Annotated in this window: 119 protein-coding genes and 4 tRNA genes; 108 read left to right on the plus strand and 15 right to left on the minus strand. The window is 69.8% G+C overall.

Features of this window, described 5'->3' with window-relative positions; translation table 11 throughout:
- Positions 1-65 precede the first annotated feature (65 nt).
- The gene (locus B2363_RS00110; RefSeq protein WP_286927653.1) at positions 66-713 is read right to left on the minus strand and encodes an NAD(P)-binding oxidoreductase; all 648 of its coding nucleotides are present in this window, start codon (positions 711-713) and stop codon (positions 66-68) included.
- Between the two features lie 92 nt (positions 714-805).
- Here B2363_RS00110 and B2363_RS00115 point away from each other — a divergent pair, with 92 nt between their 5' ends.
- Genes B2363_RS00115 through B2363_RS00130 form a run of 4 tightly spaced genes read left to right on the plus strand, consistent with a single transcriptional unit; the run spans position 806 to position 6,442 of the window.
- On the plus strand, positions 806-1,747 hold the full coding sequence (locus B2363_RS00115) for an o-succinylbenzoate synthase (RefSeq protein ID WP_181754327.1): 942 nt from the start codon (positions 806-808) through the stop codon (positions 1,745-1,747).
- A complete protein-coding gene (menD, locus tag B2363_RS00120) occupies positions 1,744-3,285 on the plus strand; it encodes a 2-succinyl-5-enolpyruvyl-6-hydroxy-3-cyclohexene-1-carboxylate synthase (protein ID WP_286927654.1) in 1,542 nt (513 codons plus the stop codon). The genes B2363_RS00115 and menD overlap by 4 nt, the downstream gene beginning before the upstream one ends.
- A 45-nt stretch (positions 3,286-3,330) precedes the next feature.
- Positions 3,331-4,911, plus strand: a complete 1,581-nt coding sequence (locus tag B2363_RS00125) for a GMC family oxidoreductase (RefSeq protein ID WP_286927655.1) — start codon at positions 3,331-3,333, stop codon at positions 4,909-4,911.
- Between the two features lies 1 nt (position 4,912).
- Positions 4,913-6,442 (plus strand): aldehyde dehydrogenase family protein, encoded by a 1,530-nt coding sequence (locus tag B2363_RS00130; protein ID WP_286927656.1) that lies wholly within the window; start codon positions 4,913-4,915, stop codon positions 6,440-6,442.
- A gap of 69 nt (positions 6,443-6,511) precedes the next feature.
- Here the strand turns inward: B2363_RS00130 and B2363_RS00135 are convergent, their stop codons facing one another.
- On the minus strand, positions 6,512-7,732 hold the full coding sequence (locus tag B2363_RS00135; protein WP_286927657.1) for a hypothetical protein: 1,221 nt from the start codon (positions 7,730-7,732) through the stop codon (positions 6,512-6,514).
- 89 nt (positions 7,733-7,821) lie between these two features.
- Between B2363_RS00135 and B2363_RS00140 the strand changes: the two genes are divergently transcribed.
- Positions 7,822-8,598: an SGNH/GDSL hydrolase family protein gene (locus tag B2363_RS00140; RefSeq protein WP_286927659.1), complete on the plus strand. Its 777-nt coding sequence runs from the start codon at positions 7,822-7,824 to the stop codon at positions 8,596-8,598.
- Here B2363_RS00140 and B2363_RS00145 read toward each other — a convergent pair.
- On the minus strand, positions 8,587-9,756 hold the full coding sequence (locus B2363_RS00145; RefSeq protein ID WP_286927661.1) for a winged helix DNA-binding domain-containing protein: 1,170 nt from the start codon (positions 9,754-9,756) through the stop codon (positions 8,587-8,589). The genes B2363_RS00140 and B2363_RS00145 overlap by 12 nt on opposite strands.
- Positions 9,757-9,968: 212 nt before the next feature.
- On the opposite strand from B2363_RS00145, the gene B2363_RS00150 reads away from it, so the two are divergent.
- A complete protein-coding gene (locus B2363_RS00150; protein ID WP_286927662.1) occupies positions 9,969-10,718 on the plus strand; it encodes a HipA family kinase in 750 nt (249 codons plus the stop codon).
- The gene (locus tag B2363_RS00155) at positions 10,715-11,095 is read left to right on the plus strand and encodes a DUF3037 domain-containing protein (protein WP_286927663.1); all 381 of its coding nucleotides are present in this window, start codon (positions 10,715-10,717) and stop codon (positions 11,093-11,095) included. The genes B2363_RS00150 and B2363_RS00155 overlap by 4 nt, the downstream gene beginning before the upstream one ends.
- 46 nt (positions 11,096-11,141) lie before the next feature.
- Here the strand turns inward: B2363_RS00155 and B2363_RS00160 are convergent, their stop codons facing one another.
- On the minus strand, positions 11,142-12,389 hold the full coding sequence (locus tag B2363_RS00160) for an isochorismate synthase (protein WP_286927665.1): 1,248 nt from the start codon (positions 12,387-12,389) through the stop codon (positions 11,142-11,144).
- A 97-nt stretch (positions 12,390-12,486) separates the two neighbouring features.
- Here B2363_RS00160 and B2363_RS00165 point away from each other — a divergent pair, with 97 nt between their 5' ends.
- From B2363_RS00165 to B2363_RS00240, 16 genes are all read left to right on the plus strand, one after another.
- Positions 12,487-13,179 carry a demethylmenaquinone methyltransferase gene (locus B2363_RS00165; protein WP_181754345.1) on the plus strand — a complete coding sequence of 231 codons (693 nt, stop codon included), beginning with the start codon at positions 12,487-12,489 and terminating at the stop codon, positions 13,177-13,179.
- Positions 13,180-13,311: 132 nt separating this feature from the next.
- On the plus strand, positions 13,312-13,671 hold the full coding sequence (locus B2363_RS00170; RefSeq protein ID WP_078699174.1) for an NADH-quinone oxidoreductase subunit A: 360 nt from the start codon (positions 13,312-13,314) through the stop codon (positions 13,669-13,671).
- Positions 13,671-14,225, plus strand: a complete 555-nt coding sequence (locus B2363_RS00175; RefSeq protein WP_181754347.1) for a NuoB/complex I 20 kDa subunit family protein — start codon at positions 13,671-13,673, stop codon at positions 14,223-14,225. Before B2363_RS00170 ends, B2363_RS00175 begins: the two co-directional genes overlap by 1 nt.
- The gene (locus B2363_RS00180) at positions 14,222-14,935 is read left to right on the plus strand and encodes an NADH-quinone oxidoreductase subunit C (RefSeq protein WP_181754349.1); all 714 of its coding nucleotides are present in this window, start codon (positions 14,222-14,224) and stop codon (positions 14,933-14,935) included. Before B2363_RS00175 ends, B2363_RS00180 begins: the two co-directional genes overlap by 4 nt.
- Entirely contained in the window at positions 14,935-16,266 is a 1,332-nt protein-coding gene (locus tag B2363_RS00185) for an NADH-quinone oxidoreductase subunit D (RefSeq protein ID WP_181754351.1), read from the plus strand. The genes B2363_RS00180 and B2363_RS00185 overlap by 1 nt, the downstream gene beginning before the upstream one ends.
- Positions 16,263-17,075: an NADH-quinone oxidoreductase subunit NuoE gene (gene nuoE, locus B2363_RS00190; RefSeq protein WP_181754353.1), complete on the plus strand. Its 813-nt coding sequence runs from the start codon at positions 16,263-16,265 to the stop codon at positions 17,073-17,075. Before B2363_RS00185 ends, nuoE begins: the two co-directional genes overlap by 4 nt.
- On the plus strand, positions 17,068-18,378 hold the full coding sequence (nuoF, locus tag B2363_RS00195) for an NADH-quinone oxidoreductase subunit NuoF (RefSeq protein WP_181754355.1): 1,311 nt from the start codon (positions 17,068-17,070) through the stop codon (positions 18,376-18,378). The genes nuoE and nuoF overlap by 8 nt, the downstream gene beginning before the upstream one ends.
- Before the next feature lie 112 nt (positions 18,379-18,490).
- On the plus strand, positions 18,491-20,881 hold the full coding sequence (locus B2363_RS00200; RefSeq protein WP_286927667.1) for an NADH-quinone oxidoreductase subunit G: 2,391 nt from the start codon (positions 18,491-18,493) through the stop codon (positions 20,879-20,881).
- On the plus strand, positions 20,881-22,149 hold the full coding sequence (gene nuoH, locus B2363_RS00205; protein WP_286927668.1) for an NADH-quinone oxidoreductase subunit NuoH: 1,269 nt from the start codon (positions 20,881-20,883) through the stop codon (positions 22,147-22,149). The genes B2363_RS00200 and nuoH overlap by 1 nt, the downstream gene beginning before the upstream one ends.
- A complete protein-coding gene (gene nuoI / locus B2363_RS00210; RefSeq protein WP_181754361.1) occupies positions 22,146-22,700 on the plus strand; it encodes an NADH-quinone oxidoreductase subunit NuoI in 555 nt (184 codons plus the stop codon). The genes nuoH and nuoI overlap by 4 nt, the downstream gene beginning before the upstream one ends.
- Positions 22,697-23,548 carry an NADH-quinone oxidoreductase subunit J gene (locus B2363_RS00215; RefSeq protein ID WP_286927669.1) on the plus strand — a complete coding sequence of 284 codons (852 nt, stop codon included), beginning with the start codon at positions 22,697-22,699 and terminating at the stop codon, positions 23,546-23,548. The genes nuoI and B2363_RS00215 overlap by 4 nt, the downstream gene beginning before the upstream one ends.
- Complete coding sequence (nuoK, locus tag B2363_RS00220; RefSeq protein ID WP_181754365.1) at positions 23,545-23,838, plus strand: NADH-quinone oxidoreductase subunit NuoK; 294 nt, start codon at positions 23,545-23,547, stop codon at positions 23,836-23,838. Before B2363_RS00215 ends, nuoK begins: the two co-directional genes overlap by 4 nt.
- 10 nt (positions 23,839-23,848) lie before the next feature.
- Positions 23,849-25,726, plus strand: a complete 1,878-nt coding sequence (gene nuoL / locus B2363_RS00225) for an NADH-quinone oxidoreductase subunit L (RefSeq protein ID WP_181754366.1) — start codon at positions 23,849-23,851, stop codon at positions 25,724-25,726.
- The gene (locus B2363_RS00230; RefSeq protein WP_286927671.1) at positions 25,723-27,261 is read left to right on the plus strand and encodes an NADH-quinone oxidoreductase subunit M; all 1,539 of its coding nucleotides are present in this window, start codon (positions 25,723-25,725) and stop codon (positions 27,259-27,261) included. Before nuoL ends, B2363_RS00230 begins: the two co-directional genes overlap by 4 nt.
- Entirely contained in the window at positions 27,258-28,889 is a 1,632-nt protein-coding gene (nuoN, locus tag B2363_RS00235) for an NADH-quinone oxidoreductase subunit NuoN (RefSeq protein WP_286927672.1), read from the plus strand. The genes B2363_RS00230 and nuoN overlap by 4 nt, the downstream gene beginning before the upstream one ends.
- Positions 28,890-28,927: 38 nt before the next feature.
- On the plus strand, positions 28,928-29,914 hold the full coding sequence (locus tag B2363_RS00240) for a polyprenyl synthetase family protein (RefSeq protein ID WP_286927673.1): 987 nt from the start codon (positions 28,928-28,930) through the stop codon (positions 29,912-29,914).
- Between the two features lie 104 nt (positions 29,915-30,018).
- On the opposite strand, the gene rarD is transcribed toward B2363_RS00240, so the two are convergent.
- Positions 30,019-30,951, minus strand: a complete 933-nt coding sequence (rarD, locus tag B2363_RS00245; protein ID WP_286927674.1) for an EamA family transporter RarD — start codon at positions 30,949-30,951, stop codon at positions 30,019-30,021.
- Between the two features lie 62 nt (positions 30,952-31,013).
- Between rarD and B2363_RS00250 the strand changes: the two genes are divergently transcribed.
- From B2363_RS00250 to B2363_RS00260, 3 genes are all read left to right on the plus strand, one after another.
- Positions 31,014-32,225, plus strand: coding sequence for an MFS transporter (locus B2363_RS00250; RefSeq protein WP_286927676.1), 1,212 nt, complete (start codon positions 31,014-31,016; stop codon positions 32,223-32,225).
- Between the two features lie 180 nt (positions 32,226-32,405).
- Positions 32,406-33,368, plus strand: a complete 963-nt coding sequence (locus B2363_RS00255) for a TIGR03885 family FMN-dependent LLM class oxidoreductase (RefSeq protein ID WP_286927677.1) — start codon at positions 32,406-32,408, stop codon at positions 33,366-33,368.
- A 39-nt stretch (positions 33,369-33,407) separates the two neighbouring features.
- The gene (locus tag B2363_RS00260) at positions 33,408-35,090 is read left to right on the plus strand and encodes an alpha-amylase family protein (protein WP_286927678.1); all 1,683 of its coding nucleotides are present in this window, start codon (positions 33,408-33,410) and stop codon (positions 35,088-35,090) included.
- A gap of 19 nt (positions 35,091-35,109) precedes the next feature.
- Here B2363_RS00260 and B2363_RS00265 read toward each other — a convergent pair whose 3' ends face one another.
- On the minus strand, positions 35,110-35,601 hold the full coding sequence (locus B2363_RS00265) for a YajQ family cyclic di-GMP-binding protein (RefSeq protein ID WP_181754382.1): 492 nt from the start codon (positions 35,599-35,601) through the stop codon (positions 35,110-35,112).
- 66 nt (positions 35,602-35,667) lie between these two features.
- Between B2363_RS00265 and B2363_RS00270 the strand changes: the two genes are divergently transcribed.
- The 10 genes from B2363_RS00270 (at position 35,668) to B2363_RS00315 (ending at position 41,154) form a co-directional block, all read left to right on the plus strand.
- Positions 35,668-35,749 (plus strand) — tRNA-Tyr (locus B2363_RS00270).
- Between the two features lie 90 nt (positions 35,750-35,839).
- Positions 35,840-36,142, plus strand: coding sequence for a hypothetical protein (locus B2363_RS00275; protein WP_181754384.1), 303 nt, complete (start codon positions 35,840-35,842; stop codon positions 36,140-36,142).
- Positions 36,143-36,163: 21 nt separating this feature from the next.
- Entirely contained in the window at positions 36,164-37,093 is a 930-nt protein-coding gene (locus B2363_RS00280; protein ID WP_286927680.1) for a glucosyl-3-phosphoglycerate synthase, read from the plus strand.
- Positions 37,090-37,953, plus strand: coding sequence for a dihydropteroate synthase (folP, locus tag B2363_RS00285; protein WP_286927681.1), 864 nt, complete (start codon positions 37,090-37,092; stop codon positions 37,951-37,953). Before B2363_RS00280 ends, folP begins: the two co-directional genes overlap by 4 nt.
- Positions 37,950-38,471, plus strand: coding sequence for a hypothetical protein (locus tag B2363_RS00290; RefSeq protein WP_286927682.1), 522 nt, complete (start codon positions 37,950-37,952; stop codon positions 38,469-38,471). Before folP ends, B2363_RS00290 begins: the two co-directional genes overlap by 4 nt.
- Before the next feature lie 39 nt (positions 38,472-38,510).
- On the plus strand, positions 38,511-39,536 hold the full coding sequence (locus B2363_RS00295; RefSeq protein WP_286927683.1) for a quinone-dependent dihydroorotate dehydrogenase: 1,026 nt from the start codon (positions 38,511-38,513) through the stop codon (positions 39,534-39,536).
- 86 nt (positions 39,537-39,622) lie between these two features.
- Positions 39,623-39,695 (plus strand) — tRNA-Thr (locus tag B2363_RS00300).
- 29 nt (positions 39,696-39,724) lie between these two features.
- Positions 39,725-39,801, plus strand: a tRNA-Met gene (locus B2363_RS00305).
- Between the two features lie 67 nt (positions 39,802-39,868).
- On the plus strand, positions 39,869-40,039 hold the full coding sequence (gene rpmG, locus B2363_RS00310) for a 50S ribosomal protein L33 (protein WP_078699153.1): 171 nt from the start codon (positions 39,869-39,871) through the stop codon (positions 40,037-40,039).
- A gap of 89 nt (positions 40,040-40,128) precedes the next feature.
- Complete coding sequence (locus B2363_RS00315; protein WP_286927685.1) at positions 40,129-41,154, plus strand: UDP-N-acetylmuramate dehydrogenase; 1,026 nt, start codon at positions 40,129-40,131, stop codon at positions 41,152-41,154.
- Between the two features lie 18 nt (positions 41,155-41,172).
- Here the strand turns inward: B2363_RS00315 and B2363_RS00320 are convergent, their stop codons facing one another.
- Both B2363_RS00320 and B2363_RS00325 read right to left on the minus strand, forming a co-directional pair.
- Complete coding sequence (locus B2363_RS00320; RefSeq protein WP_181754393.1) at positions 41,173-41,712, minus strand: DUF4190 domain-containing protein; 540 nt, start codon at positions 41,710-41,712, stop codon at positions 41,173-41,175.
- Entirely contained in the window at positions 41,709-42,740 is a 1,032-nt protein-coding gene (locus tag B2363_RS00325; RefSeq protein WP_286927686.1) for an adenosine deaminase, read from the minus strand. The genes B2363_RS00320 and B2363_RS00325 overlap by 4 nt, the downstream gene beginning before the upstream one ends.
- Positions 42,741-42,877: 137 nt before the next feature.
- On the opposite strand from B2363_RS00325, the gene B2363_RS00330 reads away from it, so the two are divergent.
- The 11 genes from B2363_RS00330 to B2363_RS00380 all read left to right on the plus strand — a co-directional run bounded on the left by B2363_RS00330 (position 42,878) and on the right by B2363_RS00380 (position 55,824).
- Positions 42,878-42,950, plus strand: a tRNA-Trp gene (locus B2363_RS00330).
- A 42-nt stretch (positions 42,951-42,992) separates the two neighbouring features.
- Positions 42,993-43,214, plus strand: a complete 222-nt coding sequence (gene secE, locus B2363_RS00335; RefSeq protein ID WP_181754397.1) for a preprotein translocase subunit SecE — start codon at positions 42,993-42,995, stop codon at positions 43,212-43,214.
- Positions 43,215-43,233: 19 nt separating this feature from the next.
- Positions 43,234-44,058 carry a transcription termination/antitermination protein NusG gene (gene nusG, locus B2363_RS00340; RefSeq protein ID WP_181754399.1) on the plus strand — a complete coding sequence of 275 codons (825 nt, stop codon included), beginning with the start codon at positions 43,234-43,236 and terminating at the stop codon, positions 44,056-44,058.
- A gap of 83 nt (positions 44,059-44,141) precedes the next feature.
- Positions 44,142-44,573, plus strand: coding sequence for a 50S ribosomal protein L11 (gene rplK / locus B2363_RS00345; RefSeq protein WP_181754402.1), 432 nt, complete (start codon positions 44,142-44,144; stop codon positions 44,571-44,573).
- Positions 44,574-44,682: 109 nt separating this feature from the next.
- Positions 44,683-45,399, plus strand: a complete 717-nt coding sequence (gene rplA / locus B2363_RS00350; RefSeq protein ID WP_181754404.1) for a 50S ribosomal protein L1 — start codon at positions 44,683-44,685, stop codon at positions 45,397-45,399.
- 93 nt (positions 45,400-45,492) lie between these two features.
- On the plus strand, positions 45,493-45,849 hold the full coding sequence (locus B2363_RS00355; protein ID WP_286927688.1) for a YidH family protein: 357 nt from the start codon (positions 45,493-45,495) through the stop codon (positions 45,847-45,849).
- Positions 45,850-45,907: 58 nt separating this feature from the next.
- The gene (locus B2363_RS00360) at positions 45,908-46,729 is read left to right on the plus strand and encodes a hypothetical protein (RefSeq protein WP_286927689.1); all 822 of its coding nucleotides are present in this window, start codon (positions 45,908-45,910) and stop codon (positions 46,727-46,729) included.
- 216 nt (positions 46,730-46,945) lie between these two features.
- Positions 46,946-47,581, plus strand: coding sequence for a 50S ribosomal protein L10 (rplJ, locus tag B2363_RS00365; RefSeq protein WP_181754410.1), 636 nt, complete (start codon positions 46,946-46,948; stop codon positions 47,579-47,581).
- 58 nt (positions 47,582-47,639) lie between these two features.
- Positions 47,640-48,032, plus strand: a complete 393-nt coding sequence (gene rplL / locus B2363_RS00370) for a 50S ribosomal protein L7/L12 (protein WP_181754411.1) — start codon at positions 47,640-47,642, stop codon at positions 48,030-48,032.
- Positions 48,033-48,397: 365 nt separating this feature from the next.
- A complete protein-coding gene (locus B2363_RS00375; RefSeq protein WP_286927691.1) occupies positions 48,398-51,940 on the plus strand; it encodes a DNA-directed RNA polymerase subunit beta in 3,543 nt (1,180 codons plus the stop codon).
- 59 nt (positions 51,941-51,999) lie between these two features.
- A complete protein-coding gene (locus tag B2363_RS00380; RefSeq protein ID WP_181754416.1) occupies positions 52,000-55,824 on the plus strand; it encodes a DNA-directed RNA polymerase subunit beta' in 3,825 nt (1,274 codons plus the stop codon).
- Positions 55,825-55,896: 72 nt separating this feature from the next.
- Here B2363_RS00380 and B2363_RS00385 read toward each other — a convergent pair whose 3' ends face one another.
- Positions 55,897-57,051 carry an acyltransferase family protein gene (locus tag B2363_RS00385; protein WP_181754418.1) on the minus strand — a complete coding sequence of 385 codons (1,155 nt, stop codon included), beginning with the start codon at positions 57,049-57,051 and terminating at the stop codon, positions 55,897-55,899.
- Between the two features lie 57 nt (positions 57,052-57,108).
- Positions 57,109-58,218 (minus strand): hypothetical protein, encoded by a 1,110-nt coding sequence (locus B2363_RS00390; protein ID WP_286927693.1) that lies wholly within the window; start codon positions 58,216-58,218, stop codon positions 57,109-57,111.
- Between the two features lie 81 nt (positions 58,219-58,299).
- Here B2363_RS00390 and B2363_RS00395 point away from each other — a divergent pair, with 81 nt between their 5' ends.
- The 33 genes from B2363_RS00395 (at position 58,300) to B2363_RS00555 (ending at position 81,684) form a co-directional block, all read left to right on the plus strand.
- On the plus strand, positions 58,300-59,049 hold the full coding sequence (locus tag B2363_RS00395; protein WP_286927694.1) for a GntR family transcriptional regulator: 750 nt from the start codon (positions 58,300-58,302) through the stop codon (positions 59,047-59,049).
- Complete coding sequence (locus B2363_RS00400) at positions 59,046-61,877, plus strand: FAD-binding and (Fe-S)-binding domain-containing protein (protein ID WP_286927695.1); 2,832 nt, start codon at positions 59,046-59,048, stop codon at positions 61,875-61,877. The genes B2363_RS00395 and B2363_RS00400 overlap by 4 nt, the downstream gene beginning before the upstream one ends.
- Positions 61,878-61,983: 106 nt before the next feature.
- On the plus strand, positions 61,984-62,715 hold the full coding sequence (locus B2363_RS00405) for a maleylpyruvate isomerase family mycothiol-dependent enzyme (protein ID WP_286927696.1): 732 nt from the start codon (positions 61,984-61,986) through the stop codon (positions 62,713-62,715).
- Between the two features lie 231 nt (positions 62,716-62,946).
- Positions 62,947-63,321, plus strand: a complete 375-nt coding sequence (rpsL, locus tag B2363_RS00410; RefSeq protein ID WP_019143662.1) for a 30S ribosomal protein S12 — start codon at positions 62,947-62,949, stop codon at positions 63,319-63,321.
- A complete protein-coding gene (gene rpsG, locus B2363_RS00415; RefSeq protein ID WP_078699135.1) occupies positions 63,321-63,791 on the plus strand; it encodes a 30S ribosomal protein S7 in 471 nt (156 codons plus the stop codon). Before rpsL ends, rpsG begins: the two co-directional genes overlap by 1 nt.
- 63 nt (positions 63,792-63,854) lie before the next feature.
- A complete protein-coding gene (gene fusA, locus B2363_RS00420) occupies positions 63,855-65,966 on the plus strand; it encodes an elongation factor G (RefSeq protein ID WP_181754430.1) in 2,112 nt (703 codons plus the stop codon).
- Between the two features lie 103 nt (positions 65,967-66,069).
- Positions 66,070-67,263 carry an elongation factor Tu gene (gene tuf, locus B2363_RS00425; protein WP_286927698.1) on the plus strand — a complete coding sequence of 398 codons (1,194 nt, stop codon included), beginning with the start codon at positions 66,070-66,072 and terminating at the stop codon, positions 67,261-67,263.
- A gap of 104 nt (positions 67,264-67,367) precedes the next feature.
- A complete protein-coding gene (locus tag B2363_RS00430; RefSeq protein ID WP_286927700.1) occupies positions 67,368-68,276 on the plus strand; it encodes a cation diffusion facilitator family transporter in 909 nt (302 codons plus the stop codon).
- A 340-nt stretch (positions 68,277-68,616) separates the two neighbouring features.
- On the plus strand, positions 68,617-68,925 hold the full coding sequence (gene rpsJ / locus B2363_RS00435) for a 30S ribosomal protein S10 (RefSeq protein ID WP_078699131.1): 309 nt from the start codon (positions 68,617-68,619) through the stop codon (positions 68,923-68,925).
- A 16-nt stretch (positions 68,926-68,941) separates the two neighbouring features.
- A complete protein-coding gene (gene rplC / locus B2363_RS00440) occupies positions 68,942-69,595 on the plus strand; it encodes a 50S ribosomal protein L3 (protein ID WP_181754437.1) in 654 nt (217 codons plus the stop codon).
- 5 nt (positions 69,596-69,600) lie between these two features.
- Complete coding sequence (gene rplD / locus B2363_RS00445) at positions 69,601-70,572, plus strand: 50S ribosomal protein L4 (protein WP_286927701.1); 972 nt, start codon at positions 69,601-69,603, stop codon at positions 70,570-70,572.
- Positions 70,572-70,874, plus strand: a complete 303-nt coding sequence (rplW, locus tag B2363_RS00450; protein ID WP_078699128.1) for a 50S ribosomal protein L23 — start codon at positions 70,572-70,574, stop codon at positions 70,872-70,874. Before rplD ends, rplW begins: the two co-directional genes overlap by 1 nt.
- Before the next feature lie 15 nt (positions 70,875-70,889).
- The gene (gene rplB / locus B2363_RS00455; RefSeq protein WP_181754440.1) at positions 70,890-71,717 is read left to right on the plus strand and encodes a 50S ribosomal protein L2; all 828 of its coding nucleotides are present in this window, start codon (positions 70,890-70,892) and stop codon (positions 71,715-71,717) included.
- A gap of 20 nt (positions 71,718-71,737) precedes the next feature.
- Positions 71,738-72,019, plus strand: a complete 282-nt coding sequence (gene rpsS, locus B2363_RS00460) for a 30S ribosomal protein S19 (RefSeq protein WP_078699126.1) — start codon at positions 71,738-71,740, stop codon at positions 72,017-72,019.
- Complete coding sequence (gene rplV / locus B2363_RS00465) at positions 72,016-72,432, plus strand: 50S ribosomal protein L22 (RefSeq protein WP_181754448.1); 417 nt, start codon at positions 72,016-72,018, stop codon at positions 72,430-72,432. The genes rpsS and rplV overlap by 4 nt, the downstream gene beginning before the upstream one ends.
- Position 72,433: 1 nt before the next feature.
- The gene (gene rpsC / locus B2363_RS00470; RefSeq protein WP_286927779.1) at positions 72,434-73,243 is read left to right on the plus strand and encodes a 30S ribosomal protein S3; all 810 of its coding nucleotides are present in this window, start codon (positions 72,434-72,436) and stop codon (positions 73,241-73,243) included.
- Entirely contained in the window at positions 73,243-73,662 is a 420-nt protein-coding gene (rplP, locus tag B2363_RS00475) for a 50S ribosomal protein L16 (protein WP_181754450.1), read from the plus strand. The genes rpsC and rplP overlap by 1 nt, the downstream gene beginning before the upstream one ends.
- Complete coding sequence (gene rpmC / locus B2363_RS00480) at positions 73,662-73,880, plus strand: 50S ribosomal protein L29 (RefSeq protein WP_078699122.1); 219 nt, start codon at positions 73,662-73,664, stop codon at positions 73,878-73,880. The genes rplP and rpmC overlap by 1 nt, the downstream gene beginning before the upstream one ends.
- Complete coding sequence (gene rpsQ / locus B2363_RS00485; protein WP_181754452.1) at positions 73,877-74,173, plus strand: 30S ribosomal protein S17; 297 nt, start codon at positions 73,877-73,879, stop codon at positions 74,171-74,173. Before rpmC ends, rpsQ begins: the two co-directional genes overlap by 4 nt.
- Before the next feature lie 7 nt (positions 74,174-74,180).
- The gene (gene rplN, locus B2363_RS00490) at positions 74,181-74,549 is read left to right on the plus strand and encodes a 50S ribosomal protein L14 (protein WP_078699120.1); all 369 of its coding nucleotides are present in this window, start codon (positions 74,181-74,183) and stop codon (positions 74,547-74,549) included.
- 1 nt (position 74,550) lies between these two features.
- Positions 74,551-74,862, plus strand: a complete 312-nt coding sequence (gene rplX, locus B2363_RS00495; protein WP_181754454.1) for a 50S ribosomal protein L24 — start codon at positions 74,551-74,553, stop codon at positions 74,860-74,862.
- A gap of 1 nt (position 74,863) precedes the next feature.
- Positions 74,864-75,421, plus strand: a complete 558-nt coding sequence (gene rplE / locus B2363_RS00500; protein WP_181754456.1) for a 50S ribosomal protein L5 — start codon at positions 74,864-74,866, stop codon at positions 75,419-75,421.
- Between the two features lies 1 nt (position 75,422).
- Positions 75,423-75,608, plus strand: coding sequence for a type Z 30S ribosomal protein S14 (locus B2363_RS00505; protein WP_078699117.1), 186 nt, complete (start codon positions 75,423-75,425; stop codon positions 75,606-75,608).
- A gap of 101 nt (positions 75,609-75,709) precedes the next feature.
- On the plus strand, positions 75,710-76,117 hold the full coding sequence (gene rpsH / locus B2363_RS00510) for a 30S ribosomal protein S8 (protein ID WP_181754458.1): 408 nt from the start codon (positions 75,710-75,712) through the stop codon (positions 76,115-76,117).
- Between the two features lie 16 nt (positions 76,118-76,133).
- On the plus strand, positions 76,134-76,676 hold the full coding sequence (gene rplF / locus B2363_RS00515) for a 50S ribosomal protein L6 (protein ID WP_078699115.1): 543 nt from the start codon (positions 76,134-76,136) through the stop codon (positions 76,674-76,676).
- A gap of 3 nt (positions 76,677-76,679) precedes the next feature.
- The gene (gene rplR, locus B2363_RS00520) at positions 76,680-77,063 is read left to right on the plus strand and encodes a 50S ribosomal protein L18 (RefSeq protein ID WP_181754462.1); all 384 of its coding nucleotides are present in this window, start codon (positions 76,680-76,682) and stop codon (positions 77,061-77,063) included.
- 31 nt (positions 77,064-77,094) lie between these two features.
- Positions 77,095-77,691: a 30S ribosomal protein S5 gene (rpsE, locus tag B2363_RS00525; RefSeq protein WP_078699113.1), complete on the plus strand. Its 597-nt coding sequence runs from the start codon at positions 77,095-77,097 to the stop codon at positions 77,689-77,691.
- Positions 77,691-77,873, plus strand: a complete 183-nt coding sequence (rpmD, locus tag B2363_RS00530) for a 50S ribosomal protein L30 (RefSeq protein WP_181754464.1) — start codon at positions 77,691-77,693, stop codon at positions 77,871-77,873. The genes rpsE and rpmD overlap by 1 nt, the downstream gene beginning before the upstream one ends.
- A gap of 2 nt (positions 77,874-77,875) precedes the next feature.
- Positions 77,876-78,316 (plus strand): 50S ribosomal protein L15, encoded by a 441-nt coding sequence (gene rplO, locus B2363_RS00535; RefSeq protein WP_286927705.1) that lies wholly within the window; start codon positions 77,876-77,878, stop codon positions 78,314-78,316.
- Positions 78,317-78,432: 116 nt separating this feature from the next.
- Complete coding sequence (secY, locus tag B2363_RS00540) at positions 78,433-79,737, plus strand: preprotein translocase subunit SecY (RefSeq protein WP_286927706.1); 1,305 nt, start codon at positions 78,433-78,435, stop codon at positions 79,735-79,737.
- Positions 79,734-80,306, plus strand: a complete 573-nt coding sequence (locus B2363_RS00545; protein ID WP_286927708.1) for an adenylate kinase — start codon at positions 79,734-79,736, stop codon at positions 80,304-80,306. Before secY ends, B2363_RS00545 begins: the two co-directional genes overlap by 4 nt.
- Positions 80,307-80,319: 13 nt before the next feature.
- A complete protein-coding gene (gene map / locus B2363_RS00550) occupies positions 80,320-81,135 on the plus strand; it encodes a type I methionyl aminopeptidase (RefSeq protein WP_286927709.1) in 816 nt (271 codons plus the stop codon).
- A 120-nt stretch (positions 81,136-81,255) separates the two neighbouring features.
- Positions 81,256-81,684 carry a hypothetical protein gene (locus tag B2363_RS00555; protein ID WP_286927710.1) on the plus strand — a complete coding sequence of 143 codons (429 nt, stop codon included), beginning with the start codon at positions 81,256-81,258 and terminating at the stop codon, positions 81,682-81,684.
- Between the two features lie 19 nt (positions 81,685-81,703).
- On the opposite strand, the gene B2363_RS00560 is transcribed toward B2363_RS00555, so the two are convergent.
- Positions 81,704-82,522 carry a helix-turn-helix domain-containing protein gene (locus tag B2363_RS00560; RefSeq protein ID WP_286927711.1) on the minus strand — a complete coding sequence of 273 codons (819 nt, stop codon included), beginning with the start codon at positions 82,520-82,522 and terminating at the stop codon, positions 81,704-81,706.
- Between the two features lie 50 nt (positions 82,523-82,572).
- Here B2363_RS00560 and B2363_RS00565 point away from each other — a divergent pair, with 50 nt between their 5' ends.
- A complete protein-coding gene (locus B2363_RS00565) occupies positions 82,573-83,109 on the plus strand; it encodes a TIGR03086 family metal-binding protein (RefSeq protein ID WP_286927712.1) in 537 nt (178 codons plus the stop codon).
- A 7-nt stretch (positions 83,110-83,116) separates the two neighbouring features.
- Here the strand turns inward: B2363_RS00565 and B2363_RS00570 are convergent, their stop codons facing one another.
- Together B2363_RS00570 and B2363_RS00575 are read right to left on the minus strand one after the other, a co-directional pair.
- The gene (locus tag B2363_RS00570; protein ID WP_286927713.1) at positions 83,117-83,251 is read right to left on the minus strand and encodes a hypothetical protein; all 135 of its coding nucleotides are present in this window, start codon (positions 83,249-83,251) and stop codon (positions 83,117-83,119) included.
- A 26-nt stretch (positions 83,252-83,277) separates the two neighbouring features.
- On the minus strand, positions 83,278-83,883 hold the full coding sequence (locus B2363_RS00575; RefSeq protein WP_286927714.1) for a dimethylarginine dimethylaminohydrolase family protein: 606 nt from the start codon (positions 83,881-83,883) through the stop codon (positions 83,278-83,280).
- Between the two features lie 126 nt (positions 83,884-84,009).
- Between B2363_RS00575 and B2363_RS00580 the strand changes: the two genes are divergently transcribed.
- The 13 genes from B2363_RS00580 to B2363_RS00640 all read left to right on the plus strand — a co-directional run bounded on the left by B2363_RS00580 (position 84,010) and on the right by B2363_RS00640 (position 95,850).
- A complete protein-coding gene (locus B2363_RS00580) occupies positions 84,010-84,468 on the plus strand; it encodes an Lrp/AsnC family transcriptional regulator (RefSeq protein ID WP_181754479.1) in 459 nt (152 codons plus the stop codon).
- A 49-nt stretch (positions 84,469-84,517) separates the two neighbouring features.
- Positions 84,518-85,957: an MFS transporter gene (locus B2363_RS00585; RefSeq protein ID WP_286927716.1), complete on the plus strand. Its 1,440-nt coding sequence runs from the start codon at positions 84,518-84,520 to the stop codon at positions 85,955-85,957.
- Positions 85,954-87,261: a M20/M25/M40 family metallo-hydrolase gene (locus B2363_RS00590; RefSeq protein ID WP_286927718.1), complete on the plus strand. Its 1,308-nt coding sequence runs from the start codon at positions 85,954-85,956 to the stop codon at positions 87,259-87,261. The genes B2363_RS00585 and B2363_RS00590 overlap by 4 nt, the downstream gene beginning before the upstream one ends.
- Before the next feature lie 19 nt (positions 87,262-87,280).
- Positions 87,281-87,646: a DUF1330 domain-containing protein gene (locus tag B2363_RS00595; protein WP_286927720.1), complete on the plus strand. Its 366-nt coding sequence runs from the start codon at positions 87,281-87,283 to the stop codon at positions 87,644-87,646.
- A gap of 133 nt (positions 87,647-87,779) precedes the next feature.
- Positions 87,780-88,001 (plus strand): translation initiation factor IF-1, encoded by a 222-nt coding sequence (gene infA, locus B2363_RS00600; RefSeq protein ID WP_007078610.1) that lies wholly within the window; start codon positions 87,780-87,782, stop codon positions 87,999-88,001.
- A 49-nt stretch (positions 88,002-88,050) separates the two neighbouring features.
- On the plus strand, positions 88,051-88,164 hold the full coding sequence (gene rpmJ, locus B2363_RS00605) for a 50S ribosomal protein L36 (protein WP_008361054.1): 114 nt from the start codon (positions 88,051-88,053) through the stop codon (positions 88,162-88,164).
- Positions 88,165-88,337: 173 nt separating this feature from the next.
- A complete protein-coding gene (rpsM, locus tag B2363_RS00610) occupies positions 88,338-88,706 on the plus strand; it encodes a 30S ribosomal protein S13 (RefSeq protein WP_078699100.1) in 369 nt (122 codons plus the stop codon).
- A gap of 8 nt (positions 88,707-88,714) precedes the next feature.
- Complete coding sequence (gene rpsK, locus B2363_RS00615) at positions 88,715-89,113, plus strand: 30S ribosomal protein S11 (protein ID WP_078699099.1); 399 nt, start codon at positions 88,715-88,717, stop codon at positions 89,111-89,113.
- 35 nt (positions 89,114-89,148) lie between these two features.
- A complete protein-coding gene (gene rpsD, locus B2363_RS00620; RefSeq protein ID WP_181754489.1) occupies positions 89,149-89,757 on the plus strand; it encodes a 30S ribosomal protein S4 in 609 nt (202 codons plus the stop codon).
- A gap of 61 nt (positions 89,758-89,818) precedes the next feature.
- Positions 89,819-90,829, plus strand: coding sequence for a DNA-directed RNA polymerase subunit alpha (locus B2363_RS00625; protein WP_181754490.1), 1,011 nt, complete (start codon positions 89,819-89,821; stop codon positions 90,827-90,829).
- Between the two features lie 34 nt (positions 90,830-90,863).
- Positions 90,864-91,418: a 50S ribosomal protein L17 gene (rplQ, locus tag B2363_RS00630; protein WP_286927721.1), complete on the plus strand. Its 555-nt coding sequence runs from the start codon at positions 90,864-90,866 to the stop codon at positions 91,416-91,418.
- A 154-nt stretch (positions 91,419-91,572) separates the two neighbouring features.
- Complete coding sequence (locus B2363_RS00635) at positions 91,573-93,588, plus strand: S8 family serine peptidase (protein WP_286927722.1); 2,016 nt, start codon at positions 91,573-91,575, stop codon at positions 93,586-93,588.
- 90 nt (positions 93,589-93,678) lie between these two features.
- Positions 93,679-95,850 (plus strand): S8 family serine peptidase, encoded by a 2,172-nt coding sequence (locus tag B2363_RS00640; RefSeq protein WP_286927723.1) that lies wholly within the window; start codon positions 93,679-93,681, stop codon positions 95,848-95,850.
- Positions 95,851-95,853: 3 nt separating this feature from the next.
- Here the strand turns inward: B2363_RS00640 and B2363_RS00645 are convergent, their stop codons facing one another.
- On the minus strand, positions 95,854-96,348 hold the full coding sequence (locus tag B2363_RS00645) for a DUF3253 domain-containing protein (RefSeq protein WP_286927724.1): 495 nt from the start codon (positions 96,346-96,348) through the stop codon (positions 95,854-95,856).
- A 65-nt stretch (positions 96,349-96,413) separates the two neighbouring features.
- Complete coding sequence (locus tag B2363_RS00650) at positions 96,414-96,917, minus strand: thioesterase family protein (protein WP_286927726.1); 504 nt, start codon at positions 96,915-96,917, stop codon at positions 96,414-96,416.
- A gap of 166 nt (positions 96,918-97,083) precedes the next feature.
- On the opposite strand from B2363_RS00650, the gene B2363_RS00655 reads away from it, so the two are divergent.
- The 14 genes from B2363_RS00655 (at position 97,084) to B2363_RS00720 (ending at position 112,651) form a co-directional block, all read left to right on the plus strand.
- Entirely contained in the window at positions 97,084-98,601 is a 1,518-nt protein-coding gene (locus tag B2363_RS00655) for an AMP-binding protein (RefSeq protein WP_286927728.1), read from the plus strand.
- Entirely contained in the window at positions 98,598-99,290 is a 693-nt protein-coding gene (locus B2363_RS00660) for an HAD family hydrolase (RefSeq protein ID WP_286927729.1), read from the plus strand. The genes B2363_RS00655 and B2363_RS00660 overlap by 4 nt, the downstream gene beginning before the upstream one ends.
- A 69-nt stretch (positions 99,291-99,359) precedes the next feature.
- The gene (locus B2363_RS00665; protein WP_286927730.1) at positions 99,360-100,169 is read left to right on the plus strand and encodes an SDR family oxidoreductase; all 810 of its coding nucleotides are present in this window, start codon (positions 99,360-99,362) and stop codon (positions 100,167-100,169) included.
- Between the two features lie 59 nt (positions 100,170-100,228).
- The gene (locus tag B2363_RS00670) at positions 100,229-101,464 is read left to right on the plus strand and encodes an acyl-CoA dehydrogenase family protein (protein WP_286927731.1); all 1,236 of its coding nucleotides are present in this window, start codon (positions 100,229-100,231) and stop codon (positions 101,462-101,464) included.
- Positions 101,465-101,665: 201 nt separating this feature from the next.
- On the plus strand, positions 101,666-102,607 hold the full coding sequence (locus tag B2363_RS00675; protein WP_181754502.1) for an ABC transporter permease: 942 nt from the start codon (positions 101,666-101,668) through the stop codon (positions 102,605-102,607).
- Positions 102,604-103,578, plus strand: a complete 975-nt coding sequence (locus tag B2363_RS00680; protein WP_181754504.1) for an ABC transporter permease — start codon at positions 102,604-102,606, stop codon at positions 103,576-103,578. Before B2363_RS00675 ends, B2363_RS00680 begins: the two co-directional genes overlap by 4 nt.
- Complete coding sequence (locus B2363_RS00685) at positions 103,575-104,441, plus strand: ABC transporter ATP-binding protein (RefSeq protein WP_181754506.1); 867 nt, start codon at positions 103,575-103,577, stop codon at positions 104,439-104,441. Before B2363_RS00680 ends, B2363_RS00685 begins: the two co-directional genes overlap by 4 nt.
- The gene (locus B2363_RS00690) at positions 104,434-105,237 is read left to right on the plus strand and encodes an ABC transporter ATP-binding protein (RefSeq protein WP_181754508.1); all 804 of its coding nucleotides are present in this window, start codon (positions 104,434-104,436) and stop codon (positions 105,235-105,237) included. Before B2363_RS00685 ends, B2363_RS00690 begins: the two co-directional genes overlap by 8 nt.
- A 47-nt stretch (positions 105,238-105,284) precedes the next feature.
- Positions 105,285-106,811 (plus strand): class I adenylate-forming enzyme family protein, encoded by a 1,527-nt coding sequence (locus B2363_RS00695; RefSeq protein ID WP_286927733.1) that lies wholly within the window; start codon positions 105,285-105,287, stop codon positions 106,809-106,811.
- Positions 106,808-107,830 (plus strand): phosphotransferase family protein, encoded by a 1,023-nt coding sequence (locus B2363_RS00700; protein ID WP_286927734.1) that lies wholly within the window; start codon positions 106,808-106,810, stop codon positions 107,828-107,830. Before B2363_RS00695 ends, B2363_RS00700 begins: the two co-directional genes overlap by 4 nt.
- Before the next feature lie 101 nt (positions 107,831-107,931).
- Complete coding sequence (locus tag B2363_RS00705) at positions 107,932-109,527, plus strand: ABC transporter substrate-binding protein (protein WP_286927735.1); 1,596 nt, start codon at positions 107,932-107,934, stop codon at positions 109,525-109,527.
- A 165-nt stretch (positions 109,528-109,692) separates the two neighbouring features.
- The gene (locus tag B2363_RS00710; protein ID WP_181754515.1) at positions 109,693-111,270 is read left to right on the plus strand and encodes an ABC transporter substrate-binding protein; all 1,578 of its coding nucleotides are present in this window, start codon (positions 109,693-109,695) and stop codon (positions 111,268-111,270) included.
- A 92-nt stretch (positions 111,271-111,362) separates the two neighbouring features.
- Entirely contained in the window at positions 111,363-112,130 is a 768-nt protein-coding gene (locus B2363_RS00715; RefSeq protein ID WP_286927736.1) for a crotonase/enoyl-CoA hydratase family protein, read from the plus strand.
- 41 nt (positions 112,131-112,171) lie between these two features.
- The gene (locus B2363_RS00720) at positions 112,172-112,651 is read left to right on the plus strand and encodes a MaoC family dehydratase (protein ID WP_181754520.1); all 480 of its coding nucleotides are present in this window, start codon (positions 112,172-112,174) and stop codon (positions 112,649-112,651) included.
- Positions 112,652-112,653 lie beyond the last annotated feature (2 nt).

Raw genomic sequence — 112,653 nt, forward strand, 5'->3', positions numbered from 1 at the left:
CGCGAACCTCGTGAAGTGACAGGAAACCTCGTTCGGTCGGCCGTGTGACCGGGAGTGGGCGCCCTTCAGAGGCCGCGGAGCGCGTCGGCGACGGGGGTGTCGCCGCCGATGACCTCGAACTGCCTGCCGATGGTGCCGTCGTCGGCGAGGGCCGCGGCGATGACGGCGGCGACGTCGGCGCGGGGGATCTCGGCGCGTTCGACGGTCTCGCCCACGGTCACCGAGCCGGTGCCGGGGTCGTCGGTCAGGGCGCCGGGGCGCACGATCGTCCAGTCGAGGCCGCTGTCGCGCAGGGCGGCGTCGGCGTCGCGCTTGGCCTCGACGTACGCCTTCCACACGGGCTGGACGTCGTCGCCGAGGTCGTTGTCGACGCCGATGGCCGAGACCTGGACGAAGCGGCGGATGCCGAGCGCCTTGGCGGCCTCGATCGACTTCAGCGAGCCCTCGAGGTCGACGCTGCGCTTGCGCTCGATCTTGCCGTCGGGCCCGCCGCCGGCCGCGAAGACGACGGCGTCGCAGTCGGTGAACGCCGTTGCGAAGTCCTCGGCCGTGGCCTTCTCGATGTCGAGCAGCCGGATGGCGGCGCCGGGCAGGTCGGCGGCGTGGTCGGGGTTGCGGACGAGAGCGACCGGGAGGTCGCCGCGTTCGGTGAGCAGAGGGACGAGGAGGCGGGCCACCTGGCCGTGGCCTCCCACGATGGCGATGTCGGACATGCCTCCACCGTAGGCAGGTCCCGAAGCGTTCGCCCGGCGCGAAGTCCGAGGCGCAGTGGAACCTGAGCGGTTCTCCGTGGATACTCTCGTGGGTGGAGTTCCGTACCTACTCGATCCCGATGCGCACGCGCTTCCGCGGGCTCGAGCACCGACAGGGGATGCTGGCCGAGGGCCCGGCCGGCTGGGCCGAGTTCAGCCCCTTCCCCGAGTACGACCACGTCGCGTCGCTGCCGTGGCTCCAGGCCGCGATGGAGGCCGCCTGCAAGCCGTGGCCCGAGCCGGTCCGCGAGTGCGTGCCGATCAACGGCATCGTCCCGGCCGTGGGCGACGGCGCCACCGCCGCCCGCACCGCGATCGAGAGCGGCTGCCACACCATCAAGATCAAGGTCGCCGAGGCCGGCGAGACCCTCGAGAACGACATCGAGCGCATCGCCGCGATCCGCGACGCGCTGCCCGGCGTGCTCATCCGCATCGACGCCAACGGCGCGTGGCAGGTGAAGGACGCGATCAAGGCGATCAAGAAGCTCGACCACGTCGCGCGCGGCCTCGAGTACGTCGAGCAGCCGTGCGCCACGGTCGAGGAGCTCGCGCAGGTACGACGCAAGGTCGACGTCCCCATCGCGGCGGACGAGTCGATCCGCCGGGCGGCCGACCCGTTCCGCGTCCGCGACCTCGACGCCGCCGACATCGCGGTGCTCAAGGTGCAGCCGCTGGGCGGCGTGCGCGCGTGCCTGCGGATCGCCGAGCAGATCGGCATGCCGGTGAGCGTGTCGAGCGCCGTCGAGACGTCGATCGGCCTGGCGGCCAGCGTCGCGCTCGCCGCCGCCCTGCCGGACCTGCCCTACGCCTGCGGCATCGGCACGGCCCACCTGCTCACGAGCGACGTCGTCGCCGATCCGCTCGAGCCGGTCGACGGCAGCCTGTGGCCCACGCGGCCGGTGCTCGACGAGGAGGCCTACGCGAAGGTCGCCGCGTCCGCCGAGGTCGACGAGCGCTGGCAGGCCCGGCTGGCCCACGTACGGGAGACCTTGTGACCGACGAGAGCGCCGTCGAGACGGCGCGAAGACTCGTGGCGACCCTCCTCGCGCAGGAGGTCTCCGACGCGGTGCTCTCGCCCGGCTCCCGCTCCGGCCCGATCGCGCTGGCCCTGCACGCCGCCGACGACCAGGGGCTCATCCGCCTCCACGTCCGCGTCGACGAGCGCGAGGCCGGCTACCTCGCCCTGGGCCTGGCCAAGGCCTCCGGCCGGCTGACCCCGGTGATCACCACTTCGGGAACCGCCGTCGCCAACCTGCACCCGGCGCTGCTCGAGGCGCTGCACTCGCGGATCCCGGTGCTGGCCGTCACGGCCGATCGCCCGGGGCACCTGCGCGGCACCGGTGCGAACCAGACCACGGTGCAGCCGGGCATGTTCCCCGGCATCACGTTCACCGACCGCATCACCGGCTTGGCCGGTGCCGTGCGCGGCGGCGGCCCCGTGCACCTCAACGTCGAGCTCGACGAGCCGCTCGTCGAGTCGGTCTCGTGGAAGTTCCCGCAGAACTCCTGGTCGATGAACACCCCGGTCGCGGGACGTACCCAGACCCTGGAGACGGGACCCCGCACGCTCCTGGTGGCCGGTGACGGCGCCGACCCGGCGCTCGCCGCCGTCGCGCAGCAGGCCGGCTGGCCGATCCTCGCGGAGCCGTCGTCCGGCCTGCGCGGCGCGCCCACGGCGGTCGCGTGCGGGCGGGTCGTGCTGGGCGGCCGGCTGATCGAGCGCGTCGAGCGGATCGTCAGCGCGGGGCACCCGACGCTTTCGCGCCCCGTCACGAACCTGCTCACCCGCACCAACCTGCCCACGATCCACGTCGGCGACGCGAGCACGTTCCCCGGTATCCCCGGCGGGAACGTCACCTTCGCCGACCGCATCTCTATGCGCGGAGGCGTGGGCGACGAGTCCTGGCTCCGCAGCTGGCTCCAGGCCGGCGACCGCATCCAGAACGCCCTGCTGCAGGCCGAGCAGTTCACGGTGGCCGACGCGGTCTGGAAGGCCGCCACGCGGGGCCTGCTCGTCCTCGGCTCGTCCAACGTGGTCCGCGACGTCGACCTCGTGGCGCCGGTCCGCGCCCCCGGGCCGCGCGTCCTGGCGAACCGCGGACTGGCGGGCATCGACGGCACCGTCTCCACCGCGATCGGCGCGGCCCTCGCCAGCTACGGTCGCGCGATCGCCCTGATGGGGGACCTCACGTTCCTGCACGGCGCCAACGGTCTGCTGATCGGTCCGATCGAGCCGCGGCCCGACCTGACGATCGTCGTGCTCAACGACGACGGCGGCGGCATCTTCCACACCCTCGAGCAGGGATCGCCCGAGTACTCGCTCGCGTTCGAGCGCGTCTTCGGCACGCCCACGCGCACCAAGATCGACGCGCTCTGCGCCGCGCACGGCATCAAGCACCGCCTCGTCGAGGCCGGTCAGCTGGCCGCCTACCTCTCCCGGGCGCCGGTCGGGATCGAGGTGCTGGAGGTGCAGGTCACGCGCGCCGGGCGCCGTGCCCTGCAATCGGTTGTCTCGGGTCTCGCCGCCGTCTAGGTTTGTGGCCAGCGTCACACCGTGTTGCGCTGGGCAGGAGTGGACATGGCCGACGAGTCGTTCGACCACATCGTCATCGGTGCGGGAAGTGCCGGAGGTGTGATCGCCGCGAGGCTCACCGAGGATCGCGACCGCTCGGTCCTGCTGCTGGAGGCCGGTCCCGTCGACCAGGACGACATGATCAAGATCCCGGCCGGGTTCAGCCAGCTGTTCAAGACCCGCTGGGACTGGAACTACGAGACCAGCGCGCAGAAGCACCTCGGTGGCCGCCGTGCCTACTGGCCCCGCGGCAAGGCCCTCGGCGGCAGCTCCACGATCAACGCGATGATCTACATCCGCGGCAACGCCGCCGACTACGACGAGTGGCGCGACGCCTACGGGGCCACGGGGTGGGGCTACGACGACGTCCTGCCGTACTTCGTGAAGTCCGAGGCCAACCAGCGCCTGTCGGGTCCGTACCACGGCACGCAGGGTCCGCTGGTGGTCGAGGACCGCCGGTTCACCCACGAGCTGACCTCGGCGTTCGTCGAGTCGGCCGTGGCCGCCGGCCTCAAGCGCAACGACGACTTCAACGGCGCCCACCAGGAGGGGGCCGGCGTCTACCAGGTCACCCACCGCCGCGGCGAGCGCTGGTCGGTCGCCGACGCCTACATCCGTCCGGCGATGGGCCGGCCCAACCTCACGGTGCGCACCGACGCGTTCGTCACCCGCATCCTGATCGAGGACGGGCGCGCCACGGGCGTCGTCTACCGCAAGCACGGGCAGGAGCACGTCGTCCGCGCGAGCGCCGAGGTCATCCTCAGCGGCGGCGCGATCAACAGCCCGCAGCTCCTCATGCTCTCCGGTGTCGGTCCGGGGGCGCACCTGCGCGAGATGGGCATCGACGTCGTGGTCGACTCGCCCGGCGTGGGTCAGGGCCTGCAGGACCATCCCGTCGCCGGGACGCTCGTCTACACGCGCAACACCACCGACCTGGCCGACGCGATCACGCTCGGCAACATCATGCGGTGGAAGGCCACCAAGACCGGTCCGCTGGTGTCCAACATCGGCGAGGGCGGGGCGTTCTACGCCTCGCGCGACGACCTCGACCTGCCCGACATCCAGATCCACGTGGCACCGAGCGGCTTCTACGACAACGGCCTGCACGAGCCCGTCCGCCGGTCCGTCACGGTGGCGCCCACCCTGGTGAACGTGCAGAGCCGCGGCCGGATCCGGCTGCGCTCGGCCGACCCGTCGTGGCACCCCGAGATCGACCCGGCCTACTTCGACGACCCGGCCGACCTCGACGCGATGCTCGGCGGCTACCGGCGCATGCTCGAGATGGTCTGGCAGGGCCCCATGGCTCGGATGCTCGACGAGCCGTGGGAGCCGGCCGTGCGCAACCCCACGGACGACCAGATCCTCGACGTCATCGCCCGGCTGGGCCAGACGCTCTACCACCCGACCTCGACGTGCGCGATGGGTACCGTGGAGGGCAGCGTCGTCGATCCCGAGCTGCGCGTGCACGGGGTCGAGGGCCTGCGCGTCGCCGATGCCTCCGTCATGCCACGCGTCCCGCGCGGCAACACCAACGCACCCACCATCATGATCGGCGAGAAGCTCGCCGATCTCATCCGAGGAGCCTGACATGACCGCCACCATCGAATCCGGCGTCGACGCGGCCGAAGGCCCCACGCCCACGTTCGACTCGTTCAACCCCGCCACGGGCGACGTCGTCGGCACCCACCCGATCGACGGCCGGGCCGAGGTCGACGCTGCCGTGGCCGCCGCGCGCGAGGCGTCCGCGTGGTGGCGCGACCTGGGCTTCGACGGCCGCAAGGAGTACCTGCTGCAGTGGCGCAGCGTCCTCACCCGCCGGCTCAACCAGCTCGCCGACCAGGTGCACCGTGAGGGCGGCAAGCCGCACGGCGACGCCCTGCTCGAAGCCGGACTCGCGATCGACCACATCGCCTGGGCGGCCAAGAGCGCGGGCAAGGTGCTCGGCCGCCACAAGGTGAGCACCGGCCTGCTGATGTCGAACCAGACGGCGTACGTCGAGTACAAGCCGCTCGGCGTCGTCGGCGTGATCGGGCCGTGGAACTACCCGACCTTCACGCCGATGGGCTCGATCGCCTACGCGCTCGCGGCCGGCAACGCCGTGGTCTTCAAGCCCAGTGAGTACACGCCCGGAGTCGGGCGCTTCCTCGTCGACACGTTCACCGAGGTCGTCCACGGCCGCCCTGTGCTGAACCTCGTCACGGGCTTGGGCGAGACCGGCAACCACCTGTGCACCGCCGCGGTCGACAAGATCGCGTTCACGGGATCGGCCGCCACCGGCAAGAAGGTCATGGCCGCGTGCGCCGAGAACCTGACGCCCGTGGTGATCGAGGCCGGTGGCAAGGACTCGCTCATCGTCGACGAGGACGCCGACCTCCAGGCCGCCGCCGAGGCGGCCCTGTGGGCCGGGATGTCCAACGCAGGCCAGACCTGCATCGGCACCGAGCGCGTCTACGTGCACGAGCGGGTGTTCGACCCGTTCATGACCGAGCTGCTGAAGCAGGCCGAGGGCATCCGCCCGGGCTACGACGACGGCGGCGTCTACGGCCCCGCGACGATGCCCAAGCAGCTCGACGTGATCCGCAGCCACATCGACGACGCGCTCGCGCGCGGCGGCCGGGCGGTGCTGGGTGGCGCCGGAGCCGTGGGCGAGAAGTACGTGCAGCCCACGATCCTCACGCACGTCCCCGAGGACTCGCTGGCCGTCACCGAGGAGACGTTCGGGCCCACCCTCGTGGTGAACCCCGTCAAGGACATGGACGAGGCCGTCGAGCTCACCAACGCCACGAAGTACGGCCTGGCCGGTGCCGTGTTCGGCAAGAAGCGCGCACTCGACGTCGCCTCGCGCATCCGCTCGGGCATGACGTCGGTGAACTCGGTGATCTCCTTCGCCGCCATCCCCGGCCTGCCGTTCGGTGGCGTCGGCGACTCGGGATTCGGCCGCATCCACGGCCCCGACGGCCTGCGCGAGTTCACCTACCCGAAGGCCATCACGAAGCAGCGGATGAAGCCGCTGCTGATGCTGCAGTCCATGACCCGCGACGAGAAGACCGAGAGCCGCTTCCAGCAGCTCCTCACCGTCATGCACGGCGGGTCCAGCACCCTGCCGAAGAAGCGCTGACACGCCGCTGACGCACCAGAACGCCCCGGGTCCCTGAGGGACTCGGGGCGCTCTGTCGGTGGGTGTCTGTCACTTCCTCACGCGGAAGTGCTTCTTGGCCACGGGGCCGAGGCCCTTGCTGTTCCTCGCCTGCACGAAGACGGTGTTCACGCCGTTGCGGAGCTTGGAGCGCTTGATCACCATCGCTCGCTTGGACCCGCTCACGTTGCGCTTGAGCAGCGTCTTGCCGCCCTTCTTCACCACGATCCGGTACGAGGTGATCTTGGCGCCACCGTTGGACGCGGGGGCCTTCCAGACGACCTTGCGCACCTTCGAGGTCTTCTTGCCGCCGACCTTGAGGGCCCGGACCTTCCCGGGCCGGGTGGCCGGCTTCACGAAGAGGCTCTTGAACACGAGATACCGGCCCTGGTTGAAGTTGGCGACCGCGAACGAGCCGCCGCTCAGGATCGTGAGGCCCGTCGGGAGGTTCAGGTCCGACGCGGGTCCGCCGAGCACCTTGAGCGGGCCGTCGTTCCCGTTGGCGTTCGGCGCGAACACCCGCACCGTCGAGGGACTGAACGTGGCGACGTGGATCCGGCCGGCCGAGTCGGCGTCCAGGCCGTTGATCTCGGTGTTCGGCAGGGCGTTGTTGATCGACTGGATCGGCGTGGCGAAGCCGTCCGCGGTGCGCGAGTACGCCCGCAGCTGGGTGCCGCTGGCCGTCCACACCCGCGGTCCGGAGACCACGATGGACCTGCCGTTGCCGAGTCCGGTCACGGCCCGCTCGGTCGGTGCCGGGTTGCCCGTCGCGGAGGGCGAGTAGACGTTGTACCCGCTGGCCTTGCGGACGTAGATCTCACCACCGGCGATGTCGATCCCGTAGGTCGATCCGGCCCCGGTGCCGAACGTCTTGACCGGAGCCACGTTGCCCGAGGCGTTCGGGGCGAAGACGAGCACCGTGCCGCCGATGTTGGCGACGTAGAGGAAGCCGTTGCTGTCCAGCGCCACGTCGCGTGGGGTGGCCAGCTGGGTCGAGGCGCCGCTGATCCGGCGCAGCGGGGCCGAGGCGCCCGAGGCGTTCTTGCGGTGGACGACGATCGCGTCGTTGCCCTGGGACGCCACGTAGACGTTCCCGGCTGCGTCGTCCTCGATGCCGATGGGGCCGGACAGCTCTCCGCTGACGGTCTTGGTGGGCGGTACGTCCACGTTCACCGCGGCAGTCGCGGGTGCGGCGGCGATCAGCCCGGCGACGAGCGCGCCGGTGGTGCCGAGCGCGAACGCCCGGGAGGTGGTCTTGACGAGGGGGGTCATCGATTTCTCCAATCTGGACGGGAAGCGGCGTTCCCATGACGGTGGAGAGCAGTCGTCGCCCGGGTTGAGACGGCGCGTAATCTCGGGGGGTGACTTTCGCGCGCTACGTGGCCCTGGGCGACTCCTTCACCGAGGGCGTCGGCGACGACGACCCGAGCCTGCCGAACGGCGTGCGGGGGTGGGCCGACCGGTTCGCCGCGGCGCTCGACCGCGCGCAGGGCGGCGGCCTGTCCTACGCCAACCTGGCGATCCGCGGTCGCAAGCTCGGGCCGATCGCGGCCGAGCAGATCGACCCGGCGCTCGCGCTGCAGCCCGACCTCGTCACGATCTACGCCGGCGCGAACGACATCATGCGGCCCAAGGTCGACCTCGACTGGCTGCTCGGGGAGTACGACCGGGTCATCGGGCGCCTCGCGGCGTCGGGCGCCCACGTGGTGATGTTCACCCCCGCCGACCCGGGCGGCTCGCGCATCTACGCACTCGTGCGCGACCGCTTCGAGCGCTACTGCGCCGCCGTGCGCGAGATCGCCGCCCGGCACGGGGCCACGGTCGTGGACTACTGGCACCTCACCGACTACCGGGATCCGCGAATGTGGGACACCGACCGCATGCACATGTCGCCGGCCGGTCACCAGCGGATGGCGATCGCCGTGCTCGACGCCCTCGGCGTGCAGCACGACCTCGAGCCGCTGGTGCTCGCGGACGCCACGCCGTTGAGCGTCCTCGATCGGGTCAAGGCGCAGGTCCAGTGGGCCGTCGAGTACCTCGGACCGTGGATCAAGCGCCGCGTCACCGGCCGCTCCAGCGGGGACGGACTCGACCCCCGCTACCGCGAGCTGACGCCGCTCGGCGGCTCAGCCGCGTAGCTCCTTCTCGACGGGCGTCCAGCGGCGGCCACGGGCCTTGACCACCGTGCCGCCGAGGCGCTGCTCGAGCGCGGCCGCCTCGGCATCGATCGCAGCGCCGGCCTCGGCGCCCACGTCGGCGAGCAGGCGCACCGCCACGCCGCCGTCGTCGCGGATCGCCCAGCCGCCCACGATCTCGCCGTCCTTCCAGACGGTGGGCCCGGCGTTGCCGGTGGTGTCGAAGACTCGCTCCGCGTGCGGGCCGAGATACCAGTCGCGCTGCTTCCAGCCCATCGTGGTGGGGTCGAGTGCCGGCAGCAGCGCCACCCACGGGCCGGGGTCCGGCGTGGGCTCGAGGTCGTCGGCGAGCGCGATGCCGGGTGCCCCGTCGAGCGTGACCTCGGCGAGGTCGAGGGTGGCGAGCGCGGCCGTGGTGTGGCCCTTCGTCCACCCGGTCCACCACTGCAGGTCCTCGGGCCGGGCCGGGCCGAAGCGGGCGAGCCAGCGTCGAGCGACCGTCGCCCGCGCCTCGGCGGCATCGGGCAGGGGACCGAGCGCCGGCAGCCACCGGTGCATCGCGGCCCAGCGGAACTGGGTGGACGCCCAGGAGCCCGCAGGTCGAGCGCGCACCACGTGGCCCTCGGCCGACATCACCGTGAGCAGCCGGCTGGCGATCGACTGCGAGGTGGCGTACTTCGTGCCGGCCCCGACCTCGATGCGGGTGCCCAGCAGTGGGTCGGCGGCGGCCAGCTCGGCGCTGCTGAACTCGTCCAGCCGGTCGAAGGCGGCCAGCGCCGCCGCGTGCGCCGACGCGAGCCACGTGTCGGGCTCGGCGATGCCCGAGTCGGCGATCATGCCGCGCAGCTTGCGGTACTCGGGCCCGGCGACGGAGTGCTGGACCGAGGCGAGGTACGCGCCGCAGTCCTGCGCGGGAACGGCGAAGACGGTGCGCCGCATGGCCAGCACCCGGACGAGGGACCGGTCGGCGTAGAGCGCGCGCTCGACCTCGGCGACCTCCGGACGGGCGAGGCGGGCCATCGCCGACAGCACCATCGAGGCCGGGTCGGTGCTGTGGAGCGCGGTCACGGACGCCGCGACGTCCTCGGCGCTGGTGACCGGTGCCGCGAGGGCGTGCCTGACCCCGAGGCGTCGGCGTCGCTCCGCCACGTCGATCCGCATGGGGCGACGCTAGCGGTCGGCACCGACGGGACGCGCCCGGTGGCCGGTCACGGACCCTCGGTGAACCGCGATCGACGGGCCTCGCGCAGGTGTCCACCACGCCGACACGATCTGTGCCGACGTCACCGCGTGAGCCTGCGATCTCCACTGCGTCTCGACAGCCATGATGGGGCCATGGCACACGAGTCGAACGAGATCACGTGATCCCGCGGGTGAGGGTCGTCAGGTACGTCACTCCCCTGCGCGAGGGCGGCAGCCTGCCCGGCGTGGTGGAGGCCGTCGACCTCGGGACCTACGTCTGCAAGTTCTCCGGAGCAGGCCAGGGGCCCCGGGTGCTCGTCGCGGAGGTCATCGTGAGCGGGCTGGCCGCCCGGCTGGGGCTGCGCACGCCTCGCCTCGTCGCCCTCGAGCTCGATCCGGCCATCGCGCGCTACGAGGCGGACGAGGAGGTGCAGGACCTGCTCAACGCCAGCATCGGCCTCAATCTCGGAGTCGACTTCCTTCCCGGTTCCTTCGGGTTCGATGGCCACGTCGACGCACGTGCCGACGATCGAGGCATGATCCTGTGGCTCGACGCGTTCTGCGCGAACGTGGACCGAAGCTGGCGCAATCCCAACCTCCTGGTGTGGCACGGCGACGTGTGGGTCATCGACCACGGCGCCTCGCTCTACTTCCACCACGCGTGGAGCCGGGGCATCACCGATCCCGGGCGTTTCGCCGCCCAGCCCTGGGACTCCTCCGACCACGTGCTGCGTTCGCACCTCGCCGAGGTGGCCTCGGCGGACGTCCGGGCCCGAGGGATCCTCTCCCGCGAGGTCTTCGAGGAGGTCGTGGCCGAGGTCCCGGACGAGTGGTTGACCACGACCCCCGAGGTGACGCCCCGGGCGCTGCGCGAGGCGTACGTCGAATTCCTCGCCGCGCGGCTGGGCAGCACCGCCTGGCTCCCGGAGGTGACGGCATGAGCACGTACGCCTACCAGTACGTCGTCCTGCGATGCGTGCCACGCCCGGAGCGGGAGGAGTTCGTGAACGTCGGCGTCGTCCTCTACTGCCAGGAGGCCGATTTCCTGGCCGTCGAGTGGAGGGTGGACCGGCAGCGCATCGCCGCGTTCGCCCCCGACCTGGACCCGGACCGTGTCTGCGCCGCCCTGGAGTTCGTGAGCGGCGTGTGCGCCGGTGACGCCCGGGGCGGCGAGGCCGCGTCTCGTCCGTTGGGCCAGCGATTCGGCTTCCTGAAGTCGCCGAAGTCGACCGTCGTGCAGCCGGGACCCGTGCACGGGGGAGTCGCCGAGGACCCCGCTGCTGAGTTGTCCCGCCTGAAGTCGCAGCTGGTCGGCTGACCCGGTCGCAGGCAGGACGGTCGCCGTTGCCTCGCGGGCGGCGCCGTCAGCGCAGGGCGTCGCGGACCGGGATCAGCTTGGCGTCGGCCTCGGCCAGCTCGTCGGCGGGGGAGGAGTCGGCGACGATCCCGCAACCGGCGAAGAGCCGGGCGCCGCGGCCGTCGGCGCGCACCTGGGCCGAGCGCAGGCCGATGCCCCACTCGCCGTCGCCCGAGGCACCGATCCAGCCGACGGGACCGGCGTACCGGCCCCGGTCCAGCCGCTCGATCTCGGCGATGACCCGGACGGCGTCGGCGGTCGGCGTGCCGCCCACGGCCGCCGACGGATGCAGGGAGGCCACGAGCGACAGGACGCCCGCGTCGTCGCGCAGCACGCCCGTGACGTCGGTCGCCAGGTGCATGACGTTGGGCAGGTGCAGCACGAAGGGCGACTCGGGCACGTTCATGCCGGTGCAGTGCGGGGCCAGCGCGTCGGCCACCGAGCGCACGGCGTACTCGTGCTCCTCGAGGTCCTTGCTGGAGCGGGCGAGCGATGCGGCCAGGCCGAGGTCGCGCGCGTCGTCGCCGGTACGGCGGATCGTCCCGGCGAGCACGCGCGAGGTGACCAGGCCGCCCTGGAGACGGACGAGCATCTCGGGCGTGGAGCCGAAGAAGCCGTCGACGTGGAAGGTCCAGCAGCTGGGGTAGGTCGAGGCGAGCCGGCCGAGCGGCGCGCGCACGTCGAGGGGCTCGTCGAAGCGGGCGTCGACGGAGCGCGCCAGGACGACCTTGTCGAGCTCGTCGGCCTGGATCCGGCGCACGGCCTTCTCGACGGTGGCCGACCACGCCTCGCGGCGAGCGGGGTCGTCGGCGAACCGCACACCGGCCGGATCCCGTGGCGTCGAGGCGGAGAGCTCGGGCACGGGGCCGAGCGAGCGACCGATGGTGGTGACCCAGCAGCGCCCGTCGCGACGACCCACGACGATCTCGGGAACGGTGAGCAGCGAACCCGGGCGGTCGGCGAACGTGAAGCTGCCGAAGGCCACGAGGCCACTGCCGGGCAGCTCGACCTCGTCGCGGACGACCGAGGCGTCGACGACCTCGGCCCACCAGTCGTCGGCGGCGTCGAAGCGGTCGTCGCCGTCGGGCGCGAACGACGCCGCGCGGCCCCAGCCGACGATGCCGTCGCCGCCGTGCACCCACGCGAGCGCGTCGGGGGAGGAGGGAAGGAGGGCGAGCAGCTCACCCGGATCGGCGATCTCGCGGGAGCGTGCGACGAGCGGTTCGGCGCGTCCGTCGGTCGCCAGCGTGCTCACCCGCTCCACCTTACTAGCGCTGTGAGAAGGCACGTGGTGGACCGGCGGAACGGGCCGGACGTGGGGACCGTGGGGGCGAGCGTGAGAAGGTGGCGCCATGAGAGCAGGGCTGGACAAGGATCCCCGCGACGTCGCGCGCATGTTCGACACGGTCGCGGCGCGGTACGACCTCACGAACGACGTCCTCTCCCTCGGTCAGGACCGCCGCTGGCGCACCAAGGTCGTCGCCACCGTCGACCCGCAGCGCGGCGAGCGGATCCTCGACCTGGCGGCCGGCACCGGCACGTCCAGCGCGCCGTTCGCCGAGGCGGGTGCTCACGTCGTTCCGTGCGACTTCTCGATCGGCATGCTCGAGGTCGGCAAGCAGCAGTACCCGGGGCTGAACTTCACGGCGGGCGACGGCATGGCGCTGCCCTTCGCCGACGGCGTGTTCGACGCCGTCACGATCTCCTTCGGGCTGCGCAACATCCACGACCCCCTTCAGGGCCTGCGCGAGATGCTCCGCGTCACCCGTCCCGGCGGCCGGATCGTGGTGTGCGAGTTCTCCACGCCCACGTGGAAGCCCTTCGAGACGATCTACTCCAACTACCTCATGCGGGCGCTGCCGACGATCGCCCGCCGCGTCTCGTCCAACCCCGAGTCCTACGTCTACCTCGCCGAGTCGATCCGCTCCTGGCCCGACCAGCGGGGCCTCGCGATCCGCATGTCCGAGGCCGGCTGGGGCCCGGTCACGTGGCAGAACCTGTCCGGCGGGATCGTCGCCGTGCACCGCGCCGAGCGCCCCCTTTGAGGCGCGCGTCACACTAAGTGTTACCTAACTCACACGCGTGGTCCACGCGGTTACTAGAGTGATCGCAGTGAGCCTGTGAAGATCTTCACAAGGTTCGTCCGAGGGTGATCGTCCGAGGGTGATGGAGGTGCCGTGAACGAGTACATCCCGATCTTGGTGCTGGGCGGACTCGCGTTGGCATTCGCGCTGTTCAGCGTCGGCATCGCGCCGTTCACCGGACCCGCCCGGTACAACCGGGCCAAGATGGACCGCTACGAGTCCGGCATCGAGCCGAGCCCGCTGCCCGAGGGTGGCGGCAAGGTCTCGATCAAGTACTTCTTCACGGCGATGATGTTCATCGTCTTCGACATCGAGATCGTGTTCCTCTACCCGTTCGCCGTCGTCTTCGACGAGCTCAGCTGGTTCGCGTTCTTCGCCGTCATGCTCTTCCTGCTCAACATCACGATCGCGTACGTCTATGAGTGGCGGCGCGGGGGAATGGACTGGACCTGATGGGCCTCGAGGAAAAACTCCCCAGTGGCGTCCTGCTCTCGACCGTCGAGGGCCTGGCCGGCTACTTCCGCAAGGCGTCGTTCTGGCCGGCCACGTTCGGCCTGGCCTGCTGCGCCATCGAGATGATGACGTTCGGCGCGCCGCGCTACGACTCCGGCCGGTTCGGCATGGAGGTCTTCCGGCCGTCGCCGCGCCAGGCCGACCTGATGATCGTCGCCGGCCGCGTCAGCCAGAAGATGGCGCCCGTCCTGCGCCAGATCTACGACCAGATGCCCGGCCCCAAGTGGGTGCTCGCGATGGGCGTCTGCGCCAGCTCGGGCGGCATGTTCAACAACTACGCGATCGTCCAGGGCGTCGACCACGTCGTCCCGGTCGACATGTACCTGCCCGGCTGCCCGCCGCGCCCCGAGATGCTGATCGACGCGATCTTCAAGCTGCGCGACTCGATCCAGCACACGCAGCTGGGCGCCGACCGCACCGCCGAGATCCGCGAGCAGGAGGCCGCCGCCCTGGCCGCCCTGCCCACCTCCGCACAGACTGGGTTGCTTCGATGAGCGACGAGACCCAGGACGCGTCGCACGAGACGCGGGCCGAGCTGAAGAAGAGCGACGCCACCGAGCTCGAGGTCATCGAGGTCCGCGAGGGCGCCTTCGGCGTCCACGGCACCGGCGACACCAGCGGCTTCGGCGGCCTGCGCCGCCCGGTGGTCATGCCGGGCGCATCGCTTCCGCCCTACGGCGGCTGGTTCGACGAGGTCGCCGAGCGGCTCGCCGGCGGTGAGGGCCTGGCCGACGCGATCGAGCAGGTCGTCGTCGACCGCGGCGAGATCACGTTCTTCATCCGCCGCGAGAAGCTGCTCCAGGCGGCGCAGCACCTGCGCGACGACGCGGGCCTGCGCTTCGAGCTCTTCAGCGGCGTCAGCGGCGTGCACTACCCGAACGAGACGGGTCGTGAGCTGCACGCGGTCTACCACCTGCTCTCGATGACCCACAACCGCCGGATCCGGCTCGAGGTCGTGTGCCCCGACGAGGACCCGCACGTGCCGAGCGTCGTGGGCGTCTACCCCACGGCCGACTGGCACGAGCGCGAGGTGTGGGACATGTTCGGGCTCCAGTTCGACGGGCACCCGCACCTGACCCGCATCCTCATGCCCGACGACTGGCCGGGCCACCCCCAGCGCAAGGACTATCCGCTGGGCGGCATCGACGTGGAGTTCAAGGGCGGCTTCATCCCCGCCCCGGACAACCGAAGGAGCTACTCCTGATGGTCACCACCGACCCGTACGCGGGCACCTCCGAGTCCACCTCCGGCCAGGTCTTCAACGTCACCGGCGGCGACTGGGACACGATCGAGGCCGACGCCCTCGAGGGCGACCGCCTCGTCATCAACATGGGCCCGCAGCACCCGTCCACGCACGGCGTGCTGCGCCTCATCCTGGAGATCGACGGCGAGCAGGTGCACGACGCCCGCGCCGGCATCGGCTACCTGCACACCGGCATCGAGAAGAACATGGAGTTCCGCACCTGGACCCAGGGCGTGACCTTCTGCACCCGCATGGACTACGTCGCGCCGTTCTCCACGGAGGCCGCGTACGTCGGCGCCGTCGAGCGCCTGCTCGGCGTGGAGGACCAGATCACCGAGCGCGCCCAGATCATCCGCGTGATGCTGCTCGAGCTCAACCGCATCTCCAGCCACCTCGTGGCGATCGCCACCGGCGGCATGGAGATCGGCGCGCTCACCGTGATGACGTGCGGCTTCCGCGACCGCGAGGAGATCCTCAAGGCGTTCGAGCTCATCACCGGCCTGCGCATGAACCATGCGTACTTCCGCCCGGGTGGCGTGGCCCAGGACCTCCCGGAGGGCACCACGGGCGAGCTGCGCGACCTCGTCGCCCTGCTGAAGAAGCGCCTCCCCGAGTACGCCGCCCTCTGCAACGCCAACCCCATCTTCAAGGGCCGGCTCAAGAACGTCGGCCACCTCGACCTCGCCGGCGTGCTGGCCCTGGGCATCACCGGGCCGATCCTGCGCTCGACGGGTCTGGACTGGGACCTGCGCCGCACGCAGCCGTACTGGGGCTACGACTCCTACGAGTTCGACGTGATCACCCGCGACGAGCCCGACGCCTACGGCCGCTTCATGATCCGCCAGCTGGAGATGTGGGAGTCGCTGCGCATCGTCGAGCAGTGCATCGAGCGCCTCGACGCCACCGAGGGCCAGCCCGTGATGATCGCCGACCGCAAGATCGCCTGGCCCGCGCAGCTCTCGGTGGGAGCGGACGGCCAGGGCAACTCGCCCGAGCACATCCGCCACATCATGGGCGAGTCGATGGAGGCGCTGATCCACCACTTCAAGCTCGTCACCGAGGGCTTCCGGGTGCCGGCCGGGCAGGTCTACTTCCCGATCGAGTCGCCCAAGGGCGAGATCGCGTGCCACGCGGTCTCCGATGGCGGCACCCGTCCGTTCCGCGTCCACTTCCGCGAGCCGTCGTTCGTGAACCTGCAGGGCGTCTCCGCGATGAGCGAGGGCGGCATGCTGTCCGACGTCATTGTCGCGGTGGCATCCATCGACCCCGTCATGGGAGGCGTTGATCGATGACCGAGCAGATTTCTGAAGGCCTTTCGGAGACCACGGTGGCCGAGCTGCGCGAGCTCGCGGCCCGGTACCCGCAGGCGCGCAGCGCGCTGCTGCCGATGCTGCACATCGTGCAGTCGGAGCAGGGCCGCGTGACGGCCGAGGGCATCGAGGTGTGCGGGCAGATCCTGGGCCTCACCGAGGCCGAGGTCAGCGCCGTCGCCACCTTCTACACGATGTACAAGCGGCGCCCCATGGGCACGCACCACGTCGGCGTCTGCACCAACACCCTGTGCGCCGTGATGGGTGGCGACGAGATCTTCGAGCGCCTGTGCGGTCACCTCGACGTCGGCAACGACGAGACCACCGAGGACGGCCGGATCACGCTGGAGCGCGTCGAGTGCAACGCGGCCTGCGACTTCGCGCCGGTGATGATGGTCAACTGGGAGTTCTTCGACAACCAGACCCCCGAGTCCGCGATCGACGTCGTCGACAAGCTCCGCTCCGGTGAGACGGTCCAGTCCACTCGCGGCGCCACGATCACCTCGTGGCGCGAGGCCGAGCGGGTCATCGGCGGCTTCGAGGATGGCCTGGTCGACGAGGGACCGGCCGCCGGCCCCGCGTCGCTCGTGGGCCTGGAGATCGCCGACCAGCGTGGCTGGGCCGCCCCGCCGCTGGACGCCTCGGGAACCGAGGCTCGACCCGAGTCGACCACCGAGGCGGTCGCCGAGGCCGACACGAGCCGGGCGGAGTCCGAGACCGTGGCCGAGCAGACCGACACCGACGTCGAGGGTGGCGCCGACCTGCAGGAGAGCGAGGGCGTCGATGACTGACACGCTGACCCCGGTCCTGACCGCCAACTGGGCCGACGACCGCGCCTGGACGCTCGACGCCTACACGGCGCGCGGCGGCTACCGAGGCCTGGAGAAGGCCCTCACGATGGACCCCGACGCCATCATCGAGGAGGTCAAGGACGCCGGCCTGCGCGGTCGCGGCGGCGCCGGCTTCCCGACCGGCATGAAGTGGGGCTTCATCCCGCAGGACAACCCGAACCCGAAGTACCTCGTGGTCAACGCCGATGAGTCCGAGCCGGGCACCTGCAAGGACATCCCGCTCATGATGGCCAACCCCCACGTGCTGGTCGAGGGCGTCATCATCTCCTCGCGCGCGATCCGGGCGAACACGGCCTTCATCTACGTGCGCGGCGAGGTCCTGCACGTCATCCGCCGCCTCCGCGCCGCCGTGCGCGAGGCCTACGAGGCCGGACACCTGGGACGCGACATCCACGGCACCGGCTACGACCTCGACCTGATCGTGCACGCCGGCGCCGGCGCGTACATCTGCGGGGAGGAGACGGCGCTGCTCGACTCCCTCGAGGGTCGCCGCGGCCAGCCCCGCCTGCGTCCGCCGTTCCCCGCCGTCGCGGGCCTGTACGCCTCGCCCACCGTCGTCAACAACGTCGAGTCGGTCGCGTCCGTCCCGGGCATCATCGCCGGCGGCGCCGACTGGTTCGCCTCGATGGGCACCGAGAAGTCGAAGGGCCACGGCATCTTCAGCCTCTCGGGCCACGTCGCCAGGCCCGGCCAGTACGAGGCCCCGCTGGGCATCACGCTGCGCGAGCTGCTCGAGCTCGGCGGCGGCATGCGCGAGGGCTCCGAGCTGAAGTTCTGGACCCCCGGCGGCTCGTCCACCCCGCTGCTCACGGCCGAGCACCTCGACGTCCCGCTCGACTTCGAGGGCGTCGGCGCCGCGGGCTCGATGCTGGGCACCCGCGCCCTGCAGATCTTCGACCAGACCACCTCGGTGGTGCGGTGCGTCCTGCGCTGGACCGAGTTCTACAAGCACGAGTCCTGCGGCAAGTGCACCCCGTGCCGCGAGGGCACGTGGTGGCTCGTCCAGACCCTGCGCCGGATCGACGAGGGCCAGGGCCAGCCGGGCGACATCGCGCTGCTGCTCGACCTGTGCGACAACATCCTCGGTCGCGCGTTCTGCGCCCTGGGCGACGGCGCCACCAGCCCGATCACCTCGGCCATCCAGTACTTCCGCGAGGAGTTCGAGGCCGGCATGACCACGGCGAGCCGCGACCTCTTCCCGCCCGCCGCCTCGACCCTGTTCGCGAAGGAGGCCGTCCGGTGAGCCGTCCTCCCCGTGATCTCGATACGCCGTTCGCTGCGCTCACGAGCTACTCGATCACCGGTCGTCGAGTGCGTATCGAGACCACCATCGTCCCCGTCGGAGGTGTCCACTCATGACCGTCACCGAGCCGAACCCCACCGACACGACGCCCGTCGACCTGGTCACGCTGTCGATCGACGACGTCGACGTCAGCGTCCCCAAGGGCACGCTGGTGATCCGCGCCGCCGAGCTGATCGGCACCGAGATCCCGCGCTTCTGCGACCACCCGCTGCTCGCCCCCGCGGGCGCCTGCCGTCAGTGCCTCGTCGAGATCCCCGACGCCGGCAACGGCCGGCCGATGCCGAAGCCCCAGGCCTCGTGCACCCTCGAGGTCGCCCCCGGCATGGTCGTGCGCACGCAGGTCACGTCGCCGGTCGCCGAGAAGGCCCAGGAGGGCATCCTCGAGTTCCTGCTCGCGAACCACCCGCTCGACTGCCCCGTCTGCGACAAGGGCGGCGAGTGCCCGCTGCAGAACCAGGCCCTCTCGCACGGCGCGTCCGAGTCGCGCTTCATCGAGACCAAGCGCCTGTTCCCCAAGCCGCTCCCGCTCTCGAGCAACGTGCTGCTCGACCGCGAGCGCTGCGTCCTGTGCCAGCGCTGCACGCGCTTCCAGTCCGAGATCGCCGGCGACCCGTTCATCGCCCTGCTCGAGCGCGGGGCCCATCAGCAGATCGGCATCGCCGAGGACGTCCCGTTCGGGTCGTACTTCAGCGGCAACACGATCCAGATCTGCCCCGTGGGCGCGCTCACCAGCGCCGACTACCGCTTCCGCTCGCGCCCGTTCGACCTGATCAGCGTCCCCTCGGTCTCCGAGCACGACGCCTGCGGTGCGGCGATCCGTGTCGACCACCGCCGCGGCAAGGTCATGCGCCGGCTCGCCGGCGACGACCCCGAGGTCAACGAGGAGTGGATCACCGACAAGGACCGCTTCGCGTTCACCTGGTCGCGCCAGGCCGACCGCCTGACGACGCCGCTCGTGCGCAACCCGCAGACCGGTGAGCTCGAGCCCACCTCGTGGCCCGGTGCGCTCGCCGTCGCGGCGCGGGGTCTGGCCGCCGCGGCCGGCAAGGGCGTGCTGACCGGCGGTCGCCTCACGGTCGAGGACGCCTACGCCTACGCCAAGTTCGCCCGCGTGGCCCTCGGCACCAACAACATCGACTTCCGCACCCGGGCCACGGCCAAGGAGGAGACCGAGTTCCTCGCGGCGAAGGTCGCCGGCACGCCGGTCGGCGTCCGCTTCGCCGACCTCGAGCGCGCCTCCACCGTGGTCCTCGTGGGCCTCGAGCCCGAGGACGAGGCCGGCACTCTGTTCCTGCGTCTGCGCAAGGCGAGCCGCAAGGGCGTGAACGTCATCGCTCTCGGCACGCACGCCACGCGCGGCCTGACGAAGATGAACGGCACCCTCGTGCCCACGGTGCCCGGGAGCGAGCCCGAGGCGCTGGCCGCCCTCGAGCTTCCCGCAGGCAGCGTCATCCTGGCCGGCGAGCGCCTGGCCGCGGTGCCCGGTGGCCTGTCCGCCGTGGCCGCCAAGGCCGATGAGACCGGTGCCCGCTGGGCGTGGGTCCCGCGCCGTGCCGGCGACCGCAGCGCCCTTGACGCGGGCTGCCTGCCCACCGTCCTGCCCGGTGGCCGCCCCGTGGCGTCCGCCGAGGCGCGCGCCGACGTGGCCGCCGACTGGGGCGTCGCGAGCCTGTCCGACGAGGCCGGCCTCGACACCGACGCGATCATCGCGGCGGCGGCGTCCGGTGAGCTGGGAGCACTCGTGGTTGGCGGTGTCGACCTCGACGACCTGGCCGATCCCGCGGCCGCACGCGAGGCCCTGCGCGCCGTCGGCTTCCTGGTGAGCCTCGAGGTGCGCGAGTCCGCCGTCACAGAGCTGGCCGACGTGGTCCTGCCCGTCGCGCCCCCGGTGGAGAAGGCCGGCACGTTCGTGAACTGGGAGGGTCGTCCGCGGCCCTTCGCCAAGGTCCTCTTCGACGCTCCTTCCCTGCCCGACGTGCGCGTGCTCGCCGGTATCGCCGAGGAGCTCGGCCGCCCGATCGGCATCCGCACGGTCGACGAGGCCGGCGCCGAGTGGCGTGAGCTCGGCCCCTGGGACGGCAAGCGCGCTGCGTTCCGCGCCCGCAAGCAGGCCGCCCCCCGGTCGGCCGCGAAGAAGGTCGTCCTCGACACCTGGAAGCTGCTCGTCGACGACGGCCGCCTCCAGGACGGCGCCGACTTCTACCGCCAGACCGCGCGGCAGCCCGTCCTGCGGGCCAGCGAGGCCACGCTGCTCGCCGCCGGCGTGCAGCCGGGCGGCCCTGCCACGCTGACGGGACCCACCGGATCGGCCACGTTCGTGGCCGAGGCGGCCTTCATGCCCGACGGGGTCGTGTGGGCGCCCACCAACTCCGGTGTGAACCTCGGCGCCGCCACCGGAGCCGGTCACGGCGCGCGGGTCGCGCTGTCGGGAGGTGTTTCCTGATGGAGCTCTTCGGCAACGATCCCTGGTGGGTCGTCGCGCTCAAGGCGCTGCTGATCTTCGTCTTCCTCGTCCTCTACACGCTCTTCAACATCTGGTTCGAGCGTCGTGTCGTGGCGCGGATGCAGCACCGCATCGGCCCGAACGTCAACGGCCCGTTCGGCCTGCTGCAGAGCCTCGCCGACGGTGTGAAGCTGGGCCTGAAGGAGGAGATCTTCCCGAAGGCCGCCGACAAGGTCGTCTACTACGTCGCGCCGATCATCGCGGTCGTGCCCTCGTTCCTGGCCTGGGCGGTCATCCCGTTCGGCCCGGTGGTCAACTTCTTCGGCCACGAGACGCCCCTGCAGCTGACCGACCTGCCCGTCGCGGTGCTCTACATCCTCGCGGTCACCTCGGTCGGCGTGTACGGCATCGTCCTGGCCGGCTGGTCCTCCGGCTCGATCTACGCCCTGCTGGGCGGCCTGCGCTCCAGCGCCCAGGTGATCAGCTACGAGGTCGCGATGGGCCTGGCGCTGGTCACGGTCTTCATCTACGCCGGCTCCATGTCGACGTCCGAGATCGTCGCGGCGCAGGAGGACATCTGGTTCTTCATCCCGCTGCTGCCGTCGTTCATCATCTACGTCATCGCCATGGTCGGCGAGACCAACCGCGCCCCGTTCGACCTCCCCGAGGCCGAGGGCGAGCTCGTGGGCGGCTTCCACACCGAGTACTCGTCGTTCAAGTTCGCGATGTTCTTCCTGGCCGAGTACATCAACATGGTCACCGTCGCGGCGCTGGCGACCACGATGTTCCTCGGCGGCTGGCGTGCGCCGTTCGGCATCGCCCAGATCTGGGAGGGCGCCAACGAGGGCTACTGGCCCGTCCTGTGGTTCTTCCTCAAGACGCTCGGCTTCATCTTCATGTACATCTGGCTGCGCGGCACCCTGCCGCGCATGCGCTACGACCAGTTCATGCACTTCGGCTGGAAGTGGCTCATCCCGATCGCGCTCGGCTGGATCGTCGCCCTGGCGTTCATCCGCAAGCTCCAGGTCGAGGACATGCTCGACCAGAACGCCATGCTCGTGGCCGCCGGAGTCGCCGGCGCGCTGCTGCTCATCACCTTCTTCCTGCCCACGCGGGACGAGGAGGACGAGGAGCTCGAGCCCGAACCGCAGGAGTTCGACGCCTTCGCCGGTGGCTACCCGGTGCCGCCGCTGCCCTCGCAGCGCGACGCCATGGCCGCCGCACCGACCACCACCTCGCAGCCCACTGATGGGGGAGAAGCGCGATGACGACACTCAAGGAGACCCTCTGGGACCCGATCGCCGGCTTCGGCGTGACGTTCCGGACGATGTTCAAGAAGCCGGTCACCGAGAAGTACCCGTTCGAGAAGGTGCCCACGGCGCCGCGCTTCCACGGCCGGCACCAGCTCAATCGCTGGCCCGACGGCCTGGAGAAGTGCGTCGGCTGCGAGCTGTGCGCGTGGGCGTGCCCCGCCGACGCCATCTACGTCGAGGGCGCCAGCAACACCGAGGACGAGCGCTTCAGCCCCGGTGAGCGGTACGGCCGCGTCTACCAGATCAACTACCTGCGCTGCATCCTGTGCGGCCTGTGCATCGAGGCGTGCCCCACCCGCGCGCTCACGATGACCAACGAGTACGAGCTGGCCGACGACAACCGCGCCGACCTGATCTACGAGAAGTCCGACCTGCTGGCGCCGCTGCTGCCGGGCATGGTCGAGCCGCCGCACGAGATGCTCATCAGCGACGACCACACGGACTACTACCGCGGGAAGTCGCTGCCGATCGTGGAGACCACGAGCGGGCCGGAGGCCACGGCGTGACCGCGTTCTGGATCCTCGCCCCGGTGATGGTGCTGGCGGCGATGGGGCTCATCTTCGCCCGCAAGGCGGTGCACGCGGCGCTGTGCCTGGCGGTCGTGATGATCTGCCTCGCGATGCTCTACGCGGCGCAGGGCGCCCCGTTCCTGTTCGCGGTGCAGATCATCGTCTACACCGGCGCCATCATGATGCTGTTCCTGTTCGTGCTGATGCTCGTGGGCGTCGAGACCTCCGACTCGGTCGTGGAGACCATCAAGGGCCACCGTGCCGCGGCGGCGATCGTGGGCATCCTGTTCGCGCTGGTGCTGACCACCGCGATCGCGCAGTCGGTGTCCGCCGCCGTCGTCGGCCTCGGCGAGGCCAACGCGAACGGCAACGTCCACGGCCTCGCCTCGCTGCTGTTCACCAAGTACGTGCTGGCGTTCGAGTTCACCGCCGCGCTGATGATCGTCGCGGTGCTCGGCGCCATGGTGCTGGCCCACCGCGAGCGCCTCGTCGACCCGCCCACCCAGGCCGAGCTCCAGGCGCGCCGCATGCGCGACTACGCCGAGACCGGCAAGCACCCGGGCAACGCGCCGACGCCCGGCGTCTTCGCCCGGCACAACGCCGTCGACACCCCGGCGCTGCTGCCCGACGGCACCCCGCTGCCCGAGTCGGTGCCCGGCACGCTCGTGTCGCGCCACCAGTTCGAGGTGCACGACGGCGAGGACGTCACCCGCGTGGTGGGCCAGATCTCGGCGAGCGACATCGATCCCGACGCGCGGCCGCTCACCACCGAGCGACCCGACGTCGCCAACCCGACCACCGGTGAGGCTACCGGCGGGGCCACCGACGAGGAGGACCGCGCATGACCGAGTACCTCACCCTGTCGATGCTGCTGTTCTCGATCGGCGCGGTCGGCGTCCTCGTGCGCCGCAACGCGATCGTCGTGTTCATGTGCGTCGAGCTCATGCTGAACGCCACCAACCTCGCGTTCGTCTCGTTCGCGCGCCAGCACGGCAACCTCGACGGACAGGTCGCGGCGTTCTTCGTCATGGTCGTCGCCGCCGCCGAGGTCACCATCGGACTGGCCATCATCGTGTCCATCTACCGCACGCGTCGGACGACTTCGGTCGACGAGGCGAACCTGCTGAAGGCCTGAGGGAGACGTCGTGCTGGAACTGTCCTGGCTGCTCATCGCCATCCCGCTGGCGGGCGCCGCGCTCCTGCTCACGTGGGGCAAGGAGTCCGACCGCTTCGGACACCTGATCGCCACCGCGTGCTCGGCCGCGTCGTTCGTGCTCGGCCTCATCATGTTCATCCAGCTGGCTGGACGCGATCCCGAGGACCGCTCGGTCACCGAGACCCTCGGCACCTGGATCGACGCCGGGGCGTTCCACGTGGACTTCTCGTTCACGTTCGACACGCTCTCGAGCCTGTTCGTGCTGCTCATCACCGGCGTCGGCACGCTGATCCACGTGTACTCGATCGGGTACATGGCGCACGACCCGCGCCGTCGCCGGTTCTTCGCCTACCTGAACCTGTTCATCGCCGCGATGCTGACGCTGGTCCTCGCGGCCGACTACCTCGTGCTGTTCCTCGGCTGGGAGGGCGTCGGCCTGGCGTCCTACCTGCTGATCGGGTTCTGGCAGCACAAGCCCTCGGCGGCCGCCGCCGCCAAGAAGGCCTTCGTGCTCAACCGCGTCGGCGACCTCGGCATGGCGCTGGCGATCATGACGATGTTCGCCTGGTTCGGCACCACCTCGATCGCCGCGGTCAACGACCAGGTCGGCTCGGTCTCGGGCAACGTCGCCACCGCGCTCGGCCTGCTGCTGCTGCTCGGCGCGTGCGGCAAGTCCGCGCAGGTGCCGCTGCAGGCCTGGCTGCTCGACGCGATGGAGGGCCCCACGCCGGTCTCGGCGCTCATTCACGCGGCCACCATGGTCACCGCGGGCGTCTACCTCGTCGTGCGCTCGCACGACATCTTCGACGCCTCGCCCACGGCCAGGAACTTCGTCATCGCGGTCGGCTTCGTCACGCTGCTGGCCGGCGCCTGGATCGGCTGCACGAAGGACGACATCAAGAAGGCGCTCGCCGGCTCCACCATGAGCCAGATCGGCTACATGATGCTTGCCGCCGGCCTCGGCCCGGCCGGCTACGCCTTCGCGATCTTCCACCTGCTGACCCACGGCTTCTTCAAGGCCAACATGTTCCTCGGCGCCGGCTCGGTCATGCACGGCATGAACGACGACGTCGACATGCGCCACTACGGCGGCCTGAGCAAGGCCATGCCGATCACTTTCTACACGTTCGGCATCGGCTACCTGGCGATCCTGGGCTTCCCCGGCACCTCGGGCTTCTTCTCCAAGGACAAGATCATCGAGGCCGCGCTGGGCCACAACATCTGGGTCGGCCTGGCCGCGCTCATCGGCGCGGGCATCACCGCGTTCTACATGACGCGCCTCATGCTGATGACGTTCTTCGGCGAGCGGCGCTGGCGCGAGGACGTGCACCCGCACGAGTCGCCCGCCGTGATGACCGTCCCGCTCATGATCCTGGCCGCCCTGTCGCTGTTCGCCGGCGTGATGGCGCTCGGCGACTGGATCGAGGAGTGGCTCGAGCCGGCCACCGGTCACCCGGTGCACCACGAGCTCGCCGTCCCGATCTGGGTCGTCACGGTGATCGTGCTGATCGTCGTGGCCGCGGGTGTCGCGCTCGCCTGGGTCCTCTACGGCCGCCGCGAGATCGCCGACACCGCCCCCGCCGACTCCGAGGTCTCGGTCTTCACCCGGGCCGGTCGCGCCGAGCTCTACGGCAACAACGTGAACGATGCGCTCGTGGTTCGTCCCACGATCCACCTGACCCGCGCCCTGGTGTGGGCCGACGCGAAGGTCATCGACGGCCTCGTGTCCGGGTCGGCCGACCGCATCGGTGAAGTCTCCGGCGAGCTGCGCAAGCCGCAGACCGGCTATGTCCGTTCCTATGCACTGATGGTGCTCGGAGGTGCTCTCGTGGTCCTGCTGGGCCTGCTGGCGGTGACGCTCGCATGATGCTGTCCCTGCTGATCGCCGTTCCCCTCCTGGGGTCGCTCGTGGTCGCGCTCCTGCCGCGGTCGGCCGACGGCCTGCTGCCGCGGTACGTCGCCTTCGGCGTGTCGATCCTGACGCTCGTCATGTCGCTCGCGCTGCTGAGCCGCTTCGACATCGAGAGCGGCGGCTACCAGCTGACCGAGGACTACGAGTGGATCGGTGCCATCGGGGCCCACTGGGCGCTCGGCGTCAACGGCATCGGCCTCACGATGATCTTCCTGACCACGGTGCTGGTCCCGATCGTCCTGGCCGCGTCGTGGCGCGACAAGGAGCACGACCCCGCGGGGACGAACTCCTACTTCGCGCTGATGCTCGTGCTGGAGGCGCTCGCCATCGGCGTGTTCGCCGCCACCGACGTCTTCACGTTCTACGTCCTGTTCGAGGCCACGCTGATCCCGATCTACTTCCTGATCGGCGGCCACGGCACCGGCCAGCGCAGCTACGCGGCGGTCAAGTTCCTGGTCTACAACCTGGTCGGCGGCCTGCTCATGCTCGCGTCGGTCGTGGGCCTGTACGTGCTGTCCACGCAGCAGGGCGGCGCGACGTTCCTGCACGCCGACCTCATGGGCCTGGAGATGTCCCAGACCACCGAGCGGCTGCTCTTCCTGGGCTTCTTCATCGCGTTCGCGATCAAGGCGCCGCTGTGGCCGTTCCACACGTGGCTGCCCGACGCCGCGGGCTCGGCGACTCCGGGCACCTCGGTGCTGATGGTCAGCGTGATCGACAAGATCGGCACGTTCGGCATGATCCGCTGGTGCCTGGAGCTGTTCCCCGGTGCCTCGGAGTGGGCCAGCCCGGTCGTGCTCGTCCTCGCGGTGATCAGCATCCTCTACGGAGCGCTGCTCGCGATCGGCCAGGACGACCTGCGCCGCCTCATCGCGCTGACCTCGGTCTCGCACTTCGGCTTCATCATCATGGGCATCTTCGCGTTCACGTCGGTGTCGATGACGGGCTCGGTGCTCTACATGTTCAACCACGGCCTCTCCACGGCCGTGCTGTTCCTCGTCGCCGGCATGATGATCACGCGCCGCGGCTCGGCCCGCATCAGCGACTTCGGCGGCGTTCAGAAGGTCGCGCCGGTGCTGTCGGGCGTGCTGCTCGTCGGCGGCCTCTCCAGCCTCTCGCTGCCGGGACTCGCGCCGTTCGTCTCGGAGTTCCTCGTGCTCGCCGGCACGTTCACGCGCTCGATCCCGATCGCCACCGCCGCGACCCTCGGCATCGTCCTGGCCGCCGTCTACATCCTGCTGATGTACCAGCGCACCATGACCGGCCCGCTGAACGAGGGCACCGCAGGGTTCACCGACCTGACGCGTCGTGAGGTCGGCTCGCTGACCCCCGCCCTCGTGCTGATCATCGGCCTCGGCTTCGTGCCGCAGCCGCTGCTGGCGGTCATCGACCCGGCCGTCGAGCCCACCGTGGCCACCGTGGGGGTCGGCGACCCGCCGCAGCGCGCGCCCATCGACCTCGCAGACCAGACGGAAGGAGCCCACGAATGATCGGCGCAGTCTCCTCCGTCCTGGCCACCGCCGGGCCCGACATCCCCGCTGCCGACCTGGACTACGCGCAGCTGTCGCCGCTCATCGCGGTCGGCGCGCTCGCGATGATCGGGCTCGTCATCGAGATCGCCGTGCCCCGGCGCGCGCGGTTCCTCACGCAGGCCGTCGTGGCCGTCCTCGGCTCGCTGGTCGCGCTCGGCCTCACCGTGTGGGTCTACCTCGGTCTCGAGGAGGTCCCCGAGGCCCGCTGGGCCGCGCTCGGCGGCACCGGTGCGGAGGGCGCCGTCGCGGTCGACGGCCCCGGCGTCCTGACGTGGGCGCTCCTGCTCCTGTTCGCGGTCCTGTCGTTCCTCATGTTCGCCGAGCGCTCGCACGAGCGCGGCCTGAGCGACTTCATCGGCCGTGCGGCCGACGCCCCGGGCTCGCCCGGCGAGGCGGAGGCCACGACGGCCCGCCTGGAGCACACCGAGGTCTTCCCGCTCGCGGTGTTCGCGCTCTCGGGAATGATGCTGTTCTCGGTCTCGAACGACCTCATCACGATGTTCGTGGCCCTCGAGGTCCTGAGCCTGCCGCTGTACGTGCTGTGCGGCGTGGCGCGTCGCCGTCGCCTGCTCAGCCAGGAAGCCGCGATGAAGTACTTCCTGCTGGGCGCCTTCGCCTCGGCGTTCTTCCTCTACGGTGCCGCGCTGGCCTACGGGTACGCCGGCAGCCTGAACCTCACCGAGATCGACACCGCGATCTCGGCCCGCAGCGACGAGACGCCGATCCTGCTGGCCGCCATCGGACTCCTGCTGGTGGGCCTGCTGTTCAAGGTGGGCGCCGTGCCGTTCCACAGCTGGACGCCCGACGTCTACCAGGGCGCCCCGACGCCGGTCACCGCCTTCATGGCCGCCGCCACCAAGGCGGCCGCGTTCATCGCGATGATGCGCGTGCTGTTCGTGGCCTTCGGCGGTGCCTCGTGGGACTGGCGCCCGGTGCTGTGGGTCGTCGCCGTGCTGACGATGATCGTGGGCTCGGTCGTAGCGATCAGCCAGACCGACGTCAAGCGCATGCTGGCGTACTCCTCGATCGCCCACGCCGGCTTCCTCACCGTGGGCCTGTCGGGTGCGTACCTGGGTCAGGAGGACGGACTGGCGATCACGTCGGTGTCGTCCGTGCTCTTCTACCTGCTCGCCTACGGCGTGGCCACGATCGGTGCGTTCGCGATCGTCACGGTCGTGCGCGACTCGGCCGGCGAGACCACCCACCTGTCGAAGTGGGCGGGCCTGGGCAAGGAGTCGCCGTTCCTGGCGGGCTCCTTCGCGATCTTCATGCTGTCGTTCGCGGGCATCCCGCTCACCGCCGGCTTCATCGGCAAGTGGGCCGTGTTCAGCGCCGCGTGGGGCGGCGGAGCCTGGGTGCTGGTCGTCATCGGCGTCCTGTGCAGCGCGATCGCGGCCTACTTCTACGTCCGCGTCATCGTGCTGATGTTCTTCACCGACCCCGTCGGTGACGGGCCGACCGTGGCCGTCGCGGGCGTGCCGACTACCGTGGTCATTGCCTTGGCCGTGATCACGACGGTCGTGCTCGGCCTCCTGCCGGGCCCGATGCTGGATCTGGCCCAGAACGCCGGCGCCTTCGTGCGCTAGCGGGCATGTCGTCGGCGGTCGTGGGAAGGAAGTGGGACGTGGCCAGCGTCGGGTCGTTCGCGGATGACGCGTTGGAGCAGCGTGTCTCCGCGGGGGTGCAGCAGGTCGAGGACCTGCTGATCACGTCCGCCCACAGCCCGGAGCCGCTCGTCGCCGAGGCGTCCTCGCACCTGCTGCAGGCCGGTGGCAAGCGCTTCCGGCCGCTGCTCACGGTGCTGTGCGCCGAGTTCGGCGACCCCACGCGCGAGGACATCGTCCCCGCCGCCGTCGTGGTCGAGCTGACCCACCTCGCCACGCTGTACCACGACGACGTGATGGACGAGGCGTCCATGCGCCGTGGGGCGCCCAGCGCGAACGCGCGCTGGAACAACTCCGTGGCGATCCTCGTCGGTGACTTCCTCTTCGCGCGGGCCTCCTCCCTGGTGGCCGACCTCGGCCCCGATGCCGTGCGCATCCAGGCCGAGACGTTCGCCCGCCTGGTGCACGGCCAGCTCCGCGAGACCCTGGGTCCCGGCCCGGGTGACGACCCGCTCGAGCACTACCTCTCGGTCGTGGCCGACAAGACCGGCTCGCTGATCGCCACCGCCGCGCGCTTCGGCGCCATGATGTCCGGTGCCGGCGAGGACGTCGAGTCCACGCTGCTGGAGTTCGGCGAGCGGATCGGCGTGGCCTTCCAGCTGGCCGACGACATCATCGACGTCGCCAGCGACGCCGACGACTCGGGCAAGGTGCCCGGCACCGACCTGCGCGAGGGCGTGCCCACCCTGCCCACCCTGCTGGTGCAGTCGAACCCCGTCGCCGGTGACGAGCGCCTGCGCGACCTGCTCTCGGGCCCGATCGAGGACGAGGACGACGTCCAGTGGGTCATCCGCGCGCTGCGCGAGCACGCGGCCATGGACGAGGCGCGCGCCTACGTCCGCGCCGAGGCCGACGCGGCCCGCGCCCTGCTCGACAAGCTGCCTGCGGGCCCCGCCCGCGACGCGCTCGACGACATCTGCACCCGCTCCACCCAGCGCTTGGGCTGATGGGTCGGACGCGCTCGCTCCGCGTCGCGCTCACTCCCGGCTCCGCCGGGCCGACCCCCTCGTCGCTTCGCTCCTCGCCATGGTGACGGCCGGCTGAGGAAACCTCAGATCGCGGTGGACTCCGCGGCGCACTCGTCGACGGTCCGCTTGGCGCGGCGCCGCGTGCTGATCGCGTCGTACGTGAAGATCACCAGCGCGGACCACACCATCACGAAGCCGACCCACCGTGCCGCGCCCATCTCCTCGCCGAAGATCGTCAGGCCGAAGATGAACTGCAGGATCGGCCCGAGGTACTGCAGGATGCCGATCGTGGTCAGGGTCAGCCGCGTCGCGGCGGCGCCGAACATCAGCAGCGGGATCCCGGTGACCACGCCCGTGCCCATCAGCAGCAGCGTGTTCCAGGTGCCCTCGTGGCCGAAGGCCAGCGTTCCGGTCATCGCGAGGAAGACGAGGTAGGCGATCGCGAACGGCGTGAGGATCGTCGTCTCCACCGACAGGGCCTCGATCGTGCCGAGGTTCGCGCGCTTCTTCAGGAACCCGTACGTGGCGAAGCTGGTCGCCAGCAGCAGGGCGATCCACGGCGGCCGGCCGTAGTCGACGGTGAGGACGACCACCGCGAGGATGCCCAGGCCGACGGCCACCCACTGCAGCCTTCGCAGGTTCTCGCCCAGCAGGAAGACGCCCAGCAGCACGGTCATGAGGGGGTTGATGAAGTACCCGAGGCTCGTCTCGATCACGTGGCCGTTCGTCACGCCGTAGATGAAGCCGCCCCAGTTGAGCGTGATGACGATCGAGGCCAGCGCGAGCGGCATCATGAGGCGGCGCTGGCCCAGGATCGACCGGTAGGCCGCCCACTTGTGGGTGATCGTCAGCAGGCCCACACAGAACACGAGGGTCCACACGATGCGGTGGGCGAGCACCTCGTAGGGCGACGCCGGCTCCAGCAGGGGCCAGTAGAGCGGGAAGAACCCCCAGCAGAGGTAGGCCGCCGAGCCGTAGATCAGCCCGGACTTCGAGTCGGTGTTCGTGGTCGCCACGTGCTTACTCAACACCCTTTCCGCTCCGCGTCATCCCGCTGGGTCGCCCCTAGAGTCGGGGCATGGGGGTGCGCGGACGGTTCCTGCTGCTGCTCGGCCTGCGCTGGCTCGCCACGGGCCTGCTCATGCCGGTCGCGCTGCTGCTGCCGCTCGAGCGCGGCCTGACGATCGCCGAGATCGGCATCGCGATGGCGGCCCAGGGGATCGTCGTGATCGTCATGGAGGTCCCCAGCGGCGCGCTGGCCGACTCCTGGGGCCGCCGGCCGGTGTTCATCGCGTCGGGTGTCGCGGCGATCGCCGCCTACGCACTCACGCTCGCCGCGCAGTCGGTGCTGGCGTTCGCTCTCGCCTGGGGCGTCAGCGGGCTCTTCCGCGCGCTCGACAGCGGCGCGCTGGAGTCGTGGTTCGTCGACGCCGAGAACGCGCGCGGCGCCGCCGACGAGGTGCCCTCGGCGCTGGCCACGGCCGGCGGCGTGATCAGCGCGGCGATCGCGATCGGCTCGCTGCTGTCCGCCGGGCTCCTGTACGTGTCACCGTGGTCGGCCGGCGACTCCCTCGCGGTGCCCTACGTCCTGGCGATCGGGATCGTCGTGGTCCAGGTCGTCGCCGCCCGGCTGCTGATGGAGCCGGTCGCCCGTACCGAGCCCACCACCGCCGCCGCATGGCGGCACACCCTCGCGACCGGTGTGCGCGTGGCCTTCGGCCGCCGTCTGCGTCTGCTGACCGCGGCGATGCTGCTGTGCGGCGTGGCCGTGGCCGGCCTGGAGATGCTGATGCCGGTCCGGCTTGCCGAGTTCTCCACCGACACCTCCGCCGCCGGCAGCGTCCTCGGCGTCGTCTCGTCGATCGCGTGGGGCCTGGCAGCGCTCGGGGCCACCGTCGCTTCGCGCGTCCTGCGCGAGGTGGGCCCCGGCGTGGTGGCGCCGATTCTCGCGGTGGCTGAGGGGCTGGGTCTGGCCGTGATGGCGATCGCCGGCGGCCCCGTCGCGCTCGTGGCCGGGTTCTGGCTCTGCTACCTCGTACACACGTCGTTCGGTGCGGCCTACAACGCGCTCGTGCACGACCGGGTCACCGAGGCGCACCGGGCCACCGCCCTGTCCGTCACGTCGATGGCGTTCCTCGGCTCGGCATCGGCCGGGGGAGTGGCGCTCGGGATCGCCGCCGAGGAGCTCAGCGCGGCGTGGGCCCTGGCAGCGTCGGCCGCGGTGATGCTCCTGGCCGCGGTCCTGGTGGCCGGTGCGGCCCGTCAGCGCGGGGTCGCCGTTCAGCGGTAGTTGGTGCAGTCTGCTGCACGGTCCGTCGGCCCACCTGCGTTGGCGAGACGCGCGAGCCGCGGCTGACGAGCGGACGCTCGTCTTCGCGCGTCGCATCTGATACGCAGGTAGGCAGGAGTTCCCTCGGCAGGGGCTGCGCACGCTGTCGATTCGACCACACCGGTAGGGGCCAGCACGGACATGACGACCATCGGAGTCCACTGCTCGCACGAGCAGATCCACCCAGCACAACTGCTCCAGGACGTGCAGCGCGCGGAGCAGCTGGGCTTCGACGCCGCGATGTCCTCCGACCACTTCTCGCCGTGGAGCGAACGCCAGGGCCAGTCAGGCTTCGCCTGGGCCTGGCTCGGCGCCGCACTGGCCACGACGCGTCTGCCCTTCGGTGTCGTGAACGCCCCGGGACAGCGATACCACCCGGCGATCGTCGCTCAGGCGCTCGGCACGCTCGGGGCCATGTTCCCCGGCCGCATCTGGGCCGCACTGGGCTCGGGGGAGGCCTCGAACGAGCACATCACCGGGGACCCGTGGCCGCCCAAGGAGGTCCGCAACGCCAGAGTGCGGGAGTGCGTCGAGGTCATCCGCCGCCTCCTCGCCGGTGAGGAGGTCACCCACCAGGGACTCGTCACCGTGGACCGAGCGCGGCTCTGGTCCTTGCCCGATCCGTTGCCACACCTGGTCGGCCCTGCGGTCAGCGTGACCACCGCGGGCGAGGTCGCGGCGTGGGCCGACGGCCTGATCACGGTGAACCAGCCCCACGACAAGCTGCGCCAGATGATCGACGCCTACCGCGACGCCGGGGGCACTGGGCCGCTGCGCCTGCAGGTGCACCTGTCCTGGGACCCTTCGATGCACCGTGCGGAGGCGATCGCCCACGACCAGTGGCGCACGAACACCTTCCCTCCACCGGCATCCTGGGACATCGACTCCGCCGAGATCTTCGACATCGCCTCCGAGCACGTCCCGCTCGAGCAGGTGAAGCAGGTCGTGCTCGTCTCCGACGACCTCCACCGGCACGCCGCCTGGCTCGCCGAGTACGTCGAGCTGGGGTTCGACGAGTTGTACCTGCACCACGTCGGCCGGGAGCAGCAGGGCTTCCAGGAGGCGTTCGCGGACCGTGTGCTCCCGCAGCTGCGGGGACACTGAACACGTACGTCACCACGAACGTCGAACCGGGAGGCACGGATGAGGATCAGTGACACGGCGGACCTGTGGTGGAAGACGGCTGTCGTCTACTGCCTGGACGTCGAGACCTTCCTCGACTGGAACGGTGACGGAGTCGGTGACTTCGTCGGCGTCACCGAGCGGATCGACTATCTCGCCGAGCTGGGCATCACCTGCTTGTGGCTGATGCCGTTCTACCCGACGGCGAACCGCGACGACGGTTACGACATCACCGACTTCTACGGCGTCGACGCCCGGCTGGGAACGCACGGCGACGTGGTGGAGCTGGTGCGGACCGCCCGGGACCGCGGCATCCGGGTCATCGTCGACCTGGTGGTGAACCACACCTCCGACCAGCACCCCTGGTTCAAGGCGGCACGGTCGAGCAAGCGCTCACCCTTCCGGGACTTCTACGTGTGGCGCGCAGAGGCACCGGAGCAGGACACCTCCGACCAGGTGGTGTTCCCCGACCAGGAGGACAGCATCTGGGAGTTGGACGCGCGCACCGGAGAGTATTACCTGCACCGGTTCTACAAGCACCAGCCCGACCTCAACGTAGCCAACCCGAAGGTCCGCGACGAGATCGCGAAGGTGATGGGCTTCTGGCTCGAGCTCGGCATCTCCGGCTTCCGGGTCGACGCCGTGCCATTCCTCCTCGGTCTGGAGGGGGTCTCGGACAGCCAGGCGCGAGATTTCGCCGACCCTCACGACTACCTGGCCTCGTTGCGGTCGTTCCTCGGGCGGCGCACGGGCGACGGCATCCTGCTCGGAGAGGTCAACCTGCCCTACCCGGAGCAGAAGAAGTTCTTCGGCGGCCGTGACGGGGACGAGCTGACGATGATGTTCGACTTCGTCGGGATGCAGAACCTGTACCTCTCACTGGCGCGCGAGGACGCCCGACCCCTGGCCCGCACGCTGAAACGACGACCGGCCATCCACGCCGATGCCCAGTGGGCGTCGTTCGTGCGCAACCACGACGAGCTCACGCTCGACAAGCTCAGTGAGAGTGAGCGCCAGGAGGTCTTCGCCGCCTTCGGCCCGGACCCCGAGCTGCAGCTCTTCGGCCGCGGACTGCGGCGGCGGTTGCCGCCCATGCTCGACGGCGACCCACGGCGGATCAGGATGGCCTACAGCCTGATGTTCTCGCTCCCCGGCACACCCTCCCTGTTCTACGGCGAGGAGATCGGGATGGGTGAGAACCTCGAGATCGAGGGACGGATGGCGGTCCGCTCACCCATGCAGTGGTCACCCGACCGCAACGGCGGCTTCAGCAGCGCGGCGCCCTCCCGCCTGCGATGGCCCGTGGTCGAGGGGCCCTTCAGCCCCGAGCACGTCAACGTCGCCGACCAGCGCTCCGACCCGGACTCCTTCCTGAACTTCGTGGCGCTGTTGATCCGCAGGTATCGCGAGTCTCCCGAGCTGGGTTGGGCTGACGTCACGATCCTCGAGCAGCCACACCGCAACGTGCTGGCTCACGAGTCCCGGTGGGACGACCGGCGGATGCTCGCCGTGCACAACTTCTCGCCGGACCGCTGCACGGTCCCGCTGCAGCTCGCCGGGTGCGAGGCCGGCTGCCGCTTGGTCGACCTGCTCCAGCCGGGTGCGACCGAGCTCGACGCGGACGGACGGGCGGAGGTCGCGATGGACGGCTACGGCTACCGGTGGCTTCGTGTCGTGCCGCCGGAGGGTCGCCGGCTGGCCTGACGGGGGCGGCCGCAGCGATTCAGCGGTAGTTCGTGAACTGCACCGCGAAGTCGAGGTCGGCGCCCTTGACCAGGGCGATGACCTCCTGCAGGTCGTCGCGCGACTTGCTGGTGACCCGGAGCTCGTCGCCCTGGATCTGCACCTTCGCGCCCTTGGGGCCCTCGTCGCGGATCAGCTTGCTGACCTTCTTGGCCTGCTCGGTGCTGATGCCCTCGGTGAAGGTGCCGTTGATCTTCACGTCCTTGCCCGACTGGCGCGGGTCGTCGGCCTCGAACGTCTTGAGGCTGATGCCGCGCTTGACGAGCTTCGTCTGGAAGACGTCGAGGATGGCCAGGGCGCGCTCCTCGGCGTTCGCGGTGATCTCGACGCCCCACTCGCCCTTCCACTCGATGGAGGCGTTGGTGTTCTTGAAGTCGTACCGCGTCGCGATCTCCTTGACCGCCTGGTTGAGCGCGTTGTCCGCCTCCTGGCGGTCGATCTTGCTGACGATGTCGAACGAGGAATCGGCCATGGGCCCACCCTAGCCGCCCTGATTTCGAGGTCCACCGGACGCTGGGGTAATCTTGCAGACTGTCGCGGCAGGTTGCCCGAGCGGCCAAAGGGAGCTGACTGTAAATCAGCCGGCATTGCCTACAGAGGTTCGAATCCTCTACCTGCCACGTGACGCGAGCCCCCGACCGGAGACGGTCGGGGGCTCGTTCGTTGCCGCGGCGTGGCCGAGTGTCGGTCCGGGCCCCTATCGTCGAGGCATGAGCCACGCCGACGATCGCCGTCCCGGTGAAGCCTCGACCCTGCACGGGCTCTACGAGCTCGTGCCCGACGCCTACGAGCTCGACCTCCTCGAGGAGGCGCGTCACCAGCGCCACGAGGACCAGGTGGTCGCGCTGATGACCGAGCTCTCCGCCGCGTGGGACGCCGCGGTCGCGGGGCTGGGGTACGACGAGCCCGAGCCGCAGCCTCTGGCCGAGGCCGCCGCGCCCAGCGTCACGCAGGCCCGCTTCCTGGTCGAGCGGCTGCTGGGCGGCGTGGTCGTCGACGACGACCTCCGCTGAGCCCGCGGGTACGGTGAGCGCGTGGCTGACACGTGGTTCGATCGCAGGACCTACCGCTGGGACCAGTGGGACCCCGCTGCACTCCTGCGGGCGAAGCGTGACGCCTGCGTCCGGGTCACCGTCGTGATCCCCGCGCTGGACGAGGCCGCCACCGTGGGCGACGTCGCCGGCCGGATCCACGACGCGTTCGTCGGTGACGCGGGCCTCGTCGACGAGCTGCTGGTGATCGACAGCGGCTCGACCGACGACACCGCGCGCCTCGCCGCGCAGGCCGGAGCCGCCGTCCACCACCTCGCTGACATCCGTCCCGACCTCGGCAGCCACCGGGGCAAGGGCGAGGCGATCTGGAAGGCGCAGTTCGTGGCCACGGGCGACGTGCTCGTGTTCGTCGACGCCGACCTCACCGAGTGGGGCACGCACTTCGTCACCGGGCTGCTCGGGCCGCTGCTGACCGATCCCTCGGTGACGCTCGTGAAGGGCTTCTACGAGCGCCCCTACCGCGAGGGCGCCCTCGACGATCCCGACGGCGGCGGCCGGGCCACCGAGCTCGTCGCCCGTCCGGCGCTGGCGCTGCTGCGGCCCGAGCTCACCCACGTGGTCCAGCCGCTCGCGGGGGAGTGGGCCGTGCGCCGCACCGCGCTGGCGTCCCTCAGCGTGCCCGTCGGGTACGGCGTCGACCTCGCCGCGCTGGTCGATGTGAGCGACGCCGAGGGGATCGGTGCCATCGGCCAGGTCGATCTCGGCCGGCGCGCGCACTCCCACCAGCCCCTCCGCGCCCTCGGAGCGATGTCCGTGCAGCTGCTGGCCGCGATGATGTCGCGCGCCGGTCGCGCGCCCGACGCAGACGAGGCCACCCTGCGCCAGTTCCGGTCGTTCGAGGGGGCGTTCGTGGCGATGCACCAGGACGTCGACCTCACCGAGCGCCCGCCGTTCGCCGAGGTGGCCCGATGACCCTGCGCCTCGGACGCCACAGCTTCGACGACGACCGCACGCTGATGATGGCGATCGTCAACCGCACGCCCGACTCGTTCTTCGACCGGGGCGCCACCTGGGCCGAGGACTCGGCGTTCGAGCGGGTGCAGCAGGTGGTCGCGGAGGGCGCCGAGATCGTCGACATCGGCGGGATCAAGGCGGCCCCCGGTGCCGAGATCGACGCCGACGAGGAGAAGCGCCGCGTGGTCGGGTTCGTCGAGCGCGTGCGCTCGGCCTTCCCCGACGTGGTGATCAGCGTCGACACGTGGCGCTCCGAGGTGGCCCGCGCCGTCTGCGAGGCCGGTGCCGACCTGCTGAACGACGCCTGGGGAGGTGCCGACCCGGCGCTGGCCGAGGTCGCCGCCGAGTTCGACGTGGCGATGGTCTGCACGCACACCGGCGGCATCACCCCGCGCACGCGGCCGCACCGCATCGAGTACGACGACGTGGTGGCCGACGCGATCGCGTCCACCGTGGCGCAGGCCGAGCGCGCACTCGCCCTGGGAGTGGCGCGCGAGAGCCTCCTGATCGATCCGGCGCACGACTTCGGCAAGAACACGTTCCATTCGCTCGAGGTGACCCGTCGCCTGGGCGAAATGGTCGACACCGGGTGGCCGGTGCTGGTGTCGCTGTCGAACAAGGACTTCGTCGGCGAGACCCTCGACCGCCCGGTGGGGGAGCGCCTGCTGGGCACGCTCGCGGCCACGGCCGTCGCCGCCACGGCCGGCGCGCGGGTCTACCGCGTCCACCAGGTCCCCGAGACCCGTCAGGTCGTCGACATGGCCTGGACGATCGCGGGCCGGCGCCGGCCCGCGCGCGCGATCCGGGGCCTCGCGTGATCCGCCGGTTCGTGGTCGTGCCGCCCGTTCCGGCCCTCCTGCCGCGGTACGCGAGCCTGGAGGACCCGGTGGCCGACCTGCGGGTCTCCGCGGTGGCCGCGGTGCGCGCGGTCGTCGCGGGGGTCGACTCCGTTGCCGTCGTCGGCGACGACCCCTTCGCCGAGCCGGTGGCCCGCGCCCTGCTCGACGCCGCCGGCTTCGACGGCGCGGTCGACGCCGACGCCGAGGTCCTGCTGGTCATGGCCAACGGCAGCGCGAAGCGCAGCGAGAAGGCGCCGGGCCACTTCGACGAGCGCGCGCTGGACTTCGACGACACCGTCGACCTCGCGCTGCGCTCGGGTGACGGCGCCCGCCTGGCCGCGCTGGACGCCACGCTCGGCGCCGATCTGTGGGCCTCGGGCATCAAGACGCTCACGGCGCTGGGGGAGGGCCTGGACGGGCGCTGGCAGGTCTCGGTGCCCTACGCCGACGCCCCTCACGGTGTGCTCTGGTGGGTCGCCGCCTGGCTCCGAGCCTGACCGGAGGCGCGGCGGTGGCCGTGTCCTAGGCTGGTCGCCGTGGCCTATGACGCGCTCTTCGACTCCGTGTTCGCCCGCATGGATCCCGAGCGCATCCACGAACGCGCGTTCGCCGCGATCCGCCTGGGCCGTCCCGTGTCCCGGCTCGCGTACCGGGTCGACCCGTCGCCGATCGAGGTGATGGGCATCGAGTTCCCGCACCGCTTCGGCCTCGCGGCCGGCTTCGACAAGAACGCCCGCGGAGTGCTCGGTCTCCTGGCCCTCGGCTTCGGTCACGTCGAGATCGGCACGGTCACGGCGCGGCCCCAGCCCGGCAACGACCGTCCGAGGCTGTTCCGGCTCGTCGACGACCGCGCCATCGTCAACCGCATGGGCTTCAACAACGACGGTGCCGCCGTCGTGGCCTCCCGTCTGCACCGCCTGCGCGGCACGGCAGCGGGCCGCCGCGCCGTCATCGGGGTGAACATCGGCAAGACCAAGGTCGTCCCGGCCGAGCGCGCGGCCGAGGACTACGTCGAGAGCGCCCGCCTGCTCGCGCCGCACGCCGACTACCTCGTCGTCAACGTCTCGAGCCCCAACACCCCGGGCCTGCGCGACCTCCAGGCGGTGGAGTCGCTCGAGCCGATCCTCGCGGCGGTCAAGGGCGTCGCCGACGGCAACCACGGTCGCCGTGTCCCGCTCGTGGTCAAGATCGCCCCCGACCTCGCCGACGAGGACGTCGACCAGGTCACCGACCTCGTCCTCGAGCTGGGCCTCGACGGGATCAGCGCCACCAACACCACGATCGCCCGGCCTGCCGAGCTGCTCACGTCACGCGACGTCGTCGACGCCGCGGGGGCCGGTGGGCTGTCCGGCCCGATCCTGGCCGACCGCGCCGTCGAGGTGCTGCGCCGCATCCGCGACCGCGCCGGCGCGGGACTCACCCTGATCGGCGTCGGCGGGGTGACCGACGAGGCCGACGTGAGGGCCAGGATCGAGGCCGGTGCCGACCTAGTCCAGGGGTACACGGGCTTCATCTACGGAGGCCCGAAGTGGCCGTCCCGGCTCGCCACCGCCGCACGCTGAGGACTGCGATACCGGGCCGGATCGACATCGCGCCCACCCCGATTTGGGAACCCGGCACCTGACCCGGTATCTTTACTTGTCGGCTTGCCCCTTTAGCTCAGTCGGCAGAGCGTTTCCATGGTAAGGAAAAGGTCTACGGTTCGATTCCGTAAAGGGGCTCTGAGGAGCGAGGTGACTCGCAACTCCGTGGCTGGGTAGCTCAGTTGGTCAGAGCGCACGACTCATAATCGTGAGGTCGCGGGTTCGAGCCCCGCCCCAGCTACCAGACCGGCAAGTCAGCAGCAAACCTCCCGCCCGGCAACGGGTGGGGCACCGACCAGAAGAGGCACACCGTGGCCAGCAAGAGCTCCGACGTTCGTCCCAAGATCACCTTGGCCTGCACCGAGTGCAAGGAACGCAACTACATCACCAAGAAGAACCGTCGCAACGACCCCGATCGCCTCGAGGTCAAGAAGTACTGCGCGCGCTGCAACGCCCACCAGGCGCACCGCGAAACGCGCTGAACCCGTCTTGCGACGACCCCCGTGCCGACCGGCGCGGGGGTCGTCGGCGTTCTGTGGAGGTCCCGATCGTGCCTGCTAGCGTCGCCGACATGCTCCTGTCCGAGGTCACCACGCTCCGTCTGGGCGGCCCCGCCCGCTCGGTCGTCGAGGCGACCACCGAGGACGAGCTGATCGCCGCCGTACGCGCCGCCGACGAGGCCGCGGAGCCCGTCCTGCTGGTCGGCGGCGGCAGCAACCTCGTGGTCTCCGACGCAGGCTTCGAGGGCACCGTCGTGCTCGTCCGCACGCGCGGCATCGACGTCTCGGCCGACGCCTGCAGCGGCGCCATGGTCACCGTGGCGGCCGGCGAGAGCTGGGACGACTTCGTCGCTCACGCGGTCGCCCACGACTGGGAGGGCGTCGAGGCGCTCGCCGGCATCCCCGGCTCGGTCGGTGCCACCCCGATCCAGAACGTCGGCGCCTACGGCCAGGAGGTCGCCGACACGATCGTCAGCGTCCGCACGTGGGACCGTGCCGAGAAGCGGGTCCGCACGCTGATGTTCACCGACCTCGGGTTCGGCTACCGCCACAGCCGCTTCAAGGACGAGCCGGATCGGTTCGTGGTCCTCACCGTCGCGTTCCAGCTGCGCTTCGCCGGAGCGCTGAGCGCGCCCGTGCGCTACGCCGAGCTCGCCCGGCACCTGGGCGTGGAGGTCGGCGCCCGCGCCCGCCTGGCGCAGGTGCGCGAGACGGTGCTCGCGCTGCGGCGGGGCAAGGGCATGGTGCTCGACCCGCAGGACCACGACACGTGGAGCGCGGGGTCGTTCTTCACGAACCCGATCCTCACGGCCGACGAGGCCGCGAGGCTGCCGTCCGGGGCGCCCCGGTTCGAGCAGGCCGACGGCTCGGTCAAGACGAGCGCCGCGTGGCTGATCGACCACGCGGGCTTCGAGAAGGGCTTCGGCCGGGGGCCCGTGGCCCTCTCCGGCAAGCACGTGCTCGCCCTGACGAACCGCGGCGGCGCCACCACGGCCGACCTGCTGGCACTGGCGCGCGAGGTCCGCGACGGCGTCGAGCGCGAGTTCGGGATCCGGCTGGTCAACGAGCCCGTGCTCGTCGGCGGCGACCGGCTCTAGGGCCGCCGCCGACGGCGCTCAGGCGAACAGCGAGATGAGCGAGAGCTCGGAGTAGTCCGAGCTGGTGTCCGAGGACGCGACGCCGGCGATGATCAGGACGATGAAGAACGCGAATGCGACGATGCCCAGGATCAGCAGCACGGTGCCGATGATGCCCAGGATGCGTCCGGCCTGCGCCTCGCCGCGACCGTCGTAGACGCCCGGGTTGGCGTCGATCTCTGCGACGGCGCGGTTGCCCATGACCCACGCGAAGGGCGCGAGGACGCTGCAGACGATGAGGCCGAGGATGCCCAGGATCAGCACCAGGGTGGCCTTCGGGTGCTTCGGCGGGGGACCGCCCCATTGCGGCTGGCCGGCGTAGGGCTGGCCGGGGCCGGGAGGCTGCGCGCCGTAGGGCTGCTGGCCGGGGTACGGCTGCTGCTGGCCCGGGTACGGCTGCTGCTGCCCGGGGTACGGCTGCTGCTGCGGAGGCTGGGAGGACTGCTCGGGACCCGTCGGGTCGTTCGGCTGCTGGCCGGAGGGGTCGCCCGGGTACGACGGCGGCTGGTTCTCGCTCATGGGGTCATCGTTCCACGTTCGTCGGCCAGCCAGGCCTCGACACCCGCGAGTGCCGACGTCCTCAGGTCCTCGGGCGCCTGTGAGGCGCGCAGCGAGCGGCGCGCCAGCTCCGCGAGCTCCTCGTCGCTGAAGTTCTGGGCCGCGCGCAGCAGGGCGTACTGGCCGGCCAGCCGGGTGCCGAACAGCAGCGGGTCGTCGGCTCCGAGGGCCACGTCGACCCCGGCCGCCATCAGCTCGCGCACCGGCACCTCGTCGATCGTGGCGTAGACGCCGAGCGACACGTTGGAGGCCGGACAGACCTCGAGCCCGATGCCGGCGTTCGCGATCGACTCGAGCAGGCGCGGGTCCTCCGCGGCGCGCACGCCGTGGCCGAGCCGGTGCGGGGCGAGGTGGGTGAGGCACTGGCGTACGTGCTCGGGGCCGCGGAGCTCACCGCCGTGGGGCACCAGCACCAGTCCCGCCCGGTCGGCGATGCGGAACGCAGGGCCGAAGGCCGCGGTGTCGCCGCGGCGCTCGTCGTTCGACAGCCCGAAGCCGTGGACGCCGCGCCCCGCGTACTGGCCGGCGAGCCGGGCGAGGGTGCGGGCGTCGAGGGGGTGGCGCGTGCGGTTCGCCGCGATGATCACGCTCATCCCGAGGCCCGTCGAGGCGGAGGCGTCGCGGACCGCGTCGATGACCAGGTCGGTGAACGCGGTGATCCCGCCGAACTTCGCGGCGTACCCCGACGGGTCGACCTGGATCTCGGTCCAGACGCAGCCGTCGGCGCGATCGTCCTCGGCGGCCTCGCGGACGAGCCGGCGCACGTCGCCCTCGGTGCGCAGCACGGAGCGGGCCACGTCGTAGAGCCGCTGGAAGCGGAACCAGCCCTTCTCATCGGCCGCGGAAAGCTGGGGCGGCCACTCCTCCACGAGGGCCGAGGGCAGGTGCACGCCGTCGCGCTCGGCCAGCTCGATCAGCGTGCCGTGGCGCATCGAGCCGGTGAAGTGCAGGTGCAGATGTGCCTTGGGGAGAGTCGTCAGCGGCCGCACGCGGCCATCGTGCCACGCGGCCCGGACGGGGGTTCGGGCAGCGCCGGGGACGCCCGGTTTCGCTTTCGTGGGCGAGGTGCGTACACTTGACGAAACCGGCGAAACTACCCTGTTTCGTCATGCCCGGAATCGGGCGGAGGGCACTGGCGCAACTGGTAGCGCATCGGTCTCCAAAACCGAAGGTTGGGGGTTCAAGTCCCTCGTGCCCTGCAAGGTCGGCCCCGAGCCGGCACCGTTCGACGAAGGAGCACCGTGAGCGAGAATCACGAACTGGCAGGGACGCGCACCAAGCGCACGTCCCCGCTGACGTTCTACCGCCAGGTGGTCGCCGAGCTGCGCAAGGTGGTGTGGCCGACCCGTCCGCAGGTCGTCAACTACTTCTTCGTCGTGCTCGTCTTCGTGCTGATCATGATGGCGTTCGTCGCCGCGCTGGACTACGGGTTCGGCAAGGCCGCCTTCGCCATCTTCGCCTAGACCAAGGACTGAAACCTCTGTGACCTCCGAATTCGACGAGAACGACGCGCCCGTGGACCAGACGTCCACCGAGGAGGCGTCGGTCGACGAGACCCCCGCCGCCGACGGCGTGGACGAGGTCGCTGACGTCGACACCGACGCCACCGACTCCGACGACACCCCGGCCGACGAGACCGAGGGCGACGACGACACCGCCGAGGCCCCCGCGGCCGAGGACGAGGCCGCCGCCGACCCGCTGCAGGAGTTCCGCGACCGCCTCTGGAGCCAGCCCGGCGACTGGTACGTGATCCACACGTACGCCGGCATGGAGAAGCGCGTCCAGCAGAACCTCGAGAACCGCAAGGTCGCCCTCAACGCCGAGGACTTCATCCACGAGATCGTCGTCCCCACCGAAGAGGTCGCCGAGATCAAGAACGGCCAGCGCAAGCTCGTGCGCCGCACCGTGCTCCCGGGCTACGTGCTCGTGCGCATGGACCTGACCGACGACTCCTGGGGCGTCGTGCGCCACACCCCGTCGGTCACCGGCTTCGTCGGCAACGCCCACCAGCCGGTGCCGCTCAGCCTCAGCGAGGTCGAGAAGATGCTGGCCCCCGCGGTCGAGGCCGAGGTCGCCGCCGAGGCCACCGAGAGCGCCGAGAAGACCCAGCAGGCTGCCGCCGCCAAGGTCGAGTTCAGCGACTTCGCCGCGGGCGACTCGGTGCTCGTCATCGACGGCCCGTTCGCCACGCTGCACGCCACGATCACCGAGATCAACATCGACGGCCAGAAGGTCAAGGGCCTCGTCGAGATCTTCGGGCGCGAGACCTCGGTCGAGCTCCCGTTCGACTACATCCAGAAGGTTTGATCGCCCCGCGATCAAAGGTCAGGTCACCGCACTGAACGAGCGGTGACGGACTCAGAACGAACAACCAGTTAGAAGGACCCGAAATGCCTCCCAAGAAGAAGGTCGCGGCTGTCGTCAAGGTGCAGCTGCAGGCCGGCAAGGCCAACCCGGCGCCGCCCGTCGGCACCGCGCTCGGCCCGCACGGCGTCAACATCATGGACTTCTGCAAGGCGTACAACGCCCAGACCGAGTCCATGGCCGGCAACGTCATCCCCGTCGAGATCACGATCTACGAAGATCGCTCGTTCACGTTCGTCACCAAGACGCCCCCGGCCGCCGAGCTGATCAAGAAGGCCGCCGGCCTCTCCAAGGGCTCGTCCGTGCCGAACACCGACAAGGTCGGCAAGCTGACCAAGGATCAGGTGCGCGAGATCGCCCAGACCAAGATGCCCGACATCAACGCCAACGACATCGATGGCGCGATGAAGATCGTCGAGGGAACCGCCCGCTCCATGGGCGTCACCGTCGAGAAGTGATCACCCTCGGCGGTCCTCCGACCGCCGATCCCCGTGGGAGGGCCAGCTGGGCCCGCACCACACCTGGTAGCAACAGACAGCAATGTCTTGGAAATGAAGGAAACCAGTCATGACACAGCACAGCAAGGCGTACCGCGCCGTCGCCGAGAAGATCGACCGCGACGCCCTGTACACGCCCCTGCAGGCCACCACCCTGGCCAAGGAGTCCGGCTCCAAGAAGTACGACTCGACCGTCGACGCCGTCGTGCGTCTCGGCGTCGATCCCCGTAAGGCCGACCAGATGGTGCGCGGCACCGTCAACCTGCCGCACGGGACCGGCAAGACCGCCCGGGTCCTGGTCTTCGCCACCGGCGCCAACGCCGATGCCGCTCGTGAGGCCGGCGCCGACTTCGTCGGTGCCGACGAGCTCGTCGACAAGATCAACGGCGGCTGGCTCGACTTCGACGCCGTCGTCGCCACGCCCGACATGATGGGCAAGGTCGGCCGCCTGGGCCGCGTCCTCGGTCCGCGCAACCTGATGCCGAACCCGAAGACCGGCACCGTCACCACCGACGTCGCCAAGGCCGTCGGCGACATCAAGGGCGGCAAGATCGAGTTCCGCGTCGATCGTCACGCCAACGTGCACTTCGTGGTGGGCAAGGCGTCGTTCACCGCCGAGCAGCTCGCCGAGAACTACGGCACGGCGATCGAGGAGATCCTGCGTCTCAAGCCGGCCAGCTCGAAGGGCCGCTACATCAAGCGGGCCACCATCTCCACCACGAACGGCCCCGGCATCCCGGTCGACCCGACGCGCGCGCGCAACTTCGCGTCCGACGACGAGGCCTGAGCCAGCAGTTCAGCCGACGACGCCGCCCTCCGCACGGAGGGCGGCGTCGCGTCTTTCCCGGGCCCGGGCCCGCGGGCCGGGCATGATGGGGCGATGACCGATCGACGCCCCCGCTGGGTCTACGAGGCCGGCGACGAGCCCGACCCGCGCTTCAGCCTGGCCAACGAGCGGACGTTCCTGGCCTGGGTCCGGACGTCGATCGGGATCATGGCCGGTGCCGTCGCGCTGTACAGCCTCGAGCTGCCCGGGCCCGACGGCCCCCGCGCCGTCGTGCTCGTGCTCCTGCTCACCCTCGCCGCCGGGTGCGCGGTGATGTCGTGGCTGCGCTGGGCGAAGGTCGAGCGCGCCATGCGCCGACGCGAGCCCCTGCCGGCCTTCACGTCCGCGCCGGTGGTCGCGCTCGCGCTCGTTCTCATGGCCATCGTCCTGGCGTTCGTGGTCGTCGTCTGAGCGAGCGGAGCACGGCGAACGCCCTCTCGGTGAGGAAACGGCGAGTACTGTCGCAGGCATGAGGAAGTCGCTCAAGGTCTCGCTCGCCGCCACGATCCTGGCGCTCACCTCCGCGTGCGGCGCCGGTGGTGCCGATCTCACCGCCGCCGACGGCTCCTCGAGTCCGGCGAAGGCAGCAGCGGCCGCGGCCGCTGCCGATCCGCTCACGCAGGAGAACTTCGTCGAGCGGCTCACGGCGGCCCAGCTCGCCGCCGGCAGTGCCCACGTCGAGATGGACGACGGGGTCGACATGCGCGGCGACGTCCGTCTGGCCGAGGACCTCGAGGGCACGGAGGCGCGGGTCACGATGGGCGCCGGACCGATGCTGATGGACCTGCGGGTCGTCGACGGCATCGTCTACCTCAAGCTGGGCGAGCTCAGCGGTGGCAAGTTCATCCGGGTGGACCTGAACGATCCGAAGGACCCCGTCGGCCAGCACTTCGGATCCATGGCCGGGCAGGTCGATCCCACGAAGCAGCTGAAGGTGTTCAGCGACGCGCTCGTCGAGTTCGACGACCAGGGACCCGGCGGCGAGATCGACGGCGTCGAGACCACGAAGCTGCGGCTCGTGCTCGACGCCTCCAAGGCGCTCCAGGACCACGAGGCGGGCGGCCCCGGCCTCGGCGCCAAGGCCCCGAAGCAGCTCGAGTACACCCTCTACGTCGGCTCGGACGACCTGCTGCGCCGGCTGACGATGGACATCGCGGGCTCCACGAAGACGATGGACTGGTCCAAGTGGGGCGAGCCCGTCGAGGTGAAGGCCCCGCCGGCCGACCAGGTCACCGACAGCAGCCGGCTGGGCGACCTGGGGCGCCTCATGGAGGGCTCCCGGAAGAGCTGATCCGGGCCCGATTTGGAGGAACGGCGGGCCGCCACCTAGACTGGCAGAACCGAAGACCGCCGGTGGTGTCTCCCACGAGTCACCCGAAGTGCCCGTCAGGGCGACCCGCGCAGGTGCAGATCAGGGTTCGTCCCTGCGTTCACATGAGCGTCCTGTGCCCACGCACGGGGCGCTTTTCTCGTGCAGGCGTTCTTCGCATGACAGTGAAGGAGACCCATGGCACGCCCGGACAAGGCAGCAGCCGTCGCCGATCTCGCGGAGAGCTTCCGCGAGTCCAACGGCGCGGTGCTCACCGAGTACCGCGGCCTCAACGTCAAGCAGCTGCAGGATCTGCGGCGCGCGCTTGGCGATGCCGCGAGCTATGCCGTCGCCAAGAACACGCTGACCAAGATCGCCGCCAAGGACGCCGGAATCGAGCTCGACGAGTCGCTGCTCACCGGCCCCACCGCGATCGCCTTCATCACGGGCGACGCGGTCGAAGCGGCAAAGGGTCTGCGCGACTTCGCGAAGGCTAACCCCTCTCTCGTCGTCAAGGGCGGCTTCCTCGATGGGAAGCAGCTCGACGCCGAGGAGATCACGAAGCTGGCCGACCTCGAGTCGCGCGAGGTCCTCCTCGCCAAGCTCGCGGGTGGCTTGAAGGCCAACCTGGCCAAGGCCGCGGGGCTGTTCAACGCCCCGCTGTCGCAGGCAGCCCGCACCTTCGCGGCGCTGCAGGCGAAGGCCGAAGCCGATCCGTCGGTCCTGGCTGCGGGTGCTCCCGCCGCCGAGACCGCCGAGCAGGCACCTGCCGACGAGGCCCCCGCGGCCGAGTCGGCCACCGAGAACGTCGAGACCGACGTCACCGAGGGCTGAACCGCCCCGATTCCCATCGGGACCCCCTCGGGGTCTCATTGCAGAAAGGACGCCAAAAATGGCGAAGCTGAGCACCGACGAACTGTTGGACGCCTTCAAGGAGATGACGCTGATCGAGCTCTCTGAGTTCGTGAAGCAGTTCGAGGACACCTTCGAGGTCACCGCTGCTGCCCCGGTCGCCGTGGCCGCTGCGGGCGCCCCCGCCGCTGGTGGCGGCGACGCCGCCGCTGCCGAGGAGAAGGACGAGTTCGACGTCGTCCTCGAGGCTGCCGGCGACAAGAAGATCCAGGTCATCAAGGAGGTCCGTGGCCTCACGAGCCTGGGCCTCAAGGAGGCCAAGGATCTCGTCGAGAGCGCCCCCAAGGCCGTCCTGGAGGGCGTCAACAAGGACGCTGCCGAGAAGGCCAAGGAGGCCCTCGAGGCCGCCGGCGCCACGATCACCCTCAAGTGATCCACGGCTGACTGCTCGCGCGAGAGCGCTCGTTCCCCTCGGGGGACGGGCGCTTTCGCCGTTTCCGGGGGAGTCTGAATTCGCCGGGAGCAAAGGGGAAACGAAAGATCGTTCCCGATCATCGCGACGATGTCAAGACCCGGGGTTGATTTCGGTGTGTCGTCGCGATAGCATGAAGGTTCGCGCCTACTTTGTCATGCCCTTGAACGGTCCTGCCCGCTGTGTGCAGGACTTGACGGGGTCCCCGAAGCATGCGCGCGCACGGCACCTGTCGTGCGGGTTGGGCGGCGTGAGCCGCGCAACACAACTGAAGAGTACAGAACCGCCACGTTCATCGCATGCGAGTTCCTTCGGAAGGACTTCTCTTGGCCGCCTCGCGTACCGCCGCACCCACGAACACCACCTCGCGCATCTCGTTCGCGAAGATCGCAGAACCGCTCGAGGTTCCTGAACTTCTCTCCCTGCAGACCGACAGCTTCGACTGGCTGATCGGCAGCGACGCCTGGCGCGAGCGCGTCGAGGCCGATCTGGCCGCCGGACGCAACGACGTCTCGGCCAAGTCCGGCCTGGAGGAGATCTTCGAGGAGATCAGCCCCATCGAGGACTTCTCCGAGACGATGAGCCTGTCCTTCCGCGACCACCGGTTCGAGCCGGCGAAGTACTCGGTCGAGGACTGCAAGGACCGCGACGTCACCTACGCCGCCCCGCTGTTCGTCACCGCCGAGTTCATGAACAACGAGACCGGCGAGATCAAGAGCCAGACCGTCTTCATGGGCGAGTTCCCGCTCATGACCGACAAGGGCACCTTCATCATCAACGGCACCGAGCGTGTCGTCGTCTCCCAGCTCGTCCGCTCGCCGGGCGTGTACTTCGAGCGCACCCCCGACAAGACGTCCGACAAGGACATCTTCACGGCGCGCGTCATCCCGTCGCGCGGTGCGTGGCTGGAGTTCGAGATCGACAAGCGCGACATCGTCGGCGTCCGTCTCGACCGCAAGCGCAAGCAGTCCGTCACGATGCTGCTCAAGGCGCTGGGCTTCACCGAGGACGCGATCCTCGAGCAGTTCGGCCAGTACGAGTCCATCCGCATCACGATGGAGAAGGACTCGGTCCGCAGCGAGATCGTGCGCGAGGAGCTCGAGAAGAAGGCTCGCGACGCCGCCGTCACCACCGAGATGGTCGACGCCGAGGTCACGCGTCGCTCGCTCATCGACATCTACCGCAAGCTGCGTCCGGGCGAGCCGCCGTCGGTCGAGGCCGCGCAGACCCTGCTCGAGAACTACTACTTCAACCCGAAGCGGTACGACACGGCCAAGGTCGGTCGCCACAAGATCAACAAGAAGCTCGGCACCGACGCGGCGTTCGACCAGCAGACGCTGACGCTCGACGACGTCGTGGCCACGATCCGCTACGTCGTGGCACTGCACGACGGCGCCACCGAGCTCGAGACCCCGGCCGGCACCGTCCCGGTCGAGGCCGACGACATCGACCACTTCGGCAACCGTCGTATGCGCACGGTCGGCGAGCTGATCCAGAACCAGCTCCGTACCGGCCTGGCCCGCATGGAGCGTGTCGTGCGCGAGCGGATGACGACCCAGGACGTCGAGGCCATCACGCCGCAGACCCTGATCAACATCCGTCCGATCACGGCCGCGCTGAAGGAGTTCTTCGGCACCAGCCAGCTGTCGCAGTTCATGGACCAGAACAACCCGCTCGCGGGCCTGACGCACAAGCGTCGTCTGTCGGCCCTCGGCCCGGGTGGTCTGTCGCGTGAGCGCGCCGGCTACGAGGTCCGCGACGTCCACCCGTCGCACTACGGCCGCATGTGCCCGATCGAGACCCCGGAAGGTCCGAACATCGGCCTGATCGGCTCGCTCGCGTCGTTCGGACGGATCAACCCGTTCGGCTTCGTCGAGACGCCGTACCGCCGCGTCATCGACGGCAAGGTCAGCACGCAGATCGACTACCTCACCGCCACGGATGAGGACCGCTACATCGTCGCCCAGGCGAACTCGATCCTCAACGAGGACGGCTCGTTCGCCGAGGACGCCGTGCTGGTGCGCCAGCGTGGCGGCGAGGCCGAGCTCCGCCCGGCCGAAGAGGTCGACTACATGGACGTCTCGCCGCGCCAGATGGTGTCGGTCGCGACCGCCCTGATCCCGTTCCTCGAGCACGACGATGCGAACCGCGCGCTCATGGGCGCCAACATGCAGCGTCAGGCCGTCCCGCTGATCCGCAACGACGCCCCGCTCGTCGGCACCGGCATGGAGTTCCGTGCCGCCGTCGACGCCGGTGACGTCACCGTCGCCAAGAAGCCCGGCGTCGTCAAGGAGGTCTCGGCGGACTCCGTCGAGATCATGGAGGACGAGGGCACGTACACCACGTACCGCCTGGCGAAGTTCCGTCGCTCGAACCAGGGCACCTGCACGAACCAGCGCCCGCTGGTCCGTGAGGGTCAGCGGGTCGAGGTCGGCACGCCGCTGGCCGACGGTCCCTGCACCGACGAGGGCGAGATGGCGCTGGGCACCAACCTGCTCGTCGCCTTCATGCCCTGGCAGGGCCACAACTACGAGGACGCGATCATCCTGTCCCAGCGCGTCGTCCAGGACGACCTGCTGACCTCGATCCACATCGAGGAGCACGAGGTCGACGCCCGCGACACGAAGCTGGGCCCGGAGGAGATCACGCGCGACGTCCCGAACGTCAGCGAGGAGACCCTCGCCAACCTCGACGAGCGCGGCATCATCCGCATCGGCGCCGAGGTCGGCAACGGCGACATCCTCGTCGGCAAGGTCACGCCCAAGGGCGAGACCGAGCTGACCCCCGAGGAGCGCCTGCTGCGCGCGATCTTCGGCGAGAAGGCGCGCGAGGTGCGCGACACCTCGCTCAAGGTCCCGCACGGCGAGTCCGGCACCGTCATCGGCGTGCGCGTCTTCGACGCGTCCGAGGGTGACGAGCTCAGCCCCGGCGTGAACCAGCTGGTGCGTGTCTACGTGGCCCAAAAGCGCAAGATCAGCCACGGTGACAAGCTCGCCGGCCGTCACGGCAACAAGGGCGTCATCGCGAAGATCCTGCCCGTCGAGGACATGCCGTTCCTCGAGGACGGCACCGCGGTCGACATCGTGCTCAACCCGCTGGGCGTGCCCGGTCGAATGAACGTCGGTCAGGTCCTGGAGAACCACCTCGGGTGGATCGCCAAGGCCGGCTGGGAAGTTCCGGCCGAGAACAAGGAGGAGTGGGCCGAGCGCCTGCGCAAGATCGGTGCCGACACGGCCCCCGCGAACACGAACATCGCCACCCCGGTGTTCGACGGTGCGCGCGAGGACGAGATCTCCGGTCTGCTCTCCAACACGCGTCCGAACCGCGACGGCGACCGCATGGTCGGCCCGGACGGCAAGGCGCGTCTGTTCGACGGTCGCACCGGCGAGCGGTTCCCCGATCCCATCAGCGTCGGCTACATGTACATGCTGAAGCTGCACCACCTGGTCGACGACAAGATCCACGCGCGCTCGACCGGCCCGTACTCGATGATCACCCAGCAGCCGCTCGGCGGTAAGGCCCAGTTCGGTGGCCAGCGCTTCGGTGAGATGGAGGTCTGGGCCCTGGAGGCCTACGGCGCCGCGTACGCGCTGCAGGAGCTGCTGACGATCAAGTCCGACGACATCGTCGGTCGCGTCAAGGTGTACGAAGCCATCGTGAAGGGCGAGAACGTCCCCGAACCGGGTATCCCCGAGTCGTTCAAGGTTCTCGTCAAGGAGATGCAGTCCCTGTGTCTCAACGTCGAAGTGCTCTCCGCCGACGGCTCCGCCGTCGAGATGAAGGACTCCGAGGAGGAGTTCTTCCGCGCTGCCGAAGAGCTCGGTATCGACCTGTCCCGCCGCGAGCCGTCGTCCGTCGACGAGCTCTGAGCACCACCGATACCGACCACTTCGACTCTGCTCCATCTTTGAAAGGGAAAGAAGACACCGTGCTCGACGTGAACTTCTTCGATCAGCTCAAGATCGGTCTCGCGACCGCCGACGACATCCGCAACTGGTCGTTCGGCGAGGTCAAGAAGCCGGAGACGATCAACTACCGCACGCTCAAGCCCGAGCGTGACGGACTCTTCTGCGAGAAGATCTTCGGTCCCACCCGGGACTGGGAGTGCTATTGCGGCAAGTACAAGCGCGTGCGCTTCAAGGGCATCATCTGTGAGCGCTGCGGGGTCGAGGTGACCCGCTCCAAGGTGCGCCGTGAGCGGATGGGCCACATCGAGCTCGCCGCCCCGGTCACGCACATCTGGTACTTCAAGGGCGTGCCGAGCCGGCTGGGCTACCTGCTGGACCTGGCGCCGAAGGACCTGGAGAAGGTCATCTACTTCGCGGCCTACATGATCACCTCGGTCGACGACGATGCGCGTCATCGTGACCTCGACAGCCTCGAGGGCAAGATCCGCCAGGAGATCGACCAGATCGAGAACCGCAAGAACGGCGCGATCAACGCCCGGGCGATCAAGCTCGAGGAGGACGTCGCGGCGCTCGAGGCGGAGGAGGCCAAGGCGGCCGAGCTGCGCAAGGTCCGCGATGCGGCCGAGCGTGAGATGGGCCAGCTGCGCGATCGCCACGACCGTGAGATCGCGCGCATCCAGGAGGTCTGGGACCGGTTCAAGAACCTCAAGGTCCAGGACCTCGAGGGTGACGAGCTGCTGTTCCGCGAGATGCAGTACCGCTTCGGCAAGTACTTCGAGGGCTACATGGGCGCTGCGGCGATCCAGAAGCGCCTGCAGGACTTCGACCTCGACGCCGAGGCCGAGCTGCTGCGCGAGATCATCGCCACGGGCAAGGGTCAGCGCAAGACCCGTGCCCTCAAGCGCCTCAAGGTCGTCTCGGCCTTCATGGGCAGCGAGAACAACCCGGCGGGCATGGTCCTGGACGCCGTCCCGGTGATCCCGCCGGAGCTGCGCCCGATGGTCCAGCTCGACGGTGGCCGTTTCGCGACGTCCGACCTGAACGACCTGTACCGCCGCGTCATCAACCGCAACAACCGCCTCAAGCGACTGCTCGATCTCGGCGCGCCCGAGATCATCGTCAACAACGAGAAGCGGATGCTGCAGGAGGCCGTGGACTCGCTGTTCGACAACGGCCGTCGTGGCCGTCCCGTCACGGGTCCGGGCAACCGCCCGCTGAAGTCGATCTCCGACATGCTCAAGGGCAAGCAGGGTCGCTTCCGTCAGAACCTGCTCGGCAAGCGCGTCGACTACTCGGGCCGTTCGGTCATCGTCGTCGGCCCGCAGCTCAAGCTGCACCAGTGCGGTCTGCCCAAGCAGATGGCGCTCGAGCTGTTCAAGCCGTTCGTGATGAAGCGTCTGGTCGACCTGAACCACGCGCAGAACATCAAGAGCGCCAAGCGCATGGTCGAGCGTGCTCGCCCGGTCGTGTGGGACGTGCTCGAAGAGGTCATCACCGAGCACCCCGTGCTGCTGAACCGCGCGCCCACCCTGCACCGTCTGGGCATCCAGGCGTTCGAGCCGCAGCTCATCGAGGGCAAGGCCATCCAGATCCACCCGCTCGTCTGCTCGGCCTTCAACGCCGACTTCGACGGTGACCAGATGGCCGTGCACCTGCCGCTGTCGGCCGAGGCGCAGGCCGAGGCCCGCGTCCTGATGCTCTCGACGAACAACATCCTCAAGCCGTCGGACGGCCGACCGGTCACCATGCCCACCCAGGACATGATCATCGGTCTGTACTTCCTCACGCTCGACCGTGACGGTCACGTGGGCGAGGGCCGTGCGTTCAGCTCGCCCTCCGAGGCGACGATGGCGTTCGAGCGGGGCGAGATCACGCTGCAGAGCAAGGTCAAGATCCGCATCAACGGCGAGATCCGCGACACGACGCTCGGCCGCGCGATCTTCAACGACACGCTCCCGGACGACTACCCGTTCGTGAACTTCCAGGTCGGCAAGAAGGAGCTCGGCGTCATCGTCAACGACCTCGCCGAGCGCTACAGCAAGGTCGACGTGGCCGTCGCGCTGGACAACCTGAAGGACGCCGGCTTCCACTGGGCGACCCGCTCGGGCGTCACCATCTCGATGGACGACGTGGTCAGCCCGCAGGAGAAGGGCAAGATCCTCGAGAAGTACGAGGGTCAGGCCGCCAAGGTGCAGCAGCAGTTCGACCGCGGTCTCATCACCGAGGACGAGCGTCGCCAGGAGCTCATCGAGATCTGGACCCAGGCCACGGCCGAGGTCGCGGGCACGATGGAGGAGATGTTCAAGGCCAGCGGGGACAACCCGATCTGGATGATGGTCAACTCCGGTGCTCGAGGCAACATGATGCAGCTGCGTCAGATCGCCGCCATGCGAGGCCTGGTCGCCAATCCGAAGGGCGAGATCATCCCGCGCCCGATCAAGGCGAACTACCGCGAGGGCCTGTCGGTCGTCGAGTACTTCATCGCGACCCACGGCGCTCGTAAGGGCCTGGCCGACACCGCGCTGCGTACGGCCGACTCGGGTTACCTGACCCGTCGTCTGGTCGACGTCAGCCAGGACGTCATCATCCGCGAGGAGGACTGCGGCACCGAGCGTGGTCTGCCCAAGGTGATCGCGACGCGCCTCGACGACGGCACCCTCGTGGCCGCCGAGAACGTCGAGACCTCGGCCTACGCCCGCAACGCCGCGGTGGACATCGTCCACCCGGAGTCGGGCGAGGTGCTGGTCGGTGCGGGCGAGGACCTCGGCGACGTCGAGATCCACCAGCTCATCGCCGCCGGCGTCGAGTCGATCAAGGTGCGCACGGTCCTGACCTGCGATGCCAAGACCGGCACGTGCGCCAAGTGCTACGGCCGTTCGCTGGCCACCGGCAAGCTCGTCGACATCGGCGAGGCCGTCGGCACCATCGCGGCCCAGTCGATCGGTGAGCCCGGCACGCAGCTGACGATGCGTACCTTCCACACCGGTGGTGTGGCCGGTGACGACATCACGCACGGTCTGCCGCGCGTCGTCGAGCTCTTCGAGGCTCGTCAGCCCAAGGGCAAGGCGCCGATCACCGAGGCCGCCGGTCGCGTCACGATCGACGACTCCGACAAGGGTCGCAAGATCGTGGTCACGCCCGACGACGGTGCCGAGCCGATGGAGTACCCCGTCACGAAGCGCGCGCGCCTGCAGGTGCAGGACGGCGACTCGGTCGAGGTCGGCGACCAGCTCACGCACGGTACGCCCGATCCGCAGGAGGTCCTGCGCATCCTGGGTGTCCGCAAGGCGCAGGAGCACCTCGTGGACGAGGTCCAGGAGGTCTACCGCAGCCAGGGCGTGGCGATCCACGACAAGCACATCGAGATCATCGTGCGCCAGATGCTCCGTCGCGTGACGGTCATCGAGCAGGGTGACGCGAAGCTGATCCCCGGCGATCTCGCGGACCGCGCGATCTTCGAGGAGGAGAACCGTCGCGTCGTCGCCGAGGGTGGCACCCCCGCCTCGGGCCGTCCGGTGCTGATGGGTATCACGAAGGCCTCGCTGGCCGTCGAGTCCTGGCTGTCGGCCGCCTCCTTCCAGGAGACGACCCGCGTCCTCACCGAGGCCGCGATCCAGGGCAAGTCGGACTCGCTGCGCGGTCTGAAGGAGAACATCATCATCGGCAAGCTGATCCCGGCCGGCACCGGCCTGGAGCGGTACCGCAACATCCGGGTCGAGCCGACCGAGGAGGCGCGTCAGAACGCCTACGCGGTCACCGGCTACGACAGCTTCGACTACCAGTTCGGAGCCTCGGACGCGGCGCCGGTGGCGTTGGACGACTACGACTTCAGCTTCGACAAGTGAGTCACTGAGTCACGCGAAGGGGCCCTGCCGATCCGGCAGGGCCCCTTCGTCATGCCCGGGGTGGGCGGTGGGTCAGCGGAGGTGGTGTCCCAGCGGGCGGTGGTGCCGCGACGGGTAGGCCGGCTCGAGGCCGCGGTCCCACACGTCCGGGTGCTCGCCCTGGAAGTGGTCGGTGTCCTCGCTGGGGTCGCGGAACATCCAGGTCAGGCGCGGCTCGAAGACCGGCCGGAACACCGTGGCCACCGGCTTGGTCATCAGCAGGTTCGCCACGATGAGCGCCGTGACGATGCAGCCGAGCACGGCAGTCGCGCCGTAGGGCTCGATCCGGGCCCACAGGTCGTAGTGGCGATCGAGCCACAGGATGACGAAGCCGTGCAGCAGGTAGCAGTAGAAGGTGCGGCCGCCGAGCGTCGTGGTCCACGAGCGACCCCGCGGGATGAGCGACAGCGCCGCGAGGGTCAGCACCAGCGCGATGACCATCAGCAGCGCGCGGATCGCGACGCCCTCGAGCGGCGCCGCGTCGAGCTCGTCGTAGCGCGCCTTCCACAGCAGCCAGGTCGTGGTGGGCCAGCGGTCGGCCCACGACTGGGCGAAGAGCTGGCAGGCGACGAACGCACCGACCAGCAGCGCCACCGAGACGATGCGGATCCGGGTGCGCCCGAGTCGCAGGAACATGTCGCGGTCGAAGTGCAGGCCGATCACGTAGAACGGCAGCAGTCCCAGCACCTTCGGCAGAGCGAGGACGTTGGGGATCTCGATGAGCCCGGCCAGCAGGGAGATCAGGACAGCGGTCGTGATCGGGTACTTCAGCGCCCGCCAGATGGGCGTGGTGAGCCGCCAGATGAACAGGGCCGCGAGGAACCAGCCAAGCCACTGCGGCGACAGGATCATCAGGTATTCGGGCTCGCCGTCGTAGTGGCGGGTGATCAGCTGCAGGCCGGTCTCGACGATCAGGTACGGCACGATCAGGGTGGAGACGATGCGGCGGATCTGGCGGAAGTCGCCGACGTAGTGCCGGGCGGTGTAGCCCGAGATCAGCACGAAGAACGGCATGTGGAACGAGTAGATCCACGTGTAGACGCCGCGCGCGGAGTCCATCACCACGAGCTCGGTGAGCGAGTGCCCGATCACGACCAGGAGCATGACCCAGTACCGCGCGTTGTCGAGGTACGCGACACGTTCCTTCGGCGCTGAGGTGCTGACCGGCAGCGGATCGAGGCGGCTCATCGCCTCGACTCTAGTAGTTCCCGGCCGCGCCGCAGCCCGTGCGATTCCGCGGTGGGATCAGGCCGGAGGCGTCAGGAAGAGCGAGAGGTAGTTGCCCCGCGCCGAGAGCGTGTGCACCGTGCGCACGCCCGTGCCGTCGGCCTTCGTGCCCCACGTCGTGATGATGACCTCGTTGAGGTCGGCCACGACGTCGCGCTCGAGGGCGCCCTCGACGCGCTCGCTGGTGAAGGTCTCGGCGACCTCGGTGGCGATGGAGGCGCGCAGCGTGGTCATCGTGGCGAACGGCGGACGCTGGCCCGACAGCAGGACGGTGGCGCTCGACGGCGGCAGGTAGCCGTCGATGACGGGCTCCGTGGCGGGGGCGTCCTCGTCCATCTTGGGCCAGATCCAGTCGGTCTTCTCGGTGGTGTCCTCGACCTCGACGGGGTCCTCGAGCTCCTCGGGAGTGCGATCCTCCTGGCCGGTGCGGGGATCGCCGACGTAGGAGAGGTCGAGGCGCATCACGGGCCGCTCGAGCGAGGCGAAGTTGCCGGTGCGGGTGGAGACGCGTCCGGGATCCACGGTCAGGTGCACGCGCAGGTCGCGCCCGCCCGGGCTCGTGCCGGTGATGTCGAGGTCGCAGCCCGTGACGCGGCGGTCCTTCGCCTGGCAGTACGCGGACAGGTCGTCGGTGACGATGTCGGACTCGGGCAGCAGGACGTCGAGCTCGGCGAGCATCCGGCGCACGACGAGCGTCGGGTTCCCGTCGACGCGCATCAGCGAGACGAACGTGTCGGGCTTCGGCGGATCGTCGAGGTCCTCGAAGAGGTCGCCCTCGGGGCGGGTGTCCACGGTGGGAGTTGGTGTGGGGGTGGGCGTGGTGTCGGTGCCCTCCTCCTCGGCCTCCTCCGCGTCCTCCAGCGCCTGCTCCGCGCGCACGGCGTCGAGCTCGGGCTTGAAGGCGTCGATCAGGCGCTCGCTGCGGTAGCGAACCAGGGGGCCGAGCTGGGTGGCGCCGGGGGGAACGCTCAGCCCGTAGGCGATCGGGCTCGCCGGACCGGACTCGTGCGAGTCGATCTCGGGCGGCACGGTGGTGCGGTCGGCGCTCGGCACACCCCCGTCGGACGTGCAGCCGGTCAACGTCAGGAGCGCCGTCGTCGCGGCGATGGCAGCAGTCAGACGGCGCATCGAATCCCTTGGTAGATGTGGACCACCCAAGGTTACAAGGTGGCGCCGTATGGTTCTGTCCATGATCGTCCCGAGGCGACCGTGACCGCACGGACGACCGCCACCGACCGTGTCTTCGCGCTGCTGCGCGAGCAGATCGTCGGCGGCGAGCTCGCGGCGGGATCGCAGCACTCCATCTATCGGCTGTCCGAGCAGCTCGACGTCTCCCGCACCCCGGTCCGCGAGGCCGTGCTGCGGCTGGCGGACCTCGGTCTGGTCGAGATCGAGCGCAACCGGGGCGTGCGCATCCGCGGCGTGACCGTGGCCGACGTCCGCGAGGTCTTCGAGCTGAGGCTGCTGCTCGAGGTGCCGGCCGCCGCGGCAGCGGCGCGCCTCGCCGACCGCGCCCTGCTGGACGAGCTGGCCGCCAACGTCGAGGCGACCCGGGCCCACGCGGAGGCCGGGCGCCGGACCGACTTCACCCGGGTCGACCGCGACTTCCACTCGCTGGTGGCGTCCGCGGTGCGCAATCCGCGGCTGGAGGCGGAGGTCACCCGCCTGCGCGACTCGATCCAGGCGCGGGGCGTCTCCACCTTCGGGCGCTCGCGCCCGCTCGGTGAGGTGGCCGCCGAGCACGCTCCCGTGGCGGAGGCGGTCGCGGCCCGCCAGCCCGAGGCCGCAGCCGCACGGATGGCGGCGCACCTCGAGCGCACCGGGACGCTGCTGATGCGCCAGGTGGCGGGACCGGGGGAGACCGTCGACCCGGGGTGGGCCGACGACGTCCGCGGAGCCACCGCGGCCGCGGGTAGTAGCATGCTACTGACGGACTCCGCGGACGAAGGACACCGATGACCACGCCTCCCCTCGAGCGCACGCACGCCGGCGACGTCCTGTCGGCGCTGGACCGGGCCGGGGTGCGCGACGTCGACTCCTCGTCGCTGGCGCGCGCGCTCTACAGCTCCGACGCCTCGCTCTACCGGGTCGAGCCCACCGTGGTCGTCCGCCCGCACGACATCGACGAGGTCCACGCCGTCGTCGAGGCGTGCCGCACCACCGGTACCCCGCTCACCTCCCGCGGCGCCGGCACCTCGATCGCCGGCAACGCGATCGGCACGGGCGTCGTGCTCGACTTCTCGCGCCACATGAACCGCATCCACGCGATCGACGAGGCCACGCGCACCGCGCAGGTCCAGCCGGGGGTCGTGCACGCGACGCTCCAGCGCGCGGCCGCGCCGGCGGGACTGCGCTACGGGCCCGATCCGTCCACCCACACGCGGTGCACGGTGGGCGGGATGATCGGCAACAACGCCTGCGGCAACCGCGCGCTGGGCTACGGGCGCAGCGCCGACAACGTGGCCGCCCTCGACCTGCTGACGATGTCGGGGGAGCGGTTCCAGGTGGGCCGCGACGTCACGGTGGCGTCCGACCGGCTCGAGCGGCTCCGCTCGCTCGTGGGCGCCAACCTCTCCACCGTCCGCACCGAGTTCGGCCGCTTCGGCCGCCAGGTTTCGGGGTACAGCCTCGAGCACCTGCTGCCCGAGCGCGGCTTCGACGTCGCCTCCTTCATGGCCGGCACCGAGGGCACGCTCGCGGTGATGCTGGGCGCCACGGTCGACCTCGTCGCCGACGCGCCGGTCCGCCACCTCGTCGTGCTGTCCTTCCCCTCGATGGCCGAGGCCGCCGACCACGTCCCGGCGATCCTGCCGTTCGAGCCGATCGCGTGCGAGGGTCTGGGCGGCCGCATCGTCGAGGTCTATCGCGCGGCGAACGGCGTCTCGTCCGTTCCCGAGCTGCCCGAGGGCGACGGCTTCCTCTACGTCGAGCTGGCAGGGGACGACGCGGCCGAGCTGCGCGCCCGGGCCGACCGGGTCGTCAGCGCCTCGGGTGCGCTCGGCCACCGCCACGTCACCTCCCCGATCGAGCAGTCGGTCCTGTGGAGGATCCGCGAGGAGGGCGCCGGCCTGGCGTCGCGCGCCTGGGACCGCCCGGCGCTCGCCGGCTGGGAGGACGCCGCCGTCCCGCCGGAGCGGCTGGGGGAGTACCTCCGCGGCTTCGAGGCACTGCTCGACCAGCACGGCCTGCACGGCACCCTGTTCGGCCACTTCGGCGACGGCTGCGTGCACGTGCGCATCGACTTCCCGCTCGACGCGCCCGACGGCCGCCGGGGGTTCCGGTCCTTCCTCACCGATGCCGCCACGCTGACCGCCTCGTACGGCGGCTCCTTCTCCGGCGAGCACGGCGACGGCCGGGCCCGGTCCGAGCTGCTGCCCCTCATGTACTCGCCGGAGGCCGTCTCCCTGTTCGAGCAGGTCAAGGCGGTCTTCGACCCCGACGACCTGATGAACCCGGGCGTCCTCGTGCGACCCCGTCCGCTCGACGCCGACCTGCGCGGCATGGGCGCCGGCTGGCCCGCCGGCCTTCCCGGGCAGCGGCGCGGACTCAAGCTGCTGCACGACGACGGCGACTTCGGCGCCGCGGTGCACCGGTGCACGGGAGTGGGCAAGTGCCTCGCGGCGCCCGCGTCCGGCGTCATGTGTCCCTCGTTCCAGGCCACCCGCCAGGAGAAGGACTCCACGCGTGGTCGAGCCCGCGTGCTGCAGGAGATGATCGACGGGCGTCTCGTCGACGGCGGCTGGAGCAGCCCGGAGGTGCACGAGGCGCTCGACCTGTGCCTGTCGTGCAAGGGGTGCCTGGGCGACTGCCCCACCGGTGTGGACATGGCCAGCTACAAGTCCGAGGTGCTGCACCAGACCTACCGCGGCAAGCTGCGGCCCCGCAGTCACTACGTCCTGGGCCGGCTCCCGTTGTGGGCGCGACTCACCGCGCCGGTCGCGCGCCTGGCGAACCTGGCCCTGCGCACGCCGGGCGTCGCGCACCTCGCCCGTTGGGTGGCGGGCGTCGACCAGCGCCGCAGCCTGCCCGCCTTCGCGACCCGCACCTTCTCCAAGGTCCTGGCGCGGGAGGAGCGTGCCACCGGCGGCGATCCCGTGCTGCTGTGGGCCGACTCCTTCACCGAGTACTTCTCCACCGACGCCGGCCGGGCGGCCGTGCGTCTGCTCGAGGCGGCCGGGTACGAGATCCGGCTGCTCGAGCGCCAGCAGTGCTGCGGGCTGACCTGGATCTCGACCGGTCAGCTCGACCAGGCCGCCGAGCTGGCGGGCGCTGCCGTCGACCAGCTGCACCCCTACGTCGCGGCCGGGATCCCGGTGGTCGGCCTCGAGCCCTCGTGCCTCGCGGTCCTGCGCACCGACGCCGTCGAGCTCGTCGCCGACCCGCGCGCGGCCGAGGTGGCGAAGGGCGTGTTCACCCTGGCCGAGCTGCTGGCCGACCGCGAGGAGCTCGAGGTGCCCGACCTGTCCGGGCGCACCCTCGTGGTTCAGCCGCACTGCCACCAGGCCTCGGTCATGGGCTTCGAGGCCGACCTGCGCCTGCTGTCGCGGACCGGCGCGAGCGTCGTCCGGGTGGGCGGGTGCTGCGGTCTCGCCGGCAACTTCGGCGTCGAGCAGGGGCACTACGAGGTCTCGGTCGCCGTGGCCGAGCAGCAGCTGCTCCCCGCCGTCCGCGACGCCGGTCCCGACGCGATCGTCGTCGCCGACGGGTTCAGCTGCCGCACCCAGCTCGACGACCTCGCCGACGTCCAGGCCGTCCACCTCGCCCAACTGCTCCTCGGCGACCGCTGACCACCGCCCCCCGGGGGGCAACTTTTGTGACACCGTTCGGTTCGATCCGGCTCGGCGTGCCGAACCGCGTCACAAAAGTCGGGCGTGGGGCGGGAGGATGGGCCCCATGGAAGACCCGCTGATCCTGCTCGGCCGCGAGATGGCCGGCTTCGCCGCCCTCGTCGGGGACATCGAGGGCGACGAGCCCGTGCCCGCCTGCCCCGGCTGGACCTCGGCCGACGTCGTCCGTCACCTCGGCTCGATCCACCGGTGGGCCGCGGCCATCGTGCTGTCGGGCCAGCGGATCCCCGACGAGCCGGCCGCGCGCGCGAGCGAGCCGCTGGACGAGTGGTACGCCGGCACCGCCACGGCCCTCATCGCGGCGCTGCAGGCGGTGGATCCCGACGAGCCGGTGCCGAACTTCTCGCGCACCGACGAGGTGGCCGCCTTCTGGCCGCGGCGCCAGCTGCACGAGACCTGCATCCACCGGGTCGACCTGCTCCAGGCGTGCGGGCGCCCGGACCTCACGTGGGACGTCGATCCCGAGGTCGCGGGGGACGGGATCGCCGAGGTGATCCGTGTCTTCGGCCGCCGGATGACCGACCGCGGGAAGCGGCCCCACGTCCACGCGCCCGTCCGTCTCGTCGCCACCGACCTGGAGCGCAGCTGGATCGTCGCGCCCGACGAGGACGACCCCGAGGGACCGCCGCGCCTCGTCCAGCGCGAGATCGACGTTGACGGCGAGGCCGTCGGCACGGCGACCGACCTGTACCTCGCCCTGTGGGGCAGGGCGCCGGCGTCCGCCGTAGCGCCCTCGGGTGCGGCCGTCGCCTGGTTCGACGGGCCGCGCGTCCCCTGACGCCCGGCCGCTGCCGGCCGGTGGAGGCGATTTGTCCCGACGCGGCGGGCTCAGGTAGTATGGGGAGCCGTGCCCGACGTGAGTCGGTGCGACGTTCGAACGGACAAGGGCCCCTGGCCCGATGATCCGTGACCACGGTGGTCGGATGCCCCCGTGGTGGAGATCGAGAAAGACCCGCGAGGCGGTATGCGCGCCCGCGACTGCACGGGAGAATTCCCAGGAAGAGGCATAGTGCCCACCATCAACCAGCTTGTCCGCAAGGGCCGCCAGAGCAAGGTCGTCAAGACCAACACCCCGGCCCTGAAGGGTTCGCCCCAGCGGCGTGGCGTGTGCACCCGCGTGTACACCACGACCCCCAAGAAGCCGAACTCCGCGCTGCGGAAGGTCGCTCGTGTCCGCCTCTCCAGCGGCACCGAGGTGACCGCCTACATCCCCGGTGAGGGCCACAACCTCCAGGAGCACTCGATCGTGCTCGTTCGCGGTGGTCGTGTGAAGGACCTCCCGGGTGTCCGCTACAAGATCATTCGCGGCTCCCTCGACACGCAGGGTGTCAAGGGCCGCAAGCAGGCTCGCAGCCGTTACGGCGCGAAGAAGGAGAAGAGCTGATGCCTCGCAAGGGTCCCGCTCCGAAGCGTGCCATCGAGACCGATCCGGTCTACGGCAGTCAGCTGGTCACCCAGCTGATCAACAAGGTGCTGTTCGACGGCAAGAAGCAGGTCGCACAGCGCATCGTCTACAGCGCCCTCGAGGGCACGCGTGAGAAGTCCGGCACCGATCCGGTCATCACCCTCAAGCGCGCGCTCGACAACGTCAAGCCCGCCCTGGAGGTCAAGAGCCGCCGCGTCGGTGGCGCCACCTACCAGGTCCCGGTCGACGTCCGTCCGGGCCGTCAGACCACTCTCGCGCTGCGCTGGCTCGTCAAGTACAGCTCCGAGCGTCGCGAGAAGACCATGGCCGAGCGTCTCCAGAACGAGCTGCTCGACGCCAGCAACGGCCTGGGTGCCAGCGTGAAGAAGCGCGAGGACACCCACAAGATGGCCGAAGCCAACAAGGCGTTCGCCCACTACCGCTGGTGACCGTGAGCGCGGTGACCCCGCGCTCGCCCACCCACCCCCATCTCTGCGAAGGCTGATCCTCACGTGGCAACCGACATCACCACCGACCTGACCAAGGTCCGCAACATCGGCATCATGGCGCACATCGATGCCGGTAAGACCACCACCACCGAGCGCATCCTGTTCTACACCGGCATCACGTACAAGATCGGTGAGGTCCACGAGGGTGGCGCCACGATGGACTGGATGGAGCAGGAGCAGGAGCGCGGCATCACGATCACGTCGGCCGCGACGACCTGCTGGTGGAAGAACCACCAGATCAACATCATCGACACCCCCGGTCACGTCGACTTCACCGTCGAGGTCGAGCGCTCGCTGCGCGTCCTCGACGGCGCGGTCGCGGTGTTCGACGGCGTCGCCGGCGTCGAGCCCCAGTCCGAGACCGTGTGGCGTCAGGCCGACAAGTACGGCGTCCCGCGCATGTGCTTCGTCAACAAGCTCGACCGCACGGGCGCCTCGTTCGACTTCTGCGTCAAGACGATCCGCGAGCGCCTCGGCGCGACCGCGCTCGTCCTGCAGCTGCCGATCGGTGCCGAGTCGGACTTCCTGGGCGTCGTCGACCTCGTCGGCATGCGTGCCCTGACGTGGCGCGGCGAGACGACGATCGGTGAGGACTACACGGTCGAGGAGATCCCGGCCGACCTGGCCGACGCCGCCGCCGAGGGTCGCGAGAACCTTCTCGAGACTCTGGCCGACGTCGACGACGAGATCGCCATGGCGTACCTCGAGGGCGAGGACATCTCGGTCGAGGACCTCAAGGCCGCGATTCGTCGCGCCACCCTGGCCGCGAAGCTCAACCCGGTCCTGTGCGGCACGGCGTTCAAGAACAAGGGCGTCCAGCCCCTGCTCGACGCGGTCGTCGACTTCCTGCCCAGCCCGATCGACGTCGGCGACATCGTCGGCCTCGATCCGAAGGACGAGTCGAAGAACGACACGCGCCCGCCGTCCGACGACGCGCCGTTCGCCGGTCTGGCCTTCAAGATCGCCACGGACCCGCACCTGGGCAAGCTGACCTTCGTGCGCGTCTACTCCGGTCGCCTCGAGGCGGGCACCCAGGTGCTCAACGTCACGAAGGGCCGCAAGGAGCGGATCGGCAAGGTCTACCAGATGCACGCCAACAAGCGTGAGGAGATCGCGTCGGTCGGCGCCGGCCAGATCGTGGCCGTCATGGGCCTCAAGGACACCACCACGGGCGAGACGCTGGCCGACTCGGCCAACCCGATCGTGCTCGAGTCGATGACCTTCCCGGACCCGGTGATCCAGGTCGCGATCGAGCCCAAGACCAAGAGCGACCAGGAGAAGCTGGGCGTCGCCATCCAGAAGCTCGCCGAGGAGGACCCGACGTTCCAGGTCCACACGGACGAGGAGACGGGTCAGACGATCATCGCCGGCATGGGCGAGCTCCACCTCGACATCCTGGTCGACCGCATGAAGCGGGAGTTCCGGGTCGAGGCGAACGTGGGCAAGCCGCAGGTCGCCTACCGCGAGACCATCCGCAAGGCCGTCACGGGTCACAGCTACACGCACAAGAAGCAGACCGGTGGCTCGGGTCAGTTCGCCAAGGTCGTCATCGGCCTGGCGCCCAACGGCCCCGAGGCCGGTGGCGAGGGCGGCTACGAGTTCGTCAACGAGGTCACGGGTGGTCGCGTCCCGCGCGAGTACATCCCCTCGGTCGACGCCGGCGGCCAGGCCGCCATGGAGTTCGGCGTCCTCGCCGGCTACCCGATGGTCGATGTCAAGTTCACCCTCGAGGACGGCGCCTACCACGACGTCGACTCCAGCGAGCTCGCCTTCAAGCTGGCCGGCAACATGGCCTTCAAGGAAGCAGCGCGCAAGGCCAACCCGGTTCTCCTCGAGCCGATGTTCGCCGTCGAGGTCACGACGCCCGAGGACTACATGGGCGACGTGATCGGCGACCTCAACTCTCGTCGTGGACAGGTTCAGTCCATGGAGGAGGGCTACGGTGGCGCCAAGATGATCAAGGCGCTCGTGCCGTTGTCCGAGATGTTCGGGTACGTGGGTGACCTGCGGTCGAAGACCTCAGGCCGCGCGTCGTACTCGATGCAGTTCGATTCCTACGCCGAGGTCCCCAAGGCCGTGGCCGAAGAGATCGTCAAGAAGGCCCGCGGCGAGTGAGCTTCGGCCCCATCGCATAGGGTGGCCTGAGGTTCGCTCCGACGCGTTCCACACGGCGTTTCAGTCAAACAAGATCTAGAGAAACCAAACCAGGAGGGCCCCAGTGGCTAAGGCGAAGTTCGAGCGGACCAAGCCGCACATGAACATCGGCACCATCGGTCACATCGACCATGGCAAGACGACGCTGACCGCGGCGATCACCAAGGTGCTGCACGACAAGTACCCCGACCTGAACGAGGCCTCGGCCTTCGATCAGATCGACAAGGCTCCCGAGGAGCGCCAGCGCGGCATCACGATCTCGATCTCGCACGTCGAGTACCAGACCGAGAACCGCCACTACGCGCACGTCGACTGCCCGGGTCACGCCGACTACGTCAAGAACATGATCACCGGCGCGGCTCAGATGGACGGCGCGATCCTCGTGGTCGCCGCCACCGACGGCCCCATGCCCCAGACGCGTGAGCACGTGCTGCTCGCCCGCCAGGTCGGCGTGCCGGCCATGGTCGTGGCGCTCAACAAGTGCGACATGGTCGACGACGAGGAGATCCTGGAGCTCGTCGAGCTCGAGGTTCGCGAGCTGCTCAACGAGCAGGACTTCGACGGCGACAACGTCCCCGTCGTCAAGGTTGCGGCCCACCCGGCCCTGACCGGCGACGAGAAGTGGGCCGAGTCGATCCTCGAGCTGATGAACGCGGTCGACGAGTACATCCCGCTGCCCCCGCGTGAGACGGACAAGCCGTTCCTCATGCCGGTCGAGGACGTCTTCACGATCACCGGTCGTGGCACCGTCATCACCGGTCGTATCGAGCGCGGCATCGTGAAGGTCAACGACACCGTCGACATCGTGGGCATCCGTGAGGACAAGCAGACCACGACCGTCACCGGTATCGAGATGTTCCGCAAGCTGCTCGACGAGGGTCAGGCCGGCGAGAACGTCGGACTGCTCCTGCGTGGCACGAAGCGCGAGGACGTCGAGCGCGGCATGGTCGTGATCGCTCCCGGCTCGACGACTCCCCACACGGAGTTCGACGGCCAGGTGTACATCCTGTCCAAGGAGGAGGGTGGCCGTCACACGCCGTTCTTCAACAACTACCGCCCGCAGTTCTACTTCCGCACCACGGACGTCACCGGCGTCGTCACGCTGCCCGAGGGCACCGAGATGGTCATGCCCGGCGACAACACCGAGATGTCGGTCGTGCTGATCCAGCCGATCGCCATGGAGGAGGGCCTGCGCTTCGCCATCCGCGAGGGCGGCCGCACCGTCGGCGCCGGCCGTGTCACGAAGATCAGCAAGTGATCTGACCTGACACGCACTGCGTGAGAACCCCCGGGGCTTCGGCCCCGGGGGTTCTGTCATGTCCGGGTGCCGTTCGGGGGAGGGGCCTGCCGTACCCTCGCGGTGTGGGACACGATCACGCGCACGGCGCCGGGGTCCGGCACCGCGGACGACTGCTCACCGTGCTGGCGCTGACCCTCGGGGTCCTGGTCGTGCAGGTCGTCGTCGGCCTGATGACCGGTTCGCTCGCCCTACTCGCCGACGCCGGCCACATGCTCAGCGACTCCCTCGGTCTGGTGCTCGCGCTGGCGGCGATCGCCGTGGCCCAGCGGCCCGGCGGTCCGCGCAGCACCTACGGCTGGCACCGCACCGAGGTCCTCGCCGCCGGCGCCAACGGGCTGATCCTGCTGGGCATCTGCGTCGTCATCGCTGTCAACGCCGTCGCTCGGCTCGACGACCCACCGAGCATCGAGGGTGGCTGGGTGCTGGTGGCGGGCGCGGTCGGACTCGCGGTCAACATCGTCGGACTCGTCATCCTGCGCGCCGGCTCGAAGGAGAGCCTGAACGTCCGTGGCGCCTACCTCGAGGTGCTCGGCGACGCCGTCGGCTCGGTCGCGGTGATCGTGTCCGCAGTCGTCATCCTCCTCACCGGCTGGCACGAGGCCGACCCGATCGCCTCGCTGGTGATCGCGGCACTCGTGATCCCGCGCGCAGTGTCGCTGCTGCGGGACGTGGCCGAGGTCCTGCTGGAGACCAGTCCTCGTGACGTCGACCTCGACGAGGTGCGGGGCCACATCCTCGGGGTGGAGGGCGTGGTGGACGTGCACGACCTGCACGTCTGGACCATCACCAGCGGGATGCCGGTGATGAGTGCGCACGTCGTCGTCGACGACTCGGTCGTCGACATGGCCGACGCGCACCACGTGCTCGACCACCTGTGCACGTGCCTGAGCCACCACTTCGACGTGGCCCACTCGACGTTCCAGCTGGAGCCCGCCGGGCACCTGGAGTCGGAGCGCCACGGGCACGACTAGGGCAGGTGTCGCAGCCCACGGTCACGCCCGCACGACCCGATTTGTGTTACGCGGGCGGAGTCTGTCAGAATGGTCAGGTTGCCCCGGCATGTTCGCGGTGGCGCCTGCGGTTGGGAACTCACGCCCAGCTCAACGTCGGTGCCGAACCCGAGACCATGTTGTCCGGCCAGTCGCACCGCATCGGCGGGGCGGAGCCGGTCCAACCACCTAACTCGAGAAGTGTGTGTTCCTTTGTGCGCGTCAGCGCCGCGACACGCCCGACCTCGGGGAACGGAGACGGGGGCCTGCCTACCCCGAACCCGGGGGCTGGCGAAGACGAATGTAAAGGACGAGCGAGAGCATGGCGGGACAGAAGATCCGTATCCGGCTCAAGGCCTACGACCACGAGGTCATCGATTCCTCGGCGAAGAAGATCGTCGACACCGTGACCCGCACCGGCGCCAAGGTTGCCGGCCCCGTGCCGCTGCCGACGGAGAAGAACGTGTACTGCGTCATCCGTTCGCCGCACAAGTACAAGGACAGCCGCGAGCACTTCGAGATGCGCACCCACAAGCGGCTCATCGACATCATCGACCCGACGCCCAAGACCGTCGACTCGCTCATGCGACTCGACCTGCCGGCCGGCGTCGACATCGAGATCAAGCTCTGAGGGAGGGACGCACACCATGAGCAGCAGCACACTCACCGCGCGCGGCCTCCTCGGTCGCAAGCTCGGGATGACGCAGGTCTGGGACGAGAACAACCGGGTCATTCCGGTCACCGTCCTCGAGGCCTCGACCAACATCGTCACCCAGATCCGCACTCGCGAGACCGACGGCTACAGCGCCATCCAGCTCGGCTACGGCGAGATCGACGGCCGCAAGCTGAACAAGCCGCAGGCCGGTCACTTCGCGAAGGCCGGCGTCACGCCGCGCCGCCACGTCGTGGAGATCCGCACCGAGGCCGTCGCCGACTACACCCTGGGCCAGGAGATCTCCCCGGAGATCTTCGCCAACGGTGACAAGGTCGACGTGACCGCCACCAGCAAGGGCAAGGGCTTCGCCGGCGTCATGAAGCGTCACGGCTTCGCCGGCGTCTCCGCCTCGCACGGCGCGCACCGCAACCACCGCAAGCCCGGCTCCATCGGTGGCTGCGCCACCCCCGGCCGGGTCTTCAAGGGCCTGCGCATGGCGGGCCACATGGGCACGGACACCGTGACCACCCAGAACCTCACCGTCCACGCGGTCGACACCGAGCGGGGCCTCATCCTGGTCAAGGGCGCAGTGCCCGGGGCCAAGGGCGCTCTCGTCGTCATCCGCTCCGCTGCGAAGGGGGCCTGACCGACATGGCACAGACCATCGACGTCGACCTGCCCGTCGACATCTTCGACGCCCGCGTCAGCATCCCGCTGATGCACCAGGTCGTCACCGCACAGCTCGCGGCTGCCCGTCAGGGCACGCACAGCGTCAAGACGCGCGCTGAGGTCCGCGGCGGCGGCAAGAAGCCGTACCGCCAGAAGGGCACCGGCCGCGCTCGCCAGGGCTCGATCCGCGCTCCCCAGTACGCCGGTGGTGGCGTCGTGCACGGCCCCACGCCGCGCTCGTACGACCAGCGCACGCCCAAGAAGATGAAGGCCGCCGCCCTGCGTGGCGCCCTCACCGACCGGGCCCGCAGCGGTCGCCTGCACGTCATCGACTCGCTCGTCTCCGGTGACGCGCCGTCCACCCGGACCGCGCTCGCCGCGGTGCGTGGCCTCTCCAACCGGGCGCGCGTGCTCGTGGTCGTCGACCGCGACGACGCGCTGACGGTCAAGAGCCTGCGCAACGCCGAGTTCATCGCCACGCTCACCTTCGACCAGCTCAACACGTACGACGTGCTGCTGGCCGACGACGTGATCTTCACGAAGGCCGCGTTCGACGCCTTCGTGGCGGCGCGCTCGACCGAGGGTGCCGACACGGTCAAGCTGAGCCAGGCGGTCGTCGAGGCTGACGCCCCCGCGGCCAAGCCGGCCAGGAAGTCCGCCCCGAAGCAGGCTGCCGCGAAGGCCGAGGTGGTCGAGGCTCCGGCCGAGGACGACGCGAAGTCCGGCGCCACCAAGACCCAGCCGTACGGCCCGGGTTCGAAGGCGCCGCTGGCCAGCGGCAACGCGCCCAAGGGTCACGAGATCAAGGGCAACGAGAACTCGAAGAAGTACCACGTGCCCGACAGCCAGTGGTACGACCAGACGGTCGCCGAGGTCTGGTTCGACTCGGTCGAGTCCGCCGAGGCCGCGGGATTCGCTCCGGCCGGTGGCGCTGAGGCCCAGGAGGAGAACTGATGACCAACCACGGAACCTTCGCGCGGGACGTCCTGATCGCCCCCGTGGTCAGCGAGAAGAGCTACGGCCTGCTCGACGACAACAAGTACACGTTCCTGGTCCACCCGGACGCCAACAAGACCCAGATCAAGATCGCCGTCGAGGAGATCTTCGGGGTCAAGGTCACCGGTGTGAACACGATCAACCGCAAGGGCAAGACCCGTCGCACCCGCAACGGCGAAGGCAAGCGCAAGGACACCAAGCGCGCCGTCGTCAGCGTGGCCGCGGGCCAGAGCATCGACATCTTCTCGAGCCCGAGCTGAAGGACTGACTGAGACATGGCTATTCGCAAGTACAAGCCCACCACGCCGGGCCGTCGCGGCTCGAGCGTGGCGGACTTCGCCGAGATCACGCGTACGACGCCCGAGAAGTCGCTGGTCGAGCCGCTGCCCAAGAAGGGCGGCCGCAACAACCAGGGCCGGATCACCACCCGTCACCAGGGTGGTGGCCACAAGCGCGCCTACCGCGTCATCGACTTCAAGCGCTACGACAAGGACGGCGTGCCGGCCAAGGTCGCTCACATCGAGTACGACCCCAACCGCACCGCCCGCATCGCGCTGCTGCACTACGCCGATGGCGAGAAGCGCTACATCATCGCGCCCGAGGGCCTGAAGCAGGGCATGGCGGTCGAGGCCGGTACCGGCGCCGACATCAAGCCCGGCAACAACCTGCCGCTGCGCAACATCCCGGTCGGCACCACGATCCACGCGATCGAGCTCCGTCCCGGTGGCGGCGCCAAGATGGGCCGCTCCGCCGGTGCCAAGGTGCAGCTCGTCGCCAAGGAGGGCTCGAAGGCGCAGCTGCGCCTGCCCTCCGGCGAGATGCGCTACGTCGACGTCCGCTGCCGCGCCTCCATCGGTGAGGTCGGCAACTCGGAGCAGTCGAACATCAACTGGGGCAAGGCCGGCCGCAACCGCTGGAAGGGCAAGCGCCCGACCGTCCGCGGTGTCGCCATGAACCCGATCGACCACCCGCACGGTGGCGGTGAGGGCAAGACCTCCGGTGGCCGTCACCCGGTCAGCCCGTGGGGCAAGCCCGAGGGCCGTACGCGCAAGCGCAAGGCCAGCGACCAGATGATCGTCCGCCGCCGCAAGAGCGGTCGCTGAGAGAGGACCTGGAGAAAAAGATGCCTCGTAGTTTGAAGAAGGGTCCCTTCGTTGACGGCCACCTCGAGAAGAAGGTGGACGCTCAGAACGCGGCCGAGACCCACAACGTGATCAAGACCTGGTCCCGTCGCTCGATGATCCTGCCGTCCTTCATCGGACACACGATCGCCGTGCACGACGGCCGCAAGCACGTTCCCGTGTTCATCACCGACTCGATGGTTGGCCACAAGCTGGGGGAGTTCGCTCCCACCCGCACGTTCAAGGGCCATGAGAAGGACGACCGGAAGGCGAAGCGCCGATGAGTGCCACCACCCGTGACAACGTGAGCGAGCGCCGCGCGCGCCTGCTCGGCGACCGCCCCGGCGCCTTCGCCGTGGCGCGGTACGTCCGCGTCACCGCGCAGAAGTCGCGCCGTGTCGCCGACCTGATCCGCGGATCGCGCGTCGAGGACGCCCTGACCATGCTGAAGTTCCAGCCGCAGGCTGTGGCCGAGAACTTCTACAAGCTGGTCGACTCGGCTGCCTCGAACGCCGAGACCACCGAAGGACTGGATCGTTCGACCCTGGTCATCACCACCGTGCTGGTCGACGAGGGCCCGACGATGAAGCGCTGGCGCCCGCGCGCCAAGGGTGCGGCCAACCGCATCCTCAAGCGCACGAGCCACCTGACGGTGGTCGTCGAACCCGCAACCGACGAGAAGAAGGGTGGCAACTGACATGGGTCAGAAGATCAACCCGCACGGTTTCCGCCTGGGCATCTCCACGGATCACAAGAGCCGCTGGTACGCCGACAAGCTGTACTCCAGCTACGTCGGCGAGGACGTCAAGATCCGCCGCCTGCTCACCAAGGGCATGGATCGCGCCGGCATCAGCCGCGTCGAGATCGAGCGCACCCGTGACCGCGTCCGCGTGGACATCCACACGGCGCGTCCGGGCATCGTCATCGGTCGCCGTGGCGCCGAGGCCGACCGCATCCGCGGCGACCTGGAGAAGCTGACCGGCAAGCAGGTCCAGCTGAACATCCTCGAGGTCAAGCAGCCCGAGATGGACGCCCAGCTCGTCGCGCAGGGCGTGGCCGAGCAGCTGTCCGGTCGTGTGCAGTTCCGTCGTGCCATGCGCAAGGCGATGCAGACCACGATGCGTTCGGGCGCCAAGGGCATCCGGATCCAGTGCTCGGGTCGTCTCGGCGGCGCCGAGATGAGCCGCTCGGAGTTCTACCGCGAGGGTCGCGTCCCGCTGCACACGCTGCGCGCCGACGTCGACTACGGCTTCTACGAGGCCAAGACGACCTTCGGCCGCATCGGCGTGAAGGTCTGGATCTACAAGGGCGAGGTCGCCGGTACCCGGGCCGAGCGCGAGGCCGAGGCGGCCCGTCGCGCGGCTGCTCCGGGCAGCCGTCGTCCCGGCCGTGGTGAGCGTGGTGGCGCCCGTCGTCCCGCTCGTGACGCCGCTCCCGCCGCTGCTCCGGCCGCCACCGAGTCGGCTCCCGCAGCTGCTCCCGCGGCCACTGAAGGAGTTGAGTCCTGATGTTGATGCCTCGTCGCGTCAAGTACCGCAAGCAGCACCACCCCAAGCGCCGCGGCATGGCCAAGGGCGGCACCGAGCTGGCCTTCGGCGAGTTCGGCATCCAGGCGGTCGAGGGTCACTACGTGACCAACCGTCAGATCGAGTCCGCTCGTATCGCCATGACCCGTCACATCAAGCGTGGCGGCAAGGTCTGGATCAACATCTACCCGGACCGTCCGCTGACCAAGAAGCCCGCCGAGACCCGCATGGGCTCCGGCAAGGGCTCGCCCGAGTGGTGGGTGGCGAACGTCAAGCCCGGCCGTGTCATGTTCGAGCTCTCCGGTGTCACCGAAGAGGTCGCCCGTGAGGCGATGCGCCGCGCGATCCACAAGCTGCCCATGAAGGCACGCTTCATCACCCGCGAGACAGGAGACCTGTGATGGCAAGCAACACCGCAGAGCTCCGCGACCTCACTGCCGATGACCTGGCCGCGAAGCTGAAGGAGGCCAAGGAGGAGCTGTTCAACCTGCGCTTCCAGAACGCCACCGGTCAGCTCGACAACACCGCGCGTCTGCGCACGGTGCGCAAGGACATCGCGCGCATCTACACGGTCATCCGTGAGCGCGAGCTCGGCATCATCGAGGAGGTTCAGGCATGAGCACGAAGGACACTACTGTGCCCAATGAAGGTGGGAGCAACGAACGCTCCTCGCGCAAGATCCGTGAGGGTCTGGTCGTCAGCGACAAGATGGACAAGACCGTCGTCGTCAGCATCGAGGAGCGCTTCAAGCACCCGCTGTACGGCAAGGTGCTGCGCCGCAACATCAAGCTGAAGGCCCACGACGAGGCCAACGCGGCCGGCATCGGCGACCGTGTGCTCCTGTCGGAGACGCGTCCGCTCTCGGCCACCAAGCGTTGGCGGGTCGTGGAGATCCTCGAGAAGGCGAAGTGAGAGACAGATGATTCAGCAGGAGTCGCGACTCAAGGTCGCCGACAACACGGGTGCCAAGGAGATCCTCTGCATCCGCGTTCTCGGTGGCTCCGGTCGTCGCTACGCCGGTATCGGCGACACGATCGTCGCCACCGTCAAGGACGCGATCCCCGGAGGCAACGTCAAGAAGGGCGATGTCGTCAAGGCGGTCATCGTGCGCACCACGAAGGAGCGCCGCCGTCCTGACGGTTCGTACATCAAGTTCGACGAGAACGCTGCCGTGATCCTCAAGACCGACGGCGATCCGCGTGGAACCCGCATCTTCGGCCCCGTGGGCCGCGAGCTGCGCGACAAGAAGTTCATGCGCATCATCTCGCTCGCTCCGGAGGTGCTCTGAGATGGCAGGAATCCGCAAGGGTGACCAGGTCAAGGTCATCGCCGGCAAGGACAAGGGCGTCGAGGGCAAGATCATCGGTGTCCTGGAGAACGACCGCGTCGTCGTCGAGGGCGTGAACCGCGTCCAGAAGCACACGCGTGCCGGCCAGACCGGGACCGAGGGCGGCATCATCACCGCCGAGGCCCCGATCCACGTCTCGAACGTCATGCTCGTGGTCGACGCCGACGGCGGCAAGACCACCACCAAGATCGGCTCGGGCGTCGTCGACGGCAAGAAGACCCGCATCAGCCGCAAGACCGGAAAGGAGATCTGAGATGGCAACCACCACCGCGCCTCGCCTGAAGGCGAAGTACCGCGAGGAGATCGTGGCCGCGCTGCGGGAGCAGTTCGACTACGACAACGTCATGCAGGTCCCCGGCCTGACCAAGATCGTCGTCAACATGGGCGTCGGTGAGGCGGCCCGCGACGGCAAGCTCATCGAGGGTGCCATCAAGGACCTCACGGCCATCACCGGCCAGAAGCCCCAGGTCACCAAGGCCCGCAAGTCCATCGCCCAGTTCAAGCTGCGTGAGGGCATGCCGATCGGCGCGCACGTCACGCTGCGTGGCGACCGCATGTGGGAGTTCCTCGACCGCCTGCTGACGCTCGCGCTGCCGCGCATCCGCGACTTCCGCGGCCTGTCGCCCAAGCAGTTCGACGGCCGGGGCAACTACACGTTCGGCCTGACCGAGCAGGTCATGTTCCACGAGATCGACCAGGACAAGATCGATCGCAGCCGGGGCATGGACATCACGGTCGTCACCACGGCCACCAACGACGATGAGGGCCGCGCTCTGCTCAAGCTGCTCGGCTTCCCGTACAAGGAGAACTGACATGGCGAAGACCGGTCTGAAGGTCAAGCAGTCCCGTACGCCGAAGTTCGGCGTCCGTGGCTACACGCGCTGCCAGCGCTGCGGCCGTCCCCGCTCCGTCTACCGCAAGTTCGGCCTGTGCCGCATCTGCCTGCGGGAGATGGCGCACCGGGGCGAGCTGCCCGGCGTGACGAAGTCCTCTTGGTAATCGCGCGACTTTAAGAAACCACTTCACACCGCAGCAGGTCCCCTCCCACGGCCCATGGCCGGACGAGACGGAAACCGCAGCGAGAAACGGAACACACTGAAATGACGATGACCGATCCGATCGCGGACATGCTCACGCGTGTCCGCAACGGCAACCAGGCGTACCACGACGCCGTCACGATGCCGCACTCCAAGCTGAAGGAGGGCGTCGCCGCCATCCTGAAGCAGGAGGGCTACATCACCGACTACGCCGTGGCCGAGCCGACCGAGGGCGAGGTCGGCAAGTCGCTGACGATCACCCTCAAGTACGGCCCGCACCGCGAGCGCTCGATTGCCGGCATCCGCCGCATCAGCAAGCCGGGGCTGCGCGTCTACGCCAAGTCCAACAACCTTCCGAAGGTCCTCGGCGGCCTGGGCGTGGCGATCATCTCCACGAGCCAGGGTCTGCAGACCGACCGTCAGGCCAACAACAACGGAGTGGGTGGGGAAGTCCTCGCCTACGTCTGGTGACGAGAGAGGACTGAACATGTCGCGCATCGGCAAGCTCCCCGTCGCCGTCCCCTCCGGCGTCGACGTCAACATCGACGGCCAGACCGTCACGGTCAAGGGTCCCAAGGGCCAGCTCTCGCACACCGTCGCCGAGCCCATCACCGTCCGCAAGGACGATGACGGCGCGCTGGCGGTCGAGCGTCCCAACGACGAGCGTCGCAGCAAGGCCCTTCACGGCCTGTCCCGCACGCTGGTCAACAACATGGTCATCGGTGTCACCGAGGGCTACGAGAAGAAGCTCGAGATCGTCGGCGTCGGTTACCGCGTGCTCCCCAAGGGCCCGTCGGAGATCGAGCTGAACCTCGGCTTCAGCCACCCGGTGCCGTTCACGGCGCCCGAGGGCATCACGTTCACCGTCGAGGGTCCGACCAAGCTGACCGTCTCGGGCATCGACAAGCAGGTCGTGGGCGAGGTCGCCGCCAACATCCGCAAGATCCGCAAGCCGGAGCCCTACAAGGGCAAGGGCGTGCGGTACGCGGGAGAGCGCATCCTGCGCAAGGCCGGAAAGGCTGGTAAGTAAGCCATGGCAATCTCGATCAAGCACGCCAAGCACACTGCGGGTCGGGTCGCGTCGCGTCAGCGCCGCCAGATCCGTGGCCGCAAGAAGATCCAGGGTTCGGCCGAGCGTCCTCGCCTGGTCGTCACCCGCTCGAGCAAGCACATCGTCGCGCAGGTCGTCAACGACCTCGAGGGACACACGCTCGCGTCGGCTTCCACGATGGAGTCGGACCTGCGTTCGTTCGAGGGCGACAAGACGGCCAAGGCCAAGAAGGTCGGCGAGCTGCTCGCCGATCGCGCCAAGGCTGCCGGTGTCGGCTCGGTGGTGTTCGACCGCGCGGGCAACAAGTACGCCGGTCGCGTCGCCGCGCTGGCCGACGGCGCCCGCGAGGGCGGACTGGAGTTCTGATGACCATCACGACGAACAAGGGGAGTGCCGCATGAGCACGCGCCGACAGGGTGGCGAGCGTCGCGGAGGCCGCGGCGACCGCAACGCCGAGAAGTCCAACTACATCGAGAAGGTCGTCACGATCAACCGTGTGGCCAAGGTCGTCAAGGGCGGCCGGCGCTTCAGCTTCACCGCGCTGGTCATCGTCGGTGACGGCGACGGCCAGGTCGGTGTCGGCTACGGCAAGGCCAAGGAAGTTCCCACGGCCATCGCCAAGGGTGTCGAGGAGGCGAAGAAGTCCTTCTTCCGCGTCCCCCGCATCCAGGGCACCATCCCGCACCCGGTGCAGGGTGAGAAGGCGGCCGGTGTCGTCTTCCTGCGCCCGGCGTCGCCCGGTACCGGCGTCATCGCCGGTGGCCCGGTCCGCGCCGTGCTGGAGGCCGCTGGCATCCACGACGTCCTGAGCAAGTCGCTCGGCTCCTCGAACGCGATCAACATCGTCCACGCGACGGTCGAGGCGCTGCGCTCGCTGGAGTCGCCGCAGGACGTGGCCACGCGCCGCGGCCTGACGGTCGAGGAGGTCGCCCCCGCCGCCCTGATCAAGGCCGGCAAGCTGAAGCACGGCGAGACCGCGGAGGTGACCGTCTGATGGGCAAGCTCGAAGTCACCCAGGTCAAGTCGGGCATCGGTCGCGAGCAGAACCAGCGCAACACGCTGCGTTCGCTCGGGCTCAAGCGCATCGGCGACGTCAAGGTCGTCGAGGACCGTCCCGAAATCCGCGGCATGGTCAACACCATCCCGCACCTCGTCACCTTTAAGGAGGTCGACTGATCATGGCGATCAAGTTGCACCACCTGCGTCCCGCTCCGGGCGCCAAGACCGCCAAGACCCGCGTGGGTCGCGGTGAGGGCTCCAAGGGCAAGACCGCCGGTCGTGGCACCAAGGGCACCAAGGCCCGCTACCAGGTGTCCGCCGGCTTCGAAGGCGGCCAGATCCCGCTCCACATGCGCCTGCCGAAGCTCAAGGGCTTCACGAACCCGTTCCGGGTCGAGTACCAGGTCGTCAACGTGGGCCGGATCTCCGAGCTCTTCGCCGAGGGCGGCACGGTCGACGTGGCCACGCTCGTCGAGAAGGGTGCGGTCCGCAAGGGCCGTCCCGTCAAGGTGCTCGGTGGCGGCGACATCGACGTCGCGGTCCAGGTGACCGTCGACAAGGTGTCCGCCTCGGCCCAGGCCAAGATCGAGGCCGCCGGCGGTTCCGTCAGCGCGTCCTGACGCCAACTGCAGGATCCGAAGCGATCGTCGGGCGGGTTCTCCCCATGAGGAGAGCCCGCCCGTTTCGCTCACTGTTACAGTCAGACGGCGTCATGCCGTGAAGCGGGAGGAAGTTCGTGCTCAAAGTCTTCGTGAACGCGTTCAGGACACCTGAACTGCGTCGCAAGATCCTCTTCGTCCTGGGGATCGTCGTGCTCTTCAGGATGGGCTCGATGCTGCCCGCGCCCGGCGTCAACGTGGCGAACGTGCGCGAGTGCGTCGACCTCGCCGCGGGCGGCGAGAATGCCGGCCTGTTCGCCCTCATCAACGTCTTCTCCGGCGGTGCACTGCTGCAGCTGACCGTGTTCGCGCTCGGCATCATGCCCTACATCACCGCGAGCATCATCCTGCAGCTGCTCGTCGTGGTGATCCCGCGGCTGGAGGCCCTCAAGAAGGAGGGCCAGTCCGGCCAGGCGAAGATCACGCAGTACACCCGCTACCTCACCGTCGGCCTGGCGATCCTGCAGGCCGCGGGCATCGTGGCCCTGGCGCGCAGCGGCGACCTGTTCCAGGGCGCCTGCAACCTGCCGCTGCTCTACAACCCCGACAGCATGGCCTCGTACCTGCTCATCGTCACGGTCATGGTCGCCGGCACCACCGTCATCATGTGGTTCGGCGAGCTCATCACCGACCGTGGAGTGGGCAACGGCATGTCGATCCTGATCTTCACGCAGGTCGTCGCCACCTTCCCCGGCGCGATGTGGAACATCCGCCAGACGAACGGCTGGACCACCTTCGCCATCGTCGTGGCCGTCGGCCTGGCCGTGGTCGCGCTGGTCATCTTCATCGAGCAGGCGCAGCGCCGGATCCCGGTCCAGTACGCCAAGCGCATGGTCGGCCGCCGCATGTTCGGTGGCTCCTCCACCTACATCCCGCTCAAGGTGAACCAGGCCGGCATCATCCCGGTCATCTTCGCCTCCAGCCTGATGTACCTGCCGGTGCTGTGGGTCAACTTCAACTCCGACTCCTCGGCCGCCAGCTGGATCCAGGACCACTTCGTCACGGGCGACCACCCGTACTACATGGCCACGTTCTTCGCGCTGATCGTGTTCTTCACGTACTTCTACGTGTCGATCACCTTCAACCCCGAGGAGGTCGCCGACAACATGAAGAAGTACGGCGGCTTCATCCCGGGAATCCGCGCCGGCAAGCCCACGCAGGACTACCTGGGCTACGTCCTGTCGCGCATCACCGCGCCGGGCGCGCTGTACCTCGGCCTGATCTCCTTGATCCCGATGCTGGCGATCGCCCTGGTCGGGGCCAACCAGAACTTCCCGTTCGGCGGCACGACGATCCTGATCATCGTGGGCGTCGGGCTCGACACGGTGAAGCAGATCGAAAGCCAGTTGCAGCAGCGCAACTACGAAGGGTTCCTGAAGTGACGCGACTCCTCATCATGGGTCCGCCCGGCGCGGGCAAGGGCACGCAGGCCGTGGCGCTCGCCAAGCGCATCGACGGTGCGCACGTCTCCACCGGCGACATCTTCCGCGAGAACGTGGCGCAGGAGACCGAGCTGGGGCAGGCCGCCAAGCGCTACATGGATGCCGGCGAGTACGTGCCGGACGAGGTCACCAACGCGATGGTGGCGGACCGTCTCGCCCAGGACGACGCCCGCGAGGCGTTCCTGCTCGACGGCTACCCGCGCACCCTCGACCAGGTCGCCAAGCTCGACCAGATCCTGGCCGACCTCGGCTCGGGCCTCGACGGCGTCATCGCCCTGACGGTCATCGAGGACGAGCTCATCGGTCGCCTGCTCGAGCGGGCCAAGGTGAGCGGTCGCTCCGACGACACCGAAGAGGTCATCCGGCACCGCCAGGAGGTGTACCGGAACGAGACCGCGCCCCTGCTGGCCGTGTACCGCGACCGTGGCCTGCTGATCGAGGTCGACGGCATGGGCACCCCGGAAGAGGTCGGCGCGCGCATCGCCGAGGCTCTCTCCACCCGCGCCTGAGTGGCGGTTCGCGATGTTCGGTGAGTCGATCGAGCTGAAGACCCCCGAGCAGCTGGCCACCATGCGCCAGGCCGGCCTGGTGGTGGGCCGCACCCTCGAGGTGCTGCGCGACGCCGTCGCCCCCGGAGTCAGCACGGGCGACCTCGACGCGCTGGCGCGCGAGCGTCTGGCCGCCGAGGGGGCCACCTCCAACTTCCTGGGCTACCACGGCTTCACGGGCGTCATCTGCGCCTCGGTGAACGACGAGATCGTGCACGGCATCCCCGGCGACCGCGTGCTCGCGGAGGGCGACCTGGTCTCGATCGACTTCGGCGCCGTCGTCGACGGCTGGCACGGCGACGCCGCGATCAGCGTCCCGGTCGGCGAGGTCGCACCCGAGGTCGCCGAGCTCAACCGGGTCACCGAGGAGTCGCTGTGGCGGGGCATCGCCGCCGCCCGCATCGGTGGTCGGGTCGGCGACATCTCGCACGCGATCGAGTCCTACGTCCGCAGCCAAGGGCGCTACGGCATCACCGACGGGTTCACGGGGCACGGGATCGGGTCCGAGATGCACCAGGCTCCCGACGTGCCGAACAGCGGCCGCCGGGGCAAGGGACCGAAGCTCGCGCTCGGCATGGCGCTGGCCATCGAGCCGATGATCACGCTGGGCACCTCGCGCGCCGCGATCCTCGAGGACGACTGGACCGCCGTCACCACCGACGGCACCTGGGCCGCGCACCACGAGCACTCGATCACGGTGACCACCGAGGGCGTCTGGGTGCTCACCGCTCTCGACGGCGGAGCTGCGCGTCTCGCCGAGCTCGGCGTGCCCTGCGCCGAACCGGCCTGAGCCTCCCACAGACCGCGAGTGGCGCAGTTTCGCCCGCCACTCGCCGAGTGGTGGGCGTTTCTGCGCCACTCGGCGTGAGTGCGCGCTGGGCGGGGTTGGGTCGCGGGGGAGACTGAGGGCATGAGTCTTCGGTCGGTCGTCCCGTTCCTGCTGGCCGTCGTCCTGCTCGCGGGGTGCGGTCAGGGCGAGTCGTCGGGTGACGGCGCCGACCCGAGTCCCAGCGCCTCGGCCGAGGGCGCGGACCAGCAGCAGGCCGCCGAGGCCCTCCTGCGGCGCCATCTCCTCGCCGCGGACGCGGGCGACTGCGACACGGTGAAGGAGACGGTCCTGGTACCCGAGCAGGTCGAGTGCGGTGACGTCCGCGAGCAGGAGGGCCGGTGGAGCGCCGACGGCACCGACCTGGAGGAGGTGCCGATGAGCGTCGAGGTCTTCGACGACAGCGCCACGGTCACGGTGCAGTGGCCGAAGGGCCCGGAGGACACGTGGGACCTGCAACTCGCCGAGGGGGAGTGGCTGGTCCTGTCGGCCGACAGCGGGGACGACGTCTGAGCGACGTCTCAGCGACGGCTCACCCGTCGGACTCGGCGGCGAACTCCCCGGGTGTCAGGCCGGTGACGGCGCGGAAGTCCCGCCCGAAGTGGGCCTGGTCGGCGTAGCCGAGGTCGGCTGCGACGCGCGCCAGGTCGGGGCGGGGCTCCTCACGCAGTCGCTCGGCGGCCTCGTGGAGCCGGCGCCGCTGGACGAGCCACTTCGGCGAGAGCCCGATGCGCCGCGCGGTGAGACGCTGCAGCGTGCGCTCGGTGAGGGCGAACTTCTCGCACACCTGGCTCACCCGCTGGACGTCGGTGTCGCCCTCCACGTACTCGACGATCGCGTTGACGAGCAGGCCTTCCTCGTCCACGGGCAGGAGCGCCGCCAGCCACGCCTCCGTCACAGCGACGGCGGCTCGCTGCCGCTGCGGATCGTGCGGGTCCTCGCCGACCGCCGAGCGGATCTCGGTGACCAGCTCCTCGTCGGCGAGGGGGACGGAGTCGTCCGTCAGCCGGTCCACCGGCCCACCGGCGAGCGCGAGTCCGGCCGCCGGCTGGAGCATCGTGCCCAGCGCCCAGCCGGAGCCGCTGAGCTCGGTGGTCGACAGCCCGCTGCTCGGCCCCACGAGGAGTGCGTACTCGTGAGAGACGACCAGGAGGCAGACCGGGTACTGCAGCACGCGTTGCACCGACACCGCGCCTTCGGGCAGTGACCAGACGGGCATCCAGTACCGCCGGACGACCGACGCGAGTCCGGGGGAGGGGGCGAAGCGGTGGATCGGCGGCGTGTATCCCGACGCGTCGAGCAGGTGGGCCCGCTCGGTCGGGTCGATGCGCCGCACGTCCTCTCCCGTCATGTGTCGGATTCTTTCAAGAGTCGAGGTCGTCCCGCGACCATGCTGGGGGCATGACCTCCTACTTCGACGCAGCCGACCGCTTCTCCGCCACCGTGGCCGCCACGACCGACTGGTCCGCCGCGTCCCCGTGCGCGGACTGGACCGCCGCCGACGTGGTCGCCCACGTGATCAACTCGCAGCGCGACTTCTTCGCGCGGCACGAGATCGACCTCGGCGAGCGGCCGACGGGCCCTCCCGCGCAGGCCTGGGCCGCCCACCTCGACGCCGTCCGCCCCTACGCCGCCGACCCGGCAGTGACCTCGCGCGAGTTCGACGGCTTCTTCGGCCGGACCACCATCGGCGCCACTCTGGACGCCTTTTACGGCTTCGACCTCGTGGTGCACGGCTGGGACCTCGGCGCGTCCAACGGGCGGCCCACCACGTTCTCCGAAGCGGACATGGACGCGCTGGACGCCGCGTTCGTGGGCTTCGGCGACCACGCCTACGACGACGGGGTGTTCGGCCGGCCGGTCGACGTGCCGGACGACGCTGACCGGCAGACGAGGCTGCTGGCGCGGATGGGCCGCCGCCCCCGGGTCACGGCCTGAGGCCGGTTCAGCGGTGCAGCTCGGCGGTGCAGCACTTGACGCTGCCACCGCCCTTGACGAACTCCGAGAGCTCCACCGGCACCGGGTGGTAGCCGCGATCCCGCAGTGTCGCGGCGAGCTCCGGAGCCTCGCTCGGGAGCACGACGTTCGCGCCGTCGCTGACGAGGTTCAGCCCGAACGCCAGCGCCTCCGCCTCCGAGCACTCCAGCGACGCGGGGAACAGGCGCCGCAGCGTGCGACGCGCCGCCGGGCTGAAGGCGCCGGGGAACCACGCGATGTCGGCGGGTGCATCGCCCCAGCCGCCTCGCGGTGGGCGTCACGCGAGGTGCGGAAGCCGTGGCCGGCGAGCACGACGTCGCGCAGCACGAGGAAGTCACCCTCGCCCTCGTTGGTGTGGCTCGGACGCTGGACCTCACGGCCGCCCGCCCGGAGGAAGTCGACGTGCGCGTGGGCCTCGGCCTGACGCTGCGGAAAGGCGAAGGCCGCTCCGTACGTGCGGTCCCCGACGGACACGGCGCCGTTCGCGGCGAACACCATGTCGGGCAGGCCCGGGACCGGCTGAAGCAGGTCGACGCGGTGCCCGAGCGCCCGGTACACGTCCCGCAGTCCCTGCCACTGCGCCTGCGCGAGGCCGGCGTCCACCGGGTTCGTGAGGTCCATCCACGGGTTGATCGAGTAGACGACCTCGAACTCGGTGGGTGGGCACATCGCGTAGTGGCGCGTGCGCGCGCTGCGGGCCGGGGCGGCCTGCGGCGTGGTCAGGATCTGCGTCATGGAGCTCCTCGGGCGGGGGATGACACGAGCGTAGGGACTCCGGACGGCCGGAACCAGCCGTTTATCACTCGCATGACGTGCGCTTTCTTGTGCGTTTGGCTTGTTTAGGTTTGATACGTTGCGCCCATGAGCCTGGACCAGATCGATCGTTCCCTCCTGGACGCCCTCACTGAGGACGGCCGCGCGAGCTATGCCGCACTCGGCTCGCGGGTCGGGCTGTCCGCGCCGGCGGTCAAGCGCCGGGTGGACCGGCTCGTGGAGACGGGCGTGATCAGCGGGTTCACCGTGGTCGTCGACCCGCACCACCGCGGCTGGACCACCGAGGCCTACGTCGAGGTGCACTGCCAGGGCACGATCTCGCCGCGCGTGCTGCGCGAGGCGTTCCTGCAGGTGCCCCAGGTCCACGCGGCGGCCACCGTCTCCGGTGCCGCGGACGCGATCCTGCACCTGGTGGCCGAGGACGTGCGCGACCTCGAGTCCGCGCTGGAGCAGATCCGCGTCGGCGCCGCCAGCGTGAGCCAGACCGAGACGTCGATCGTGCTGTCGCGCCTCATCCACGACCGGCATGGAGTCGAGGGGGACTGACCTCGCGATCCTCGGTCCGGACCCCGACCGAGGGTCTAGCCTGTGGCGCATGGGACGACATCGCGCTGCCTCCGTCGGGGCCGGACTCGTCGGCGCGCTCGTCTTCGTGGAGTTCGTCAGCGGATTCCTCCAGGGCTACTACACGCCGCTGGCCACCGACATCGCGCGTCACCTCGACATCAACGACGCCGACGTCAACTGGTTCGAGGCGGCACAGCTGCTGCTCTCGGCGCTGTGCGTGCCGCCGCTGTCCAAGCTCGGTGATCTCATCGGCCACCAGCGGGTGCTGGTCTGGGCCGCCGTCCTCACGGCGGTCGCCACGTGCGGCATCGCCTTCTCCACCTCGTTCCAGAGCTACCTCGTGTTCTGGGCGCTGCAGGGCGTCTTCACCGTGTGGCTGCCGCTCGAGGTGGCGCTGATCTACCGACGCAGCGCGGGCCTGCCCCAACGTGCCGCAGCCACCCGGCGGGCGACGGGCGTCATCGTGGCCGCGCTCCAGGCCGGTGCGATCGCCGGAGCGCTCTCGGCCGGTGCGACCTCGGCGCTGTTCGACTCGCTGTGGATGGTGCTGGTCGTGCCCGGGGTCCTGACCGTGGTGGTCGTGTTCGTCATCATCGGCTTCGTGCCCGACACGCACGAGCGCCAGGCCGGCAGCCTCGACGGTCCCGGACTCCTGCTCCTGAGCGCCAGCCTGCTGCTGGTGACGGGTGGCCTCTCGCTCGTGCGGATCGTCGGCGTCGCGTCGCCCTGGCCCTGGCTCGCCATCGGCCTGGGTGCGCTGGTCCTGGTGCCGTTCGTCCAGCACGAGCTGGGGGCGGGCGATCCGATCATCGACCTGCGGGTCATGCGCCAGGCGTCGATGTGGCCCGTGCAGCTCACGGCGCTGCTGTTCGGCGTCAGCGTGCTCGGCGCGCAGATCCCGCTCTCGACGTTCGCCCAGACCGATCCCGACGTGCACGGCTACGGGCTCGGCCTCACCGCGAGCTCCGTGGCTCCGGTGATCGGCGGCTACGTGCTGTCGATGCTCGTCGGCGCGCTCGTGTTCGCGCGACTCAGCCAGCGCTTCACCCCGCGCGCGTGCCTCATCGCGGCGGCGGGTCTCGTGGGCCTGGGCTACGCCGCACTCGTGCCGCTGCACTTCTCGGTGGCCCAGATGGCCGTGTGCATGGTCGTGGCCGGCCTGGGCTCGGGTGCGCTCGTCGCCGCCCTGCCCGCCGCCGCGGCCGCCGCCGCGCCCGAGGGGCGCACCGCCGTGGCCACCGGCCTGACCAACACCACCAAGACGATCGGCGGCTCCTTCGCCTCGTGCATCTTCGGGGTGGCCCTGGCCGCCGGCGCCACCCATGCGGCCGCCGCGTCGATGTCGGGCTACTACACCGTCTGGATCGTGTGCTCGGCCACGGCGTTCGTGGCCGCCGTCGGACTGACCTTCGTGCCGCGGCTGGCGTTCGCCGACCCGGCCGGGATCGAGGAGGAGATCGGGCGATGAACGCCGCCGCACGCCTGGCCGAGCTGATCGGCTGCCGCACCGTCTCGGCCCCGGACGAGCGGGACGAGGCCGAGTTCGTGGCCTTCCGCGAGACGTTCGCGGGGCTGTACCCGAGCCTGCACACCGCCCTGGAGCTCACCGAGTTCCCGGGTGGCACGCTGCTCTTCCGCTGGCCCGGCCGCAGCACCGAGCGGCCGCTCGTGCTGATGGCGCACTACGACGTGGTGCCCGCCCCGGCCGAGCAGTGGGACCGCGATCCGTTCGCGGGAGTGATCGAGGACGGCTTCGTCCACGGCCGGGGCGCCCTCGACGACAAGGGACCGCTGGTCTGCATCGCCGAGGCGGTGGAGTCGCTGCTGGCCGAGGGCTTCGAGCCGGCCCGCGACGTCTACCTCTCGTTCGGGTCCGACGAGGAGGTGTTCGGGCACGGTGCGGCCGAGGTGGTCGACCACCTCGACTCGATGGGCGTGCGCCCGTGGCTCGTCTCGGACGAGGGTGGCGCGATCGTGGACGACGGGCTGCCGGGGGTGTCGGCGACCACCGCGATGGTCGCGATCGTCGAGAAGGGCACGGTCGACGTCGGCCTGCTCGCGCGCGGGGGAGGAGGTCACGCCTCCACGCCGGCGAAGAACGGCGCCACCGCGCGCCTGGCTCGCGCCATCGTGCGGATCGACCGGCATCCGGCGAGGCCGCACCTGTCCGACCCGGTCCTGCAGATGCTCGACGCGCTGTCGGGTCTCGTGCCCAAACCGCTCGCCCCGGTGCTCCAGCACGCCGGCCGGGCCAACCGCCCGGTGGCCGAGCTGCTGGCGCGGCTCGGCAAGGAGACCGGCGCCATGGTCCGCACGACGATGGCGGTCACGCAGGTCAGCGGCAGCCCGGCCCGCAACGTCCTCGCCACCGAGGCGCGCGCCAACGTCAACGTCCGGCTCGCCGTGGGCGACACCCGCGAGCGACTGCGCGGCCGGCTCGAGAAGTTGTTCCGCGGGCTCGACGTCGAGATCGAGCGGATGGACGGCGAGGACCCGCCTCCGGTCTCGCGCACCGACAACGACGCGTGGCACGCCCTGGGCGAGGCCATCGCGGCGCTCGGTCCCGGGATCTCGGTCGTGCCGTACGTGCAGACCGGCGGCACCGACTCGCGGCACTTCACGCGGATCAGCGACTCGGTCTACCGGTTCGCACCGCTGCACATGAGCCGGGCGCAGCGCGACTCGATCCACGCGCCGAACGAGAAGGTCGCGATCGACACGCTCGAGCGCGGCATCGCGTTCCACCGCGCACTCATCACCGGCATGGGCTGAAGCGGGCTAGGGTCGGGTCATGCCTGTCGATCCCACCGGCGCCGACCTCAAGCGCTTCCTCGCCGAGGACCCCGGCGGCCCCGTCGTGATGCTCAACCTGCTCCAGTTCCGCGAGGACGGCGCGTCGTCCTACCGCGAGTACACCGAGCGCATCGGCCCGTTCCTGGAGAAGGTCGGCGGTGAGGTCATCCACGCCGGTGACCTGGGCACCGCGCTGGTCGCCCCCGACGGCTGGTCGTGGGACGCGCTCCTGCTCGTGCGCTACCCGTCACGCCAGGCGTTCAGCCAGATGGTCGCCGACCCGGAGTACCAGCAGATCACCGGTCTGCGCACCGCCGCGCTCGACGAGGCCGTCCTGCAGGCCGGCGTCCCCTGGCCGATTTGAGTCCAGCACCCCTTTCGGCGTAGACTTGTGTGTCGGCCTTGTCGGGCCGTATCCCCATGCCCTCCGGCAGACCTTTCGAGGTGGGGACACGTGCGTGTCAGGTCGATCAGTCGATACGAAGAAGTTGAGGTGTATGGCGAAAAAAGAAGGCGTCATCGAGATGGAGGGTGCGGTCGTCGAGGCCCTGCCCAACGCGATGTTCCGGGTCGAGCTGGCCAATGGCCACAAGGTCCTGGCGCACATCAGCGGCAAGATGCGCCAGCACTACATCCGGATCCTCCCCGAGGACCGGGTCGTGGTGGAACTCTCGCCGTACGACCTCAGCCGCGGACGCATCGTCTACCGCTACAAGTGACAACTAAAAATCCCCCACGTTCAGTTCGTACCGAAGAGAGAGCTTCTCGATGAAGGTCAACCCGAGCGTGAAGAAGATCTGTGACAAGTGCAAGGTGATTCGTCGCCACGGCCGCGTCATGGTGATCTGCGAGAACCCGCGCCACAAGCAGCGCCAGGGCTGAGCAGAGAGCCTCTTCTTCAACGCAGCACCCTGAACATCTGACGGCTCATCCGGGCCCCGCCACCAGGCGGAGCCCCGGGTGTCACCTCCGGCGCAGAGGCCGGAGCTCGATCGAGGCGATCGAGGTGCCCCAGGTGACGACACCTCTGCCGAACCGAAAGGAACTGCCAGCACATGGCACGCCTCGTCGGAGTGGATCTGCCGCGCGAAAAGCGCGTGGTGATCGGACTCACGTACATCTTCGGTGTCGGTCGCACTCGTGCGATCGAGACCCTCGCCGCCACCGGCATCGACCCCAACACCCGCGTTCACGAGTTGAACGACGACCAGCTCGTCGCACTCCGTGACCACATCGAGGCGAACTACCAGGTCGAGGGTGACCTGCGCCGCGAGGTCACCGCGGACATTCGCCGCAAGATGGAGATCGGCTCGTACCAGGGCCGCCGTCACCGTGCGCACCTGCCCGTTCGCGGCCAGCGCACCAAGACCAACGCGCGCACCCGCAAGGGCCCGAAGCGCACCGTCGCCGGAAAGAAGAAGTGAGGTAGCCGATGCCCCCGAAGAACTCCGGCGCCAAGAAGGTGCGCCGCAAGGAAAAGAAGAACGTCGTTCAGGGCGAGGCCCACATCAAGAGCACGTTCAACAACACGCACGTGACGATCACCGACCCCAGCGGTGCGGTGATCGCGTGGGCCTCCGGCGGAACCGTCGGCTTCAAGGGCTCGCGCAAGTCGACTCCGTACGCCGCCGGCATGGCCGCCGAGGCCGCCGGACGTCAGGCGATGGACCACGGCATGAAGAAGGTCGACGTCTTCGTCAAGGGCCCCGGCTCCGGACGTGAGACCGCGATCCGGTCGCTCAGCGGCGTCGGCCTCGAGGTCGGCACCATCTCTGACGTGACCCCCAGCCCGCACAACGGCTGCCGTCCGCCCAAGCACCGTCGTCTCTGACGCGTCGTCGACTTTTCCTCAAGGAGTAATCAACCATGGCCCGTTACACCGGACCTCTCACCAAGAAGTCGCGCCGTTACGGCGTCGACCTCGTTGGTGGGGACAAGGCCTTCGAGCGCCGTCCGTACGCGCCCGGCCAGCACGGCCGCACCCGCGTCAAGGAGTCGGAGTACCGCACCCAGCTGCAGGAGAAGCAGAAGGCGCGCTACACCTACGGCGTCCTCGAGAAGCAGTTCCGCAAGTACTACGAGCTGGCCTCGCGCCGTCCCGGCAAGACCGGTGACAACCTGCTCAGCCTGCTCGAGAGCCGCCTGGACAACGTCGTCTACCGTGCCGGCCTGGCCCGCACGCGTCGTCACGCCCGCCAGCTGGTGACCCACGGTCACTTCCTGGTCAACGGCGTGAAGACGAACATCCCGTCGTTCCAGGTCAGCAAGCACGACATCATCGACGTCAAGGCCAAGAGCCTGGAGACCACGCCGTTCATCGTCGCGCGTGAGACCCACGACGCCGACACCGTGCCCGGCTGGCTCGACGTCTCGCCCGATCGCGGTCGCATCCTGGTGCACCAGCGCCCGGTCCGCGAGCAGATCACCGTGCCGATCCAGGAACAGCTCATCGTCGAGTTCTACTCGAAGATCTGATCCACCTCATCTGTCCACTTACCCGGCCCTCAAATAGCGGTGGGTCCGGAAAGGAAGAACCATGCTGATCGCCCAGCGCCCCGTCCTGTCCGAAGAGGTCGTCGACGAGTTCCGTTCGCGGTTCGTCATCGAGCCCCTGGAGCCCGGATTCGGCTACACCCTCGGCAACTCGCTGCGTCGTACGCTGCTGTCGTCGATCCCGGGTGCGGCCGTCACCTCGATCAAGATCGACGGTGTCCTCCACGAGTTCTCGACCATCGAGGGCGTCACCGAGGACGTCACCGAGATCATCCTCAACCTGAAGAACCTCGTGGTCTCCTCGACCATCGACGAGCCCGTCGTGATGTACCTGCGCGCCGACGAGGCCGGTGACGTCACCGCCGCCGCGATCACGCCGCCGGCCGGTGTGGAGGTCCACAACCCGGACCTGCACGTCGCCACGCTGAACGGCAAGGGTCGCCTCGAGATCGAGCTGGTCGTCGAGCGTGGCCGCGGCTACGTCTCGGCCGTCCAGAACAAGACTGGCGACGAGGAGATCGGCCGCATGCCGGTCGACTCGATCTACAGCCCCGTGCTGAAGGTCACCTACAAGGTCGAGGCCACCCGAGTCGAGCAGCGCACCGACTTCGACAAGCTGATCATCGACGTCGAGACCAAGGCCTCGATCCTGCCGCGCGACGCGATCGCGTCGGCCGGGTCCACCCTGGTCGAGCTGTTCGGTCTGGCCCGCGAGCTGAACGTCGAGGCCGAGGGCATCGACATCGGTCCCTCGCCGGTCGACGAGCAGCTGGCTGCCGACCTCGCCCTGGCGATCGAGGACCTGGACTTCACCGTCCGTTCCTACAACTGCCTCAAGCGCGAGGGCATCCACACGGTGGGTGAGCTGATCACGCGCAGCGAGCAGGACCTGCTGGACATCCGCAACTTCGGATCGAAGTCGATCGATGAGGTCAAGGCCAAGCTCGCCGAGCTCGGTCTCTCCCTCAAGGACAGCCCGTCGGGATTCGACCCGTCCGCCGTCATCGACAACTTCGACGAGGACGCCAGCTTCGCCGAGGACGAGCAGTACTGAACTGCTCTGACACCACTGATTCAGGAGTAACGACATGCCCACCCCCACCAAGGGTCCTCGCCTCGGCGGCAGCCCCTCGCACCAGCGGCTGATCCTGGCGAACCTGGCCCAGAGCCTGTTCGAGCACGGCCGCATCACGACGACCGAGGCCAAGGCCAAGCGCCTGCGCCCGTACGCCGAGCACCTCATCACCAAGGCCAAGACCGACACGGTGGCCAACCGCCGCCACGTCGTGAAGGTCATCCGTGACAAGGGTGTCCTGCACACCCTCTTCACGGAGATCGGCCCGTCCATGGCCACCCGTCCGGGCGGCTACACGCGCATCACGAAGATCGGTCCGCGCAAGGGCGACAACGCCCCCATGGCCGTCATCGAGATCGTCGAGGCCAAGGAGTTCGAGCCCCAGTCGCAGAAGAAGGCGACGAAGGCCGAGTCCGCTCCGGTCGTCGAGGAGGCCCCGGTCGAGGAGACCGTGACCGACGAGACCACCGAGGCGCCCGCCGAGGAGACCGTCGAGGTCACCGAGGCTCCCGCCGACGAGGCCGTCGCCGAGGAGGCCCCCGCGGCCGCCGAGGACGAGACCAAGTAACAGCTCCGCACGCAGCGCCCACCCCGCACGGGGTGGGCGCTTCGTCGTTCCCGGGCCCTTCGTCGATCGAGGCAGGGAATCGGGCGCTTTCGGGATATGATCTGCGGGGCCCCTCGGCGGTGAGGCGCCAGTTGACTCGGGGAAGGCCCACCACATGACGCAGCGCCTGCGCCGTCCACTCACTCTCGTCGTCCCGCTGGTGACGTCGCTCGCCCTGGCCGGGGGTGCGATGGCCGCGGTGGCCCAGACCGAGCCGGTCGAGCCGGCGCCGCTCAACACCACCGAGCTGGAGCAGCCCGCGCGCGGCATCATCGTCAAGCTCGCTGACGACACCGACGCCGAGGTCGCCGACCTCGCCGACGACGTGGCCGCCGAGCTGCCCGACGGCGTCGGCGTCGCCGACTCGACGTCCGGCACCCAGGACCTCGGCGTGCTCGACCTGTCCGAGCAGGTCGACGCGACCGACCTCGACGATGCGATCGAGGAGCTCAACGCCGATCCCGCGGTCGAGTGGGCCGTGCCCAACGGCGTGCGCCTGCCGTCGGCCACCGCCAACGACCCGTACTTCACGAACAACTCGCTGTGGAACCTCACCGGCTCCTGGGGCGTCCAGGCGAACCGCGCCTGGGACATCAGCACCGGCTCGCCGAACGTGCGGGTGGCCGTGCTCGACACCGGAGCGATCCTGGGCCACCCCGACCTGTCGGGTCAGTTCGTGGCGGGCCGCGACTTCGTCGACGACGAGTACGACTGCATGAACCGCTCGTGCTCGCGCATCGCCTACCGTCGCTCCTACGTGAGCGCGAACGATCGCAGCAGCTGGGACGCGAACGCCGCCGACCCGGGCGACGGACGCCAGAACGGCAGCATGTGCCCGTACCTGTCCGGCGGCCGCAGCAGCTGGCACGGCACCCACGTGGCGGGCACGATCGCCGCGAAGCGCAACAACAGCACCGGCGTGGTCGGCATCGCCCCCACCGTGAAGGTGCAGCCCGTGCGCGTCCTGGGCCGCTGCGGCGGCACCGACTGGGACATCGCGATGGGCATCCTGTGGGCCTCCGGCGCGAACGTGACCTCCTACGACGGGCGTCGTCACGGCTCGATCCCGGTGAACCGCGCACCCTCGAAGGTCATCAACCTCTCGCTGGGCGGGTACACCCCCGACCGGGCGTACGTCCGTGAGATGTGCCAGTTCTACGGCCAGATCTCCTCGATCGCACGCAAGCGCGGCTCGACGCTCGTCGCGGCTGCCGGCAACAACTTCGGCAACCACGCCTACAACGTCCCGTCGTCGTGCCCGGGCTTCATCTCCGTGGCCGCCACGGACAGGAACGGCAACCGCGCGTCGTTCTCGAACCACGGTGCCGGTATCGACGTCGCGGCGCCGGGTGTCGGCATCCCGTCGACCTACAACGACGGCCAGTACGCGCCGGGCGGAAACACCTACGCGGCGATGGACGGCACCAGCATGGCTGCCCCGGCGGTCGCGGCGACCGCGGCGCTGGCCTACTCGGTGGGCATCACGAGCCCCGATGTCGTCGAGCGGGTCCTGAAGGCCACCGCGCGCCGTGCGGCGAGCTGCGCCGCCTCCTCCTGCGGGGCCGGTGTCGTGAACGCGCACGGCGTGCTGACCGCGAAGGCGCCCCTCACGGCGCCCGGCCTCAGGGGCTCGGCGCGTCCGGGACGCACTCTCGTGGCGAGTCCCGGTCGCTGGCGCAACGGCGCGACGGTCCGCCTCACCTGGTTCCGCGGCTCGAAGGCCGTGCGCACCGGCAGCACGTACCGCGTGACGAAGGCCGACCTCGGCAAGCGGGTCACCGTGCGGGCCACGGCCACGAACGGCTCGGGCGGCATCTTCCACCAGCGCTCGGTCGTGGTGAAGTCCAAGTCGCGCCTGAAGTTCGCGGTGCCGTCGAAGTTCAGCAAGTCCAAGCGCGTGAAGCTGACCGTCAAGGTGACGGCGCCCTACGTGCGGGCCACCGGCACGATCCGCGTGTACGACGGCAAGAAGCGGATCGCGGTCAAGAAGATCTACTCGAAGAACAAGGGCAAGGTCACGATCAAGCTGCCCAAGATCAAGAAGAAGGGCAAGCACCGGATCCGCGTCATCTACTCCGGTAGCGCCAAGGTCAGCAGCGCCCAGAAGAGCAAGGTCGTCCGCGTCCGCTGAGCTGAGGGCGGTGGGGCTTCTGTGACACGTGGGATTTGCCCTATCCTGCTGAGGTCGTTCCCGTCGGGGAACCCTCGAGTCAGGACCACCGTGCGCCGCAGCCTCGCCCTCTCCGCCCTGCCCGCTCTCCTCGTCGCGTCGGCGCTGGTGTCCACGGGCGCGTCCGCGGCCCCGTCGCCCGAGCCGGCGGGGGCGCAGTCGCCCGCCGCGAAGCAGGCACCACGCGTCGCGCGCGGCCTGATCGTCAAGGCGAAATCCGCCACGGTGGCGCGGCGGACGTCGCTGGCGCGCAGCGTCGACGCCGAGCTGCCGGCCGCCGCCGACGTGGCCACCACGCTTCCGGCGCCCCAGGGCGTGTCGCTGGTCCGGCTGGAACGACCCGTCGCGGTGGAGGACCTCGACCCGGCCATCGAGGCGATCAAGGCTCGTGCCGACGTGGAGTGGGTCGTGGCCGACACGCTGCGCACCACCTCGAGCGCGCCCCCGGTCAGCGTCAACGACCCGGGATTCACCGCCCAGGGCAACCTGTGGGACACGCGCGACGAGATCGACGGCCAGCCGACCGTCGGTGGCTACACCACCAAGGCTCCGGCGCTGTGGCGCGCCACGCAGGGCAGCGGCTCGGTGGTCGTCGCGGTGATCGACACGGGCATCACGAGTCACCCCGACCTCGTCGGCCAGACCGTGGCGGGCTACGACTTCGTCGACGACGAGTGCACCCCAGTCGAGGAGAGCTGCTACTACGACGAGACCTACGTTAACGCCGGCGACGGCAGCGGCTGGGACGCCGACCCCTCCGACCCGGGCGACTGGCTGGACGAGGACCTCGTGACCCGGTGCGGGCTGCCCGAGGGCGAGGACCCCGCGGACTACGTCATGCCGAGCTCGTGGCACGGCACGCACGTCGCAGGCACCATCGCCGCGAGGGCGAACAACGGCATCGGCGTGGCCGGGGTGGCGCCCGGAGTGAAGGTGCAGCCGGTCCGGGCGCTCGGCCACTGCGGCGGCTGGGACTCCGACATCGCGGCGGGCATCCTCTGGGCCGCCGGGTACGACCTGCGTGACTACGGCGTGCCCCTGAACCGGACGCCGGCCCGGGTCATCAACCTCTCGCTCGGCGGGGAGTCCGAGGACCCGGCCGAGGTGGAGTACTTCTGCGAGTACTACGGCGGCGTGGCCGCCGACGCGCGTGCGAAGGGTGCCACCCTGGTCGCCGCGGCGGGCAACGCGTCCGCCTCCACGATCTTCCCACTCGCGGGCAGCGTGCCGGCGTCGTGCGACGGCTACGTCAGCGTGACCGCGACGAGCGACACGGGCCACCGCGCGTGGTACTCCACCGCAGGTGACGGGGCCGACATCGCGGCGCCGGGCGGCGACCAGAACATCCAGCCCTCGAGCGAGACCCGCGGCATCCTCTCCACGCTCAACCAAGGCTCGGAGGGCCCGACCGAGCCCGGCTACGGCTGGTACCAGGGCACCAGCATGGCCGCGCCGGCCGTCGCGGCGGGAGCGGCGCTGCTGTACTCCCTCGGGGTCACGAGCCCGGCCGCCGTCGAGTCGAGGCTCAAGGCGGCCGTGCAGCCGTTCTCTTCGGTGACCAAGGGCCCCGGGACGATCCTCTTGGGCGGAGTCGAGCGCACCACCGACACGATCGACTGCACCACCGGCGGTCGCACCGCGTGCGGCACTGGCATCCTCGACCTCTCGAAGGTCACGGCGCCGCTGGGCGCGCCGGCGATCTCGGGCACGCGCAAGCCCGGGGGAGTGCTGCGGGCGACCTCCCGAGGCCTGACCAACAAGGGCGGCACGTCCGCGATCACCTGGTGGCGCGGATCGACGCGGATCGGCTCGGGCGCGAGCTACCGGATCACCGGAGCCGACCTCGGTCGCACGCTCACCGCTCGCGACACGGTCGTGTCGGGGAGCTTCGCGGGCGTGTACCGCGCCGGCTCGGTCGCGGTGCCGAAGACCAAGGCCAGGGCCCGGGTGTCGATGTCCATCTCCTCGAGCCTCAAGCGCACGAAGCGCGCGCGCCTGGTCGTGCGGGTCTCCGCGCCGCTCGTCCGTCCGACCGGCACGATCCGGGTCTACGACGGCTCGAAGCGCATCGCCACAAAGCGCCTGTACGCGAAGAACGGCGGCAAGGTGGCGGTCCTGCTGCCGAAGATCACGAAGAAGGGCAAGCACCGGATCCGCGTGATCTACTCCGGCGACGGGGTCACCACGTCGGCGCAGACCAGCAAGGTGGTCCGCGTCCGCTGACGGTCAGGCGAAGTGGTCGCCGCGTCCGATCCGGACCGGCCCCTTCGCCGTCGTCGCGGTGAGCGGCTCGCCCCGCTGGGTGACCACCACGGCGCCAGCCTCCGCGAGGGCGTCGGCGACCTCGCGCACCGCGTCCATGCGACTGCGCCAGCTCTCGCCGCCCACCACCCGGGCGACGTCACTGGGACAGATCGTGGTGCCGTCGCGGTGACGCAGGAGGGCTCGGACGGCCGCCTCGGAGCGAGCGGCGATCGAGTGGTCGGTCGGCGTCTCCCACCAGGGGCGCCCTCGCTCGCCCAGGGCGACCTTCGCGTCGCCGACACGGTCGCGGGCGTCCGGCTCGCCGGCCTTCACCGCGCGCCGGGCCCTCATCAGCTCGTCGACGAGCTCCTGGCGCAGCGGGCCGGGGATCTCGGGGTCGCTCGCCCGCCACCGGCGCCCGCCGATCACCAGGAAGCGACCGTCGGGGGTTCGCTCCGGCTCGTTCGTGTCCGCCATCGTCCCTCCCTGTCCGACGCCTCGACGCTAGCCGAGCGCGGCCGCGGACGCAGCGAGCGGCGGGCTCAGCGAACGCCGAGGGGTCCGGCGAGGGGAAGCCCCCACGGCAGAGCGGCGTGCTCGTCGCGCAGCGACTCCAGGGGTGCGATGAGGTGCTGCGGCATGGCGGTCGTGCGGCGGGTGGTGAGGTCGACGTGCAGCTCGAGGAACTCCAGCGTGTTGGCCACGGTCCCGCGGGAGCGGTTCACCAGGATCGTCTGGGCGTGCAGCGCCTTCGCGCTCACGCCCAGTAGGCGCAGGTGCACCGAGAGCTCGTCGCCGACGAGCGACTCGTCGAGGAACTTGATGTGGTGCTCGACGCTGAAGACGCTGTGGCCCGTGCGGTCGCGGTAGTCCTCGTCGAAGCCCAGCCGCTGGAACGCGGCGTCGCCGGCCTCCATGTGGAGCCGGTAGTAGTGGCCGACGTTGACGTGGCCGTTGCCGTCCTCGAACTCGGGGAGGGCGACCAGCGAGAGGGCGGTGCCGAGGGCATCGATCTGGTCCACGGTGGGCCGGGCGACGGTGTGCATGGCCGCCACCCTACCCAGAGTTGAATCCCGCCTCATGTGCGGTGCGGGACGTCCGGGGTGGTCAGGTCGGGGGCCCGCGGGATACTCTATTAAAATTGAACCCAAGTTCACCTTGTGACGCAGCCCCATGAGGCGCGTCACACCGAGATTGATCGAAGGACGACGCATGGTCAACATCGTTTCGCGGGTCTGGGCCCACGCCGACTCCGAGCCGGACCGGGTGGCGATCCGCTCGCCCCGGACGATCACGTTCCGTGAGCTGCGTGAGACGAACCAGCGCGTGGCCGGCGCGGTGCGCGCGGCCGGCCTGGCGCCGCTCGACCGCGTGCTGTTCATCGCTCCGACGATCCCGGAGTTCCCTGAGGTCTACTACGGCCTCCATGCCGCGGGCGTGACCGTGACGACGATGAACGTGATGTCCACGGCCCCGGAGATCGGCTACGTGCTCGACGACTCGGGCGCGACGCTCGTCATCGCGTGGCACGAGTGCTCCGACGCGGCCCGCGCCGCGGCCGCCGACCGCGGCATCGAGCTGTGGGAGCTGCGCCCCGGGCTCGAGCTTCCGGGCGAGCCGCTGCTGGAGGCGCACGACCACGCACCGGACGACACGGCGATCATCCTCTACACCTCCGGCACCACGGGCCGGCCGAAGGGCGCCGAGCTCACGGCCGCCAACCTCGACCGCACGGTCGACTCGTTCCTGCCCGTGCTGGAGCTGACGGGCGAGGACCGCTTCGGCACCGCGCTGCCGCTGTTCCACGTCTTCGGCCAGGCCGTCTGCATGAACACGGCCCTGGCGATCGGCGCATCCTTCTCGCTGCTGTCGCCGTTCGACCCCGCGAAGATGCTCGACATGGTCAAGCAGGACCAGCTGACCACGGTGTCGGGCGTCCCCACGATGTGGAACGCGATGCTGCACGCCCAGGGTGACTGGCAGCCCGAGGACTTCGCCTCGCTGCGGATGGCCAGCTCGGGCGGCGCGTCGCTGCCCGTCGAGGTGATCCGCGCCTTCACCGACCGGTTCGGCTGCACGATCCTCGAGGGCTACGGCCTGACCGAGACGACCGGCGCCGCGACGTTCAACGACATCCACCGCGAGCAGCGCACCGGCACGACCGGACCGACGCTGCCCGGCACCGAGGTCGAGATCCGCGACGGCAGCGGCCAGGTGCTCGCGCCGGGCGAGGTCGGCGAGGTCTTCATCAAGGGCCCGACCGTGATGAAGGGCTACTGGAACCGCCCCGAGGCCAACGCCGCCGAGCTGAAGGACGGCTGGCTCAAGTCCGGCGACCTCGGCTCGGTCGACGCCGACGGGTACCTCACGATCGTGGATCGCGTGAAGGACCTCGTGATCCGCGGCGGCTACAACGTCTACCCGCGCGAGGTGGAGGAGGTGCTCTACGAGCACCCCGACATCGTCGAGGTCGCCGTGGTCGGGATCCCCGACGACCACTACGGCGAGGAGATCGCCGCGGTGATCGCCCTGGCGCCCGGCGCAGAGCTGACCGGCGAGGACCTCCGCTCCTGGGCGAAGCAGCGACTCTCGGCCTACAAGGTCCCGCGCATCTACTCGTTCGTCGACGCGCTGCCCAAGGGCGCCACGGGCAAGATCCTCAAGCGCTCGATCGACAAGGACCAGCTGCGCGAGATCGCGCACGCCGCGTCCCGGGCGCAGGCCCGGTGAGCGACAACGACGCCCGCGTCGTCGCCTCGGCCGAACCGCCCCGCGCGGTGCTGTTCGACTTCGGGGGAGTCCTCACCGGCAGCGTCTTCGCCTCGTTCGAGCGCTTCAGCCGCGAGGAGTGCGGCGATCCCGACGCGCTCGTGCGGGCGCTGACCGACGACGAGGAGGCGCGTGCCGCCCTCGTCGACCACGAGTGCGGCCGCATCGAGGACGAGGCCTTCGAGGAGGCGGTCGCCCGCGCCCTCGCGGCACGCGGGGCCACCGTGGAGCCCCAGGGCCTCATCGCCCGCATGCAGCGCGACCTGCACCCCGATCCCGCGATGACGGCGCTCGTGCGACGACTCAAGGACGAGGGCGTCGCGGTCGCGCTGGTCTCCAACTCTCTCGGTCGCGACTGCTACACGGGGCACGGCCTCGACGAACTGTTCGACGTCCAGGCCATCTCGGGCCGCGAGGGGGTGCGCAAGCCGTCGCGCGCGCTGTACGAGGTCGCGTGCGAGCGGCTGGGCGTCCGGCCCTCCGAGGCGATCATGATCGACGACCTCGCGATGAACATCCGCGCGGCCGCGGCGCTGGGCCTGGGCGGGATCGTCCACCGCGACGCCGCCGAGACGATCGCCGCGCTCACGGAGCTGCTCGGGCTGGCGCCCGGAACGCTGGACGCGGATTCGTCGGTCCCGACGACTTGAAGTTGAGTCCGACTTCAGATTATGATGACGGGGCACTGTGAACCACGTCACTCGACTCGGAGGAACAGCATGGACATCAACGGCAAGGTCGCCGTCGTCACCGGAGCCGGTGGCGGAATCGGCGCCGCCCTGGCCGACGCGCTGGTCGCCGGCGGCGCGCGCGTCGTCCTCGCGGACCTGAAGGCCGACGGCGTCGAGTCCGTGGCCGCCCGCCTCAACGAGGCCACGCCCGGCTCGGCCGTGGCGGTCGCCGGTGACGTGTCCCGCACCGACCAGATCGAGAAGCTCGTCGCTGCCGCCGAGGAGTCCTTCGGCCCCGTCGACATCTACTTCGCCAACGCCGGAGTCGGCGGGGGAGTGGACCTGGACGCCTCCGAGGAGGACTGGGACCTCGCCCACCAGGTCAACGTCATGGCCCACGTGCGCGCGGCTCGCCTGCTCGTCCCCGGCTGGGTCGAGCGCGGCCAGGGCTACTTCGTCTCGACCGCCTCGGCGGCCGGGCTGCTCACGCAGATCGGCTCGGCGACCTACTCGGTCTCCAAGCACGGTGCCGTGGCCTTCGCCGAGTGGCTCTCGATCACGTACGGCGACCAGGGCGTCGCCGTCAGCTGCCTGTGCCCCATGGGCGTCAACACCGACATGCTCACCGGCGGCGCCCCCATCACCAACGAGACGCAGCGCCGTGCCGCGCAGGCCGTCACCGACGCCGGTGGCGTGCTCGAGGCCGACGAGGTGGCCGCGATCGTGCTGCAGGCCATGGAGGCCGAGCAGTTCCTCATCCTGCCGCACCCCGAGGTGGCGGTCTTCCAGTCGCGCAAGACCGGCGACATCGATCGCTGGCTCGCCGGCATGCGCCGCTACCAAGCCTCCCTCGCCTGATCCCCTCACCCTGATTCCACCTCGTCGAGACCCGACGCGACCAGCTAGGAGCTGACCCCATGCATTTCGAACTCTCCGACACCGCCAAGGAGTACCAGGAGCGGTTGCTCGCCTTCATGGACGAGCACGTCTACCCGGCCGAGGCCGTGTACCACCAGCAGATGGCGGAGTCGGGGAACCCGAACTTCCACCCGCCGGTGCTGGAGGACCTGAAGAAGACGGCTCGTTCGCTGGGTCTGTGGAACCTGTTCCACCCGCACAAGAACGAGGAGTGGGGCTCGCCCGGCCTCAGCAACCTCGAGTACGCGCCGTTGGCGGAGATCACGGGCCGGAGCCCGTACCTGGCTCCTGAGGCGATCAACTGCAACGCTCCGGACACCGGGAACATGGAGGTGCTGCAGCTGTTCGGCACCGAGGAGCACAAGGAGAAGTACCTCAAGCCGCTGCTCGCGGGCGAGATGGCGTCGGCGTTCTGCATGACCGAGCCGGCCGTGGCCTCCTCGGACGCGACGAACGTGGAGCTGCGGATGGTTCCCGACGGCGACGAGTACGTGCTGAACGGTCGCAAGTGGTTCGCGTCGAACGCGTTGCACGCGAACTGCAAGGTCCTGATCGTGATGGGCAAGACCAACCTCGAGGCCGAGACGCACCGTCAGCAGTCGATGATGGTCGTCCCGATCGACACCCCCGGCGTCACCGTGGTGCGTGGTCTGCCGGTGTTCGGCTACCTGGACCGCGAGGGCCACGCCGAGATCCTGTTCGAGGACGTGCGTGTTCCCAAGACGGCGCTGCTGGCCGGTGAGGGCGACGGCTTCATGATCAGCCAGGCGCGCCTCGGGCCGGGCCGGATCCATCACTGCATGCGCTCGATCGGCATGGCCGAGCGTGCGCTGGACCTGATGATCGACCGCGCCCAGTCGCGGACCACGTTCGGTCAGCCGGTCGCGGACCGGGCGAACATCCAGGACTGGATCGCCGAGGCCCGCATCGAGATCGAGGCGACCCGTCTGCTGGTGCTCAAGACGGCGTGGCTGATGGACACCGTGGGCAACCAGAAGGCCCGCGTCGAGATCGCCGCGATCAAGGTCAAGGCGCCCGAGATCGCGCTGAAGATCATCGACCGCGCGATCCAGGTCCACGGCGGCGGCGGCGTCACCGACGACTTCCCGCTCGCGTCGTTCTACGCCCACCAGCGCACCCTGCGGATCGCCGACGGACCCGACGAGGTCCACAAGCGCACCCTCGCCCGCGTCGAGCTGCGCCGCCGCACCAACGAGCGCGACGCTCGCGCCTGACCCCCGCGACGGGTGGCTGGGGACGCTTTCCCTGTTCCCAGCCGCCCGGTGGGGCGGTACTACACCCCACGAACTGAACTTGATTTCAACTATGAATTAGGGTGTGACGGACGGCATACGGCCGGTCCGCGCAGCCCCTGAGCACCCCGAGACCCCCCGAACTTCCAGGAGATCGACCAATGCTGATGGAGACGATGTGACATGAAATGGCGTCGGTTCCTGGTGTCCCGGCTCGTCCGGCTCGCCTTCGTGCTGGTGGCGATCACCACCCTCACCTTCCTGATGATGCACCTCGCCCCGGGCGATCCCGCCCGGCTCGTGGCCGGCATGGACGCGGACGAGCAGGCCGTGCAGGTGGCTCGTGAGCGCCTCGGCCTCGACCAGCCCATGTACCAGCAGTTCCTCGACTACGTGGGCGGACTCCTGCGCGGTGACATGGGCACGTCCTTCGCGACGAACCAGCCCGTCACCGCCGAGATCGCCCAGAAGATCGGGCCCACCGCCCAGCTGGCCATCTTCGGCATGGCGATCATCCTGCTCGTCGGCCTGCCGATGGGCATCATCGGCGCCGTGATGACCCGCAACGGGCACCGCACGTTCGAGGTCATCTTCAGCGGCTCGACCGGTGCGATGGCCTCGATCCCGCAGTACCTGATCGCGACCTTCCTGGCGTTCTTCTTCGCCGTGACGTGGCAGATCTTCCCGGTGGCCGGCTCCGGCTCGCTCAACGCGGCCGTGCTCCCGGCGATCGCCATCGCGATCCGACCGGCGGCGTCGATCGCCCGACTCGTCCGCGTCCGCACGCTGGAGGTGCTCGAGTCGCCGTACGTCCGCACCGCCCGCAGCAAGCGGCTGCCGACGCGCAAGCTCTACCTCGCGCACGTGTTCCCGAACTCGATCACCACGATGCTGGCGATGGGCGGCGTCACGTTCGCCAGCCTGCTCGGCGGCGCGGTGATCGTCGAGCAGGTCTTCGCCCGGCTCGGCCTGGGCACGACCCTCGTCCACAGCGTCCTCGTCGGCGACTACCCGGTCGTGCAGGGCATCGTCCTGCTGCTCGGCTTCGCGGTGGTCGTGGTCAACGCGCTGGTGGACATCATCCTCGGGATCGTCGATCCCCGGACCATGGAGGCGGGCCGATGAAGCAGCACAAGCGCGAGAGCAGCGCCAAGCAGATGTTCCGGGCGTTCCTCGCGACGCCCACCGGCATCATCTCCGGCCTGATCCTGCTGGGCCTCACCGTCCTGGTGATCATGGGCCCGAACGGCTTCGGCGAGCAGGCCGTCGTCAGCGACATGGCGCGCTCGAGCGAGGGTCCGTCCGCGGACTATCGCTTCGGCACCGACGCCCTGGGCCGCGACATCTTCACCCGCACGCTGGCCGCCACCCGGCTCTCGATCCTCTACGCGTCGGCCGCCGTGCTGTTCGCGATGGTGGTCGGCGGGCTCATCGGCGGGCTGATCGCCGCCGGCGGACCTCGCGTCCGCAAGGTCGGCGGCACCGTCATCGACACGATGATGGGCTTCGGCGACATCCTGCTGGCCGTCGTGGTCGTCGCGATCGTCGGCGTCGGCGCCAAGGGTGCCGTGCTGGCCATCGGCGTGGCGTTCACGCCGCACTTCGCCCGCTTCACCTACAGCCTCGTCGACTCGGTCATGGTGCGGGACTACATGTCCGCCGCCCAGGTCGTCGGTGTGAGCAAGTCGGGCATCGGCACCCGGTACGTCGGGCGCAACGTGGCCGACAGCCTCGTGATCGTGACCTTCACGACCGTCGCCGAGGGCATCATGGCGATGTCATCGCTGAGCTTCCTGGGACTGGGCATCCAGTCGCCGCAGTTCGACTGGGGGCAGATGCTCACCGACGGCGTCAAGAACTTCTACCTCAACCCGTACGCCGCCCTCGTGCCGGCGACGCTGATCCTCATCACCGGCCTCGCGGTCAACCTCTTCGGTGACGCGGTGGCCCGTGCGGTCAACCCCGTGCTGTGGAACGAGCGGCCCAGCCTGTTCCGCTCGAAGTTCCGGCGCTCCAGTGCGGCGACTGCCGCCATCGAGCCCGAGATCACCATCGACCCCGGCATGGAGACCGAGACCAGGAAGGGACGCCCATGAACGACGACATCCTGCTCGACGTGCGCAATCTCTCGATCACCATCGAGGGCCGGGACGACGTCCCGCCGCTGGTGCGTGATGTCTCCTTCTCGCTCAAGCGGGGCGAGATCGTCGGCATCGTGGGGGAGTCCGGAAGCGGCAAGACCCTCACCTCGCTGGCGGTGTCGCGGCTGCTGCCGAAGGGCTTGGCCATGACCGCGGACCGGGTCGACTACGACGGTCACGACCTGGTGAACGGCTCGGACCGCGAGCTGCGGAGCGTGCTCGGCACCGACCTCGCGATGGTCTTCCAGGACCCGATGTCCTCGCTCAACCCCGCCCGCAAGATCGGGGCGCAGATGATCGAGACCGTGCGCGAGCACAAGGGCCTGTCGAAGAAGGAGGCCCGTGACCTGGCCATCCGCAGCCTGGAGGACGTGCGCATCACCGAGCCCGAGAAGCGGCTCAAGCAGTACCCGCACGAGCTCTCGGGCGGCATGCGCCAGCGCACGATGATCGCCATGGGCTTGATGGGCGAGCCGAGCCTGATCTTGGCCGACGAGCCGACCACCGCGCTCGACGTGACGGTGCAGGCGCAGGTCATGCAGCTGCTGTGCGACCTCAACGACCGCAAGGGCAGCGCCGTGCTGCTGATCTCGCACAACATCTCCCTGCTGTCGGAGGTGTGTGACCGGATCATCGTGATGTTCCGCGGCGAGATCGTGGAGGACCTCACCACCGCGAAGCTGCTCTCCGGGCCCGACCACCCCTACACCCAGGGACTGATCCGCGCGGTCCCGGACCTCAACACCGACCGCACCGAGGACCTCGTGACGATCGAGGACGGGCAGTTCGACGTCGAACGGGAGATGAACCATGCTTGAGCTGGAGAACGTCGAAGTCACCTACCCGGGCCCGCCCCCGTTCACGGCGGTCAAGGGCATCAACCTGACCGTCCCCACCGGCTCGACCGTGGGCCTCGTCGGCGAGTCCGGCTCGGGCAAGTCGTCCATCGCGCGCGCCGCGATCGGCCTGACGCCCGTGACGAAGGGCCGGATCCTGCTCGACGGCGACGACGTGACCAACCCGAAGGGCAAGGCGCTGCGTCTCCTGCGCGGCAAGGCCCAGCTGGTGTTCCAGGACCCGCACGCCTCGCTCAACCCGCGCATGGAGATCGCGATGGCCGTGCAGGAGGCCGTCAGCGTCGCCACCGGCAAGCGCATCACGTCGCAGTCGTGCGCCGTGACCGCGCTGGACCTGCTGGACAAGGTCGGTGTGCCGAAGGCCGCCATGCGCCGCTACCCCCACCAGCTCTCGGGTGGTCAGCTGCAGCGCGTGTCGATCGCCCGTGCCCTGGCCCTCGAGCCGTCGCTGATGATCCTCGACGAGGTCACCGCGTCGCTCGACGTCTCGGTGCAGGCGCGCATCCTCAACCTGTTGCGCCAGCTGCAGCGCGAGCTCGACGTCTCGATGCTGTACATCTCGCACGACCTGTCGGTGATCCGCTACCTGGCCGATCACGTCTACGTCATGCGGCACGGCGAGATGGTCGAGTCCGGCACGGCCGACGCCGTGTTCGACGCGCCCCAGCAGGAGTACACGAAGGCGTTGCTGTCGGCCGTGCCGACGCTGGGCGGGAGCCGCTGGCGTGCGCGCCACGAGCCCGTCGCCGCGCTCTGATCCTTCCACCCGTCGATCGCTCCCGCGGGAGCGAGAGGAGTCATGACATGAACGCCGTCGATCGCCTGTGGGACCACGCCCGGACCGCTCCGGACAGCATCGCGCTGCGCGTGGGCGACCAGGCCTGGACCTACGCGCAGGTGCGGGACCTCGCCTCCGCCTGGGCCGACCGCCTCGTGCGGGCCGGGATCGAGCCCGGGGACCGGGTGTTGCTGGTGGCGCCGACCTCCCAGGAGTTCGCCGTGGTCCACCAGGCGATCCTCGCCTCGGGCGCGATCGGCGTGACGGTGAACTCCGCGTCGACCGCCGTCGAGCTGGAGTACTTCCTCACCGACGCCGAGTGCTCGCTGGCGATCGCCTGGCACGAGACGGCCGACGTCGCCCGACGGGCCGCGGAGGCCACGGGCATCGAGCTCTGGACCCTTGAGGCCGGTGACATCGAGGTGGGACCGGGCGCCGACCTGGACCTGCCCCGCGCGAGGGAGACCGACGACACCGCCGTCCTGCTCTACACGTCGGGCACCACGGGCAAGCCGAAGGGCGCCGAGCTCACGCACGGCAACCTCGCGGCCTGTGCCGAGATCGTCTCGGGCACGCTCGGCAGCGACAGCTCGGACCGGGTCGGGACGGCGCTGCCGCTCTTCCACGTGTTCGGGCAGGTCTGCGTGATGATGGCGACGTTCCACGTCGGTGCGAGCCTGTCGCTGCTGCGTCCCTTCAGCGGCGAGGCGCTGCTGAGGATGGCCGCCGCCCACCAGCTGACGGTGCTGGCGGGCGTCCCGACGATGTGGAACGCGATGCTCCACGCCGACGTCGACCTCTCGCGCGACGACCTGGCCAGCCTGACCCACGCGCTCTCCGGCGGCGCCGCGCTGCCGCTCGCGGTCGCCGACGCGTTCCGCGAGCGCTTCGGCTGCCGCGTGCTCGACGGCTACGGCCTCAGCGAGACCACGGGCGCCGGCACGTCGGCCAAGCTCAGCGTGCGCCGCAAGGAGGGCTCGGTCGGACCGGCCCTGGCGCGGATGAAGGCGCGCGTCGTCGATCCCGAGGGCAACCCCACCGCGCCGGGCGAGCGGGGCGAGGTCGCCCTCGCGGGCCCGGTCATCATGAAGGGCTACTGGCGGCGCCCCGAGGCCACGGCCGAGGTGATGCGCGGCGAGTGGTTCCTCACGGGCGACATCGGCAAGCAGGACGAGGACGGCGACATCTGGATCCTCGACCGGAAGAAGGACCTGGTCATCCGCGGCGGCTACAACGTCTACCCGCGCGAGATCGAGGAGGTCCTCTACACGCATCCCGACCTGCGCGAGGTCGCCGTGATCGGCGTGCCCGACGAGCGGCTGGGGGAGGAGGTCGCGGCCGTGTTCGCGACCCATCGCGGACGCGAGGTCGACACCGCGCAGCTGCGGGCCTGGCTGGAGGAGCGCCTCGCCGCCTACAAGGTGCCGCGCATCTACCAGGAGGTCCGCGAGCTGCCCAAGGGCTCGACCGGCAAGATCCTCAAGCGCCAGCTGGACCGCGGGACGGTCCGGGAGCAGGGCGTGAAGGTCACCCGTGAGAGGAGCATCTCGTGACGCAGCTGATCGAGACCGAGCCCATCGCCCGTTGGATCGAGACCCTCGGCATCGAGGCCGAGGGCCCGCTGAACTTCGAGCGCGTCGGCGCCGGGCAGTCGAACCTGACGTTCCTGGTGACCGACACCGCCGGCCACCGCTGGATCATGCGCCGCCCGCCGCTGGGCAAGCTGCTGGCGTCGGCCCACGACGTGGAGCGCGAGCACCGGATCATGTCCGGACTCCAGGGCACGGGCGTGCCGGTGCCGACGATCCACGGGTTCACCAAGGACCCGGCGGTCACCGACGCGCCGCTCATGCTGATGGACTTCGTCGACGGGCGCGTGCTCGACACGATCGAGGCGGTCGAGTCCGTGCCCGAGGAGACGCGCCGCGAGATCGGCCTGTCCCTGGCGTCCACGCTGGGCGAGGTGCACGCCGTCGACCTGGAGAAGGCCGAGCTGGTCGACCTCGCGAGCCACTCGCCCTACGCCGAGCGTCAGCTGCGCCGCTGGCACCGCCAGTGGGAGCAGTCGCGCACGCGTGAGCTGCCCATCGTGGACGACCTGGCCGCGCGGCTGACGGCGAACGTCCCGGGGGACCAGGGGCTGTCGCTGGTGCACGGCGACTTCCACCTCATGAACGTCATCACCGATCCCCGGGCGGGCCGCGTGACCGCGGTGCTCGACTGGGAGCTGTCGACCCTGGGCGACCCGCTGGCCGACCTGGGCGGCCTGCTCGCGTACTGGCCGCAGGCCGACGACGAGATCGTGACCGGCTTCCAGGGCCCGACCCTGCCCGGGTTCCCGACGCGCGCCGAGCTCGTGGAGGAGTACGCGCGGGCCACCGGGCGCGACGTCTCGGCCATCGGCTTCTGGTACGTGCTGGGCCTGTGGAAGATCGCGATCATCGCCGAGGGCGTGCTGCGCCGCTCGATCGACGACCCGCGCAACAAGGCCGTGACCGGGCAGGTCTCGCCCGAGCTGATCGACGCGCTGATGCAGCGGGCCGACCTCGAGGCGCGGGCCGTCGGCCTGTGACCTGAGCCACCCCCCTGCAAGTAAACATGAAACCAAGTTCATATACGATGGTGCGGTGCCGTGCCCCCCGCCGGCAGCCCTGAGTATGTGAGAGGTCGAGCATGAAGTTGAACCACCGAAGCCGCGCGGATCGCCGGTCCGCGCTGCGCCGCGGACTGGGGTCGGCAGCCGTCGTCGCCCTGGCCGTGTCCCTCCTGACCGCGTGTGGCGGCGGCTCGTCGTCGTCCGCCGGCACCTCCGGTGAAGCGCCCGACGAGGCGACGCTGGTGCTGCGCAACGACGTCGACACCTTCGATCCGATGCTGACCGCCGCCGAGCAGGGCGCGGTCCAGATGTACGAGGCGCTCTACGACACGCTCGTGCGCCGCAACTGGAAGACCGGCGAGTACGAGCCCGCGATGGCCACGAAGTGGGAGGCCACCGCCACCAAGATCGACTTCGAGCTCAAGTCGGGCCTGAAGTGCAGCGACGGCTCGGACCTCAAGCCGACCGACATCGCCAACTCGCTCAAGCGCCTGGCCGACCCGAAGACGGGCTCCATCTACACCGGCCGCTTCTTCGGCGCCGGCGGCGTGACGGAGATCGTCGGCGACGACGCCGCGAACACCGTCTCGGTCGAGGTCAACGAGCCGCACTCGGACCTGATCGACAGCATGGCGACCGCGTTCATCGTGTGCCCGAAGGGCCTCGAGGACACCGAGGCGCTCGCCACGACCCCGCAGGGCTCCGGCCCCTACAAGGTCACCTCGATGAAGCGTGGCGACACGTACGAGCTCGAGGCCTGGGGCTCGCCCGCGCTCGAGGACCCCGAGAGCGTCCCGGCGAAGCTGACCTACCGCGTCGTGACCTCCGACTCCACCCGCGCGAACCTCGTCGACACCGACGGTGCCGACATCGTCAGCGTCGTGGGCCGTGACTCCAAGCGCCTCGAGGCGACCGTGGAGCCGATCCAGGGCAAGGCGTTCCAGTCCGACTCGGTCGTGTTCAACCAGCGCGACGGTGCGCCGTTCGCGGACGAGAAGCTGCGCCGCGTCGTGGCGCAGGCGCTCGACGCCGAGTCCTACACGAAGGCGGCGTCGTTCGACGTCGGCGAGGCGATCGACACCCTGGCCACGCCCAACATGGACTGCTACGTCGAGAGCAACGGCGACCTGAAGCCGAAGTTCGACAAGGACCAGGCGAAGGCCGACCTCGAGGCCGCGGGCTACGGTGCCGGCGGCAAGGAGCTCACGGTGCGTCTGCTGGGCTACGACCTGCAGAACTCCGGCCCGGAGTACGTCGCCGACGCGCTGCGCGAGATCGGCATGAAGGTCGAGATCACCAACGGCACGCTGGCCCAGGCCGCGGGCATCGTCTACGGCGACCAGGGGGAGTGGGACCTGCTGGTCTTCCCGATGAACGCGCCCGCGCCGCACCTGTACCCGGCCGTGACGAAGATGAGCTCGAACCTCGGTGAGGGCGGCTCGTACAACTTCGGTCGCATCAAGAACGCCGAGTTCGACAAGTACGCCGCGCTGGCACCCGCGACCACGGGTGACGAGCGGTGCGAGAACTGGAGCAAGGCCGAGGCGGCCCTGCTCGAGCGCGCCGACGTCGTGCCGATGATGTGGCCGATCGCCAATTACTTCTCGAAGGACCTGACCTTCGAGACGGGCTACCGCACCACCGATCTGCGGACGATTCGCGTGAAGGGCTGAGCCTCCACGCCGCGAGCGGCCGGTCCTCCTGGGTTCCCTCACCCGGCGGGGGCCGGCCTTCGCTGTAAATGAAACTGAGTTCAGTATTGATATTTCTGGTGACCTCCGTCACACTCGACTCAAGAACCTGAATTCGGATTCAGGCCCCTCGACGAAGGATGACCGATGACCTCTCCCCGAACCCGTCCGTGGCGCCGCACGGTCGGCCTCGCCGGCGCACTCGCGCTGTCGACCTCGATCCTCGCTGCCTGTGGAGGCTCCGACGAAGGCGGCGACCGTGTCGCCGGTCAGGCGCCCGACAAGGTGGTCATGGACCTGCGCAACGACGTGGACACCTTCGACCCCTTCCTCACCGCCGCCGACCAGGGCGCCGTGCAGATGTACGAGGCGCTCTACGACACGCCGGTCCGCCGCGACATGAAGTCGGGCGAGTACGTCCCCGCCATGGCCACGGACTGGGAGGTCACCACGACGAAGATCGACATGACCTTCCGTGAGGGCCTGAAGTGCAGTGACGGCACCGACCTCACGGCCACCGACATCGCGAACTCGATGAAGCGCCTCGCCGATCCGAAGACGGGCTCCATCTACACGGGCCGCCTCTTCGGCGCCGGGGGAGTGAAGGACATCGTCGCCGACGACGCCGCCCGCACCGTCTCGATCGAGGTGAACGACCCCCACTCGGACCTGCTCGACAGCATGTCGACCGCCTTCGTGATCTGCCCGAAGGGCCTGGAGGACACCGAGGCGCTCGCCACGGCCCCGCAGGGCTCGGGTCCCTACAAGGTCACCTCGCTCAAGCGCGGCGACACCTACGAGCTCGAGGCGTGGGGCTCGCCCGCGCTGGAGGACCCCAAGAGCGTCCCGGCCAAGATCACGTTCCGCGTCATCACGAACGACGCGACGCGCGCCAACCTCTTCGAGACCGGTGAGACCGACATCGCCGGCATCCTCGGTCGTGACTCGGAGCGACTCGAGTCCAACCACGAGTTCATCCAGGGCAAGGCCTTCGAGGCCGACTCCCTGACGTTCAACCAGCGTCCCGAGGCGCCCATGTCGGACGAGCGCCTGCGCCGGGTCGTCGCCCAGGCGATCGACGCCGCCGCGTACACGAAGGCCGCGTCCTTCGGCGTCGGCGAGCCGGTGAACACGGTCATCACGCCGAACATGGACTGCTACACCGAGTCCAACGGCGACATCGGCCTGAAGTTCGACGAGGACCAGGCCAAGGCCGACCTCGAGGCCGCGGGCTACGGTCCCGGCGGCAAGAAGCTGACGGTGCGCCTGCTCGGCTACGACGTGCAGAACTCCGGCCCGGACTACGTCGCGGACGCCCTGCGCAAGGTCGGCATCGACGTCAAGGTCACGAACGGCACGCAGGCCCAGGCCGGTGCCATCGTCTACGGCGACGAGGGCGACTGGGACGTCATCGTGTTCCCGTACCTCAGCGCGGCCCCGCACCCGTACCCGCTCGTGACGAAGATGAGCTCGAACCTCGGTGAGGGCGGCTCGTACAACTTCGGCCGGACCCGCAACGACGACTTCGACAAGTACTCGGCGGCCGCGACCGGCTCGCTGGGCGAGGAGCGCTGCGAGAACTGGGGCAAGGCCGAGGCCGCGCTGCTCGAGCAGACGAACCTGGTGCCGCTGCTGTGGCCCATCGCCAACTACTTCGCCGACGGACTCACGTTCAACGCGACGTACCGCACCGTCGACCTGCGGAGCATCCGCGCGGTCGAGTGAGAGCCGGCGGGCGCCCCGCGCAGCACGGGGCGCCCGCCTCCTCACGTCCTGATCCACCGCCGGTGCCACCGGCGACCAGCACAAGGAGATTCATGTCAGTCGTACTCAGCGAGAAGGTCCTGGACGGCCGGGCCCTGCTGATCACCCTGAACCGCCCCGACGCCCGCAACGCGGTGAACGGACAGGTGGCGCGCGAGATGGCGGCGGTGCTCGACGAGCTCGATGCCGACCCGTCGCTCGTGGTCGGCATCATCCGCGGCGAGGGCCGGGGCTTCAGCGCCGGCATGGACCTCAAGGCCTTCCTCGAGGGTGACTTCCCGGCGTTCGAGGACCGGGGCTTCGGCGGCTTCGCCACGCGCGGCCCCAAGACCCCGCTCATCGCCGCGATCGAGGGCTTCGCCGTCGCCGGGGGCCTGGAGATGGCCCTCGCGTGCGACCTGATCGTGGCCGCCTCGGACGCCAAGCTCGGCCTTCCCGAGGTCAAGCGCTCCCTCATCGCCGCCGGTGGTGGCCTGCTGCGCCTCGCGCAGCGGATCCCGTACCACGTGGCCGCGGAGATCGGGCTGACCGGCGACCACCTCCCGGTCGAGCGGCTGTACCAGGTCGGCCTGGTCAACCGTGTCGCCGAGCCCGGCCAGGCCCTCGACGTCGCGCTCGAGCTGGCGCAGCAGCTGGTCGACAACGCGCCGCTGGCCCTCGAGGGCACCAAGTACGTGCTCGAGAACGCCGCCGACTGGGGCATGGCCGAGGGCTGGAAGCAGCAGGAGCCCGTCGCCATGAAGGTCAGCACGTCGGAGGACGCCCGCGAGGGCGCCACCGCGTTCGCCGAGCGCCGCGCGCCCGTGTGGCGCGGACGCTGACTCCCGATTTCACACCACCACCACTCACGAAGGACAGAACCTTGACCGACACCACCCAGCTGCCCGTTCGCCCGCAGAACGTCGCCGACCTCGAGGCCCTCATCGGCAAGACGATCGGCCCGACCGAGTGGCACGACGTCACGCAGGAGAGCGTCAACGCGTTCGCCGACGCGACCGGCGACCACCAGTGGATCCACGTCGATCCCGACCGTGCCGCGCAGAGCCCGCTCGGCACGACCATCGCGCACGGCCTCTACAGCCTGTCGCTCGGACCGGCGTTCTCCTACTCGCTCATCTCGTTCGAGGCGTTCGCGCACAGCCTCAACTACGGCTACGAGAAGGTGCGGTTCCCCGCGCCGCTGCCCATCGGATCGCGCGTGCGCATGACGACCGAGGTCATCTCGATCGACCACGTGCCCGGCGGCGTCCAGCTGCGCGCGCGTCAGGTCTTCGAGCGTGAGGGCTCGGAGAAGCCGGTCGCGGTGGCCGAGTCCCTCGGACGTCTCGTGGAAGCGAAGTAGAA

This window comes from Aeromicrobium sp. UBA7512, from assembly GCF_002476985.1.
Lineage (GTDB): Bacteria > Actinomycetota > Actinomycetes > Propionibacteriales > Nocardioidaceae > Aeromicrobium > Aeromicrobium phoceense.

Bases quoted from the DNA above. Each gene is read 5' to 3' on its own strand.
- B2363_RS00180 (WP_181754349.1), top strand. From the start codon at position 14,222: ATGAGCGACGAGACCCAGGACGCGTCGCACGAGACGCGGGCCGAGCTG.
- B2363_RS00405 (WP_286927696.1), top strand. From the start codon at position 61,984: ATGGAAGACCCGCTGATCCTGCTCGGCCGCGAGATGGCCGGCTTCGCC.
- rpsD (WP_181754489.1), top strand. From the start codon at position 89,149: ATGGCCCGTTACACCGGACCTCTCACCAAGAAGTCGCGCCGTTACGGC.
- rpsQ (WP_181754452.1), top strand. From the start codon at position 73,877: ATGAGCACGAAGGACACTACTGTGCCCAATGAAGGTGGGAGCAACGAA.
- nuoH (WP_286927668.1), top strand. From the start codon at position 20,881: ATGGAGCTCTTCGGCAACGATCCCTGGTGGGTCGTCGCGCTCAAGGCG.
- rpsK (WP_078699099.1), top strand. From the start codon at position 88,715: ATGCCCCCGAAGAACTCCGGCGCCAAGAAGGTGCGCCGCAAGGAAAAG.
- B2363_RS00590 (WP_286927718.1), top strand. From the start codon at position 85,954: ATGAACGCCGCCGCACGCCTGGCCGAGCTGATCGGCTGCCGCACCGTC.
- rplD (WP_286927701.1), top strand. From the start codon at position 69,601: ATGGCACAGACCATCGACGTCGACCTGCCCGTCGACATCTTCGACGCC.
- rpmJ (WP_008361054.1), top strand. From the start codon at position 88,051: ATGAAGGTCAACCCGAGCGTGAAGAAGATCTGTGACAAGTGCAAGGTG.
- B2363_RS00690 (WP_181754508.1), top strand. From the start codon at position 104,434: ATGCTTGAGCTGGAGAACGTCGAAGTCACCTACCCGGGCCCGCCCCCG.
- rplC (WP_181754437.1), top strand. From the start codon at position 68,942: ATGAGCAGCAGCACACTCACCGCGCGCGGCCTCCTCGGTCGCAAGCTC.
- B2363_RS00130 (WP_286927656.1), top strand. From the start codon at position 4,913: ATGACCGCCACCATCGAATCCGGCGTCGACGCGGCCGAAGGCCCCACG.
- B2363_RS00265 (WP_181754382.1), bottom strand. From the start codon at position 35,601: ATGGCCGATTCCTCGTTCGACATCGTCAGCAAGATCGACCGCCAGGAG.
- B2363_RS00110 (WP_286927653.1), bottom strand. From the start codon at position 713: ATGTCCGACATCGCCATCGTGGGAGGCCACGGCCAGGTGGCCCGCCTC.
- B2363_RS00255 (WP_286927677.1), top strand. From the start codon at position 32,406: ATGACGACCATCGGAGTCCACTGCTCGCACGAGCAGATCCACCCAGCA.
- B2363_RS00710 (WP_181754515.1), top strand. From the start codon at position 109,693: ATGACCTCTCCCCGAACCCGTCCGTGGCGCCGCACGGTCGGCCTCGCC.
- rpsC (WP_286927779.1), top strand. From the start codon at position 72,434: ATGGGTCAGAAGATCAACCCGCACGGTTTCCGCCTGGGCATCTCCACG.
- B2363_RS00390 (WP_286927693.1), bottom strand. From the start codon at position 58,218: ATGCGCCGTCTGACTGCTGCCATCGCCGCGACGACGGCGCTCCTGACG.
- B2363_RS00555 (WP_286927710.1), top strand. From the start codon at position 81,256: ATGAGTCTTCGGTCGGTCGTCCCGTTCCTGCTGGCCGTCGTCCTGCTC.
- rpsS (WP_078699126.1), top strand. From the start codon at position 71,738: ATGCCTCGTAGTTTGAAGAAGGGTCCCTTCGTTGACGGCCACCTCGAG.
- B2363_RS00585 (WP_286927716.1), top strand. From the start codon at position 84,518: ATGGGACGACATCGCGCTGCCTCCGTCGGGGCCGGACTCGTCGGCGCG.
- rplN (WP_078699120.1), top strand. From the start codon at position 74,181: ATGATTCAGCAGGAGTCGCGACTCAAGGTCGCCGACAACACGGGTGCC.
- map (WP_286927709.1), top strand. From the start codon at position 80,320: ATGTTCGGTGAGTCGATCGAGCTGAAGACCCCCGAGCAGCTGGCCACC.
- B2363_RS00575 (WP_286927714.1), bottom strand. From the start codon at position 83,883: ATGACGCAGATCCTGACCACGCCGCAGGCCGCCCCGGCCCGCAGCGCG.
- rplW (WP_078699128.1), top strand. From the start codon at position 70,572: ATGACCAACCACGGAACCTTCGCGCGGGACGTCCTGATCGCCCCCGTG.
- B2363_RS00155 (WP_286927663.1), top strand. From the start codon at position 10,715: ATGAGCACGTACGCCTACCAGTACGTCGTCCTGCGATGCGTGCCACGC.
- B2363_RS00580 (WP_181754479.1), top strand. From the start codon at position 84,010: ATGAGCCTGGACCAGATCGATCGTTCCCTCCTGGACGCCCTCACTGAG.
- B2363_RS00145 (WP_286927661.1), bottom strand. From the start codon at position 9,756: ATGCGGATCGACGTGGCGGAGCGACGCCGACGCCTCGGGGTCAGGCAC.
- B2363_RS00705 (WP_286927735.1), top strand. From the start codon at position 107,932: ATGAAGTTGAACCACCGAAGCCGCGCGGATCGCCGGTCCGCGCTGCGC.
- rplX (WP_181754454.1), top strand. From the start codon at position 74,551: ATGGCAGGAATCCGCAAGGGTGACCAGGTCAAGGTCATCGCCGGCAAG.
- B2363_RS00385 (WP_181754418.1), bottom strand. From the start codon at position 57,051: ATGAGCCGCCTCGATCCGCTGCCGGTCAGCACCTCAGCGCCGAAGGAA.
- B2363_RS00175 (WP_181754347.1), top strand. From the start codon at position 13,671: ATGGGCCTCGAGGAAAAACTCCCCAGTGGCGTCCTGCTCTCGACCGTC.
- B2363_RS00165 (WP_181754345.1), top strand. From the start codon at position 12,487: ATGAGAGCAGGGCTGGACAAGGATCCCCGCGACGTCGCGCGCATGTTC.
- folP (WP_286927681.1), top strand. From the start codon at position 37,090: ATGACCCTGCGCCTCGGACGCCACAGCTTCGACGACGACCGCACGCTG.
- B2363_RS00650 (WP_286927726.1), bottom strand. From the start codon at position 96,917: ATGCACACCGTCGCCCGGCCCACCGTGGACCAGATCGATGCCCTCGGC.
- rpsE (WP_078699113.1), top strand. From the start codon at position 77,095: ATGAGCACGCGCCGACAGGGTGGCGAGCGTCGCGGAGGCCGCGGCGAC.
- rplB (WP_181754440.1), top strand. From the start codon at position 70,890: ATGGCTATTCGCAAGTACAAGCCCACCACGCCGGGCCGTCGCGGCTCG.
- rplL (WP_181754411.1), top strand. From the start codon at position 47,640: ATGGCGAAGCTGAGCACCGACGAACTGTTGGACGCCTTCAAGGAGATG.
- nuoK (WP_181754365.1), top strand. From the start codon at position 23,545: ATGACCGAGTACCTCACCCTGTCGATGCTGCTGTTCTCGATCGGCGCG.
- nuoF (WP_181754355.1), top strand. From the start codon at position 17,068: ATGACTGACACGCTGACCCCGGTCCTGACCGCCAACTGGGCCGACGAC.
- B2363_RS00655 (WP_286927728.1), top strand. From the start codon at position 97,084: ATGGTCAACATCGTTTCGCGGGTCTGGGCCCACGCCGACTCCGAGCCG.
- B2363_RS00560 (WP_286927711.1), bottom strand. From the start codon at position 82,522: ATGACGGGAGAGGACGTGCGGCGCATCGACCCGACCGAGCGGGCCCAC.
- B2363_RS00565 (WP_286927712.1), top strand. From the start codon at position 82,573: ATGACCTCCTACTTCGACGCAGCCGACCGCTTCTCCGCCACCGTGGCC.
- rplQ (WP_286927721.1), top strand. From the start codon at position 90,864: ATGCCCACCCCCACCAAGGGTCCTCGCCTCGGCGGCAGCCCCTCGCAC.
- rplO (WP_286927705.1), top strand. From the start codon at position 77,876: ATGGCGATCAAGTTGCACCACCTGCGTCCCGCTCCGGGCGCCAAGACC.
- B2363_RS00320 (WP_181754393.1), bottom strand. From the start codon at position 41,712: ATGAGCGAGAACCAGCCGCCGTCGTACCCGGGCGACCCCTCCGGCCAG.
- B2363_RS00125 (WP_286927655.1), top strand. From the start codon at position 3,331: ATGGCCGACGAGTCGTTCGACCACATCGTCATCGGTGCGGGAAGTGCC.
- rplR (WP_181754462.1), top strand. From the start codon at position 76,680: ATGGCAATCTCGATCAAGCACGCCAAGCACACTGCGGGTCGGGTCGCG.
- rplF (WP_078699115.1), top strand. From the start codon at position 76,134: ATGTCGCGCATCGGCAAGCTCCCCGTCGCCGTCCCCTCCGGCGTCGAC.
- B2363_RS00635 (WP_286927722.1), top strand. From the start codon at position 91,573: ATGACGCAGCGCCTGCGCCGTCCACTCACTCTCGTCGTCCCGCTGGTG.
- B2363_RS00505 (WP_078699117.1), top strand. From the start codon at position 75,423: ATGGCGAAGACCGGTCTGAAGGTCAAGCAGTCCCGTACGCCGAAGTTC.
- B2363_RS00275 (WP_181754384.1), top strand. From the start codon at position 35,840: ATGAGCCACGCCGACGATCGCCGTCCCGGTGAAGCCTCGACCCTGCAC.
- B2363_RS00260 (WP_286927678.1), top strand. From the start codon at position 33,408: ATGAGGATCAGTGACACGGCGGACCTGTGGTGGAAGACGGCTGTCGTC.
- nuoE (WP_181754353.1), top strand. From the start codon at position 16,263: ATGACCGAGCAGATTTCTGAAGGCCTTTCGGAGACCACGGTGGCCGAG.
- B2363_RS00400 (WP_286927695.1), top strand. From the start codon at position 59,046: ATGACCACGCCTCCCCTCGAGCGCACGCACGCCGGCGACGTCCTGTCG.
- nuoN (WP_286927672.1), top strand. From the start codon at position 27,258: ATGATCGGCGCAGTCTCCTCCGTCCTGGCCACCGCCGGGCCCGACATC.
- nuoI (WP_181754361.1), top strand. From the start codon at position 22,146: ATGACGACACTCAAGGAGACCCTCTGGGACCCGATCGCCGGCTTCGGC.
- B2363_RS00230 (WP_286927671.1), top strand. From the start codon at position 25,723: ATGATGCTGTCCCTGCTGATCGCCGTTCCCCTCCTGGGGTCGCTCGTG.
- B2363_RS00665 (WP_286927730.1), top strand. From the start codon at position 99,360: ATGGACATCAACGGCAAGGTCGCCGTCGTCACCGGAGCCGGTGGCGGA.
- rpsM (WP_078699100.1), top strand. From the start codon at position 88,338: ATGGCACGCCTCGTCGGAGTGGATCTGCCGCGCGAAAAGCGCGTGGTG.
- B2363_RS00645 (WP_286927724.1), bottom strand. From the start codon at position 96,348: ATGGCGGACACGAACGAGCCGGAGCGAACCCCCGACGGTCGCTTCCTG.
- B2363_RS00185 (WP_181754351.1), top strand. From the start codon at position 14,935: ATGGTCACCACCGACCCGTACGCGGGCACCTCCGAGTCCACCTCCGGC.
- rpmC (WP_078699122.1), top strand. From the start codon at position 73,662: ATGGCAAGCAACACCGCAGAGCTCCGCGACCTCACTGCCGATGACCTG.
- B2363_RS00680 (WP_181754504.1), top strand. From the start codon at position 102,604: ATGAAGCAGCACAAGCGCGAGAGCAGCGCCAAGCAGATGTTCCGGGCG.
- B2363_RS00360 (WP_286927689.1), top strand. From the start codon at position 45,908: ATGAGGAAGTCGCTCAAGGTCTCGCTCGCCGCCACGATCCTGGCGCTC.
- B2363_RS00315 (WP_286927685.1), top strand. From the start codon at position 40,129: ATGCTCCTGTCCGAGGTCACCACGCTCCGTCTGGGCGGCCCCGCCCGC.
- B2363_RS00715 (WP_286927736.1), top strand. From the start codon at position 111,363: ATGTCAGTCGTACTCAGCGAGAAGGTCCTGGACGGCCGGGCCCTGCTG.
- rplA (WP_181754404.1), top strand. From the start codon at position 44,683: ATGACACAGCACAGCAAGGCGTACCGCGCCGTCGCCGAGAAGATCGAC.
- B2363_RS00250 (WP_286927676.1), top strand. From the start codon at position 31,014: ATGGGGGTGCGCGGACGGTTCCTGCTGCTGCTCGGCCTGCGCTGGCTC.
- rplK (WP_181754402.1), top strand. From the start codon at position 44,142: ATGCCTCCCAAGAAGAAGGTCGCGGCTGTCGTCAAGGTGCAGCTGCAG.
- rpsG (WP_078699135.1), top strand. From the start codon at position 63,321: ATGCCTCGCAAGGGTCCCGCTCCGAAGCGTGCCATCGAGACCGATCCG.
- B2363_RS00675 (WP_181754502.1), top strand. From the start codon at position 101,666: ATGAAATGGCGTCGGTTCCTGGTGTCCCGGCTCGTCCGGCTCGCCTTC.
- rplJ (WP_181754410.1), top strand. From the start codon at position 46,946: ATGGCACGCCCGGACAAGGCAGCAGCCGTCGCCGATCTCGCGGAGAGC.
- rpsJ (WP_078699131.1), top strand. From the start codon at position 68,617: ATGGCGGGACAGAAGATCCGTATCCGGCTCAAGGCCTACGACCACGAG.
- B2363_RS00200 (WP_286927667.1), top strand. From the start codon at position 18,491: ATGACCGTCACCGAGCCGAACCCCACCGACACGACGCCCGTCGACCTG.
- B2363_RS00685 (WP_181754506.1), top strand. From the start codon at position 103,575: ATGAACGACGACATCCTGCTCGACGTGCGCAATCTCTCGATCACCATC.
- B2363_RS00625 (WP_181754490.1), top strand. From the start codon at position 89,819: ATGCTGATCGCCCAGCGCCCCGTCCTGTCCGAAGAGGTCGTCGACGAG.
- B2363_RS00695 (WP_286927733.1), top strand. From the start codon at position 105,285: ATGAACGCCGTCGATCGCCTGTGGGACCACGCCCGGACCGCTCCGGAC.
- B2363_RS00670 (WP_286927731.1), top strand. From the start codon at position 100,229: ATGCATTTCGAACTCTCCGACACCGCCAAGGAGTACCAGGAGCGGTTG.
- rplP (WP_181754450.1), top strand. From the start codon at position 73,243: ATGTTGATGCCTCGTCGCGTCAAGTACCGCAAGCAGCACCACCCCAAG.
- B2363_RS00595 (WP_286927720.1), top strand. From the start codon at position 87,281: ATGCCTGTCGATCCCACCGGCGCCGACCTCAAGCGCTTCCTCGCCGAG.
- rpsH (WP_181754458.1), top strand. From the start codon at position 75,710: ATGACGATGACCGATCCGATCGCGGACATGCTCACGCGTGTCCGCAAC.
- infA (WP_007078610.1), top strand. From the start codon at position 87,780: ATGGCGAAAAAAGAAGGCGTCATCGAGATGGAGGGTGCGGTCGTCGAG.
- B2363_RS00355 (WP_286927688.1), top strand. From the start codon at position 45,493: ATGACCGATCGACGCCCCCGCTGGGTCTACGAGGCCGGCGACGAGCCC.
- rpmD (WP_181754464.1), top strand. From the start codon at position 77,691: ATGGGCAAGCTCGAAGTCACCCAGGTCAAGTCGGGCATCGGTCGCGAG.
- B2363_RS00135 (WP_286927657.1), bottom strand. From the start codon at position 7,732: ATGACCCCCCTCGTCAAGACCACCTCCCGGGCGTTCGCGCTCGGCACC.
- rplV (WP_181754448.1), top strand. From the start codon at position 72,016: ATGAGTGCCACCACCCGTGACAACGTGAGCGAGCGCCGCGCGCGCCTG.
- rplE (WP_181754456.1), top strand. From the start codon at position 74,864: ATGGCAACCACCACCGCGCCTCGCCTGAAGGCGAAGTACCGCGAGGAG.